The sequence below is a fragment of the Kitasatospora sp. NPDC088861 genome (assembly GCF_044750105.1).
In the GTDB taxonomy this organism is placed as follows: Bacteria; Actinomycetota; Actinomycetes; order Streptomycetales; family Streptomycetaceae; genus Kitasatospora.
Genome location: NZ_JBIVJF010000006.1, coordinates 115,343 through 226,111, shown reverse-complemented (window position 1 = coordinate 226,111; position 110,769 = coordinate 115,343). Strand labels below are relative to the sequence as shown.

Below are 110,769 nucleotides of genomic sequence, written 5' to 3'. Positions count from 1 at the left end.
GCCGCCGGCGAGATGGCCGAGAGCATCGCCACCCACGACTCCCGCGGCGTCTACACCAACACCGATCTGCGTCGGCACCGCCGCCGGGCCCTCTCCACCTCGGGCATGAACGCCATGCTCGCCCAGGCGAAGTCCGCTCCGGGCATGGTCCTCAACGCCGCTCTCCTGGACGCCGACGCCTACGCCCTGTGCACCCCCGGCGGCGTGGTCGACCTGCGCACCGGCGCCATCGTCCCGCCCGACCCGAAGGTCCACCACCACTCCCGCTCCACCACCCTGGCCCCCGCCCGGATGCGGACCCCGCGCTGGGACCGCTTCCTCACCGACACCTTCGGCGACGACAAGGAAGGCCGGCAGACCCGCGACTTCCTCCACCTGCTGCTCGGCTACTCGATCAGCGGCGATGTCGGCGCCCAGGTCATGCCGTTCCTCTACGGCCAGGGCAAGAACGGCAAGAGCGTCCTGCTGGACGTCATGATCCAGCTCCTCGGCGACTACGCGGACGCCGCCCCGCCCGGCTTCCTGATGGCCAAGACCTTCGATGGGCACCCCACCGACCTCGCCGAACTCCACGGCCGACGCATCATCGTCTGCTCCGAGCTCAAGCCCGGCGACCGCTTCGACGAGGCCCGGGTGAAGCTCCTCACCGGCGGCGACAAGATCAAGGCCCGCCGGATGCGCCAGGACTTCTTCTCCTTCGAACCGACCCACAAGCTCTGGCTGCTCGGCAACCACCGCCCCGAGGTCGGCACCGGCGGCTTCGCCTTCTGGCGCCGCATGCGCCTGATCCCGTTCGAACGGGTCGTCCCCGAGGAACGTAAGATCGACAACCTGGCCCACGTCCTCGTCGCCGAGGAGGGCCCCGGCATCCTCGCCTGGCTCATCGACGGCGCCCGCCGCTACTTCGCCGGCGAGAAGGACCTCGCCGGCCCCCAGCGCGTCCAGGTCGCCACCACCGCCTACGCCGAGACCGAGGATCACGTGGGCCGCTTCCTCAAGGAGGCCTGCATCACAGGCGAGGGCATGCGCGCCGAACAGTCCCAGCTCTTCGGCGCGTACACCCGCTGGTGCGGATTCGAAGGCGCCAATCCCGTATCCGGTCGTGCGTTCGCTGCACGAGTTCGCGAGACACTGGGTATGACCTCCCCCAAGGAGATGGTCCTGTCCAACAGTCGCAAGTACTACCCGGGCATCGGCCTGATCACCGACGACACAGAGGAGCAGAACGCGTGAGCGCGCTGATCGACCCGGCCGAGCTCGCCCACGAAACCGATCTCGTCTGGCTTGAGGACACCACCGACCTCGACTACGTGCGCCAGTCCCTGGACCGCCTCACCACCCGCCGCGGCCGCCCCGCCTACCACCGCGACGGCCGCATGGTCGGCTATGCCATCCTCGGTCCCGACGCCAGGTCCTCCCGGGCCTCCGGCACCTTCCGCCGCCGCGTCTTCTGGCTCCTGCCGCACGACCGCGACCAGGACCCCGAGGGCCTCTACTCCACCGGCGCCCCCTCCGAGGCCGTCGACCCGCGCACCGTCGCCCCCGGCGTCAAGGGGTACAAGACCGAGCGCTCCGAGGGCGGCCCGGCCTCGCCGGCGATGCTCGAACTGGGGATAACGCTTCCGAAGGCGTGACCGTATCGGCGTGGGTGCACTCGCACCCACGCCGTTCTGCTCAGACGGCTGCTTTTCGTCCGGCGGTTACGGCTCGGCGTCCGGGCGGCGCTTCTCCTCGAAGAGGGCCGACTGCCCCGCCAGGAGGCTGTCCAGGAACCGGCCGTGCTGCGGGGGCGTGCGGTCCGGGTGTTCCAGGGCTGGGGTGAGGGCCTGCGGAACCTCGGTCTGCGGGTCTTCGGCCCGGGGCTTTTCGGCTTGCAGCGTTTGGATCCGTAGGGTTTCGCTCTGGAGGACTCGGGCCCGGAGGACTTGGGTCTGCGGGACTTCGACCTGGCGGACCCGTCCGGCGCCCAGGACACCGAGTGCCTCGGCGAGGCAGGTCATCGCCTGACCGGGCTCGGCCTCCCTCTCCCCCGGCCTCTCCCCCGTGCCGGTCTCGTCCTCCCCCTGGGCGCGGCCGCGCGGCGACGTACGCGCCTTCGCGGCTCTCGCTGCCTTCGCACCGCCCCGGCCGGCCATCGCCGCCCCCGTGCGCGACGCGGCGGACTCCTTCCGAAGCCGGTCGACCTCCGTCTCCAGTGCCGCCAGGCGCATCCGCAGGTCGTCGAGCTCGCTCATGCTCCCCCTCGTTCAGGACCGTCCCCGGCCTCCCACGGCCGTTGACGTGCCGCTTCAGCCTAACCGGGCGCTCCCGGGCCGTCGCCTCCGGCTACGGACTTGGCCACGGGCACGCCAGTTCGTTCGACGACCACACGTTCGTCAAGGCGACGGCACGTAGTTCGGACGCTGCCGCGATGCTGTTGCTCCGTCTCCTGGGCATCGGGAGCGGCCGCTGAAACCTCGCGGCCGTCGGGGCCTCACCGGGTTGCGGCTCCGGGCAGTCCGCAGAGGTCGAGCAACTCGTGGAGGCGGTCAGCTGCCAGGTTCGGGTTGGCTGCGGCTCCTTCCGCGTGCTCCGGATCGTTCAGCAGAGCCGAGAGCAGGTCGAGAGGAAGGCGCGGATTGGCTGCCGCGGCTTGACGGACGCGGGGTTCGGGGTCGGCGAGCAGATGGACGGGCAGCTGGTCCAGGCCGGCGTCGGAGGCGGCCAGGGCGCGGACGTCCGGGTCGTCGTGGTCGAGCAGGTGGTCCAGGCCGGTGCGGGGCAGGCGGGGCAGCGTGAGCAGATAGGGCCGCTGGCGCGGTGCGGCGATGAAGGCGTCGAGAACGAGTGCGGGCGGTGCCAGCGGGTGGTTGAAGGACAGCAGGTGGCGCACGTCCGCGTCGGGGTCCTCGGCCAGACGGTGCACCAGCTCCGCCGACAGCAGGGGGCAGGTCGCGGCGACTCGGCGCAGCCGAGGATCCGCAGACGCGGCGCACGCCTCGTACCAGCTCGTCCCCGGCTCGACGAACATCTCGCCGACAGCGCCGATGTCCTCGACGGCGTGCCCGAAGACCCGGTCGATGGCGGCGCGCTGCGGCCAGGTCCGCGGCAACGGGTGCAGCAGGGCCCGGGCCCGTACGGCGCTGTCCGGGTCCTGGGCCAGTTCCGTCAGGAGCGGCGGGTCCAGGTCGGCTCTGGCGGCCACCTGCTTGCGCACGTCCGGATCGGGGTCGTGGGCGAGGCGGGCGACGATGTCGCCGGGCGTATGGGGGTTGCGGGCAAGCGACCACAGGTCGCGCCGTTCGGCGAGGCACTGCTCGGCCACGGCGTGGGAGACGGCGTAGCTGATGAGCAGAAGATTCCGGGAGTGACAGGCGCGTTCCGGCAGCTCCGCTTCCATCGCCGCCGGGTCCAGGATCCGGCGGCGGTCACGGGCGGTCTCCGAGACGGTGGGATCCGGGTCGGCCAGGAGCGCGTCGCGCTGGCCGGGAGTCAGCCACAGCCACAGGCTGGCGGCCTGGGCCCGAAGCACGGGGTTCGGGTGGTCGAGCATCCTACGGCGGAACGATGCACGGATCTGCCCGGAGAACGCCAGCTCCTGCCGGATCTCGTCCGCGCTGAGCAACTGCTCCCGGCGGTGTTCGTCGCGGGTGGTCAGCAGGATTTCCAGGACGTCGTCGGGCAGCGGCTCGGCCCTGTTCAGACGTGGGCGCGGACCTGCGGCAAGGCTTGCGCGGACGAAGGCATCGGGGTCGTCGACCAGTCGGCCGCGCTGTTCGGGAACGGCGTGCCGGTTGCGGGCGAAGGCGCGGCGGACCGTCTGCTCAGGGTGTGCGAGCACCGCCTCGACGACCTCGGGGGGAAGAGCGCGTTCCTGGCAGAGGGCCGTCCAGGCAACGCGCCCCTGCGGGGCCAGTAGACGCAGCAGAACCTCGGACGGCGCAGCCCGGTTGGCCGCGACGCCTCGCAGCCACGGTTCCGCGAGAAGAGAGGAGGACATCGGGACATCGTGGCAGTGGATACGACGCCGCGTCGACAGGGTTCGTCGAACCTGACGGCCCACCGAACCGAAGCTGCCGACTTTGATCGACCATTTGCTGCCTCCTGAATTTTCTGCGGAAAATTCAGGAGGCAGTGAGCGAGTGGGGCCGACGCGTCATCTGGATCGGGCTGCCGCTCCCCCGCTGGCTCAGCTATCCCTCTGAATTTTCCGCAGAAAATTCTGCGCCTTCGGACTGGGCGCTGCGGAAGCGGCGGCCCGCTGGCGGACCTTCGGTCGTGCTTGGGCCGCAGTGGATCAGGTCGACTGACACGGCCTGGGGCGGTCGTTCTCGACGTCGCGGGCGAGGCGGGGGCTCGCGGTGAGCCGGGTTCTCCGCGACTCCCCCGCGATCCTCCCCCGGTTCGGGCCGCGCTGTGCCGTCGCTTGCTACCGGCGCAGGCGGTATGTCAGCTGAGCAACCGGCGGGCCGTCCCGGTGTGCTTTCTGAGGGCCATCGAATTTTCTGCGGAAAATTTCGCGGCGTGGTTCAGCACTCCGGCTGTCTGGTCCATGGCGGTCTGAAGGGATCGTCACTCAGCCGACTGGCGAACGATCCTGCGGGCGAGCTCGGGCAGAACGCGTCGGTCCATTCCGGCTGAGGGCTCCAGCATCGGCTTGCGGTTGTGGTGGGGCTCAGCGGTGGGTGGGGGAGCTGTCGAAGCTGTCGGTTTGGCGGGGGGGAGGAAGCGGGATTCTGTCCCGACCTGGACGGGCGTGGTTGAGGATGGATGGTCGTCATCCTGGCAGCGCCCGCCGTCGTCGCCTACCAGAACCAGTGCGGTGGGCGCTCCTGTGTTCGGCACGGGCACAATGGTGTCCCGGCCAAGGGACCGCGGCTGAGCGATTTTCCGCAGAAAATTCTCCACGCGCAGGACAGCTATGGGGCAGCAGCTTCTGCCACTTCTTGCCGCGCCGGGGGATGGTCGGCAGTGCAGCTGTGTGCGCTGGCTGGCATCGGGCTCATGGATTCGCGCGATCTGCCGCTGGCACAGCATGGCGAACGCACGCCGTTGGAGTGGGTCCGGACGGCATGTGACGTCATCTAGGGGAGCCGATCAATCCCCCGAGCCGTCCCGGTGTTCCCTTGAGGCCCCCGAATTTTCTGCGGAAAATTTCGCGCCTCGGTTCAGCAGCCTGGCTTCCTGGTCCACCGAGATCCGAAGAGAGCGGCACTCGGCCGGCTGGCGAACGACCCTGTGGGCGAGCCCAGCAGTCCCCCGGGCCGCCCCAGTACCCCTCCCGAGGTCCGCCGAATTTTCTGCGGAAAATTTCTCAGCGTGGTCCACCGCAGTCCGAAGGGAGTGGCACTCGGCCGGCTGACGAACGACCCTGTGGGCTTGCCCGGCCGGACCTGGGGGGCGGGCCAGCGGAGCCGCATCATTGGCCTGCGGTTGTGACGGGAGCTCAGTTTTATGTGGGGGAGCCGTTGAGGTGGCTGATCCAGCATGGAGGAAACGGCGCGTCTACCTCGGACTGGATGGGTGTGGCCCACGATGAATGTTCGTCATCGTGGCAGTGTCCATCGGCGTCGCCTACCAGAACCGGTGCGGTGGGCGCTCCTGCGACCGGCATAAGCAGATGGGTAGTCGTCGCGCGGTGAGCTCCGGACAGCACGACTGCGTCCGGGGCCAGGGGGCGCGGCCCGGCGATTTTCCGCAGAAAATTCGTCGGCGGTCGGGCAGGGGCAAAGCCGCTGTTGGTCTTCGCCTCGGTGACGGATGACCGCGTACGCGTCCTGTCACGGCCCGCGTCGACAGGCTCTGTGGCTCCCGGGCGAACCGCGCCTACCTGTGTAGGCGCGGCATCCGTCGCACCATCCTGGAGGAGACCTACCGGATCTGTAGCCGAACGAAGCTCGGCGCCGGCGACGGACGTCGCCCAGGTCCGACGAGGATGATTACCGCGCTCAAGCAACACCGCGTGCGGTGGCGACGGGGTACCACGAGTCGGCTGTCCGCTACGAGGCAACCGTGGTGATCGCCGCCTCATACGAGTAGCTGCGAAACGCCACCCGCTGCGATCATGTGGCGGTGAACGATGGACTGCCGGACGGCTGGACGATCGAGCGAGTGTGTTCCGCATCAGGGGATCCTGAAGCCGCCCTGCTCACCCTCGAACGACTGGTCGTGGTGGAGGAGCACGGCCGCGCGGACTACGTCTCACTCCGGCCCGACGTCATCCTGGCCTTCCACGGCCTGTGTCTCGTACGAGCGGACGACGACTGGTACATGGGCGAGCTCGACTTCGACGGCTCGGTCATCTGTTGGGCCGCCTACGGTTCCGACTTGGGCGAAGCCATCCAGGGGTTGTGACGTATCAGGCGATCGGCTTGATCACTTTCACAGCGTGCCTCAGTGGGGGAGAGGACCCCCACTTGTCGTGATAGGCGCTCCCCCGTAGGAGGCCGCAGGGGAGTCGAAGCCGTCGGCAATTCCTGTGTCGCGAGGGTGGGCCGATTGCTGGGAACCGGGACACAGCGATCGCGGAGCCCGATCTGTCTACCGCTCAGTCGAGGAATTTTCCGCAGAAAATGCGAGGGCTTCGATGGGGGAGCAGCATCAGCATCCGGACCAGCCGACTGGCAAGCGCACGCTCACGCGCTGCACAGCCACGGCTCGGACTCGGGTTCCGGCTCATTCAAAGGGGCTTCCGTACCACTGACCCATGCCGTCCGGGTTGGCTCTCTCCGAGCTTCTTCGCGGAGGCCGGTCAGAGTTCTCGACGGACATCCATCGTGCCCACGGCAACGGCAACGGCAATGGACGATGCCAGCAACGGACGATGCAGGGGATGGCCGATCCGTGGGCTTCGTCGAGGGACTCTGAATTTTCCGCGGAAAATCCGATGCGCCATCGGCCAAAGCGATGCTCTGGACATCCACAGCGGCGTCGAGTTCGCCATCACTACGTCCGCCGCTTGACCTGCTTTACGGCGCCTCTGCCTTCACGATCGAACCAGCAGCTCGTATCCGACCGGACCGATGGCCCCCCGAAAGTGCTCACCGGGGCAGGACCGCCACCTCCCGATCTCGACCGTACGGCTCATACCTCGGAGAGGACCCGGCCAGTGGGGCGGCATGCCACAGCTGATGTCGGTCCTCCAACGCATCGGGGTCAAGGGCTCCGGCATGGTCATCCGCGCACACCCCCGACTGCCTTGGTGGCGCCAAGGGCGTACGGCTCCCGCCGCAACTGTCGCTACCTGCGAAGGCGCCAGATTCAAGCACACCATCCCGGAGAAGAAGGATCAGCGGGCCAACCGTCGGCGACGAGTCAGCCGAGGAGGCTGGCCTGCGGGCTTCGACATGAAGATGTACAGCGTCGGAACGAGGTCGAGCGCGCGGTCAAATCGGCTCGGCGTCCTCGATCCGACTGCGGCCCAGGTCGTGGGTCGGTTCGATTCCCGGGCGCCGCCTCGTCCGGTCAGGTTCGTCTCGACGTCGTCCCAATCCGGGCCGTGCAGCCACAGGTTCTGTACCGCCTTCCCGCATCAGTGCCGGCTCGCCCGGTCGTGGCAGAGGCACGAGCCGGTACTCCAGACTCCGTATCTGCATCGGCAGGCAGCCCCGTCAGCTGGCCGTGGGCACAGCGCCCTCGGCATGGCGAGGATCGCATCCGCATCGGCGAAGGTCAGCTCCTGGACGAAGTAGCGCCCGTCATCGTCATCGTCATCGTCATCGGCGTAGTCGCTGAAGCGATGTCTCGTGACGGGCTTTCCGACGGCGGCCGCAGCCGCGGTCAGTCTGGCGGTGGCGCCGACGGTCGGTACCTCGGTGCTGCCACGAACCCGGGCCGACGGTAAGTCAGGGGACCGGAGGGGAAGGGGGGCGGGTGAAGGTCCAACTTGCCAAGCGGCCGCAGCGAGCTGCGGTACGCCTGAGGTCGAGCTGGCCGGCCAGGAGATGGCGGAGCCGGGGACGAGCTTCCGGCGGAAGGAGAAGCGGGTGCGATGTTCGGCACCCGTCCGGCGCGGGTGTGAGCGCGAGTGGCTTCTTCGAGGCCTCGGGAGCCGACTCCTCAGCGGTCAGAGGCGATTTGCACGTCGCAGGCCACTTCACGTTCAAGGGCCTGAACACAAAAGACACCAGAAGACCGGTAATAAACAAATCTCGGTACGGCGCTGTTTTCGGATGACGTGGTGCTGGGCACGCCGACCGTAGCTTTCCCGCGGCGGCCGGGTCCTTCGGTATTTAGTTCGTATAAACAAGAGAGGAGGCGGTTCGGATTCGGTGGCCGAGGTGAGCCACGTCGACGGTCGAGCCTTCGCGACGTGTCGGGTGATCGACCCGAAGTTCCGGATGTGGGGGAGAGGGCGGGACGTGGCCTGAGGGCGTAGCGGAGCGTCGTCCACCAGAGCTGGGCGCCTCGCGGGGAGGGGAGCCCGGTGCGCGGGGATGACTCCCGCCCGCCGTGGTGGCATGAGACTCTGGGATTCGGTGACCGAGCCCTGGAACCTCATTGACGTCTGGCCGGCGAAGAACGCATCGGCCAGCCTGGCCGAGCGTCACCCGCCCGCATCGCCCGAAGCCGTCGGGCGCACCGAGGAGCGGCTCGGGTTCGAGATCCCCGCTGATCTGTGCGAGTCGCTGCTGTGCCATGGCGGAGACGACGCCTACCTCGCTGTCCTTCCGCGCGGCCCCCTGTACTCCATGGAAAGGATCGTCGAGATCCGCACCATGCGGATGAGGATCTGGGACGCCGATGATCCGGACCAGCGGGACGCCCCGTGGTGGGGAGCGCGGTGGGCCCCGTTCGCCGGCCGTTACGGCGACGAGCACTTCATCGACGCCGGGCCCGGCCTGTGGCACAACCACCTCGGGAGGGCTGCCCATGACGGCTCGGCCTACTCCGCCGGCTGGCCGAGCCTGGCCACCCTGGCTCCATGCCGTCGCCCAGGCGATGCTGCACCACGGTGGCCGCGACCACGTCGAGCCGGCTAAGTCGCCAATTCGCTTTTGTGCCAAGGTAGTTGAATGATAGATCTCACCGAAAGAGCGGAACTCGGTTGAGTGGCAAGCCCTTTGCGGGAGTCCTGTTCGGGCATCGGGGACGCAACACCTGAACTGGGCAGGCTGGTCTTCGGTGTTGCCCATGATCTGGTTGAAGAGCCCCGATGCGGTGTGTCATCACATCTCGCACGAGGCCCGCCGTGACGGCCAGTTGCGGGTGTCTGGGCATCGGGTGCGATATGACGGTGGCGTCAGGGGCGGAAGGGGAAGCCGTAGAGGTGCACGGACACGTGCTCGCGGCCCTCGGTGTCGCCGGCTCCCTTGGCGGCCTTGCCGCGCTTCCGCCAGCGTCGTCCCAGCGCCTCGAGTTCGCCGTTCAGCTCGGCGAGTTCGGCCGGGGTCGGGTCGATCATCCCACTCGGAGCTGAACGTGGAGTCCGTCCACACCTTGCCCCAGGCGGCGCCCTGGTCCAGGTACGCGCGGTACGGGGAGGTCCGGGTCTCGACGATGCCGCGGGTGACCGCGCCGACTGCGGCGGCCCCCTCGGGCGTGCCCGCGAAGTCCGAGTCCCCAAAGCCCCAGCCCTCCTCGGAAGCCATCTGCCACCACGGCTCGCGGCCGTCCGCACTGCGGCCGCTCGCCTCGGACACGAAGCCGTGCTCGGCCAGCTTGCGCAGGTGGTAGCTGACCAACGACGGGGCCGCGTCGACCTGTTCGGCGAGCTGGAGGCGGTCGCGGCGCCCGCGGCGTACAGCAGCCGGTAGAGCATGCGGCGATGTCATAGTGGAAGCGCCGCGCGGCCTGGATCCGGACGCTCTCGATCCGGCCGACGCGGACGGGGGCGGGGGGTGGTGCAGGGCACCGGCTTGGTTCAGATCGCGCCGCTGTCATCGACGGTGTCCGCTATCGGCTGCCAGCGGACGTCCGGGTGTTACGGGCCGTCGGCTGCGGCACGGGCCCGGGTACGGGCACGGGTACCGGTGCGGTTGGGGGAGGGGCCGGGGACGGATCGGTCAGGCCAGCCAGCGCAGCACGGTCCAGGGGCCGGCCGGCAACGGGGAGAAGACGAGCGTGGGCACCAGGAGCAGTCCGGCACTCACCCACCAGTAACGGCGGCCCCGTAGGCCGGTCAGCCTGCGGAGCCCGAGGTTGACCAGCCACCACAGCAGGCCGAAGACCGTCCAGACGACGACGCCGGCCACCACCCACACCATCGGGCCGTCGTTCTCGGTGGGTTCGCGCTGCCCGAGCCCGAGCCAGACCAGCGGGTAGTTGAGGAAGAACACCAGCGTGAACATCAGCGGGACCATGGCGGCGAACCCCAGCGCGACGTTGACCAGCACCGGGGCCGCCCACGCCGCCTGCCTCGTCCGGGCCTCAGGCGTTGCGCAGGGGTGCATGGTGCTTCTCCAATGCCCGGTAGAGCTCGGTCAGTTCGACGTCGTGCTTGCCTGCGGTCCGGTCCGTGCCCGGGCCGTCGTAGCGTCGGGAAGTCGATGGCGGGGTGGCTGTTGCATTCGTCCTGCGCGCTCGTCAGTCGCGGGTGAGGTCCTCGGGCACTGCCCGGGCGAGGGTGTCGGCCACCGTTGTGCAGGCGAGCCGGGCCACGGAGCGCAGCTCGGCGTCGGAGGTGCCGGCCCGGCTCAGTACGGCCAGCGACTGGTTGACGGCGACGACGAATACGGCGAGCTCGTCGAGCGTCCGGATGTCGGCCGAGGAGTCCGCCAGGGCCGTGCGTACCCGTTGACGCTGTACGTCGAGCAGGCCGCGCACCTGTGCGCCGTTCTCCTCCTTGAGCGTCGGCGACTGCGCGGCGGACTGGGCGATGAGGCACCCGGAGGGGACCGACGGGTCGGCGATGCGGCCCAGGACGACGCCGAAGAACGCCTCGACCGCGCGCACCGGATCACCGGGGTGCGCCGCGAGCGCCTGCTCGTACTGCGTGCCGTAGATCGACGCGTAGCGGTCGAGGCACTGGCCGAACAGGGCGTCCTTGTTGCCGAAGGCGCCGTAGAGGGAGCCGCGGCCCAGGCCGGTGGCCGAACCGAGGGCATCGAGTGAGGCGTCGGCGTACCCGCGCTGCCAGAACACCTGCATGGCCTGGTCCAGTGCCGCGTTGATGTCGAACTGCTTCCGGCCGGACACGGTGTGCACCTCTCCTGCTTCTCCGCTGTCCCACGTCGTCGCGACGAGCCTACCCGCATCTTGGACCGATCGGTCAGTCATCTTTGACTGATCAGTCCAAGATGGCTAGCGTGCAGGCAGGCGGTTCCCGGATCCGAAGACTTGCCGGGGCCAGCCGCCGGCCGGACCGGGCGGTTCCCGCCGTCTCGGCGAACCCGTCAACCCCGTGCCTCCGAAGGATGATCATGAGTCTGTCGCCGACCCGCCCGCCCACGCCCGAAGGCCGCGGTTTCGTCTCCCAGGTGCCGAACCTCCCGGCCGGCTTCGCCGACACCTTCACCAGCCGCTACGTCGACACCGGCGAACTGCGCCTGCACGCCGTCACCGGCGGCGAAGGGCCTGCGCTGCTGCTGGTCGCCGGCTGGCCCCAGACGTGGTACGCCTGGCGCCTCCTGATGCCGGCGCTGGCACAGGACTTCCGGGTCGTCGCGGTCGACCCGCGCGGCGTCGGACTGTCCGACAAACCCCCGGGCGGGTACGACACCGGCACGCTCGCCCGCGACCTGGTGGCGCTGATGGACGCGCTCGGGCACCGGCGGTTCGCCCTGGTCGGCCACGACGTCGGGATGTGGACCGGTTACGCCCTGGCTGCGGACCATCCTGACCGGCTCGACCGCCTGGCCGTCGCCGAGGCCGCGATCCCGGGGTTGTCGCCCTCGCTGCCTCTCCTCGGCAGCCGGGAGGCCAACGACCGCCTCTGGCACTTCGCCTTCAACCGCCTCACCGACGTCAACGAACAGTTGGTCAGCGGACGCGAACACCTCTACTTCGGCCACCAGTTCGCCACGAAGTCCGCGAAGGCACTGCCCGACTACGCCGTCCAGCACTACGTCGACACCCTCGCCGCCGAGCCGGAAGCCCTGCGAGCCGGCTTCGAGTTCTACCGCGCACTCGACACGACCATCGCCCAGAACCAGGAGCGCAGGACTCGACGGCTGACCCTGCCCGTCCTGGCGATCGGAGGAGCGGAGAACCTGGGCGCCTCCGTCAGCGAGACGATGGAGCTCGCCGCCGACGACGTGCAGGGCCTCGTCCTCCCCGACTGCGGCCACTACCCGGCCGAGGAGGCCCCGCAGGCGATGCTGACCGCCCTGACCGCGTTCCTGGCCCCGTACCGGGACGGGGCGGGCGCCCAGGGCGCCCCCACGGCACGCGTCGGCCCCACCACCCCCACCGGTGAGGTCGACGCCGCGTACACGGCCATGACGATCGATGCCCGGCCCGTCTCGAACGCCCGTCGGTAGGCGTCGGATGCTGACCGCTGTGACCACTGACCGCTCTCTTCCGACTGACCCCGTGCTTGCGGGGGAGGAGCTTCTCTCCGGCCCGCGGCGGAGCGGTGATGCCCTTTGCCGTTTCTTGACCAGGGCCCGCGGTGCCGGATAGTGAACTGCGGTGATCTGTTGAACTGTCAGGAAACGGCGGCGCGGTGTTCCAATGCGCCAGGGCTGCGCGTGGGCGCACGGCTGTTCGGGGCGGCCGGTGAAGGCGAATGCGTCCCCGGCAGCGGCGCAGTCCCGATGCCGCTGTCCGTGCGTCACGCTCTCTTGCGATGGCGGGATTCGGGGCCGGGTCGCCGGGGATATCCGGGAGGTTCTCGGAAATCAGGGGCTCAGCGAAACGGACATTGTGCTTCATGACACGCGGGTCGTGTCGGCATCAGGCCTGATCATCTGGAATGCTGTTCCAGTCCGCCGTCACCGGCTTTGATCGGCGGGCATCCGCAGTACCGGGCAAGCGGCCCGGGAAGCCCACGGAGAGAACGGAACATCATGAAGCCATCTGTACTTGTCGTGTCCACTGACCCTCAGGGATCGGCCGTCGTCTGGGCGGAGCGGGTGGGGGACAACCTGCCCTTCGATTTCATGGCGGCGCACGACCAGGCCGATCAGCTGCTCCACCTCAAGAAGACCGGTGCCAAGGTCCACGTCATCGCCAACCAGAAGGGCGGCGTCGGCAAGACCACGACCACGGTGAACCTCGCGGCGTGCACCTTCGACGTCCTCGGCGAGAAGGACGAGTACGAGCACATCTTCATCGACACGCCGGGCACCCTGGCCGACGAGGAGATCCTGCGCAGTGCTCTGGAGATAGCGGATGACGTCCTGGTCCCGATGATCACCGAGCCGTTGTGCTTCGACCCGACGGCGCGGACGATCCAGAAGGTCATCGAGCCGATGGACATCCCCTTCCGGGTCGTCATCAACAACTGGGACCCCCGGGACGGCCGCGCCGACCTGGAGGACACCGAGGCGTACATCGCCGCGAAGGGGTGGCCGCGGGCCAAGACGGTCCTGAGGCGTTACAAGATCCACTCCCGGGCGGTGGCCGAGGGAACGGTCGTCACCCAGTACAAGGAGAGCGGCACCGCCTACCGGGCCCGCGAGGACTTCTTCCGGCTGTCCCTCGAACTCGGGTACGGGGGTCGCTGATGGCCGGCCGTCGTGTTTCCTTCGCCTCGATGGCGGCCGACCCGGTCGTCGACGCCCCCGGGGTGGTCAGCAACCAGGAGACTCCGGCCCCGTGGGTCCCCACGGGGCCGGAGTCTCCGGCCCGGTGGGTCCCCACCGCCAACTGCCTCCCCAACCCGCGCAACCCGCGCGACGACCTGGGCGACCTGTCGGACCTGGCGAGCATCAAGGACCGCCAGCTGCAGAGCTGCCTCGCCGTCACCCCGGACGCGTACCTCCGGCTCTGGCCGGAGGACGAGGGCCTGCTCGGTGCGGGCCCTCAGGACGTGGTGATCGTCAACGGCAACCGGCGCCGGGCCGCTGCCGCGCTGTACGGGCGCGAGCAACTGCTCGTCGTCGTCGACGACTCGGTGGCGGACTCCAAGGCGACCCTGCTGCGCGCGGCGCTCGACGAGAACATGGCGCGCAAGGACTTCGACCCGATCGAGGAGGCCAACGCGGTCCTGCTCATCGTGGCGCAGTACGCCACCGCCAAGGAGGCCGCCGAGTCGGAGGGCTGGTCCCAGAGCTGGATCTCGCACCGCAAGAACCTGCTGAAGCTCCACCCCGAGCTACAGCGGCAGGTGCGGGCCAAGGCGCGGGGCGAGGAGGGCATCTCCATCAACGTCGCCCGCCGTCTGGGATCGGTCAAGGGCATCGAGGCGATGGCCCTGGCCGAGCAGACGGAGCAGCTGGAGCAGCTGCTCCAGGCCGACGCCGACGCCGTCGCGGCCAAGCGGGCGGCGAAGCTGGGGGCCCGAGCGGCGGCGGTTCAGGCCTCCGCTGACGGGGTGACTCCTCAGGCCGCGCCGCAGCGACCCGTCGCATCCGCGAGTGGGCCTGCGGAGAGCGCGACCACGGCTGCGTCCACGGCTGCGTCCACGGCCACCGTCACGCCGTCGCCGGTGGAACCGTCGCCGGTGGATCCGTCGCCGGTGGAACCGTCGGCTTCGGCTACCCGGTCGAAGCCCGCCAGTGCCGGCACGGGGGAGAGCACCGAGTCCGCTCCGAGCACCGAGCCCGCTCCGAGTGCGGAGTCCGCTCCGAGCGCCGAGCGATTTTCCGCGGAAAATTCCGAGCCTCTTCCGATGCCGGAACAGCGAGCCGAGGCCTCCCCGGCCGAGCAGCCGTCGGCCACGCCGTCCGCGGAGCTCGGCGATGTCGACTGGCATGACGTCGAGGAACTCGCCGACGCCATCTGCCGCACCCTTTCGGCCGACGAGGCCTACCGCCTCGCCGACGCCCTGGCCAACCGTCTGCTGACGACCAACAGCTGACGCGACCTCCGGTGCCCGCCCCGTCGTTCGCACGGGGCGGGCACCGGATCGGCATCCCTCGCCGGTGCGTGCGGGAGGGAGACGTGGACCTCCCCGGCCGTCCGAACGGCGTCGCTCATAGTCCGGCTTCGTACGTCCCGGGCGGCACGGGCGTCCCGTCGTACGGGAGGTAGCACCTCATGCGGTACGACAGCAGGTGCTGTACGAGGTCGCTCGCCAGGAACGGCTTCGCCCACTCCCACTGGGTGCCACCGCGGCAGGCGGTGCAGGCGGGGTCCCGGTGGCTGCGGCACATCGCGCCGCGGGCAACGTGCTGGGTGCGCATCTTGAGTCGACCGGACAGCCAGATCTCCGTATGGGCCCTCGCCTTCTGCGGCTTGCAGCGCATCAGAACGCAAACCTCTTCGACGCTGAGCACCCGCAGGGCGACGCCCAGGCGGGCGTGCCGGCTGACCTGTGAGGTCGCCAGGCCGGGCAGGAGTTGCTCGGTCAGGCTCGGCTCGAGCCGCTTGATGAGTTGGTAGCTCGCTCTCTTGCTGTCATCTCCCTGGGGGAGATCGTGGATCAGCCAGATGAGCGGGCTGTACACCACGCTGGTCGCTTTCCGGTTCGCCCGCAGGAGGCGCGCGGCGTCCTTGAAGTCCTGGCAGGACTTCTCGTCCTCAAGGTGCTCCAGGAGGTTGCGACGTGCCTCGGCGTACGTTCCGAACGGCTGGTATCCGTAGTCGACGACCTTGATCTTCGTCTCGGGAGTCGTCACCAGCTTCGCTGCTATCCAGGCCCACTCCGTCAGCATGGGACCGACCATAACCCACGACGGTGCTCCCGGAGGAGGCCTCGTCGCGGACTCGGGTGGTGACGAAGAATGGTTTCGGCCGCCCGAAAGTTCGCATGGGGAAGGCGATTTGACGATGTGTCGGCTGATGCGTTCCGCCGTGGCGTGCGGTCAGGTCTGTTCGTTCCCGGTCCACGCGCGGAGTCTCCGGGTTGCGGACGCCCAGATGCGGCTGACGCGGCCGCCGCCGGTCTCGAACGCGGCCACGGTCACGGTGACGCCCACCGAGCTTCGAGGGCCCTGCGCCGTACCGTCAGCGATCCGTCCGCGGGCTCGGGCCAGGGCACGCAGTGTCGGTGGTGTCTGATACGAAGGCCCTGTGACGGAGGACGAGATCATCAAGCGGCTCATCGAGCAGAATGCCGGAGGGCGTCCTTCGCCTGCGCTTCCGGAGGCTGTGTCCGGGCTCGAAGCAGTTGTGGGGCACCCCATGCCGCCTTTGCTCAGACGGATCTATCTCGAGGTCGCCGATGGCGGGTTCAGCCGCTGGGGCGGTGCCCTGTCCCTCACCGAGTACCGTGACGAACCGCCCGTACTGCAGGCGTACCTCGGGTGGCGCGAAGGCTATGGCGCGGACTGTCCGACACCGGTGGTACCGCTACTGCCCTGGGGCTGCGCTAACTGGTCGCTCCCGGCATGGCTGTATGGCTATTGCCTGAGGTGAATGATTGCTCGGGAGCAATGGTTCACCCTGAAATCGGCAGATCGGGTGGCGGCTCGTCACACACGGTTTCTTGGGGGATTCTTGACCAGGAAATCGAAGCAGGCGGCTGCCGATTTGGACAATCCGGAAAAATCATCAAATTTTCACATTTAGCGCACTCGATGCTTGTGCATTGCGGAGGTGAGGATGACGATGGAGCGAGGGGGACTTCGAAAGAAGGTTGCTCATGTCATTCCTCGGACAGTTCCAGTCCTTCGGTCGGTTCCGTGACGACTGGGGCGGCGGTGGTCGCGGTGGCGACTACGGCGACTTCGGTGACGACCGTGGCGGCTACGGCGGCTACGACGACTTCCGTGACGACTTCGGCGGCGACCGTGGCGGCTACGGCGGCTACGGAGGCGACCGCGGCGGCTACGGAGGCGGCTACGGAGGCCGGTGGTAAGGATCGCTTCCCTGTGAGAGCGGGCCGGGCACGTGTGCCCGGCTTTGCCGTGTCGGCCGGGAGCGACCCCACGCGGGCCCGCGCCGGCCGTGCGTGTGGAGACCTTCCATTCCCGGAGCAGGGCCTCTTTGATCGGGAGTTCCTCTCAATCCGGAAGTGATCTGGGCTCGGGGACGAGCGAGAAGACCGTGAGATGACGAGGAAACACAGCCTTCGGTCGGCTCTGCGACGCTTGCTCACGGTCGCCGAGACCTCCGATGTGGTCGCCGCGGCACCGCCGGTCCCGCTCATGGCGATCTTCCGGCGCTTCTGGCCCTACACCAAGGGTGGCCGCCGGTGGCTGGTGGTGCTGCTGGCCCTGGTCGCGGTGGGCCCGGCGATCGAGGCGATGGAGATCTGGCTGTTCAAGATCGTCATCGACGACATGCTCATTCCGCACCGGCTGAACCTGTTCCTGCCGATCGCCCTCGCCTATGCGGGGCTGACCCTGCTCTCCGGAGTACTGGGCTTCGCCCGCCGGGTGATCTCCACCTGGGTCAGCGAACGCTTCCTGCTCATCCTGCGGTCGGACGTGTTCCGGCACATCCAGGGCCTGTCGCTGGGCTTCTTCGAGCGCCGGCGGCTCGGCGACGTGCTGTCCCGGGTGACCGGCGACGTGGACGCGGTCGAGACCTTCCTGCTCTCCGGCATCGTCAACGCGCTCGGCCAGGTGGCGCGGCTCGGCATCTACGTCGGCCTGCTGCTGGTGCTGCGCTGGGACCTGACCCTGGTCGCGCTGGTCGCCGCGCCACTGTTCTTCCTCACCGCCCGCCGCTTCGCGAAGCTGATCCGGGCGGCCTCGCGCGAACGCCGCCGGCGCAGCGGCTCGATCAGCGCGGTCGCCGAGGAGTCGCTCGGCAACATCGCGCTCGTCCAGGCGTACAACCGCCAGGACTGGGAGCACGCCCGATTCCAGCGCGAGAGCATCGGCCGGTACCACGCGGCGATGGCCTCGACCAGGATCGGAGCGCTCTACGGGCCGACGGTCGACTTCGTCGAACTGCTCGGCGGCCTGGTGGTGATGGGCCTCGGGGCCTGGGAACTCGTGCACGGCCGGCTCACCTTCGGTGGCCTCATCGTCTTCCTCACCCTGCTGAGCAGGCTCTACGGCCCGATCCAGAGCATGTCCGGGCTCGGCAACACCTTCTACGCGGCCTCCGCCGCCGCCGAGCGGATCATCGAACTGCTCGACCAGCGTCCACAGGTGACCGATCCCGCCACCCCCCGGCCGCTCGGCCGCGCCCGGGGCGGGATCGAGTTCGACGACGTCACCTTCCGTTACCCGGACGTGGAGGCGCCCGCACTGTCGGAGGTGTCCTTCGAGGTGGCGCCGGGGGAGACGCTGGCCCTGGTCGGCGCCAGCGGCGCGGGCAAGTCCACCGTCGCCAAGCTGCTGTTGCGCTTCTACGACCCGGACGACGGCGCGGTGCGGCTCGACGGCCTCGACCTGCGCGACCTCGCCCTCACCGACCTGCGCGAGAACGTCGCGGTGGTGCTCCAGGAGACCCTGGTCTTCCACGGCACCGTCCGGGAGAACATCGCCTACGGGCGCCCCGAGGCGAGTGAGGCCGAGATCCTGGCGGCGGCCCGGGCGGCGGACGCCCACGAGTTCATCACCCGGCTCCCGGACGGCTACGACACCCTGGTCGGCCAGCGCGGCCGGCTGCTCTCCGGCGGCCAGCGTCAGCGCCTCGCGATCGCCCGCGCGATGGTCCGGGACGCCCCCGTCCTCATCCTCGACGAGCCCACCACGGCCCTGGACGCGGAGTCGAGCCAACGGATCATGGGCCCGTTGCGCCTGCTCATGGCCGATCGCACGACGATCATCATTTCGCACAATCTGCTGACCGTCCGCGACGCCGACCAGATCGTCCTGCTCGACCAGGGCCGGATCGTCGCCCACGGCACCCACACCGAGCTCCTCCTCCGCAGCTCCGCCTACGCCGGCCTGCACCGGTTGCACCACCCGCCGGGCGAGTCCGTGGAGGCCGTCCCCTGAGGCGTGCCCGGGCGTACCGATCTCGGCCACGGCCCTGCGGGCCTGTTGGTAGATTCCTCGCGTGAGCGAGCAACTGCCCGGCGGTGGGATCGAGCTGTCAGCCGACGAGGTCGCGGCCCTCGACGACAGGTGGTCGTCGTGCTGGAGGCCGGACGAGGTCGCGCGGCGGTTGGCGGGGGTCGGCACGCCGTGGTGTGTGGCCGCGGGATGGGCGCTGGACCTCTTCCGGGGCGGGCAGGCGCGTGCGCACGGGGACATCGAGATCGCGATTCCGGCCGCGAGCCTTCCCGAGGTCCGCAGTCGCTTCCCCGGGTACGTCTTCGACGCGGCGGGCAGCGGCCGGATCTGGGAGGACGCCGCACCGGGGGTGCTGGCCGCCACCCATCAGACCTGGCTGCGCGATCCGGCCACCGGTGACTACCTGCTCGATGTGTTCCGCGAACCGCACGACGGCGACGTCTGGATCTGCCGGCGCGATGAGAGGATCCGCTTTCCCTACGGCGACATCATCCGCCACACGGCAGGCGGCATCCCGTACCTGGCGCCCGAGCTGGTCCTGCTGTTCAAGGCCAAGCACCTCCGCCGGAAGGACCAGGCGGACTTCGACACGACCGTTCCGCTGATGACCCCGGCCCAGCGCGGGACCCTGGCCGAACTGCTCGCCTGCGTACACCCGGGGCATCCCTGGCTCGCGGACCTGTAGCCCCCGCGCAGTCGTTGGCGCGAGGGCTTTCCGGGTCTGCGGGGAACGTCAGCGGACGACGTCGAAGACCTGCTTCTGTAGACCGTTGGGGTAGACCTCGTGCTCGACGAGCGTCAGCTTCTGGGTGTCCTTGTCCGTGGTGCTGAACAGGCGCTTGCCCGCGCCGAGCAGGAGCGGGAAGACGAGCAGGTGGTAGCGGTCGACCAGACCGGCGTCGGAGAGGGCCTGGTTCAGGGTCGCACTGCCGTGCACGATGATCGGGCCGCCCTCGGTCTGCTTCAGCGCGGCAACCTCGTCGAGTGAGCGCAGGATCGTGGTCTCGCCCCAGTTCGACACCAGGTCGTCCTCGGTGAGGGTGGTGGAGACGACGTACTTCGGCATCACCTTGTAGTCGGCGAAGTCCGCCATGTCGGGCCACACCTGGCTGAACGCCTCGTAGCTGACCCGCCCCAGCAGCATCGCGGTGGCCTCCTGCTGCTCCCGCCCCTTGATCTCGAAGGCCTCGGGAAGGAACTCGATGTCCTTGAAGGTCCAGCCGGAGTTCCGGTAGCCGGGCTCCCCGCCCGGGCCTTCCACAACGCCGTCGAGCGAGATGAAGGCGGTGCTGATCAGGGTACGCATCTCTGGTTCCTCGGTGTCTCGGATCTGGATTCTTCCGGGCTCGCCGACCTGGTCGGCATCGGACGCCCTGCTGTCGGCCGCCGATGTGATCAAGGTAGCCGTGCCGGCCGAACGAGGCCGCCAGCCGGGGCCGCTGTGCGTTGCCGTCAGCCCCTGGGGAATTCGCCGCCGTCCACGACGAGGTTGCTCCCCGTCAGCCAGCTCGCCCGGCCGGACAGGAGGAACAGGACCGCGTGGGCGATGTCGTCGGGTCGGCCGTCGCGTCCCAGCGGGGGAGTCGTGGTGTCCTGGCCCGGCCCCGCGTCCAGGCGTGCCCACTGCTCGCGCGTCGCTTCGCCGCCGGGGGTGGCGGTTCGGCCGGGAGACACGGTGTTGACCCGGATCCCGTGCGGGGCCAGCTCGGCGGCCAGCCCCCGGCTGTAGGCCTCCAGCGCCGCCTTCGCGGCCACGTAGTGCAGGAACGGCGGTGCCACGGTGGGGACGGCGGCCGAGGAGACGTGCACGATCGCCCCCGAACGCCGTTCCCGCATCCCCGGTGCCAGCAGCGCGTCCAGCCGCACCGACGCCAGGAAGTTCAGGTCCAGCGCGTTCTGCCACTCCTCGTCGGGGATGGCCAGGGCGCCGTGGTGCGGCTGCGCCCCGCCCACGTTGTGGACCAGGATGTCCACCCCGCCGAGCACCTCCTGCGCGGCCGTGGCGAGCGCCTCCGCGCCGGCCCGCGTTCGCACGTCGGCCGCCACGAAGGCGGCCCCCTCCGGGACGGTGCCCGTCGCCGACCTGGCGGTCGTGAGCACCTTGGCGCCCGCGTCCAGGAGTTGGCGCACGATGGCTGCTCCGATTCCGCGAGAACCACCCGTGACCAGGGCCCGCTTGCCTGCGAGTTCCTGCGTGCCTGGTCCGTTTTGGGTCGTGGTCATTTCCTTGGTCCTCTCGATCGCGTGTTCGTCCGCGTGTTCGTCCGGGTGTTCGTCCGGGTGTTCGTCCGCTCGACGGAATGGGAATCGACCAGGCGCGCAGGGTGCGAATTCCTCAGGGAGCGCGAATACTTCAGGGAAATCGTGGTGGGTGCCTCGTCGAGCTGTTTCACGGTACGGCCGGAAAAGAGCGAGAGGCAAAGACGAAGTGTCAGCAGACGCTATAGGGAAGGCCTATGGCGTGCCGGTTCCGTCGTGCGCCGCCGCCGGCCGCTGACCTGCGGCCTCGACGTCCTCGGCGACCACTCGTACGCCTCTGGCTGATGTTTCGTCAGATTCGGTGCACAGGACGAGAGTTGGGGAAGCGTGGGGCAGAGGGCGCAACGGCGGTACGTTCGTCAACTTTTACTTTCCCCCGCCCGCCCCCGCATAGTGACGGCCCGAACCCGAGAGGAGGCCCGTCGTGCCGTACAGCGATGACCGTGCCGAGTGCCAGGTGCAGGCGGAAAACGTGCAGGTGGGGGCCGTGTGCGCCGAGTACGACCGGCGCCTGGAGCAGACGCGCGTCGAACTGGCCCGTACCCTCGCCGCGCCCGCCGACGGCGCCGGGGCCGTGTACGAGCGGGACGTGGCGGCCGCGCGGTGGGCCGGGGAAGTACGCCGCCTGGAAGGCGCCGGCCACGGGCTGGTGTTCGGCCGTCTCGACACCGCCGACGGCACCACGCTGCGGATCGGGCGCCTGGGCCTGCACACCGAGGCGGACGAACTGCCGCTGCTGGTGGACTGGCGGGCCGAGGCCGCCAGGCCCTTCTACGAGGCCACGCCCGTCCACCCGATGGGCCTGCGACGCCGGCGCCACCTGCGTCTGGACGGCCGCACCGTCGCCGCCGTCAGCGACGAACTGCTGGACGGCTCCGACCCCACCCGTGAGGACGTGATCGGCGACGGCCCGCTGCTGGAGGCCCTGTCGGCCCGGCGCACCGGACGCATGGGCGCCGCGGTCGCCACCCTCCAGGCCGAGCAGGACGCGATCGTCCGCTCCCGCCACCGGGGGGTGACGGTCGTACAGGGCGGCCCCGGCACCGGCAAGACGGTGGTGGCCCTGCACCGCGCCGCCTACGTGCTGTACGCCTTCCCGCGCGCCGCCGAACGCGGTGTCCTCGTCCTGGGCCCCAACACCCGCTTCCTGGACTACATCTGTCAGGTGCTGCCCTCGCTCGGCGAGAACGACGTCGCCCTGGCGACCTGCGCCGACCTCGCCCCCGCCACCCCCGGCCCGGCGGCGCCCGAGGAGCCGCAGACCGCCCGCCTCAAGGGCGACCCCGCCCTCGCCGACGCCCTGGCCGCCGTGGTCCGCGCCCACCAGGCCCCGGCGGAGGACGGCCTGGCCATACGGGTCGGCCAGGAGGAGGTGCACCTGCCGCAGTCCGACCTCGCCGCCGCCGCCCGCGCAGCCACCGCCGACGGCCTCGCCCACAACCGGGCCCGCGACCTGTTCAAGGACCTGCTGGCCGACGCCCTCACCCGCGCCCTCGAACGCGACACCGCCGACACCCTCGACCAGCTCGACGCCGAGGTCGCCCAGCTCACCGGCCTCAACCTCGACCGCGTCGCCGCCGCCGATCTGCGCCGGCTCGGTCTCGACGGCTCACGTGCCCACGACGCCGCGGGTACCGGCGACGCCCCGGGTATCGACGGCACCGTGGGTACCGGCGACACCGCGGGTACCGACGGCACCTTCGACGCCGAGGCCGTCCGAGCGGCCCTGCTGGACGACCCGCACCTCGACCGCGTCCTCGACACCCACTGGCCCGCCCTCACCCCGCACGACGCCGTCCGCGCCCTGCTCACCGACCCCGCAGCCCTCACCGCCCACCTGCCCCACCTCTCCGACGACCAGCGCGCCCGCCTGCTGCGCGCCCCCGACGCCCCGTGGACCGACGCCGACCTGCCGCTGCTGGACGAGGCCGCCGCCCTGCTCGACGGCCCCCCGCAGCGCAGTTGGGGCCACGTCGTCGTCGACGAGGCCCAGGAACTCACCGCGATGCAGTGGCGCGCCGTGCTGCGCCGCTGCCCCACCCGATCGATGACCGTCGTCGGCGACTTCGCCCAGGCCGGCCCCGCCGCCCAGGCCCGCGACTGGCACGAGGCCCTCCACCCGCACACCGGGAGCCGCTTCGACCTGCACACCCTGACCGTCAGCTACCGCACCACGCAGGAGATCCTCGCCGCCACCACCGACCTGCTCGCCCGCATCGCCCCCGGCCAGGCCCGCGCCCGCGCCATCCGCCACGGCGAACCCCCGCGCACCCTCACCGCCCCGGCCCACGGCCTCGCCGCCGCCGTCCTGGCCGAACTGCGCGCCCAGACGGCCGCCCACCACGGCGACCTCCTCGCCGTGGTCTGCGCGGACGCCCGCCTGCCGGAACTGGAAGCCGCCGGCCTGCCCGGACACGTCCGCCTCGTCCCCGCCTCCGAGGCGCGCGGCCTGGAGTTCGACGCCGTCCTCGTCGTCGACCCCGACCAGATCACCGCCGCCCGCCCGGCCGGCGAACGCGACCTGTACGTCGCCCTCACCCGTGCCACCCGCCGCCTGTGCGTGATCAGGACCGCGGGGTAGGCCGGGCGGCACCGGGCCCGGCTCGGTAGACGGCGAGGTGCCGGCCGGGGCGCGGTGTACCCGGGCAGCATCGCCTACCCCGCTCCGGCGCATGCCTCCGCCTCCGCCAGGTACCGCGCCACCGGGCCCAGCGTCAGCATTCCACTGGCGGCGCCGGCATGCTCCGCACGGGCACCGCGCAGGAAAGCCCCGGCGCGTGCGGCGATACCGGGCTCGCCGAGGCGAACGGCGGCGCGGGCGGTCAGGCACCACATGGCCTCCTGCATGTGGTCGCGCGCGGGATCGGGCACCGCGGCGAGCGCGGTACGGGCCTCCTCGACCCGGTCCTGGGCGAGCAGCACGAGGGGGCGCGCCCAAGCCCGGTACGGGCCCCAGTCGAGGTGCGGGTCGGTGGGTGCGGGCCGGTCGTGCAGCAGGCGCAGCCCGAGGAGGGCGAGCGCGAACAGGCCGCGGTGCAGCCCCGGCATTCCGGCCCGCTGGAGGGCGTTCTCGGCGGCCCGGTAGTGTGCTGCGGCCGTGGCGGCGGTCGGCCCGCCGGGTTCGGTGCTGCGGGCGGCCGTGGCCCGGGCCCGGAACCACCCGGTGAGGACGGGGACGAGGGGCGCCTCGGTGGTGGCGGCGAGTCGGTTGGCAGCTTCGGCGTGCGAGGCCGCGGCGTCGAGGTCTCCGAGGGCCGAGGCGGACTGGAGGCGGACGAGTCGGCCGAGTACGCCGAAGTTCGGCAGCTCGTGCCGGGCGGCCAGGTCGAGGATCTCGGCGCCGATCCCGTCCCGTACCGCCGCGAGCCCGGGGCGGGTGAAGGACTGCAGGAACACCCCGTTGAGGGCGAAGACCAGCAGGGCGGGATCGGCCAGGCCCCGCGCCAGCGCCTCCGCCTGTTGTGCCGCCTGCTGTCCGCGGCCCAGTTCGGCCGTGGACAGGTCGGCGCTGCGGCTCTCGACGGCGACCGTAGCCAGGAGGCGGGCCGACAAGTCGGCGGGGCCGTCGGGGCCGAGCGCGGTGAGCGTGCGTTCGGCAGCCGCGACGACCGCGCGGGACTGCTCGGGGTCGTCGGCCCGGCTCCAGACGGCGGGCACGTCGTAGGCGCCGATGATCCGGGCGGTCAGGAGGAGGTCTCCCGTGCGTTCCGCGGCCTGAACGGCGGCGAGGCGGTCGCGTCGCGAGTGGACGAGCGCGTCGCCACCCGCCAGTGCGAGGGTGCGGGCCAGATCCACGGTGGTGCGCGGGCCGAGTCGGACGCCGGGGCCGCTCCACCCGGTACGGGCGCCTTCGAGGGGCGCGGCCCCGTTGAGGATGTCCGTCTCCAGACGCCGGAGTTCGGCGCCAGGGTCGAGTCCGAGTTGATCGACGAGCATCGCGCGGGCTCGGCGGAGGGTGGCCAGCGCGTCGGCCTGGCGGCCCGCGCGGTACAGCGCGCGGGCCAGCAGCCCCCAGGCCGGCTCGCGCCACGGCTGTTCGGCGACGTGGGCGCCCAGTTCGGCGACGAGACCGGCCCCTTCACCGGAGTCGAGGAGGAGGCGGGCGCGCAGTTCCACCCCCTCCAGCCGCAATTCCTCCAGCCGGGTCCGCTCGCGCTGCGCCCATGCGGCGCCGGTCACATCGGCGTACGCGGGTCCGCGCCAGTCCTTGAGCGCCGCGCTGAGGTCGGCCAGCGTGTCGGGGGCGGTAGCTGTGTCGGGGTGGGCCACCGTGTCGGGGTGGGCCACCGTGTCGAGACCGGGCATCGCGTCGGGGCCGGTCACCGTGTCAGGGCGACGCCGGGCTCGGGCCAGGGTGTCCTGGAACCGGTGGACGTCCACGTCCTCGCGCGGCAGGCGCAACGCGTAGCCGGGCCCTTCGGTGATGATGACGCGCGGCGGATCGCGCGGCGGCCGGTCGGGTTCGAGGGCACGGCGCAGCGCGGCGACGAACGTACGCAGAGCGCCCACGGCGCGGGCCGGTGGATCGGTCCACAGGTCGTCGACGAGGGTGTCGGTGGTGACCATCCGCCCCTCGGCGGCGACGAGCCGGGCGAGCACCTCACGATGGCGGGGGCCGCCCAGGTCGATCGGGCTGCCGTCGTCGCGGAGGGCCCGCACGGCACCGAGCACGTCGATTCGTATGCCCCTATCCTCCGTGTCGGGGGTCGGCTGCGCTTGACCGAACTGATCGGCTGCTGATCGGTCTGTAGCGACCGGTCTGTAGCGACCGGTCCGTAGTGACCGGCACGTACTGGCGGCCGGTACTGGCGGCCGGTACTGGCGGCCGGTACTGATCCGTTGCTGATCGCCGTCGCCCAGGCTGGTCCGGTCAGCCCCCGACCGACAAGGACGGCCCTTCATGACGCTCACCATTCCCGGCTTCGATCACGTCCGCCTGCCCGGCGCGGACGGGGTGGAGCTGGCTGCCGCCGTCGGCGGCAGCGGCAGCCCGGTCGTGCTGTTGCACGGTTTCCCCCAGACCCACCTGATGTGGCGGCACGTTGCCGAGCGGCTCGCCGACGAACACACGGTGATCTGCCCTGACCTGCGGGGCTACGGCGCCAGCGACAAGCCGGCGGCCACCGACCCCGAGGTGTACGCCAAGCGCACCATGGCCGCCGACGTCGTGAACTTGGCGGCCGCCCTCGGCCACGAGCGCTTCGCCCTCGTCGGCCACGACCGGGGCGCCCTGGTCGCCTTCCGGGCGGGGCTGGACCACCCTGAGACCGTCACGCACCTGGGCATCCTCGACGTCGTGCCGACCCTCGACATGTGGAACGTCCTGCACGGCGTCCCGGCGGCGGTCGGCTACCACCTCTTCCTGATGGCGCAGCCGCCGGGCCTGCCGGAGGCGATGATCGCCAACAGCGCGGACGCGTTCTTCGGCTCGTTCCTCGACTCCTGGGCCAATGACGCGACCGCCGTTCCCGAGGATGTCCGTGCCGAGTACCTGCGGGCGAGCGCGGCGGCGGTGACGTCGATCGTCGCGGACTACCGGGCCTCGGCGGGCATCGACGTCACGCACGACCGAGCGGACCTGGACGCGGGGTCGCAGCTGGCCATGCCCGTGACGGTCGTCCAGCAGGACTGGGGCGCGCAGCTGGGCTACGACGCGGCCGCGGTGTGGAAGGCGTGGGCGCCGGACCTCGACCACCGGCTGACCCGAGCGGGGCACTTCATGGCCGAGGAGGCGCCCGACGAGATCGCGGAGGCGATCCGGGAGCTGCTGGCGCGTTGAACCTCCCGTTCCCCGGCTCGCCGATTGGCCGACTGACTGACTGACTGACTGACCGACCGACTGACTGACCGACTGACTGACCGACCGACCGGGCCACGGTCGGTCGGCGAGTTGGGTTTTCGGTGGTCGGGTTCCTCTTCCGGCGCCGGGTACTGCCCGGGTCGGTGTCAGTTGTGGGTGCCGTCCGCCGGTTGGTCGTCGGCGAGCTCGGCGGCGTAGCGGGCGGCGGCCTCCGCCAGCATGCGGGTCATCCGGTCCGGTTTGTCGCCGAGGCGGGCGGCGACGGCGCGGCGGGCGTCTTCGAGGTTGCCGCCGAGGTTGCCCCCGAGGCCGCCGCCGAGCAGTTCGCGGATGATCACCAGGGAGTCGTCCGGGGCCATGTACCGCCGGGACATCCGTTGCTGGACCTCGTCCATGCCCTCGCGCGCCAGCACCTCCCGCAGTTCCTCGATCAGCGGGGCCAGCCACTGGGCGCGCAGTGCGTACTCGCCGTGGTCGGTGAAGGTCGCGTGGAGCCCGGCGAGCAGCTGCGCAGGGTACTCCTCCAGGGGTCCGGCGAACTGCGGGTAGTCCTTGGCGAATTCGTCCCAGTCGACGTAGAGTCCGGCGATCTGCTCCGGGAGGAGCGGGCAGCGCGACCAGGTCTCGTCGGACTGGGTGAAGACCTGCCGCAGCAGGTCGTAGGGCACCTCGTCGGTGCGCGAGAGCAGGATCGCGTCGTAGAGGTCCTTGCCCTGGGGGTGGTTGTCCGAGGCCAGCCAGAGGATCTTCCACGCGAGGGAGAGCTGTGGCGTGGCGGCGAACAACCGGCCCGTGACGCCGGGGAGCTGGTAGGACTCCGGTGGGACGGGCAGGTGTTCGGTGAAGACGAAGTCCAACTGGACGGTCCCGCCCGGAACGCCGGGTGCCGACCACGGCAGGACGAGCCGACGCCCGGGAATCCTGCTGTACGTCCAGATCTCGTCGCTGACCGCTTGGTCCGCGTGCAGCCGCACCGCGCCCGAGAGCCGTTCTGCGTCGGCGGCGAGCTCCTCGAACATGCGGTCCGTGCGCTCGTCCTCCAGCTGCCAGTCCGTCGGACGGACCACGAAGTCCAGGTCCCCCGGCTCCCGCGCCTGCTCGCCGTACCAGGCCCGCAGCAGGACGCTCCCGCGCAGGACCAGGTGCTCGGCCCACTGCGAGCCGGCGACGGCGGACAGCACGGTGTTCAGCGCCTCGCGCCGCGCGGCAAGCCACAGTTGGGCGAGCTGAGGGTCGGTGAAGGCGGGTTCACTGGGCCGCAGGGCCCGGGTGTACCCGGCGAGGGCGGGGTCGAAGACCGGCTGCTGGCTCACCGCCTCGTCGTCGATCGGCCGGACGCTCCTGGGCAGGCCCCGGTCCTCGCGGACGTCCTCCGGCGGTGGCTGCCGGGGAAGCAGGACACCCTGCCACGGCCCGTATGTCAGTTCCTCCCAGGCCACTGGTGACTGGGGCTGGTCCTCGGTCATCGCGGGTCTCCCTCTCCGTACGGTCCGGCACGGTGCTCGTGCTCGTGCCTCTGTTCGTGTTCGCGTTCGTGCTTCTGCTCGTGCTCGCTGATCCATCCCTCGTCCAGGGCCTCGGCGCTGTCCACGGCGACGAACTCGCGCTCCACCGACACCACCTCGCGACCGCCGGCGGCAAGGCCCCGGAGCAGCGCCTCCAGCCGACGGCCCGCGGTGCTCAGGCCGACCAGGCGGCACCGCTGGGTCACGAACCACTCGCGCCGGCCGTCGTCGCGTATCCGGCGCGGGTTGTGCGACAGGTGCGCACCGTGGCGGACGGCCAACTCGGCGAGGTCCGCGAGGCGGGCGGGGTCGGTGAGGCCGGCCGTGGGAAGCGGGCCCGGAAGCAGCAGCTTGACGTGGTGCTCGAAGTACCGGCGCGCCCCGTGCGGTACGGCGTCCTCGTCCGAGACCGGAACGCCCTCGGCCCACGGCGTGGCCTCGATCTTCGTCCGCAGGACCGTGAACCCGGCCCGAACCAGCCGGCCCGTGGTGTGGGACGTCGCCGCAGTGACCTCGTCCAACGAGCCGTTGGCGCGCAGGGTGAGCATCGGCTGCGAGGGCGCCGCACCGCGCGCCAGCAGGATGTGGGTGAACTTCAGGCCGTGACCGTCGGCCCACCCGGCCAGCGCCTCGGCGGCGCCGGGCTCCACGGTCAGGTGCACCTCGAAGTCACCCCGGAGGTCGGGAGGACCGGACCGGTCGTCGCGGTGTTGGTCAGGACGGATGGCGAGCATGGGAGCATCCTGCCAAGCCCCTATGACAACGCCTCGTGCGCCCGGGTGCGCAGCGAGCTGATCCCTCCGTGCGAGCCCCGTGACCTTCTGCTCTTGGCGCTCGAAGCGGAACTGGCCAGCGGAACTGGCCTTCGGTGGTTGACGCTGGTCAGCGGCGTTCTCGGCCCTCATGCGCCGTGGATGTGCCCTCGTCGTCTCCGCATCGGTCTCCAGCGCCGTCCGCTGAGGCCGGGGCCGCCGCTGTGTCGGCGGGTCAGCCGGTGGGGGGTGAGTTGTCGGTGCTGCGGTCGTCGAGGACGATGTGCGGCTGGTGCAGGCGGTCGTTGCCGGCCTGTTCGTCGGCGGGGCGGGTGCTGTTGATGACGGCGGCGATGCGCTCGTAGCTGGTGACGGCGAGGGCCCACGTTCCGATGCTGGTGCCGTTGCCGTTGCCGACTCCGCTGTAGGCGGTTTCCCGGAGGGCGTTGAGGAGGGCGATGGTGCTGGGGCCGGACAGGATCGTGTCCTCGTTGCCGTCGTTGACCGGCTTCGAGAAGTGGTCGCCGCCCTCGGCCTGGGCGGCCAGGAAGTCCCAGGTCTCGGGGTGGCAGGAGATCGCGACGGTCTTCACGGCTGCGGCCTTGAGGAGGGTGTTGACGTGGTTCTCCCAGACGAAGGGCTCCGGGATGAGACCGGACACGTCGTCGGCGCGGCCGCTCGGGAGGTCGTCGATGACGGCTTGGTCCGGCGCGACTGCTTCCGTGCCCTCCAGATCGACCTTCGTGTCGTGCTCCGTGGGGCCGGAGGGGCGGAACAGGTCTGCGAGTCGGGCGGCGACCTCGGCCGCGATCTGGCTGAGCTGGTCCTCGGCGAGGACGTGCGGGGCGGTCGGCGCGTCGTCGGCAGGGGTGGTCTCGGACACGGTTGTCTCCTCGCTGTCGGATTCCGCGGCCTCGCCGGCCACGGAGGGGGAGGCCTGCTCTGTGGCCCGCTGCGCGGCCTGCCCGGATGCCGGGGGCTCGGCGTCGGGAAGTTCGTTGGTACCGGGGGAGTTGCTGCTGCCGGCATCACCGCCGGGCGGGTGAGCGGCTTCGTCCGGGCCCTCGATCTCCGGAGCGGCCTCCGCGGGCTGGCCCACGGCCTCGGGGGAGTCGACGGCGGGCCGAGGCGCCTCGGTGGGGCCGCCGTCCAGGGGGGCGCGGCCACTGTTCTGCCGAGCGCTGAGTTCGTTGCGCAGGTTGCCCAACTGGCGGTGGAGGCTGCGGTTGTCCTGGTGGGCGCGGTTGGTTTCCTGCTGCCCTCTGGCGATCGCCTCGAAGAACTCGTCGCGGTGTTCGCTCAGGCCGGCCGCCAGCGTCGCGGTGAGTTCGGCTCGCAGGTTGTCGGTGTGGTTGCGGATCTCCTCCAGGCCGGCCTGAAGGGCCGTCCCGACTTCTGCGCGTAGCAGTTCGACCTGGTGGGTGGTGCCCCTCGCCATGTCCCCTCCTGATCTCGCGCACCCGTAGGGGTGGCGGCGGGTACAGCGTGGCGGCAAGGGCCCGTCCGCGATGAGTGGATCGGTGGGACTGTCGAGAACGTGTCGATCACCGTCTGAAATCGGATCATCACGCAGATGTGTCACATTGTCGGTTGATAGACCGAATGGAGCGTCATGCTGGTGTTCGTCATGGTGTTCACTTGTTGTCGGAGTTCCGAAGGATGTCGGTGGTCCAGGCCGGCCTGATCGCGTGCCAGCTGTACCGGTAGCCGTTGGTGCCGTGGTGGGGCGTGGTGAGGATGTGGTGGAACTCGCACCATGCGGCGAACTCGCGCCAGGAGCATCCGGGAAGACCGCGCTGCTCGGGATGGCGGTTGTAGGCGGCTACGGCCCGCCGGATAGTGTCCTCGGGCAGGGGGCCGGCGGTCATGGCGATGGTGACGATGATCTTGGCGAGGTCGTAGCCGAAGGGGGCGAGGGTGAGGGAGTCGAAGTCGACGACGGCGACCGTGGTGTCGGTGATGAGGAAGTTGCGCGGGTTGGCGTCCTTGTAGAAGGCGGCGGGCATGGTGGCGGCCTGCTCCAGCCAGCCGTCGATCGCGCCGGGGGTCAGGAGCGGGGCCGGTACGGTGCCGGTGGCCAGCAGCCGGTGGAGGCGCTCGCGGCGGCTGTCGGCGAAGTCGTCGATCGTGACGTCGGCGGTCGTGACGGCGGCGGTCGTGACGGCGCCGCTGGTGTGGTCATGGCTGGTGCGGTCGGTGCTGGTGTCGTCGGTGCTGGTGTGGGGTGCGTTCAGGCGGGCGGCGTGCAGGTCGTGGGTGTGGGCGGTGGTGTGCTGGTGGCCGAGGAGGTCGGCCAGGGTCAGTAGGTCGTCGGGGGTGCCGTGGTGGCCGTCGAGGTGCTCGTAGTCGATCGCGGTGGGGTGGACGTGGACGACGTGGGGGATGCGTACGTCGGGGTTGGTGCGGGCGATCCAGCGGTGGTGGGCCAGGGAGCGCTGCTGGGTGTGGGGGTCCGCGAACGTCTTGGTGAAGGTCCTCAACATGTGTGTGGTGTTCCTCAAGCGCGGCTGCTCTCCCGAGATCGCGGCCACACCGGCCCCGCAGGACCGCGCTGTTACAAGGACGGTACCGGCGCGCGGCGAACGTTCACAGGTGGCGTACAGGACGCCCTCTGCCCCGCCAAGCGAGGGGCCCGTCTGGGGGCGGGGCGACGGTGTTTCGTCAACTGTCCGATTCGGTAGGGGCGTTGATGCCGGGCTTCCGCAGGAGGATGGTCAGTCCCGTAACCCGTTCCGCTCCGTTCAGCTTCGTCCCGGCTCGGTGAAAGAGGACCTCCGTTGAGAACGAACACTCGTGGTATCGCTCTGGCCAGTCTGCTGGTCTGCCTGGTGGTCGCCCTGCTGGCGGCGGTGACGCCCCCGGCCCGCGCCGACGCCACGTCCGGGCCGGCCGACGCCGCGTGTGCCGCGCAGGGCGCCCCGATATCGGAGGCCGCCGGCCGGGCCATCGCCGCCGCCTGCGGCCAGGTCGCCGCCGGTACCTGGTACACCTGGGGCGGCGGGCACGGCACCACCCCCGGCGCGACGTACGGCCAGGTCGACCCCAGCGACCCCGAGCGCTCCGGGAACGACCCCTTCCGGGTCGGTTTCGACTGCTCCGGCTTCGTCCGCTGGGCCTGGTCCCAGGCCGTCGGCAGCGACGTCGTCGGGCAGCAGGACGCTGCCGAGATCTCCCGCCTGCCCGGACAGCAACTCGGCCGCGACCAGGGTGTGCTGCGCCCCGGCGACCTGGTCTTCTGGGGCCTGTCCCACGTCCACCACGTGGCGATCTACCTCGGCGGCGGAAAGATCGTCGAGGCCCGCGAATCGGACACCCGCCTCATGGTCTCCGACTTCTCCAGCCACACGGCCGCCGACTACGCCGGCGCCCTGCGCTACACGCCGGACGTCCCCGCGGGCGCCGACCGCCGGACCTGGAACAGCGGGGTGAACATCCGCCCCACCCCGTCGACCGCCAACCCGCCCGTCGCCGTCCTGCCCGGCCCCACGACGGTCCGCATCCAGTGCCAGCAGCACGCCGAGAAGGTCGAGGCCGAGGGCTACGTCAACGACGCCTGGTCCTACCTGCCGGACTACCGCGGCTGGATCAGCAACATCTACGTCCAGGGCCCGGCCTGGCTCGACAACGTCCCCACCTGCACCACCTGACCCCGTCACACGCACCAGGACGGCGCAGGCGCGCGACGAGGCCGCCCGAGCCCCACGACGGTGCGGGCCCGGGCGGTCAGGCGTCAGGCCCAGGGGGGTTTGCCGGTTCCCTCGGCCCACAGGGCCAGTGCCCGCCGGTCGATGGCGTGGATGCCGACGTTCGCGCAGAACGCGGCGGCGGCCTTGGTGAACGAGCTGGTCGTCACCACGGCCGCCAGGTCGCAGCGGTGGACGTCGCGGTAGGTGCCGTTGACCTTCTGGACGTCCTGGGAGCCGACGGAGGTCCGTGGCCCGTACCGTTTGGCCTGGATGAGGAGCCGCTGCCCGGACGGAGTGGTGGCCAGGACGTCCGCCGCGAGGTCGCCGGCCCCGCCGACCACCGTCACCTTTGTGCAGCCGTCCCGCCTGCACAGGTCCGCCAGCGCGTGCTCGAACGCCTTCGGAGTCATGCTCAGGAACGGGCCGATGTGCCGCAGCTGCGCCGTGCGCGCAGCCAGCTCCCGCCGCCGGGCCAGCTGCCGCAGACGCAGCACGACGGCGCCCACCACCACGCCGGTGGCCAGCAGCGCGGCGACCAGGAGCAGGTGGCGGGCCAGCCACGTCAGCACGAACGACACCACGGCGACCGCGACCAGAGCCGCGATGCCCAGCGTCAGCGCGTTGTCCCGGGCCTGTTGCGCGCGGCGGGCGGCAGTGGACCGGCGTCGTCGTACGGGCCTTCGGGCCACGGCGTCCCCCCTCGGACCACGGTGTGGACGCGAGCGTAGAAGCAGCCGCCGCCCGGCCGCCGACGATCCCGGCGAATTCGGACGGCTGCGGGCCCGAGTTGTCCGGATCTCGGCGGCCGGCGGCCGAACACCCGGCGGCCGAATACCCGGCAGCCGAAGGCCCGGCAGCCGAAGGCCCGGTGTCGGGACGCCACCGCCGGGGTGTGCCCGGCCTGGAGGACTGCCCCGGGCTACCGGTGGGCTCTCACACGCTGGGCTGGATGCCGAGGTCGGTGAGCAGGCCGCGGATCCGGGTCTCGATCTGGTCGCGGATCGGGCGTACGGCGTCGAGGCCCTGCCCGGCCGGGTCGTCGAGCTTCCAGTCGAGGTAGCGGGTGCCGGGGAAGTACGGGCAGGTGTCGCCGCAGCCCATGGTGATCACCACGTCGGAGGCCTGTACGGCCTCGGTGGTGAGGATCTTCGGAACCTCGGCGGAGAGGTCGATGCCGACCTCGGCCATGGCCTCGACCACGGCGGGGTTGACGGTGTCGGCGGGGGCGGAGCCGGCGGAGCGGACCTCGACCCGGCGGCCTCCGAGGTGGCTGAGGAATGCGGCGGCCATCTGGGAGCGTCCGGCGTTGTGGACGCAGACGAAGAGTACGGACGGCTTGGGCTCAGGCACGGGCGGAACCTCCGGGACTGGCGGGCTGGGGGAAGAGGCGGCGGGCGGCGAGGGCGACGTGGACGAGGCCGATGAGGACGGGCACCTCGATGAGGAGAACGACACCTCCTGCTGCTACGCCCTCCAGAACAAGGTCTGGGTCACCGGCCCCGGCAAGGAGCCCTGGGAGGTCTACGTCGTCAAGGCCGACGCCGACACCCTGGGCAAGAGTGTCGACGCCGCACCGCAGGGCAAGGGGGCGATCGACGCCGCACCGCGGGGCTGCCGCACCGGTACCGAGGAGACGGTTGCCGCAGACTGTGCCTGCGGCAGCTGACGATGCGTCCGGAGGTCGAGTCCGGCGGACATGCGTGCGCAACCAGCAGCACTCCCGTCACCACGGCCTCGGGGATTGCCGCAGCAGAGTCGACCGGACGCCCGGACCGTTCAGCCGGTCGGGTGGCCGGTGGGGCGGGGGAAGCCGTGGCGGTGGGCGGCGACGGTGACGGTCAGGGCGGCGGCGAGCAGGGCCAGGGCGGACCAGGGCAACGTGCTCGGGCCGCCGTGGTCGAGGAGGAGACCGCCGACGAGCGCGGCGCCGGCGATGCCGAGGTTCCAGCACGTGACGAGCAGGGACTGGGCGATGTCCCCGGCCGGGCCGGCCGCGTCGGCCACCGCCGTCTGCAGGAGGGTGGCGGCGCCACCGAAGGCGAGGCCCCAGACCGCGGCGCTGCCGTAGACGGGCCAGGAGGTGCCGGTGAGCAGGGCGGCGGCGACGGACAGGGCCGCGGCGGAGAGGAGGGCGCAGGCGGCGACCGTCAGGGTGCGCAGGTGGCGGTCGATCAGCGCCCCGGTACCGAGGATGCTCACCAGGGAGGACAGTCCGAGGACGAGCAGGACGGTGTCGGTCCGGCCGCCGAGCCCCAGGGGCGCGAGCAGCGCCGCGACGTACGTGTAGAGCAGGTTGTGGGCGAGGACGAAGGCCACCGTGACGGTGAGGACGGCCGCCACCCCCGGGATGCGCAGCACCTGCCGGACGGGGGTGCGGGCGTGGCCGGGCCGCCCCGGGACGGCCGGGAGCGCGACGAGCATCCAGGCGGCGAGCGCCACGGCGACGGCGCTCATCAGTCCGAAGGTGGTGCGCCAGCCCACCAGCGCGGCGACCAGGGTGCCGGCGGGCACGCCCACCGACAGGGCGACCGTCGAGCCGCCCATGGCGACGGCCATCGCCCTGCCGCGCTGCTCCGGCGCGACGATGCCGCGGGCGTACCCGGCCAGCAGGGCCCAGAGCAGGCCTGCGACCAGGCCCGCGGCGAAGCGCGCCGCCATGGTGAGGGGGTAGTTCGTCGAGACCGCGGTGACGGCGTTGGCCGCGGCGAAGCCGCCGACGGACAGCAGCAGCAGGCGCTTGCGCGGCCAGCCGGCGGTAGCGGCGGTCAGCGGTATGGCGGCCGCGATGGAACCGGCCGCGTAGAGCGTGACGGACTGCCCGGCGCCGGACTGGCTGACGCCGAGGTCCGCACTCATCGCGGGCAGCACGCCGGCGGGCAGGGCCTCGGTCATGATGGTGACGAATCCGGCGGTGCTCAGGGCCAGCAGGCTGGGCCAGGGCAGCCGGGCGGCGGGCGGGTCCGAGGGTTGGGGAAGCCGGGTGGCGGGCGGGTTCGAGGGGCTGGGGGAGTGAAGTTCGGGCATGGGCCCGATCGTCTATCCTTGACATCCATGTCAAGGTCCAGCCCGGAACGGCACCGGTCGGGCGTGAGGGTGGTCACATGCGTATCGGCGAACTCGCCCGGTTGACGGACACTCCTCCGCGCCTGCTGCGGTACTACGAGCAGCAGGGCCTGATCACCGCGCACCGCGAGGCGAACGGCTACCGGGCCTACGACGACTACCTCGTCGACCGGGTCCTGCAAATCCGCGGACTCCTGGACGCCGGACTGCCCACGCGGATCATCAGGCAGATCCTGCCCTGCCTGGACAGCCCGCGGACGATCCACTTCGCCGACGCCACACCGGAGATGATCGGCACCCTGGAGTCCGAGACGGAGCGGATGACCCGTCGGATCCAGTGCCTGACCCGTAACCGTGATGCCATCCGGGAGTACCTCACCGAGGTCAAGAGCCGGGCCTGAGGCGTGAGCCCGAGGTGTGTGTCTGTTGGTGTGAGCCTGAGGGGTGCGTCCGAGGTGTGAGCCGACGTCGGGACGCGCCGCGGGCGGCCTGTCGGCCTGCCGGGCGGTCGGCTTGACCTTGCCACTGGTGTGATGGTTGGACCCTTCCGTCATGACCGACTCCGCCATCCGGCACCTCGAATTCGGCGACGGCACACCGCTCGTCATGATCCACGGCTACACCGTCGACCACCGGGTCCTGCTCCCCGTCGAACCCGCCTTCGCCGACCGCCCCGGGTGGCGGCGGCTCTACCTCGACCTCCCCGGCCACGGCACCAGCCCCCGGCTGCCGGGGACGACCTCGGCGGCCACCCTGGCCGACGCCGTCCTCGACTGGATCCACGCCGAACTGGGTGAGCAGCCCTTCGCCGTGCTCGGGCAGTCGTTCGGTGGACAGCTGGCCCGGGCGGTGACGGCGAGGTTCGGGGCGCAGGTCCTGGGCTCGGCGCTGCTCGTACCGGTCGTGCACTGGGGCCCCGACCGGACCCTGCCCGGCGTGACCGTGTCCGAGCGCGACGACGAGCTCCTCGACCGGCTCCCGCCCGCCGACCGCGAACTCTTCGGCCTCGTTATGGCCCGTCACACCGCGCGCAACTGGAAGCTCTTCGAACAGTACGTCCGGCCGGGATGGCGCGCGCACGACCCGGCGGCCGCCGCCGAACTCGAAGCCGACTTCCTGCTGCCGCACTGGCCCGAACACCGCGCGCCGGAGCACCAGGGCCGGCACCTGCTGGTCACCACCCGGCAGGACGCTTTGGTGGGCTGGCGCGACCAACTCGCCCTGCTCGACCACTACCCCCGGATGGCGGCGACGGTGCTCGACGGCGTCGGCCACAACCCGCAGGTCGAGTGCGCCGAGACCGTCCAGGGCCTCATCGGCGCCTGGCTCGACGAACTGCCCCGACCTGCCCGCCAGTGAGCGGGGCGGCGCTCTGGGCGTTCAGACTTCTGAACTCCTCGCACGCCTGGCACACCACGGGCAAGACGCCGTCCTCGGCGGACGGCAACACCCGGGTGTGGCCGCGCTGGTGGCCGGCTGGTTCCTGCGGTATCCGGTCGCCATGGTGACCGTCCGCCGGGACCCCGACCTCGTCGCCGGCTCGGCCACCACGGTCACCGCCTACGAGTGGGGGCCGGCCGCTCTACGAGAACCCCGGGGCGGTCGAGGACATCGACGAACCGTAGGGTCACAGTCATCGTGAATCCGGCGCTGGCAGCGATGAGTTGGACGGTAGGAGGAGAATGAGTCGCATGACGTGCTTCCCTGCGAGACCCGGTGCTGTTCTCGCGGGCGACGGCGTGCGCCACCCCGTCCACACGGTCGCCGTACCGCGGAGCCTCCAAGTACTCGCCCTGGAGAAGGCCGAAGCCATGCGGTGCTGAGCGGCCGGCCGTGACGCGCGGTGCCCCTTCCTTCCCGTCGGGGAGGGAGGCGCACCGCGGTGCACGTCACCGAGGCCTTCATCGTGCGCTGACCGAGGCTTGCCGGCCCGCGCCCGGCCACCTCCGCAGCGCCGGAATCGGCGCCCACTGCGCCAGGGCGTACATCGTGCCGGCGGACCGAGCGGGAGACCGGACGGACCGGCCTCCCGCGTTGATCAGTTGCAGGTCATGTTGACGGGTGCGTGGTCCGGGTCGTTCCGGTAGCACAGGTGCTGCGGGGCCTTCAGGTTCGTGATGGAACCCTGCCACACGGCGCCCTGCCACAGAGCCTGCGGGGAACCGGAGTTCTCCAGCAGGCGCGGGTAGCGCAGGACCTCCCAGGACGGGTACTTGTCCTTGTTCGTGTCGACGTCGAAGCCGGTGAAGTTCTTGTTCTTGTCGTCGTAGCCGTGCGGGTAGATGTGGAACGTCGCGTTGATCCGGCCGAGATCCGCGTACTGCGAGCCCGGGACGTCCACGAACGAGTTGACCGCTGACACGTCCACCCGGATGCCGCCGTCACCGTAGGGCTCCGCCCAGTACTCGTTCTGCGGGGTCCGGTCGTCCTGGACCACCTTGGCGTGCTCGGTACGCACCAGAGGCTTGGCATTGCGGCACGTCAGATCCCCGACACAGGACTGGTCGACGTAGATCCCGACCTGGCCCGTGGCGGTGTCCCAGGCGATGGCCACCTTGGAGCTGGCTTCGGGTTCGGTGCTCCACAGACGGTGGTTGCCCAGGGCGTGGTTGACCGGGTTGCCGTCGTCGCCGATGTAGCCGCGCACCACGACGATGCCCCGGTCGGGGCCCTTGGGCAGCAGCGTGGCGCTCTCCTTCAGATCGCCCGGGGCCGGGCTGCCCTGGAAGAACTGGGCGTTCGCGCGGGGGATCAGCGGGTTCGCGGTCTCGTTCGGCGACCACCGGATGGGGCCGTGCTCGAACATCTGGGTGACGCCCTCCTGCTGGAGTTCGTCGGTGACGGGGTAGCCGTACACCCCGCCTTCCCAGCCCGCCTGTCCCCAGCGCTGGCCGATGAGGCCCCAGACGGGGTGGACGCCGTTGGAGCGCGTGGGATGCCAGTAGAGCGAGCCGCCCTGGAACACCTGGCGCTTCCCGGCGCCGTCGGGGAGGGAGATTTCGTCGCTGGTGGGGTAGCCGAGGGAGCCCTTCTCCCAGCCTATGGCGGCCCACTTGTCGCGGATGAGGCCCCAGATGGCGTGGGCGTCGGTGGAGGGGCTCCAGTAGATCGAGCCGCCGTCGAAGACACTGAACCGGCCCACCCCGTCGGGAGCGGTCTGTTCGTCGGTCCGGGGGCAGCCGAGCGTGGTTCGGTACTCCCGGTACTTTTCCAGGATGCGGCCCTGGACCGTGTGGCCACAGATCTGTTCCGGGTCCTGCCCGGCGGCGGAGGCCGTCGCCGGGCAGAGGGCGGAGCCGGCGAGAAGGGCGGTGAGCAGGAGCGAGATCTTCGCTCCCTGTCGGCGGGCTCGTCCGCGGGGCGTTGAGTGTTCGCTGATGATGTTCACCCGAGTGATTCTCGCGTACATGCCAATGGGAGGGATAGTGTCCGAAGCGTCAAGAATGGGCAGGTGCGCGACAGAAGCACACAGGTGGGCCCAGTCGCGAGAACTACTGGGCCCCCGCGGTCCGTCATACATCGGTGAGACGCGCTCAAGGTTCGCTGCGACGGGGCGCCGGTCACTACTGTCCTCGGTGCTTGATGTCATGCGGAGTGATCGATCAGGTATTCGATGGAGGATCGTGTGGCGAGGGGACGGCGCGTCTTCTTCGGCGTGCTGGGTGGGGCTCTCGGTGTTCTCGGCGTGGGCGTGGTCGTGTGGCTGACGTTCCGGCCTTCCTGGCCTGAGGTGCCCGACCCGGTCGGACGGTGGAGCGGTGGAACGGCGGTGTTCGAGTTCCTCCCGGACGGACGGGTCGGGTCCGCGAAGGTGCCGGCCTACGTGTGCAACAGCGCGGCGGCCGATCCGGCGCAGCCGACGGAACTGGAGGGGAGTTGGAAGGAGTCCTACCTCGATGACGCCGGTCGTGGGGTGTATGTGACGGCGACCCGTAAGGACGGGGGAGGCAACTGCAGGATCTGGCTGACGGCCATGGACAACGGGAAGGACCTGTGGCTTCTGGCGACCAAGGGGTTCGTCATGGAGAAGGGCTGAGATGCCGCGGTGATTTCGAGTACGGCGGCATCGAGCGAGGGGGAGCTGTGGCTGGTCGATGGAAGTACCTGAAGTCCCGGGAGGGTGCCGTCCTGCTCGCGGGTGTCCTGCTGATCGCCGGTCTGGCGGGGTATCTGAAGGCCCGGTCGGGAGGGCCGGATCCGAAGGACTACGTGGGGCGTTGGGCGTCGCGGGACGAGGTGATCGAACTGCGGGAGGGGGGGCGGCTCGGCGAGGTGCGGCTCGACGGGTACTTCTGTGCGAAGGATCCCGTCGGGCAGGGCGTGGCATTGGGGGAGTACCAGGGGAGTTGGCGGACCGGGAGTGTGGACGACGCGGGGTCGGGAGTCTTCGTGGTGCTGCGGGACTACTACCCCGGTGGTGACTGCGAGATCTATCTGCAGGAGGAACGAAAGGGCGCGGTGGCCGGCCTGGGCGGTCAGCCGCGGGGGAGCGCGCAGCGGGTCTTCTCCAGGGTGTAGGGGCTCGGAGAACGATTGCACCCATGATCGGGTGGTCGTCCACGACGACCCGGCCGGTTGGGGGCGTCGACGAACCGGCGGCGATGTCACGGGAGAACCCCCATGCCCTGACAGTGCCCGGGTGGAGAGAAACAGCGGCACACCGCGTCGGTCTGGGCGGTGCGTGCGGGTGCGGGGGAGACCGCGGTGGCCAGCTGAGCGCGTTGCTCGCGAGGCGTAGCTGTGCGGGCCATCGGGGTGACCGATCGGAGCATCGCCACGGGCGGGGCGCGGGCCGCTTTGCCGAAATGGCAACAGGCCTCGCCCTCCTCGGTGCGCGCGCAGCATGATCGGCACTGCGTCGGCACCTGAATCGGCACCGCATCGGCATCGTGCCGCCGAACATCAGCTTGCCGAACCGAACTTGGTGTACGTCGGATCGAGATACCAGGAGGACACATGTCACCGTCGCGGACCACGGGCCCCACTCACCGGCTGGTCCCCTCGCCCGCCGGCCGGATCCACCTGGTGGAGCAGGGCACCGGGCCGCTGGTCCTGCTGCTGCACGGGTTCCCGGAGTCCTGGTACTCCTGGCGCCACCAGTTGCCGGTGCTGGCCGCTGCCGGATACCGCGCGGTCGCCATCGATGTCCGCGGGTACGGGCGCTCCTCCAGGCCCGAGGAGGTGACCGCGTACCGGATGTTCGACCTGGTCGAGGACAACGTCGCGGTGGTGCACGCCCTGGGTGAACGGTCCGCGGTGATCGTCGGCCACGACTGGGGATCGACCATCGCCGCCGACTCCGCCCTGATCCGACCGGACGTCTTCCGCGCTGTGGGGCTGCTGAGCGTTCCCTACCTCCCGCGGGGCGGACCGAGGCCCGGCGAGGTCTTCGCCCAACTGGGCGGCGACGAGGAGTTCTACGTCTCCTACTTCCAGGAGCCGGGTCGGGCCGAGGCCGAGATCGAACCGGACGTGCGCGGCTGGCTCGCGGGCTTCTACGCCGCGCTGTCCGCCGACACCATGCCGGCGCCCGGCGCGCCCGACCCGCACTTCGTCAGCCGTGGCGGGACACTTCGTGACCGGTTCCCCGTCGGACGGCGGCCCGGCTGGCTCAGCGCGGAGGAACTCGACGTCTACGCCGGAGAGTTCGAGCGAACCGGCATGAGCGGTGCGCTGGGCCGCTACCGGAACATGGACCGGGACTGGGAGGACCTCGCCGACTTCGACGGCGCCCCCGTCACCCAGCCGTCCCTGTTCATCGGCGGGAGCCGGGACGCCTCCACCACCTGGCTGGCCGATGCGATCGCGGCCTACCCCGCGACCCTGCCCGGCCTGCTCTCCTGCCACATCCTCGACGGCTGCGGGCACTGGGTCCAGCAGGAACGCCCCACCGAGGTCAACCGGATCCTGACCGACTGGCTCGCGTCCCTTCCCTCCTGAGCGAGGGGAGCAGGGTGCTGCGCGGGCTCGACGGTCGGGTCGAACTCGCGGCCCATCCGCGCCGTGGTGCTCCGGAGCGCCGCGCTCACCAGGCCACGGTTCGGCCGAGGTAGTCGACGTAGTGCAGGCCCGGGCTGCTCCGGAGGGCGTCGAGCGTCCTGACCACGTTCGGGATGCTCTCGTCGATGCCGAGCAGGGCGTCCGAGCCGCCCAGGTCGGTGCGCACCCAGCCGGGGGCCATGAGGACCAGGGGCCGGGGTTCGCCGCTGTGCCGCGCCGCGTAGCTGCGCATGAACGTGTTGAGCGCGGCCTTGCTGCCGCGGTACACCTCGTGGCCGCCGCGCTCGTTGTTGGCCACGCTGCCCTGGCCCGAGGACATCACCGCGATCGTGCCCGCGGGCTCGACGAGGTCCTGAAGGGCCTCGATGACGCGCAGCGGGCTCAGCGCGTTGGTGACCATGACCCGGACGAACTCCTCGGTGGAGGTCTGCGCCACCGTGCCCTCGGGCTGGTTCGTGACGCCGGCGTTCACGAAGAGCAGGTCGAACGTCCGGCCGGCCAGGCGAGCGCTCAGCGTCGCGACCTGCTCGGGCTCGGTGATGTCGACGGTCTCGACCTCGACCTCGACCTGCCCGGCGTGGGCGTCGGCGAGCTCGTGCAGCCCGGTCCGGCCCGAGCCGCGTACGGTGGCCACGACCTGCCAGCCGGCTCTCGCCCATTCCTGGGCGAGGGCGAGCCCGAGGCCCCGGGACGCGCCGATCAGGAGCACGCGCCTGCCAGGGGCCGGGGCTGGGGGCGGCGCGGAGTGACTTCCCGAGTTGGTTGTGGACATAACAGTGATTGTGCGAGGCGTCATCGCGTCCGGCAAGCCGCCTCCCCGGCGGGGGAGTTGGCAATCCGGGGCCGGGGGGCCTCCCGCTTCTCGCCGGGGCGCCGGCCGGCGGGCGGCTCAGAGGCCGAAGCGGGCACGGTGGGAGGCGGGGACCAGGTCGGTGTACTCGGGGTGCTTGGTGATCCAGCCGCGGATGAAGGGGCAGTAGGGGAGGACGGCGAGTGTCTGCTCGCGGGCCGTGTCCAGTGCCGCGCGTGCCAGTCGGCCGGCCAGGCCGCGGCCCTCGAAGCGGGGGTCGATCTCGGTGTGGATGAAGGCGATCTCGTCGTCGGAGCGGTGGTACTCGGCGAAGCCGGCGAGTTCTCCGCCGTCCTGGATCTCGAAGCGCGACTTCTCGGTGTTGTCGGTGACGAGCTCGTCCATGGTTTCCTCCGCAAGATGGGGGGCGGCCCGGGAGGGCCGGTGGCGGGGTGGCGCGGCATCGCTACTATAGTTTAAGAATCAACATTTGTCGTCTGGTCACCACGAGGGCCGACGGACACAGGCTGGGGCGCCAGGTGAACGTCCGGCGGCCGAACAGTCCGGCGGCAGGTTTGCCCGGCGCGGCGGCCGGGATACCCATGGCGCATGATTCCCGCTGAGGTCAGTGACGTCCTGCCGGAACTCGTCCCGTTCGTACGGGCGGTCCAGGAACGCAGGCCCGACGACGGGACGTGGTGCGAGGCGTGGACGGTGCGGGACGTCCTCGCCCACCAGACCGGCAACGCCGAGGAACTCGCCCGCGTCCTGCGCGCCTTCCACGCGGGCGAGCCCGTGGAGACCCGCGGCTTCGATCGGGAGGAGCCGTACCGGCGGATGTCCGACGCGCAGCTGTGGGAGGCCTTCGCCGCCCGCTGCGCCGAACTGGCCGAGGTCGCCGCGGCCGCGGAGAGCGACCTGCCCCCGGACACCGAGGTGCGGTGGACCGGCCGGACCGTGACGGTGCCGTTCTTCGCCGAGCACCTGCGCGAGGAACTGATCCTCCACCGGTGGGACCTCACCGGCGACGACCGTACGGCCCGGGAGGCGCTCGCCGAACCGTGGATGACGTCGCACAGCGTGCGGCTGGTCGGCCGGCCGCTGTTGGCCCGGGGCGTGGCCGGACTCGACCTCGGGCCCGGGGGGCGCGTCGAGGCCCGCCTGCGCGTCCCCGGGACCGACGACGTCCTGGTGACCGCGGACGCCGGCGGCGCGTCCATCGCCCTGGCCCCGCCCGAGGGCCCGGCCACCATCGAGAGCGACGCCGCGGTGCGCGTCCTGCTGTTGTGGGGGCGGCGTCCGGCGGACCCGGGCCGCTGGCACAGCACGGTCGGTCCGGAGGAGCTGCGACGGGTGCGTGCCCTGCTGAGCGGCTACTGAGTGACTACTGAGCGGGTGGGGGGAAGGGGGCGCGCGGGGTGTCAGGCTCGGTCCGGGGCGCCGGGGTGACGGACACCCGGGGGAGCGCTTCGGGGTGGTGTTCGCAGATGTGCGTCACCAGGTGTTCGCGGAGCTGGCAGCGGAGGGAGAACGCGTCGTCGGCGTTGGCGGCGGTCGCCAGGAGCCGGACCACGATGGTGGTGGGCGTGGTGTCGACGACCTGTAGGGCGCTGCCCTGGCCGTCCCAGAGGGGGCTGTCGGCGAGGAACGCGTCGAACTCCTTGCGCAGCAGGGGGACCGGGGCCCGGTGGTCGAGGTGGAGGAAGGCGGTGCCGGTGATCCGGCTGGAGCGGCGCGACCAGTTCTCGAACGGGCGGCCGGCAAAGTAGGACATCGGCATCACCAGGCGGCGCTGGTCCCAGGTCGCGATCACCACCGCGGTGAGGGTGATCTCCTCCACGGTGCCCCACTCGCCGGACACCACGACCACGTCGCCGATCCGGACCAGGTCGCCGAAGGCCAGCTGCACCCCGGCGAAGAGGTTGGCCAGCACGCTCTGAGCGGCGATGCCCGCGACCACGCCGACCAGGCCCGCGGACGCGAGCAGACTGGTCCCGATGCCGCGCACGGAGGGGAAGGTCATCAGCATCGCGCCCAGGGCGGCGATCGCGATGATCGCCTGGCAGATCCGGCCGAGCAGGCCCGCCTGGGTGCGGGCGCGGCCGGCCGAGGAGGGGTCGCGGCGGTGGACGGCGAGGCGGACGGCGCCTTCGACGACGAGCCCGACCACCCGGGCGCCGAGCCATCCGCCGGAGGCGATCGCCAGCAGGACCAGGAGGTGGTGCAGCTGCTCCCGGGTCTCCGGCGAACCGCCGACCCACGGCTGGACGGCGAGGGACAGCGAGGCGGCGAGCACGGTGACCAGGGGTCGCCGGCAACTGCGCAGCATCCCCGGCATGACGCTGCCCGGCCGGTGCGGGGCGAATCTGCGGACCAGCCGTTCGGCGGTCCGGTCCAGGACGTAGGTGGTCAGGGCCACCCCCGCACCTGCCAGGAGCAGACGGAACAGGCTCCACCACACGCTCGCTCTCCCTCCGCGACGGCCGCAGCGCGGCGCTGTGGGCCGGCCTTCCCCGGGCCGGCGCTGTGGGCGGGCTTCCCCGGGCCCGCTTCCCGGAGCCCGTTTTCCCGTTCGGCGGGATTCACACCTGCCGGAGGTGAGGTGGGGGCCCGACCACGGCGATGGGCCGTTCGGGTGAGGGGGACGAGGGGGACGAGGCGGGGGAGACGGGTGAGGGGGGCGAGCCGAGGGGCCGCGTCGAGGGTTCAGCCGGGGTGCATACCGGGCCGGGAACGGGGCAGCCGGAGCCTGAAGGCCCGCCGGCCCGGGCGGGCACCGACATGTCAGGAGGAGCGATGCACCGGATCGAGGAGTCCGTCGAGGTGGCGGCGCCGCTCGGCACGGTCTACGAGAGCTGGGTCAGGTGTGAGGAGTTCCCGCAGTTCATGCGGGGTGTGGTCAGGGTCGACCGGTCGGGCCAGGACACCAGCTGGGTGGTCCGGACCGCCGCCGGCCCGCGCGAGTTCACCGCCGTGACCACGGAGCTGGTGGAGAACGATCGCGTGGCGTGGGACAGCGGCCCTGGCCCGGTGCGGCACCAGGGCGTGGTCACCTTCCACGCCGTGGGCGACGCCGCCACCCGGGTGATGTTCCAGCTGGAGGTCGAACCGCACGGGCTCTGGGAGCACCTCGCCGAGGCGCTCGGGTTCGTCGACCGCCGGGTGATCGACGACCTGACCGACTTCAAGCGCCACGTCGAGGAGGGCGGCGGACCGGTCGGGGCCACGGTCGACGACACGGTGGCATGAACCTCCGGATCGGGGGCAGCCGAAGCGTACCGGCAGCCCGATCAGGCAGACCGATCAGGCAGTCAGACCTGACAGCCGGACCTGACAGCCAGACCCGACGACGGAAGGAGACGGTCGTGAGTGATCGCGTCAACATCTGGGAGTTCCGGGACACCGCCGGTCACACGGCGGGCACCGACCTCATCGGCTTCCACGTCGAGGCCACCGACGGAGCGATCGGCAAGATCGACAAGCTGTCCGAGGCGGTCGGCGCCCAGCACCTGGTCGTCGACACCGGTCCGTGGATCCTCGGCAGGCGGGTGCTCCTGCCCGCCGGCACCGTGATCCGGATCGAGATCGGCGAGCAGAAGGTGTACGTCGACCGGTCCAAGGACGACATCAGGAACGGTCCCGGCCTCGACGACGGCGCGGCCAACGTGTCGGCCGACGTCCGCGACCGCTACGGGCTCTACTACGACCCGTTCTACGGCGGTCGGATCTTCTGACGAAAGGGAGCAGCAGTCATGCCGTACGGTTCCACGCAGCTCCAGCCCCAGCCGCAGTCCCAGTCCGTCGGACCTGTCAGTCCGCCGGTGGTGCCGGATCCTCCGCTGCCGCCCGGCGTGCCCGAGCCGCCGCCGGATCCGGTGCTCCCGGGCCCCGCTACGCCGTCACCCGCGCCGCCCGGGCCTGAGCCCGAGCCCGAGCCGGGCCTGCCCCGCCCGCCCGAGCCGCCGGACTGACGGGCCGGACAGAGGAGCCGGACAGAGGAGTCCCGGGGTGGGCCAGAGCGTTACCCCCAGTACCCCGTGTGCACCGCGGAGGCCTCCTCGAAGAGGTGCGGGCCGGACGCCTCCACGGTGCTGCCGCCGGCGGCGAAGACCTGGCGGCACGGCAGGTCGAGCACCGGCTCCTCCGGGTCCACTCCCGCGATGGCGTTCAGCTCCGCCCCCGCGAGCGCGTAGACGACCTTGCGGATGCCGCTCCAGTAGATCGCCCCGGCGCACATCGCGCACGGTTCGGTACTCGTGTACAGGACGGCGTCGACGAGCTGCGTCGGGGCCAGGGTGCGCGAGGCCTGCCGCACCAGATTGGTCTCCGCGTGGGCGGTGACGTCGCGGTCGGTCAGCACCGAGTTCTCGGCCGTGAGCAGGACGTTCCCGGCGGAGTCGGTCAGCAGCGCTCCGAAGGGGTGGTTGCCGTGCGCCCGGGCGTCGGCCGCGATCTCGATGGCCGCGAGCAGGTGCTCGCGGGTGCGGTCGTTCATGACGTGCTCCTCAGGGGATCGGCGGTGGGGCGGGCCCCATGGTGTCGCGGTCGGGCGGGGCGGTGGTACCAGGTTGCCGCACCCGCCCTCCGCCCGCGACCACCCCCGGCGGCGGCCCGGGCCCGCGAGCCGGTGCGGAGCGTGCCGCGGGGACCGGCTCCCGCCCGGGCGGCCGTGCTGTCGTCAGCGGGCGAACCTCTCGACGGCCGCCGGCGTGACGGGTGTGAAGAAGTTGACCAGGTTGCCGTCGGGGTCACGGAGCAGGAGCGACCGGTTGCCCCAGGGCATCGTGGTGGGCTCGGTCACGAAGTCGGTGACGAAGCCGGTCAGGTTCCGGTACACGCCGTCCACGTCGGCGACGAGGAATTCGAAGATCACGCTGTTGTTGTCGGCCGGACGGGCAGAGCCGGGCGCGAACAGCGCCACGGTCCGGGTGCTGCCGATCGCGAGGGTCCCGCCGGCGGTCCGCAGTTCGGCGAAGTCCTCGGTGGACCAGTGCGCCTGTACCCCCGTGGCCCGCTCGTAGAAGCCGACGAGGCGTGCGATGTCGTCCGTGATGATCCGGATCGAAACGAAGTCCATGGTGCTCTCTCCTCGGGTCGGTGAAGTCGTTGCACCCCGGACGGTAGAGGAAATAGTGGACAGAATCGGTCCGGTATCAGCGCTAGGCTCGTGGACATGGGCCGACCTACCAGCCGTGTGCTCACCCTCCTGGAACTCCTGCAGTCGGGCGGCATCAGGACGGTGGCCGAACTCGCCGACCGGCTCGGCGTCGACGGGCGCACCGTGCGGCGGTACGTGGACCACCTGGTCGACCTCGACATCCCCGTCGAGGCGGTCCGCGGCCGCTACGGCGGGTACCGGCTCGCCCCCGGGTACCGCCTGCCTCCGCTCATGCTCAACGACGACGAGGCGCTCGCCGTGCTGCTCGGCCTCGTCGCGGGCCGCAGGGCGGGGCTGCTGACGGCGACCGGGACGGCGACCGAGACCGCGGGCGAGACGGCGGCGGCCAAGATCCGCCGGGCACTGCCCGAGCGCCTCGCCCGTCGGCTCGACACCGTCCTGGAATCCCTCGCCTTCACGGCTGAGCCCGGCGAGGCGGCCACCCCGGAGACGGGCGTCCTGCTCGCCGTCGCCGACGCGGTGCGCCATCGCCGCCCGATCTCGATCAGGTACACCGCCCGGGACGGCCGGCGGAGCGAACGCACGCTGCACCCGTACGGGATCGTCACCCACGCGGGCCGGTGGTACGTCACGGGCGCCGATCCCGAGATCGATCCCGGGACCGGCCAGGACCGGACCTTCCGGCTCGATCGCATCGCGGACGCGAGGCCCCTGCCGGGCTCGTTCGAGCCGCCCGCCGGGCTCGATCCGGCCCAGCGCGTCCTGTCCGGGTTCGCCAAGGCCGCGTACCGGTACGAAGTGACCCTGCGGATCCACGGGACGGTCGAGCAGATCCGCGCCCGGCTCCCCGCCAGTGTCGCGAGCATCGAGGAACCCGTACCCGAGGAAGGAACGGATCCGCACACCGAGCGGTGGCTGCACGTCGAACTGCGGGCGGAGCGGCTCGACTGGCTGCCCCCCGTCCTCGCCTCGCTCGACCGGCCGTTCGTCATCGAGCGGCCGGACGAACTCCGCGGCCTCGTCATCGCGCTCGCCGACCGGCTCGCCGCCTCCGCTCGCCAGGCCCGCGATCCGGACCGGATCGGAGGCTGATGCGCCCGCCCTGCCCTCACGGACGCCGACGCGCCCGCCCTGGCGTCAAGGACCCGCGGAACCTTCCCGGCGCGGGAGCGTTGGCAGTGCACCGGATGTCCCGGTCAGGTAGGTGGGAGGCAATCGTCGTGCTCGTAGAACCTGTCCTTGTCACCGGCGCCGGCGGTGGGGTCGGCGGAGTCGGGCGAAGGATCCTGGAGGGGTTGCGGGCGCACAACGTGCCCGTCAGGGCTCTCGTGCACCACGACGACGAACGGGCCTCGGACCTGAGGACGATGGGCGGCGTGGAGGTGATGGTCGGTGACCTCACCCGTGGTGCGGACGTGGTCGAGGCGCTGGCCGGCTGCCACCGGGCCTACTTCGGGATGAGCGTGTCGTCCGCCTACCTGGAGGCCGCGGCGACGGTGGCGGTCGCCGCCCGGGAGAGCGTCAGCCTGGAACTGCTGGTCAGCATCTCGCAGATGACCGTCTCGCAGATGGACCTCACCAGCGACGCCGAGTCCCGGCAGCAGCGACTGCACTACCTCGCCGAACACGTCCTCGACTGGTCCGGGGCGCCGGTCGTCCACGTCCGGCCCACCGTGTTCATGGAGAATCCGCTCTTCACCAAGGTGGCGGCGGCTTCGATCCGGCGGGACGGCACGATCCGCCTCCCCTTCGGCTCGGCCCGGACCTCACCGGTCGCGGCCGCCGACGTGGCCGAGGTCGTCACCGCACTCCTGCTCGATCCTGCCCCCCGGACCGGCCGCGTCCACGAACTGACCGGGGCTCGATCCCGCGACATGACGGCCATCGCGGCCGAGTTCTCCGCCGCCCTGGGCCGCGAGGTGACCTACGTCGACGTGCCCTACCAGGAGTGGCTGGAGCACGACCTCAAGAGCCAAGGCCTGCCGGACCACGTGTTCGACCACATCGCCACGATGGCCAGGCTGCACGGCGAGAACCGGTACGACCGGGCGACGAACGACGTCGCTGAGCTTCTCGGTCGCCCCCCACGGGGGTTCGACACCGTGATCAAGGACCTGCTCGCCCGGCGACCGTAGCCGGCCTGCAACCGTAGCCGCCCGGCGACCGTAGCCGGCCGGGTGCCGGGGGAGCGGCCGCTCAGAGCCAGCCGCGCTGCGCCGCCTTGAGGCCGGCCTCGAAGCGGCTCGACGCGTCGAGGCGCTCCATCAGCCCGGCCATCTGGCGGCGGACGCTGCGTGCCGACAGGCCCAGGTTCCGGCCGGCGGCCTCGTCGGTGAGGCCGGACGCGAGCAGCCGCAGGAGTTCCTGCTCGGTGGCGCTGAGGCCGGTCTCGGTGTCCTTGCGCCGGTCGGCGCCGAGCGGGACGGCGGCCTGCCAGGTCCGCTCGAAGAGGGCGACCAGGGAGGCGACGATCCCGGGCTCGCGCGTGCACAGGGCGCCGAGCCGGGTGTGGGCCGGGTCGATCGGGACCACGGCGACCTGGCGGTCGAAGATGAGCATCCGGGGCGGCAGCGTCGGGCAGGTGCGGACCAGTCCGCTCTCCTCGGTCATCCAGCGGGCGTAGGCGAGCGTCGCCGGATCGTGCCGCACGCTGTCCTGGTAGAGCGTCAGCAGTGCCACCCCGCGCCGCATGGCCGCCTCGTCCAGCGGCCGGGAGGCGTCCAGGCTGGCCCGGGACTGTGCTCCGCCGGGCATCACGGACAGGCACTCCCCGGTGACCGCCTGGGCGAGGATCTCCAGCTTGGCCTGGATCGCGTCCAGGCCCACCAGGCGCTCGGCGGTCTCGACCGGGGTGTTCGGCCGCAGGTCGGCGTACTCGGCGATCGCCCGGGCGGCAGCGGCCTTGCCGATCTCCAGATCCTGCTGGCGGCGCAGCAGTTCCTGCTCCTGGCGGCGCAGGATCAGCTCCAGGCCGAGCGCGGGGCTCACCGGCAGCAGAACCCCGGGTGCCTCCCGGGAGGCACGGAGCAGTTGCAGGTCGGCCAGCCGGTCGAGGGCCTCCCGTACGGCGGGCTCGGGCAGGCCCAGCTGGTCGCACAACTCCCTGACGCCGCCCTGCGGATCGGCGAGCATGGCCCGGTAGACGGCCTCCGAGACACGGTCCAACCCCAGCATGTCCAGCATGCGCGCAGCCCCCCGGTGCGATGTCGAACGTGCCGTGCCGCCGTGCGACACATCGGGATCATCCCAGCCCGGCTTCGACTCCACAAGCAGTCCTGCCCCGGGCGGGGTCCGGCCGATTCGATGCGCTCGCCTCCCGCGCTCGCCTCCCGGTCTCGGGTTCAGGCTCTCGGGGGCAGCAGCCGTGACAGTCCGTAGTGGAAGCGGTTGTCGAAGGAGTCCGTGACCATGACCGCTGTGAGCCGGTGGTGGGCACGGGGATCTCACGAACAACGCGGCGGGCGCCGGGGCGCCGGGTCCTGAAGCGGCCAGGCCGGTTGCTGACGGGGTTCTCACCTTCCGGGGCGCGGGCGGTGCCAGCAGGATGGTGGTCACCGGGAGAGCGGCGGGGCAACCGCCGAACAGCCTCCCCGAAGTTCTGGTCCTCGATCAGATCTCCCACCACACAAGCCGCCTGGGGTGCCGCCATGTCCAAGACCGCCCGCCTGCTCGCCACCGCCGCCGTCACCGTCGCCCTGTCGGGGATCCTGGCGCCCGCGGCCTCGGCCACCGCCGCGACCACGGCGCCGGCGGGCATCGGCTGGGACGGTCCCACCACCGTGCCGCCGGTCGTGGCGGGCGGGGCCGGGGACGGGGACGGTATCGGCTGGGACGGCTCCACCACCACCGTGCCGCCGGTCGTGGCCGGCCCGTCCGCCAGCGGCATCGGCTGGGACTGATCGCCGTGCTCCCCGTCCGGGCCACCGTCGTGGACACCAGCGGTGCGCCCACCACGACCGCCGCGGCGCGGATCGTCGAGGACGTCCTGTGGGCGCACGCCACCCCGGAGCACGGGCTCGAACACGTCCGCGCCGTACCGGACCGGGGCCGCATCGCCCTGGTGCTCTTCGTCCGCGCGGACGGCCCGACCACCGCGCACGCCCTGGCCGAGAACCTGCTGGCCCGGGCCCTCACCGCAGCAACGGCCGGCCGGTACGCCGCCGCCGTCCACCCGCACTGACCCTCGCTGACCCTCGCTGACCCGCACCGACCCTCGCTCGCCCGCCCACATCCAAGGGGACCCCCATGCCCAGCACGCCCCGTCCTGCCCGTGCCCTGCGCCGCGTCTGCGTGCTCGCCGCGACCGCCGTGGCCGCCGGTCTTCTCACCGCCTCCCCCGCCTCGGCGGACGGCACCTACTACCCGGACGGCAACAGGACGCCGACCTCCACCGGCACCCTCGGCACCGGTGTCGGGAACAAGCTCACCGGCGCCCAGATGGTCCGGCGCGCCCGGGACTGGGTCGCCCACGGGGTCACCTACAACCAGGGGCAGTCGTTCTCGGACAGCGCGGTCGGCGGCCCGTACCGCACCGACTGCGGCGGTCTCGTCGACATGGCCTGGCAACTCCCCGGCAGCCCGCCGGTCACGTACCCCGCACCCGGTATCGACGACCCGAAGTACAGCACCAAGCTCAGCAGTTGGTCCCAGCTCCAGCCCGGCGACGCCCTCGCCGTCGCCGGCAAGCACATCAACCTCTTCGCAGGCTGGACCAACCAGGCCGCCGGCGACTTCACGTACATCGCCGAGGACAACAGCAGCGTCCCGACCAAGGAGTACTCGGCCAACACCCACTGGTCATCCATCGACGGCTACCCCACCTCCTCCTTCGAGCTGCTGCGCTCCAAGAACCTCGCTCCCGCCATCCCCGCCGACTTCAACGTCCTGCTGTGGGGCTTCAACTCGGGCCAGACCGTGTCCGGCACGCTGAACCTCACGGCACACCCGACGCAGAGCGGCGTCATCAACTGGCTCGACTACGTGGTCACCGGCCCGAACGGCTACTACAACCGCTTCCGCGCCACCAGCGGCGGCGCCACCAACTACCAAGTCCCCTTCGACACCGCCCCCTTGGCGGCGGGCACGTTCAACATCTCGATGATCGCCAACGAGATCGACGGCCAGGAGCACACCTACCAGGGCGGCGTCTTCACCATCGCGCCGCAGGCCTCCACCGCCCGGGGCTCCGCCGACTCGACGGTGCTCACCAGCAACGGCACCATCGCCCTGTACCGGGTCGGTGCGGACGGCAACGTGTACGGCACCAACCAGAACACCCCCGGCGGTCCCTTCGTTCCGTGGGCGCAGCTTTCGACGGGTGGTGGGTTCGTCGGCAAGCCGGCCGCGCTCCAGACACCGAGCGGCCTCATGGTGGTCTACGCCCGCACCACCGCGGGCACCATTCAGGGCACCAACCAGAACACTCCGGGCGGTCCGTTCGGGTCGTGGGGCACGGTTGCTGATGCGGGTGACCCGACGGGTGTGGCCAGTGATCCGAGTGTGGTGTTCACTCAGTCCGGCACCATCGCGGTCTATGTGACGTCTGCCAGCGGCAACGTCGCCGGTGCCAGTCAGGGCACGCCTGGTGGTCCTTTCTCTCCCTGGCAGCAGCTTTCGACGGGTGGTGGGTTCGTCGGCACGCCCGCTGCGCTCCAGACACCGAGCGGCCTCATGGTGGTCTACGCCCGCACCACCGCCGGGACCATCCAGGGCACCAACCAGAACACTCCGGGCGGTCCGTTCGCGTCGTGGGGCACGGTCGCGGACGCGGGTGATCCGACGGGTGTGGCCAGTGATCCGAGTGTGGTGTTCACTCAGTCCGGCACCATCGCGGTCTATGTGACGTCTGCCAGCGGCAACGTCGCCGGTGCCGGTCAGGGCACGCCTGGTGGTCCTTTCTCTCCCTGGCAGCAGCTTTCGACGGGTGGTGGGTTCGTCGGCAAGCCGGCCTCGCTCCAGACACCGAGCGGCCTCATGGTGGTCTACGCCCGCACCACCGCCGGGACCATCCAGGGCACCAACCAGAACACTCCGGGCGGTCCGTTCGGGTCGTGGGGCACGGTCGCGGACGCGGGTGACCCGACGGGTGTGGCCAGCGATCCGAGCGCGGTGTTCAGCCGGCTCAACACCATCGCCATCTATGTGACCTCCGCCAACGGCAACGTCGCCGGCAGCAGCCAGGCCACCCCCGGCGGTCCTTTCTCTCCCTGGGGCCAGATCGGCTGATCACACCCCAGCCGCAGACCGACCGCGTGCGCAGGCCGCCACGCGCCGAGGCCCGAACCCTCGCGGGGTTCGGGCCTCGGCGCGTGGCGGCCTGGCGTTCTCGCCGGTCACGCGGGACGGCGGCGTCTCCACTGGTTTCTGAGCCCCTCGGGCCGGGGCAAAGACGGTTGAGCCGGCCGGGGCGTGGCGGGGCGGCCGCGCGGGCGCGGCCGCCGTGCTCCGGGTCAGTCCTTTCCGACGTCCTTGATCTTCTCGCCGGCCTGCTTCAGGTCGCTCTTGATCTGTTTGCCCCGGCCCTCGGCCTCGACGACCCGGTCGCCGGTGGCCCGTCCGGCGGCTTCCTTGGCCTTGCCGTGGACCTTCTCGGCCGCGTTGTGCAGCTTGTCCTTGGCACTCATCGGATCACTCCTCTCGGTAGTGGGGGCTCGGTCCGCCCCGGACGGCGTCTGCCCGGGATCGGCGGTTCCACACCCGGAACATCCGGAGTCGGCCGCCAGCCGTGAGCCGGTGCGGTGCCGACGGGGCCAGTCGGGCAGGCTCAGCGGAAGGCGGCGACGTTGCGGGCGGCCCAGTCGGCGAAGGGGCGCGGGGCGGTGCCGAGGACCCGCTGCACGTCCGGGCTGACGCGCAGCTCGGCCGGGTTCGGGGAGCCGAGGATGTCCAGGGTGTCCTCGGCGAGCTCCACCGGCATGCCCTGGGCCATGGCGGCGGCGGCCTCGTCGCGGGTGAGGTCGTGGAACCGCACCGGCGAGCCCAGGGCGGCCGCGATGGCCTGCGCCTGCCGGCGCGGGGTGATCACCTCCGGGCCGGTCAGCTCGTACACGCCGCCGCTGTGCCGGTCCTCCAGCAGGCAGGCCGCCGCGACGTCGGCGATGTCCGCCGGGTCGATGATCGGCACCCCGACGTCGCCGAAGGGCGCGGCGACGACCCGCTGCGCGCGGACGGACTCGGCCCACCACAGGGCGTTGGAGGCGAAGCCGCCCGGCCGCAGGATGCTCCAGTCCACACCGGACCCCCGCAGGACGTCCTCCAGTTCGCTCATCGCGATCCGCGTCGGGCCGAAGGGCCTGGTCGCCACGCCCTGCGAGGAGAGCAGGACGATCCGGCGGACCCCGCCGGCCACGGCCTGGCCGATGAGGTCGGCCGGGTTGGCCCCGGCGGCGTGCAGGTCGCCGGACAGCAGCAGGAAGAGCGCCTCCGCCCCGTCCAGCGCGGGTTCGAGGCCGGCCGGCCCGGCCAGGTCGGCCGCCACGTGGCGGACACCGTCCGGCACCGCCACCGCGTGCCGCGACACCGCCGTCACCTGTCGGCCCGCCTCGGCCAGTGCCCGCGTCAGCGGTCGGCCCACATTGCCGGTGGCCCCGGTCACCACGATCATGGTCAGCTCCTCGTTCGACGTCCGCCGTGGCCGTTGCGGCCTCGGTGGTCCTCACGCTAGGAGCCAGGGCTAACCCTTGGTAAGGACATACCTTGACGTAAGCTCAGGACATGGTGGTAGGTGTGCAGGACAGGCAGGGCGAGGCCGGGAAGCGGTATGAGGTGTTTCACACCGACTGCCCCGCGCGCGAGGTGGTCGACCACGTGACCAGCAGGTGGGGCATCTGGGTGCTGATCTCCTTGCGGAGCAACGACCTGCGGTTCTACGAGCTGCGCGAGAGCATCCACGGCATCAGCGAGAAGATGCTCGCCCAGACCCTGCGCGCGCTGGTCCAGGACGGCCTGGTCTGGCGGAGGGTCGAGCCGACGACGCCGCCCCAGGTCACCTACGGGCTGACCGAGTTCGGTCAGGACCTCGGCGAGCCGCTGGCCGAGCTGTTCGACCGGATCACCCGGGGGCTGCCGCCGCGCGACGCGGGATAGCAGGGAAGGGACAGCGGTCGCACCGAGCTCCCCTGCTGGGGGAGTTCCGGGTCCTGCACGCGGCCCGTCACGGCCGCCCGGCCGCCGCGACACACCCCTCGGCCTCTTCCCCGGCGTTGTCGCCCGCCCGCCGTAGGTTTGTCGGATGAAGCGACTGAAGACCACCCGACTGGACGCCATAGACCGAGCCCTCTTCGACCGCATCGCCGCCGCGCCGCTGCACGGCACCCGCCCCTGGCTGCGGGCGCTGAGCCGGGCTGCCGACCACGGGGTGCTGTGGATGGGCACCGCCGCCGTCCTCGGCGCGGTCGGCGGACGCCGCGGGCGACGCGCGGCCCTGCGCGGCCTCGGCTCGCTCGCCATCGCCTCGGCCACCGCCAACACCGTCGCCAAGCACGCCACCCGCCGGCCCCGCCCGGTGCTGGACGCCGTCCCGGCCGTGCGCCGGCTGCTGCGCCAGCCCGTCACCACCTCCTTCCCCTCCGGTCACTCCGCGTCCGCGGCGGCCTTCGCCGCCGGTGTGGCGATCGAGTCCCCGCTGCTGGGCGCGGCCGTCGCGCCGGTCGCGGCGGCGGTGGCCCTCTCGCGCGTCTACACCGGCGTGCACTACCCGGGCGACGTCCTGGCCGGTGCGGCACTGGGTACGGCGGCCGCCGCCGCGACCCTGCACTGGTGGCCGCGCTCGTCCGACGTGCCGCCGCCCGCCGCCCCGGCCCCCTGTCCGGCCCCGGCCCTGCCGCAGGGGAGGGGGCTGTCGGTGGTGGTCAACTCGGGCTCCGGCAGCGGCTCTCCGCTCGCCCCCACCGCCGAGGACGTGGCCGGGACGCTGCGCGCCCTGCTGCCCGAGGCGGACGTCCGGGTGTGCGGGCCGCAGGACGACCTGGCGAAGATACTGACGGAAGCCGCCGACCGGGCCGCCAGGGCCGGTGGCGCGCTCGGGGTGTGCGGCGGTGACGGCAGCGTCAACCTGGCCGCGGCGCTGGCCGTCGAGCGCGCGCTGCCGTTGGCGGTCTTCCCCGGCGGCACCCTCAACCACTTCGCCCTCGACCTCGGCGCCACCACCCACGAGGCCACCGCCGAGGCCGTCCAGGCGGGCACCGCCGTCGGCGTGGACCTGGGCCTGGCCGCCGACGACGCCGGCGCCCGGACCTTCGTGAACACCTTCAGCCTCGGCATCTACCCCGAACTCGTCCACCAGCGGGAGAAGTTGGGGAAGCGCATCGGCAAGTGGCCGGCCCTCGCGGTGGCCGTCGCCAAGCTGCTGCCGACCGCCGAACCCGTCACCGTCCACGCCGACGGCCGCCCGCACCGGCTGTGGCTGCTGTTCGCCGGCAACGGGGCGTACGAACCGGCGGGCTTCGCCCCCACCCACCGCGCCGCCCTGGCCGACGGACAGCTCGACGTCCGGGTCGTCGACGGCGGCCGGCCCTTCGCCCGCACCCGCCTGGCCGCCGCCTTCCTGTCCGGCACCCTGGACCGGTCCCGGGTCTACCGGGCCGCCCGGCTGCGCGCCCTGGACCTGGACTCCCTCGGCGACGCCGCCCGCATCGCCGTCGACGGCGAGAGCGTCCCCGCGCGCGGCGCCCTGCGACTGTCCAAGGTCCCGGCCGGGCTCACCGTGTACCGGCCCGCGACCGCCGCCCCGGCGAGCGAGCCGCGCCGCCCGGGCCGGGACGGGCGAAGCGGGGGCGGGCGGTAGCCGCAGGGGGTGTCACCGGGCGTCGGGGGACGACGGGCCGCGCGGCCCGTCGTCCCCGGCCCCGTCGGGCCGCTCCCCGTCGTGGAAGGAGACCTCGACGTGCTGTTCGGGGCGGCGCTCCTCCTGACGGGCGACGGAGGACAGCACCTTCTCGTCGGCGGCGGTGAGCGGCGGTTGCAGGAGGCTGCGGGGCCACAGCCGACGGGCGAGCACCGCATTGGCCTCGGCGGCGTACACGGTGATCTGCGCGGCCAGGTAGAGCCAGGAGAGCAGGCCGATCACGGTCGCGAAGAAGCCGTAGACCTGGCCCGCGTGGCGCAGCTCGTGGGTCACCAGGAGCGAACCGAACGCCTGGAGGACGGTGAACAGGGGCCCGGCGACGGCGCAGCCGGGCAGCAGGGCCCGGGTCGGGATCTCGCGCGGGGTGAGCACGCGGAAGCAGGCCAGGCACAGGGCGGTGTTCAGCAGCGCCGAGACCAGCAGGCCCCCCACCCGGGCGGGCACCCCGCCCAGGGCGCTGCCGACCAGCGAGGCGGCCGCCGTACCCAGCACCAGGCCGGCGCCCAGGACCGTGAACAGCAGCAGGCCGCGCCCCAACCGGGGCCAGTAACCGGGCCGCTGCACCCCGGGCACGTTCCAGACCTCGGCCATGGCGTGCTGGAGGACCTGCGTGATGCCGAGCGCCCCGTACAGCAGGCCGAGCGCGCCGATGGCCAGTGCCAGACCGCTGCCCTGGAGGGAGTGGACGTTCTGGCGCAGTTGGTCGCCGATGATCGGGAAGTCGGCGAGCGCCGAGTTCAGCACCGACTGCTGGGCCCCGGGGCGGCCGTGCAGGACGAAGCCGAGAACGGTGCTGAGCAGGAGCAGCAGCGGGATCAGGGCGACGAAGCCGTAGTACGTGATCAGGGCGGACAGCAGCCCGCCCCGGTCGTCCCCGTACTTGCGCACGACGCCGATGACCACGGCGGGCACCCGGCGGTGCTGCTGGAAGCGGTCCACGGCCCGCAGGCCTTGTTCGATCGGGTTCATGCCCCGGCGTCTGCCCCGGCCCGCGCCCGCGACACCCGCCGGTTCCGCCCCCCGGGGGGCGGTGCGGGAGGCGCGCACGCGCGAGCCGCCGCGCAGGGGCTGCGCGGCGGCTCGGGCGCCCCGGCGGCCGGCGACGGGGCCGTGCGTACGGCGGGCTACCAGCGGTACCAGCGGCCCCGTCCGCCGGAGGAGGTGGTGCCGCGGGCGAGGAAGCCCAGGAGCCAGACGACGAGGACCGCGAGGGCGACCCACCACAGCACCTTCAGGGCGAAGCCGAAGCCGAACAGGAGCAGGGCGAGCAGCAGGACCAGGACCAGGGCGAGCACGGGAACCTCCTCGATCAGGGGACGCGTCGATTCGTCCCTCGGCTGCCCCGGTTCGCCGCGGACATGCACCTGCCCGTCCGACCGCTACCGCACCATCACTCCGACCAGGCAGGTGTCGTCGTCGGTGTCGGCGTTGCTGTAGCGCAGCAGGTGGTCCAGGAGCTCTTCGAGGTTGGCCGAGCCGGTGTCCGAGCCGGTGGCCGACCCGGCGGCGGACCTGGTGGCGGACCCGGTGGCCGACCCGGTACGGGAGTCCTCGGCGAGGGCCGTCAGGCTGGTCAGCGACGCCTGGAGGGATTCGTCGCGGCGCTCGATGAGCCCGTCGGTGTACATCACCAGCGTGTCGCCGGCCTCCAGGACGAGCTCGCCCTGCTCGTAGTCGGCGTGGCCGATCGCGCCGAGGAGGATGCCGCCCAGCTGGGGCAGGATGTCCGCCCGCCCGCCACGCAGCAGGACCGGCGGCGGGTGCCCGGCGCGGGCCCACCGCAACCGGCGGGTCGCGGGTTCGTAGAGGCCGCACACCGCGGTGGCCGTGACGTTGTCGGTCAGGTGGTGGGTGACGCTGTTGAGCCAGCTCAGCAACTGGGCCGGCCCGGCGCCGGTGGCGGCCAGGCCGCGCAGGGCGTTGCGCAGTGCGACCATGCCGGTGGCGGCCTCGATGCCGTGCCCGGAGACGTCGCCCACGCACAGCAGGACGTCTCCCGAGGGCAGGGCGAGGGTGTCGTACCAGTCCCCGCCGACCAGGTGGTCCTTCTCCGCCGGGCGGTAGCGCACGGCGACGCTCAGGTCGTGCAGGTCCAGCGGGCCCCGGGTGGGCGGCATGATGGCGTGCTGGAGCTGGAGGGCGAGGCGGCTGCGTTCGGCCGCCTGCTGTTCGCTCTGCGCGAGCTGGTCGCGGGTGGCGGCGAGTGCGACCTCCGTCCAGTGCTGGGCGGAGATGTCCTGGTAGGCGCCGCGGACGGTGCCGAGACCGCTGTCCGGAGCGCTGCCGGGATCGCCGTCGAGACCGCTGCCGGGATCGCGGACGGGCTCCGCGACGACGCGGATGTGGCGGGTGACGCCGTCCGGCCGCTGGAGGCGGAAGGCGGTGGAGGCCGGGCGCTGGTGGTGCAGGAGGGTGCGCAGGAACCGGTCGATGGCGTGGCGGTCGTCCGGGTGGGCGTGGTCGGGGAGCTGGTCGAGGGCCAGGGGCGCGGCGGTGGGCGGCAGCCCGTGCAGTTCGAACACCGTCTCGTTCCAGGCGATCTGCCGGGTCCGCAGGTTCTCCTCGAACCCGCCGATCCGGCCGAGCCGCTGGGCGTGCTGCAGCAGGCGGGCGACGCGCGGGGTGCCGTCGTCGAGGCGCCAGACGACCGCGAGGTGGCTGCCGTGCCGGCTGATGCTCACCTGCGCCCGGGTGGTCAGCGGTACTCCGTCGACCAGGGCGGCGAGGCGCATGTCCTGGGCGCGGAAGGGTTCTCCGGTGGCGAAGACGTGTTCGACCTTGTCGGCCAGGCCGCCCGGTTCGGCCGCCAGCGGGTACGCCTCCAGCAGGCGGGTGCCGGTGATCACGCCGGTGGGCCGGCCGGCGAAGTCGACGAAGGCCGGGTTGAGGTGCCGGATCACGAACCGGGGCGGGAACTCGTCGCTGTCCGGCGCCGCCCGCAGGATCATGCACGGGTCGAGCAGGCCGTCGGTGAGCTGCCGCAGTTCGCCGAACTGCGCGTCGGCCGGGTCGCAGGCGGAGGGCTCCTGCCCGCTCCAGGACTCCAGCGTGGTGGCGGCCAGCTCGGCGAGCGCCTCGAACTGGCGTTGGAGCGGCTGGGAGCGCTCGGGCAGCGTGCCGGGCCAGCAGATCTCCAGGACGCCGATGAGCCGCCCGCCGACGCCGGCCGGGACGGCGAGCCGACCGCCGTGGATCTCGTGCTGGCCGATCGAGGGCAGCGAGGCGCCGGCGAGCGTCGGGTAGCCGACCGCCGCCCGCTCGTCCAGGGCACGGCGGGCGGGGGTCGGAACGCCGGGCGGGACGTGGCGCCAGCGGCGTGCCTCCTCCTCGGGGAAACCGGCGCTGCCCGCCAGCGACAGGGAGAGGTCCGGGTGGGCCGCCCAGATGGCGACGGCGGCCACGCCGAGCGGTCGCAGCGCGTGCTCCAGCATGGAACGCGCCGCCGCCGCCGCGTCACCGCTCGCGAGCACGTCCGCCTCGGCACTGCGCAGCCGCACGGCCACCGCTTCGGCCGGGGGAGCCGAGGCGTCCGCGACGAACTCGCGGGCGAGGGCGGAGATCTCGTCCGCCGCGGCCTGGTTGACCAGGTCGGCGGCGAGCGCCAGGACCGTCACCCCGGCCTGCTCCGCGAGGCTCTCCAGCTGCCTGGCGGCCTCGGTGGGCCCGCACCGCAGGCGCTCCACCAGCACTCCGACGCCCATCTCGACGACGGCGCGGCCCGCCGCCTGGGCCTGGGCCTGTTCCAGTTCCAGCCTGAGCCGCTCCACCGTGGTGGCGAGCCGGTCGACCGCCGCGGACTCGCCTCCGGAGCGGGCCCGGGCCGCTGCCTGCGCCTCGGCAGCGCTCCGCTGCGCTCCGACCCTCGGCGTGTCGGCCGGTCCGACCGCTGCGGGACGGTCCGTGGCGCGCGGCTCCTGCGGATGGTGCACGGCTGTCGGCTCCTGAAGTCTGGACTGTCGGGGTGGGCGCGAGGGGACACGGGGGCATGGGACAGGGCGACTACCGGGTGAGGTGGTCCCTGATCCTGCCGATCACCGCGTCGGCGTCGACCGGCTTGGTGATGTAGTCGCTGGCTCCCGAGGCCAGGCTCTTCTCCCGGTCGCCGATCATGGCCTTGGCGGTGACCGCGATGATCGGCAGCCCCTCGTGCTCGGGCATGGCGCGGATCGCCGCGGTGGCGGTGTAGCCGTCCATCTCGGGCATCATCACGTCCATCAGGATCACGTCGATCCCGGGGTGCGCGCGGAGGGCTTGGAGCGCGGCGAGCCCGTTCTCGGCCTGGAGGACCCGCATGCCGCGCAGCTCCAGGATGCTGGTGATCGCGAAGAGGTTGCGGTCGTCGTCGTCGACCACCAGCGCGGTGCGGCCGGAGAGCACCGGGTCGGCCCCGCGGCCCCGGGCGGGGTTCCCGTCCGTCCGGCGCACCGGGGGCAGGACGCGCCCGGGCCCGTCGGCGCTCATGTGGAGGGCGATGCGTTCGCGCAGCTCGTCGAGGCTGGAGATGAGCTCCAGCGGCCGCTCCCCCTCCGGGCGGACGGCGTGCTCGTCGTCGGTGGTGACGCCCCGGCTGTTGTGGGCCAGCACCGGGACGGTGTGCAGGGCCGGGTCGCGTTCCATCTCCGCCAGGAGCGTGGCCGCCGCGCTGTCCGGCAGGTCGAGTTCCAGGACGACGCAGTGGTACGGGGCGGTGGCGAGCGCAGTGGCGGCCTCCGGGGCACCGACCGTGGTGACTATCTCGACCCGGCGCTGCGCGCCGGCGGAGCGGGCGACGTCGGCGACGGCGTTCTCCGCCACCAGGGACAGCAGGCCGTTGGGGCGGCCTTCGACCACGAGCAGGCGCCGTGGCTGACCGGCGGGAGGCGAGGGGGCGCGCTCCGGGGCCTCGGACGGGCCGGTGCCACCGGTGCCCAGCGTCCTGCGGGCCCCGTCGGCGCCGGTCTCGGCCAGGTCGGGGCGGGTCGCGGGGACGTAGAGGGTGAAGGTGCTGCCCCGGCCCAGGGTGCTCTCCACCGTGATCGCGCCGCCGAGCAGGTAGGCGATCTCGCGGCTGATGGACAGCCCGAGGCCGGTGCCGCCGTACTTGCGGCTGGTGGTGCCGTCGGCCTGCTGGAAGGCGCCGAAGACGCTCTCCACGTGCTGGGGGGCGATGCCGACTCCGGTGTCGCTCACGTGGAAGGCGAGTACCGGGCCGCCGCGCCGGACGGCGTCGGGCAGGTCGGTCTCGTCGGCGGGCTCGATGCGCAGTTCGACCCGGCCCTGCTCGGTGAACTTGACGGCGTTGGACAGCAGGTTGCGCAGCACCTGGCGCAACCGGTAGTCGTCGGTGAGGAGTTCGGCGGGGATCTGCTGGACCGTCCGCACCGTGAAGGCGAGGTTCTTCTGGCTGGTCAGCGGGCGGAAGGTGGCTTCGACGTAGTCGAGCAGCGCGCGCAGCGGCACCGCCTCGACGTTGAGGTCCATCTTTCCGGCCTCGACCTTGGACAGGTCGAGGATGTCGTTGATCAACTGGAGCAGGTCGGAGCCGGCGGAGTGGATGATCCCGGCGTACTCGACCTGCTTGGCGGTCAGGTTGCGGGTGGGGTTCTGGGCGAGTAGCTGGGCGAGGATGAGCAGGCTGTTGAGCGGCGTGCGCAGTTCGTGGCTCATGTTGGCCAGGAACTCCGACTTGTACTTCGAGGCGAGGGACAGCTGGTGGGCGCGCTCCTCCAGTTCCTGGCGGGCCTGTTCGATCTCCAGGTTCTTGGTCTCGATGTCGCGGTTCTGCGCCGCCAGCAGGTCGGCCTTCTCCTCCAGCTCGGCGTTGGAGGCCTGCAACTCGTCCCGGCGTGACTGCAACTCCTGTGAGCGGACCTGGAGTTCGGCGGTGAGCCGCTGGGACTCGTCGAGCAGCTCGTCGGTGCGGGCGTTGGCGATGATGGTGTTGACGTTGACGCCGATGGTCTCCATGAGCTGGTCGAGGAAGTCCAGGTGGACCTGGGTGAACGGCCGGACGGAGGCCAGTTCGATGACGCCGAGGACCTGGTCCTCGACCACGATGGGCAGCACCACCAGGGACAGCGCCCCGGTGCGGCCGAGGCCGGAGGCGGCGGCCAGGTAGTCCGGCGGCAGGGCGTCGACGGTGATGGCGCGCCGGCTGCGGGCGGCCTGGCCGACGAACGACTCGCCGAGGCGGAAGCGGGTGGGGCGCTCGCCGTCGGGGAAGGCGTAGGAGCCGACCAGCTGGAGCACCGTCCCGACGGGGCTGTCCTCGGCGAGGTAGAAGACGCCGCACTGCGCGCCGACGAGGGGGGCGAGTTCGTCCATGACGGACTCGGCGACGACCCCGAGGTCGCGCCGGCCCTGCATCAGGGCCGAGAAGCTGGCGAGGTTGGTCTTGAGCCAGTCCTGCTCCTCGTTGGCGCGGGTGGTCTCGCGCAGGGACCCGACCATGGCGTTGATGTTGTCCTTGAGGTCGGCGACCTCGCCGGAGGCGTCCACGCTGATCGAGCGGGTGAGGTCGCCGGCGGCGACGGCGCTGGTGACCTCGGCGATCGCGCGGACCTGCCGGGTGAGGTTGCCGGCCAGCTCGTTGACGTTCTCGGTGAGGCGCTTCCAGGTGCCGGAGACGCCCTCCACCTCGGCCTGGCCGCCGAGCCGGCCCTCGGTGCCGACCTCCCGGGCGACCCTGGTCACCTCGTCGGCGAAGGAGGACAGCTGGTCGACCATCGTGTTGATGGTCTCCTTCAGTTCCAGGATCTCGCCGCGCGCGGTGACGGTGATCTTCTGCGACAGGTCCCCGCGCGCGACCGCCGTGGCCACCTGGGCGATCGCGCGGACCTGGCCGGTGAGGTTGCCGGCCATGAAGTTCACCGAGTCCGTGAGGTCGCGCCACGTCCCCGAGACGCCCTTGACGTCGGCCTGGCCGCCCAGGATGCCCTCGGTACCGACCTCCCGCGCCACCCGGGTCACCTCACCGGCGAACGAGGACAGCTGGTCGACCATCGTGTTGACGGTGTTCTTCAGTTCCAGGATCTCGCCCCGGGCGTCGACGGTGATCTTCTGCGACAGGTCCCCCTTGGCCACCGCGGTGGCGACCTGGGCGATGTCCCGCACCTGGGTGGTGAGATTGCCCGCCATCGCGTTGACCGAGTCGGTCAGGTCCTCCCAGGTGCCCGACACCCCGGGCACCTGGGCCTGGCCGCCGAGCCGGCCCTCGGTGCCGACCTCCCGGGCGACCCTGGTCACCTCCGAGGTGAACCGCGACAGTTGGTCGACCATGCCGTTGAACACCGTGGCGATCTCGCCCAGCAGCCCGTCCGCGTCGCCCGGCAGCTTGGTGCTGAAATCGCCGTCGCGCACCGCCGTCAACCCGGCCAGCAGCAGCCGCAGTTCCGGCTCACCCACCTGCGCGGCGCCCGCCCCCTCGTCCGGGCGGTGCTGTGAGTCGCGGGACGTGGTCGGGCCAGCCATCGAACGTCGCCTCCGTGGAACGCCGGGCCGACTGGCCCGAATCCGGTCGTGGGCACCCCGAAGGACGGGCCGGGGGACCTGGCCGTCGTTCCAGGTGTTGTACCGCCCTCGGAGGCTACCCCAGCCCGCACACCGCCGGACAACGGTCGCCACCCGGTCGTACGCCCCGCCCGTCGCCCGGACGCGCGTCCGCGCCCCGGCGCCGGTGCGGGCTTCACGAAACCTCCACGGGGGGCGGCTGCATCGATCCGCCGACACGGGGTACCGGGGGGCAGACCGCGCCGACACGAGAGAGCACGAGAGAGGGAGTCCGATGGCCACGACCACTGGGGAACTGCCCGCCTCCGCCCACCCGTCGACGGGAGGTCCGTCCCGCACGGCCGCTCCTGCCGGAGAGCCCCGGGACCTGCCGTTGCCGGAACTCGCCGACGCCGGAGGGCTTCGGGACCTGCTCCCGCCGGAGTTCGCCGACGCCGGTGACCTGCGGGAGATCGCGCCGGCCGACGCGCGCGAGCTCAACAAGGTGCTGCTGCGCCGGCTCCGCACGCTGGAGGAGGGGACGAAGGAGTACTCCTACGTCCGCGCCACCCTGGTCGAGACGAACCTGTCCCTGGTGAGGTTCGCGGTCCGCCGCTTCAACTCGCACCGCGAGCCGCAGGAGGACCTGCTCCAGGTCGGCGCGGTCGGCCTGATCAAGGCCATCGACCGCTTCGACCCCGACCTCGGCGTCGAGTTCACCACCTTCGCCATACCGACCGTCCTCGGCGAGATCCGGCGCCACTTCCGCGACACCACGTGGGCCGTCCACGTGCCGCGGCGCCTCCAGGAACTGCGCATCCTCCTGGCCAAGGCGCAGGAACGCCTGTCGCAGGACCTGGACCGGGCCCCCACGGTCGCCGAACTCGCCGAGCACCTCGCGCTCTCCCCCGAGGAGGTCGTCGAAGGGCTGACCGCCGCGAACGCGCACACCGCCGGCTCCCTGGACCTCGGCGGCAGCAACGACGACGACGCCCCCGGCCCCCTGGGCGACCGGCTTGGCGAGGACGACCGGGACCTCGCCCTCGTCGAGGACCTGGTGACGCTCAAGCCGCTCATCGCCGACCTGCCGGAGCGGCAACGGCTCATCCTGTCCATGCGCTTCTGCGAGGACATGACGCAGTCGCAGATCGGCGCCCGCCTCGGGCTGTCCCAGATGCACGTCTCCCGACTGCTCAGCCGCACCCTGCGGCACCTGCGCGACGGGCTGGAGGACGACTGAGCATGTGTGGCCACACGAGCCCCGGGGAGGACCAAACCGGGCGCACACCCCCGTGTTTGGCAGTCCGGCACAACCTCCGTATGGTCGGAAGGCATGGACATGGAGGAGACGACGATGATGCCATTCGACGACGTTCGGGCGGCCGCCGCGCCGGCAGCGTGCCCGCGGCCCGCGGAACTGGTGGTCGAGACCCGTGCCACGGCCTCCGGCGCGGTGGTGTGCGCCCTCGTGGGCGACCTCGACATCGAGACGCTCGCCTCGGCCGCCAACCTGCTCACCAGCGTGATCGCGCAGCGCCGCGGCGCGGTGGTGATCGACCTCGCCGGGGTGGGCTTCTGCGACTCCTCCGGCCTGAACCTCCTGCTCAAGACCCGCCTCGCGGCGGCGGAGGAGGGGCTGGACCTGCACTTGGCCGCCGTGGCGCCCACCGTCATGCGGGTCCTCGAACTGACGGGCGCGCAGGCGGTGTTCTCCATCCACGACTCGGTCGACGAGGCCCTGGCGGCCTGACCGCCCCGGCTCGGGCCGCCAGGGCCTCGGCCCGGGGCCGGCCGCCCCGGCCCCGGTTCGACGCCGGCACGGGGCATAATCCGAGAACTGCCGGGAAACCGACCGTGCGAGACCGCCGTCGATCCGAAAGGGTGTCCTCACATGACGATGAGCCGGGGAACCCTGGACGGCGACCCGCACCAGCCGGGCCCGGTGCTGCCCGTCGGCGGCCAGCGCAGGCGGCTGACCCTGTCCGGCATCCCCAAACCGGTCGCCCACGCCAGGACCTTCACCGCCCGCGCCCTCGACGACTGGTACGCGTCCGCCGCCGGGCCCGGCGCCGGCGAAGGCGCCCTCGCGGACGTCGTCCTGCTGGTGGCGGAACTCGTCGCCAACGCCATGCTCCACGGCGACGGCCCGCTGGAACTGGTCCTGGACGCCACCGGGACCCGCCTGCGGGCCGAGGTCAGCGACCGCAGCCCGACCCTGCCCACCCCGCGCCGCCCGCACAACCCGGCCCTCCCCGGCGGCCACGGCCTGTTCATCGTGGAGCGGACCGCCGACCGGTGGGGCGCCGAACCGCACAGCCACGGGAAGACGATCTGGGCCGAGTTCGACGCCTCGCGGCTGACCCGCGGCTGATCCGCCGCAGACCTGCGGCTGACTCGTGGCTGACCTGGGACGGCGCCCCACCGGATCGCACCAGTGCGCCGACTTCGTCATCCGCGCCCGGTCGGGGCCGCCACGCCGACTCCGGTTCAGGGGCCCGCGCGACGGCGGGTGATTGCATGGCGACACAGCGTGTGTCCCGGCGAGCGTCTCCGCGTCTTTCCCCTGCGGGTACGGGCGGGCCCCGGCAGGAGGAGGAAGCGGATGGCGCAGACCCGGCGGCGGGCCGCCGCCCGCCCGGCGCCCGGCGTGGCCCGCCGGCGTCAAGGCTCGGCGGTGCTGCGGTGGTTGAGCACGACCGACCACAAGGCCATCGGCAACCTGTACCTGACGACGGCGTTCGGGTTCTTCCTGTTCGCCGGGCTGCTGGCGATGCTCATGCGCGCGGAGCTCATGCGGCCGGGACTGCAGGTGGTGAGCAACGAGCAGTACAACCAGTTGTTCACCATCCACGGGACGATCATGATGCTGCTGTTCGCCACACCGACGTTCGCCGGTTTCGCGAACGCCGTGATGCCGCTGCAGATCGGTTCCCCGGACGTGGCGTTCCCCCGGCTGAACGCGTTCACGTACTGGGTGTACCTGTTCGGCGGCCTGATGGTGGTCGGGGGCTTCCTGACCACCGACGGCGCCGCGTCGTTCGGCTGGTTCGCCTACGCCCCGCTGAACGGGCCGCTCCACAGCCCGGGAACGGGCGCCGACCTGTGGGCCGTGGGGCTGATCGTGGCGGGTCTGAGCACGATCCTGGGAGCCGTCAACTTCATCACCACCATCGTCTGCCTGCGGGCACCGGGCATGACGCTGTTCCGGATGCCGGTCTTCACCTGGAACGTGCTGTTCACCTCGATCCTCGCGCTGCTCGCCTTCACCCCGCTGACCGCGGCGCTGTTCGCGCTGGAGGCGGACCGCAAGCTGGGCGCCCACGTCTTCGACCCGGCCAACGGCGGGGCGATGCTGTGGCAGCACCTGTTCTGGTTCTTCGGCCACCCCGAGGTGTACATCGTGGCGCTGCCGTTCTTCGGCATCATCTCCGAGGTCATCCCGGTGTTCAGCCGCAAGCCGGTCTTCGGCTACTACGGACTGATCGGTGCCACGATCGCGATCACCGCGCTGTCCGCGGTCGTCTGGGCCCACCACATGTTCGCCACCGGCCAGGTGCTGCTGCCGTTCTTCTCCCTGGCCTCGCTGCTCATCGCGGTGCCGACCGGGGTGAAGTTCTTCAACTGGATCGGCACCCTGTGGAACGGCTCGCTCTCCTTCGAGACACCCATGCTGTTCTCCCTCGGCTTCCTGGTGACCTTCCTCCTCGGCGGGCTGACCGGCGTCCTGCTGGCCGCGCCCCCGATCGACTTCCACGTCACCGACAGCTACTTCGTGGTCGCCCACCTGCACTACGTCCTCTTCGGGACGGTCGTGTTCGCGATGTTCGCCGGCTTCTACTTCTGGTGGCCCAAGATCACCGGCCGGCTGCTGGACGAACGCCTCGGAAGGATCCACTTCTGGATGCTGCTGCCCGCGTTCCAGATCACCTTCCTCGTGCAGCACTGGCTCGGGGCCCAGGGCATGCCGCGCCGCTACGCCGACTACCTGCCCTCGGACGGCTTCACCACCCTGAACACCGTCTCCTCGGTCGGTGCGTTCCTGCTGGGCGCGTCGACCCTGCCCTTCCTGTACAACGTGTGGCGCACCGCCAGGTACGGGGTCCGGGTCACCGAGGACGACCCGTGGGGTTACGGGCGCTCCCTGGAATGGGCGACCTCCTGCCCGCCGCCGCGCCACAACTTCCACGCCCTGCCCCGCATCCGCTCCGAAGGCCCGGCCTTCGACCTGCACCACCCGGAGTATTCGCGCACGGCGCTCGAAGGCGAGGAGAACGCGCGGTGAAGACCGAGTCCTACCTGTTCGCGGGCGTCGCGCTGTTCTTCGCCGTCGCCGCTTCGATCTACGGCTGGTTCGCCCGGGAGCCGGCCGGCAAGGCGGCGCTGGTCGTGGCCTTCATGATGTCCACGCTGATCGCGTTCTTCTTCCGGACCCAGTACTCCCGCCGCGGCCGTCGGCCGCAGGACCGCACCGACGCCGAGATCGTCACCGGCGCCGGGCCGCTGGAGTTCTTCGCACCGCGCAGCTACTACCCGCTGCTCACCGCGGCCGGCGTCGCGGTCACCGGGCTGGGGCTGGTGTACGCCTTGTGGCTCTTCCTCATCGGAGCGGGTGTGACGGGCGCCGGCGTCCTGGGCTTCGTCTTCCAGCACGCCCAGCGCGCGCAGTGAGTCCGGCCGGTCGGCGGTGAGCGCTGAGTGGTGAGCGGTCGGTCGTCACCGCTCGGAGCGTCCCGCGTCGGCGGGCGCGAGCGGCCCCGGCCGCGGCTCGTCCACCGCCGTCTCCACGTTGTCCCGGTAGTACCAGGAGCTCAGGGCGGCCCGCAGCCGTGCGCGCCGCGAGGCGCCCTCGCCCGGCGCCGGCAGGGGAAGCGGGGCGTCGCGCAGGGCCAGCGTGTAGCGCAGGCCGGCGGGGAGCGGCCGGTGCTCGCCGTGGAAGGCGCCCTCGACGGCCTCGTGCACGAACCCGGTCTCGTCGCCCTCCGTCACCCGTTCGAGGTCCCGCTCCTGCAAGGCCAGGCACAGGCGCCGGGTGATCCAGAAGGCCGCCACCGGCCCGACGAACAGGCCCACCCGCAGGAACCGGTTCAGGCCCTCCACCGGCACGTCCAGTGCCCGGGCGACGACGTCCTGGCCGCCGGCGACCAGCAGGACGACGTAGAAGCACGTCCCGGCGACACCCAGCGCCGTCCGGGTCTGCCGGTTGCGGGGGCGGTCGCACAGGTGCTGCTCGCCGCTGCCCGGGGTGATCCAGCGCTCGAAGAACGGATAGCCGTACAGGGCGGCGAAGAACAGCAGCGGGAACAGCACGGCCGGGATCAGCGGGTTCCAGGCGACGGTGTGGCCCCACAGCCGCGTCTCGGCCCCGGGCATCAGCCGCAGCGCGCCCTCGATGAACCCCATGTACCAGTCCGGCTGCGCGTCGGTGGAGTCCTGGTCGGGGCGGTAGGGCCCGTACAGCCAGATCGGGTTCACCTGGGCGAGGGCGGCGGCCAGCGCCAGCACCCCGAAGACCATCGCCATCAGGCCCGCCGTCTGGACGCTGAAGTGCGGGAAGAGGGGCTTCCCGACGACGTTGCGGTCGGTGCGTCCGGGCCCGGCCCACTGGGTGTGCTTGAGGTGGAAGACCAGGATCAGGTGCGCGGTGATCAGGCCGAGCAGGAGACCGGGCAGCAGCAGGATGTGCGCGCTGTACAGGCGGGGGATGATGTCGTGCCCGGGAAGCTCCCCGCCGAAGAGGAAGAAGCTCAGGTAGGTGCCGACCAGCGGGACCGACAGGATGAAGCCCTGGGCCGTGCGCAGGCCGGTGCCGGAGAGCAGGTCGTCGGGCAGCGAGTAGCCCGCGAAACCCTCCAGCAGGGCGAGCTGGAACAGCGTCAGTCCCACCAGCCAGTTGACCTCCCTGGGGCGGCGGAACGCGCCGGTGAGGAAGATGCGCAGCAGGTGCGCACAGATCGCGGCGGTGAACACCAGCGCCGCCCAGTGGTGGATCTGGCGGATCAGCAGGCCGCCGCGCACGTCGAAACTGATCGACAGCGTCGAGGCGTACGCCTGGGACATCCGCACCCCGCGAAGCGGCGGGTACGTTCCGGCGTACACGATCTCGGCCATGGACGGTGTGAAGAACAACGTCAGGAAGACGCCGGTCAACAGCAGCAGCACGAAGGTGTAGAGCGCCAACTCGCCGAGCAGGAAGGACCAGTGGTCGGGAAAGACCTTCCGGAGCAGGCCCTTGGCCCCGTCGAACAGCGGCAGCCGCCGGTCCAGCGCGACCGCCGTGTTCCGGGCGGCCCGCTCCGCCCGCCGCCCGGCCCGCGCCCTCCACCTCGACAGCCGCACGCCGCTCCTCCCGTCCGCTCCGATCGTGTGTCCCGATAGCCATATCCCGTGGCGGCGGGACGGCCGGACGGGGCTCGCCCTCCGTCCCGGGCTTCACCCGGACGGCCCCGGTTCGATGGCCGTTCGCCCTCTCAGGCCCCGGTGTCAGGCCGCTGAACTGCGGAATCTCCCCGGACCCCGGCCTGGACGCGGCGGGTCGGCCCACGAACGGCGGGCGTGAACGGACCCCCGCGCTCCGGTCGAGACGTTCACGAAATGATGGCTGCGGGTAGTCGAATGGGTGCGAAAGGTCATCAGGTGGGGGGTGTTGCAGGGAGCGACGATGCCGGAACACGAGCAGTTCGGCGTGCGGGCCGAGGCGGACGGGCCGGCGAGCCGGACCGGAAGAGTCCCGCCCCAGTCGAGTCCGGAGGGGGCCCCCGGGGCCGCCCCCGCCCCCGGGGAAGGTCGAGTTCCGGGGGAGGGCCGAGCTCCCGGCCGGCCGGCGCCGCCCGGGGCGGCGAGCGGATCCGCCGATGCCGACGGCACGGCGGCCTGGCCGGACCTGATGCTGCCGCTGCTGCGCACCCCGACCACCGACCGTCCGCTGGTGACCGGCGAACCCGGCGCGGACGACCCGGGGCCGGCCGCGGTGGCCGCCGTCCTGGACCTCGCGCTGCTGGTGGGCGAGCTGATGCTGGCCTGCGGCGAGGCCGCTGAGGACGTCGAGGCCGCCATGCTCGCCGTCGCGCAGGCCTACCGGGCCCAGCCCTGCGACCCCCAGGTCACCTTCACCCGGGTGGCGATCTCGTACCAGCCGGGCCCCTCGGAGCCACCCGTGACGGTCGAGCGGTCCGTGCGCCACCCGGCCGGGGACTACGCGCGGCTGGCCGTGCTCTTCCGGCTGGTCACCGAGATCACGACCGGCGGACTCGTCGTCGACGACGCCCACCACCGGCTGAGGGCCGTGCGCCGGCACTGCCGCCGCTACCCCGCCTGGCTCCTGGTCCTGTCCTCCGGCCTGCTGGCCGGCGCCGCGACGCTGCTGGTCGGCGGCCGGGCCGACGCCCGGGCCTGGCTGGTGTTCGTCAGCGCCGTCGCCGCGGCACTGGCCGGCGACCGGCTCGCGGCGCTGGTCGGACGCCACGACCTCCCGGAGTTCTACCGGATCGCGACGGCCGCGACCCCGGCGGCGGCGATCGGCATCCTGCTGTCCTTCAACGGGCTGAACCTGGGCGGATCGGTGGTGATCACCGGAGGGCTGTACACGCTCCTGCCCGGATGGCCCATGGTGGCGGCGGCGCAGGACGGCCTCGCGGGTTTCTACCTCACCGCGGCCGCACGCCTGATGGAAACGCTGTACATGATGGCCGGCGTGGTGGTCGGGGTGATGACCGTGCTCTACATCGGCGTCAACAACGGCGCCGACCTGGCGGCCCGGCCCGTCCCGGTCGCGGCGTCGAACCCGCCGCTCCAGCTGGTGGCGGCGCTCCTGCTCACCCTGACCTTCGCGGTGCTGCTCAACACCGAGCCGGGCACGCTGCCGGCCGTCCTGCTCAACAGCGGGGTCGGCTGGACGACGTACGGCGTCCTGGTCAACGCCGGCGGCGAGCCCATCATGGCCACCGGCCTCGCCGCCGGGCTGGTGGGCCTGTCCGGCCAGCTCATGGCCCGCTACCGGGGAAGCTCCTCGCTGCCGTACGTCACCGCGGCACTGGGGCCGCTGCTGCCCGGCTCGTTGCTGTACTTCGGGCTGCTCGCCTTCGTCCGGGGCGAGCCCGAGATCGGGCTCGTCGGTGTCGGGCGCGCCACGGCCACGGCGATGGCGGTGGCGATCGGCGTGAACCTGGGCCGCGAGGTCGCCCGGCTGTTCCTCCCCGCCCCGGGCGTGGTCCCGGCGCCCGGCCGCAGCGCCGGCCGCCACCGCCGCTGAGGGCTGGCCGTCACCGCCGCTGAGGGCCGGCCGCCTCTGCCGTTGAGGACGGTGGGCGGCACCGTGCGGCTGACGGCGCCGTGCGGCTGTCGGCGGCGGCACCCACGTGGTGCCGGGGCCGACAGCCGCACGAGCCGGTGAACGGGCGGATCAGGGGATGGGGCGGGTGGTGCAGAAAATAGGACGAGTGGATCAGTAGTAGTGACGACGCCCGCCGACGGCGTGTCCGACGGAGCCCGCGATCCACAGGACGAGGCCGATGACGGCCAGGATGATGCCGATGGTCCACAGGATCGAGATCCCGGTGACGAAACCGACGATGAGCAGGATGACGCCGAGGACGATCACGAGGTCCTCCCATGTGGTGACTGGGACGGTTGTCAGGAGGGGCGGTCCGGCCGTTCGATGGTGATGCCGGAACCGTCCGGGGGTGGTGGAGCCGTCGTTTCTCCGGCCGCGCCCATGATCCGCGTGTACCGCTCTGCGGGCCGGGCAAACCATCCCGCCCGCGGCGGAATGGGTTCGGTTCCCTCCCCGGGCACGCCCGGCCCTTCACCGAGCGGTCGCCGCCGTCGGCCGTGGCGGGTCAGGACCGGATCCGGTCGAGGACAGCGTCGATGTCGAGGTGGTCGGATTCGGTGCCGGCCGGTACCAGGGTGAAGGAGTCGAGGAGGAAGGCCGTCACGGCGTCCGCGGGGATGCTGATCACGGCCCGGCCGTTGTCGGCGCACAGGGTGACCAGGACCCGGCCCGCCCGCCCGGGCGCGACCGTCACGTCCCCGTGGCCGGCGGGGGCGTGGCGGCCCTCGTTCAGCAGGTCACGCGCGAAGACCCACCGCGCCTCCCCGCCGCCCCCGAGGGGCGGGAAGACCAGGCACACCGCGTACGGCAGCGAGGTGTCGAAGCGCAGTTGCGCCTCGACGGTCACATCGGGGAACGGGCCTTCGGGCAGCGTGACGGCGGTGGACCAGGAGGTGACGACGGTCATGCGACGGACTCCGTTTCTGGCAGTGGCGCCGGGTTGCCCGCAGCGGCACCGAGTGCCGGCGGCGGCAGCGCTCGGCTACCCGCCCCGGGCCGATTCATGGCCCTGATCCCGGAAACCCCGCGTGCGCGGCGTGTTCGATCGCGTACGGACCGCTCCGGCGCGGTTCCCGGTGCGAGGCGGGTGGTTTCCGTCCGGCGAGAAGGGGCAGCCGCCGCGTGGTCCCGCTGCCCGGACGGTCGTTCGTCCTCGTCCCGGACGCCCCGGCGCCTCGGAGCACCGTCCTCCGGAATCCGAGAACGGTCCGTCGAGGCCGAACCGCCGGGTGGAGGGCCCGCCAGCACCGCGGGGGCCGGCCGACGGCTCCCCCGACCCGGAAGGAACTCAGCGATGGGTATCGTCATCAGCAGCCCGCTGCCGGACAGCGAACGCAAGACGACCGGGGAGGCCCTCCAAGGCACCCTGGTCGACCTGCTGGACCTGTCCCTGGTGGCGAAGCAGACGCACTGGAACCTCTACGGGCCCCGGTTCCGCTCCGTCCACCTCCAGCTCGACGACGTGGTCGCCACCGCGCGCGACTACGCCGACCAGGTGGCCGAGCGTGCCGCCGCGATCGGGGTCAGCCCGGACGGACGGGCCGCCACGATCGCCGCCACCAGCAACCTGCCCGACTTCCCCGAGGGCTGGACGGCCGACGTGACGGCCGTCCAGAACCTGGTGAAGGCCTTCGCCGCCGTGATCGAACGGATGCGGGTGCGCATCGACGAGACCGGCCCGGCGGATCCCGTCAGTCAGGACCTCCTGATCGGACTCACGGCCGAGTTGGAGAAGCACAGCTGGATGTTCCAGGCCGAGAACCAGCACTGACGGGGCCCTGCCGACCGCGACGGGCCGGGGCCGGGATCGGGGCGGGGGCGGGTCCCGGCCCCCTGCGCGCGCGGTGAGGTCAGTTGGGCGGTCCGGCCGTCAGCGCTTCTCGTCCCGGGCCTCGCGGGACTGCGTACGGCGGGACCGCGTACGGGCTGAGGACCTGTGGCGGCGCACGCGCCAGACGACGAGGGCGATGACGACCACCGCGGCGAGCAGGGCGGCGACGACGCCGCCGACGGTGCCCTCGACCTTGGTGTAGGCGGCCCCGGCGAAGTAGCCGAGGAGGGTGAACCCGACGCCCCAGGCGAGGCCGCCGAGGGCGTTGAAGAGGAGGAAACGGCGGTACGGCATGCGGGAGACGCCGGCCAGCGTGGGCACCACGGGGCGGAAGAAGGCGACGAAGCGGCCGAAGAAGACGGCCGCCGGCCCCCGTCGGCGGATCAGGTCACGGGCCTTGTCGACCTGCTCCTCATGACGCCGCAGCATGCGCGTGTCGAGGACCGCCGGGCCGATGTGGCGGCCGATCTCGTAGGCGACGGAGTCCCCCAGGATGGCCGCGCAGACCACGGCGAGGACCAGCCAGCCGATGGACACCCTGCCCTGGTGGGCGAGGAAACCGCCGAGGACGGCGGCGCTCTCGCCGGGGATGAGGAAGCTGAAGAAGAGGGCGTCCTCGGCGAAGACGAGGGCGGCGACGACCGCGTACACGATCGGGCCGGACAGGCCGTCCAGCCAGTCGGTGATCGAGTGCATCAGCCACCCCGTTCGGGATCTCCCACCCCTTCTGCCGCCCCCTGCGCCTCAATGTAACGGCGGGCGGTCCCGCACGCAGTGCTCCTCGGCGGGCGGGCGGCCCTCCTCCGGCAGGCCGCGCTGCCGGCGGCGGCGTTAGCCTTCGCGCTTCCCGGGTAGCCGCTCCGCCGGACCACGACGGATGACCCCGCGAGGAGGACGCACCATGGACGGACGCGAGCAGGAGGCGCTGCTCGGGATCGAACGGGAGCTGCGCCGCGACCGCGTCCTGGAAGCACGGCTGCACAGGTTCGGCCTCGGACTGCGCAGCAGGGCCTGGGACATGATGCGCGGGGTACGGCCGGGCCCTGTTCTCGGGCTCGCTCTGCTGTCGCTCGGCCTGCTCGCGGCCGGACTCCGGACGGCGGAGCCACCTGTCCTGTGGGCCTTCACGGGCTGCTGGGCGCTGACCCTCGCGGTCGCCTTCGCCGTGCTCTGCGCCTGCGCCGATGGCCGGGGGAGCGGCGGATGAGCGGCCTGCCAGGCCCGCCCGGCCTGCCCGGACCGCGCGGACCGCTGTCGGCGGCGGTGCTCGGGCTGGTGACCGCCGGCCCGCCCGGCGCCGGACGGCTGCTCGCGCCACCGGGCCCGCTCCACGACCCCTGGGGAGAGGACCACCAGCTCGCGCTGCACCTGTGCTACGAGCTCCACGACCGGGGCCTGCCGGGCGTCCACCCCGGCTGGGAGTGGGAGCCGGAACTGCTCGCCCTGCGACGGGAGCTGGAGCGATCGTTCCTGGCGAGGGTGCGCGCCGAGACGGAACCCGTACCGGCGTTGCCCGAGGTGCTGGAGCAACTGCTCACGCAGCCGCCCGAGGGTACCGGGCCCTCGCACTTCCTGCTGGCCGAGGGCGAGCGCCACCACGCCCGGGAGTACCTGGTGCACCGGTCCGTCTACCACCTCAAGGAGGCCGATCCGCAACTGTGGGTCCTGCCGAGGATCCACGGGCCGGCCCAGGCGGTGCTGATGGCGATCGCCTACGACGAGTACGGCGCCGGACGCCCGGAGCGGGCGCACTGCCTGCTGTTCGCCCGGATGATGACCGCCTTCGGCCTCGACCCCGAGTACGGCCACTACCTGGACGTCGTCCCCGCGCCCATGCTGGCGACGGTCAACCTGATGACGCTGTTCGGCCTGCACCGCGTGCTGCGCGGCGCCGCCATCGGGCAGTTCGCCGCCATCGAGATCACCTCCTCCCCCGGCTCGGCCCGCCTGGCCGCCGCGCTGGAACGCCTGGGTGGCGGCCAGGACGGCACGCTGTTCTACCGCGAACACATCGAGGCCGACGCCGTCCACGAGCAACTGGTGCGCCGCGGGGTCATCGAGGAACTGCTCGCCGCCGAACCGGAGTCGGCGCCGGACATCGCCTTCGGCATCGCCGCCGCCGGGACGGCCGACCGCCGCTTCGCCGACCACCTGCTCGGCTGCTGGCGCGCCGGACGGACCTCCCTGCGCTCACCCCTCGCCGACTCCTCCTCCTGAGCCGTGCCGTGCTCCTGAGCCTTCTTGTGCTCCCGAGCCTTGCGGCGGGCGGCCGTGCCGCCGGTGGCTGGTGTCGCAGAACGGATACGTCCGGCTGCGCCGGCAGGCGCACAGGGCCACCACCGGGCGCTCGGAGACCCGCCGGGTGCCGTCCGGCAGGACCACCTCCACCGGGCCCTCGACCAGCAGGGGACCGCCCGGCACGACGACCACCCGGGTGACGTCCCGGTCAGCGTTCGCGGACACCGCGCACCACCGCCAGCTCCTCCTCGCGCTCGCCCGGCCCGATCAGCCCGAGTCGCTCGAACAGGGCGGCGCGGGCCGTCAGCACCGGCCCGAAGGGCTGCCGCTGCCGCGCCGCCACGCTCGTGCGCAGCCCGGCCGCGCGCAGGAGCGCCAGGGTTTCCGGGACGTCCGCGAGCGCGGACTGCACGATCAGCAGCACGCCGCCGGCGGCCAGCACGCGGGGAGTCGTCCGGCAGATCCGGTCCAGGACCAGCCGCCCGTCCGGGCCGGCGTCCCAGGCCAGGGCCGCGCCGCGGCCAGGAGACCCCTTGCCGGGGTCGGTGGGGAGGTACGGGGGATTGGCGGTCACCAGGTCGAAGCGGCCACCGGAGAGCGGGGCCAGCAGGTCGCCCCGGTGCAGCCGGATCCGGCGGTGGTGCAGGCGGGAGTTGCACCAGGCGGCCGCGACGGCACGGGCGGACAGGTCGACCGCCGTGACCCGTGCCCCGCTGCGCGCGGCCGCGAGCGCGACGGCGCCCGTCCCCGTGCACAGGTCGAGCACCCGGCTGGAGCCGTCCAGCGGCTCCCGGCGCACACAGGCGGCCAGCAGTTCGGTGTCCCCCTGCGGCGGATAGACCCCCGGTGGTCGCAGCAGCAGCATGCCGGGCGGCTTCCCGCACCGGCGCCGTTCACACCTGCCGGACCCGCACACCTGCCGGACCCGCACACCTCCGTGCACACCCTCGACGAGGTGGCGCCCCGCCGGCTACGACCTGCTGCTCGTCCCGGGCGGCACCATCACCGCGGACACCCTCCGGCTCCGCGAGGCGGCCGTCCACACCGTGCTCGCCTTCACCGTCGCTGGACGTCCCGTCGCCTTCACCGTCGACGGGCGTCCCGTCGCCGCCATCTGCCACGGGCCGTGGCTGCCGGCCGAGGCGGGCGTCGCGTACGGCAAGCGGCTCACCTCCTACCCCTCCGTGCGCACCGACCTCGCCAACGCTGGTGCCACCTGGACGGACGAACCTCTGGTCACGGACGATGCCGACGGCTGGCGGCTGGTGACCTCGCGCAACCCCGATGACCTCGAACACTTCCTGCGGGGCGTCGACGCCGCGCTGCGCACACGGTCCGAAGCGGTCGGCTCGCGCTGAGGAGGCGACCGGCCGTCGGCCGCCGCCCGCGCGCTCGACGCGGTGGGTGCGGTGCTCAGCGCGCGGCGGTTTCCGCCGGGTGGGCGTCGTCCTCGTGGTGGTCCTGGGCGGCTGCTCCGGTGGCGTCGGGTGCGGGGCCCTGTCTGGCGGCCTGGCACGTGCTGCAGGTGAGCCAGTGCGCTGGAGGTTGGTGGGCGTAGCGGTGCGGGGCGAGGGTCATTCCGTCGGTGTCCAGGCCGCACAGGGTGCGGCGGCCGCAGGTGCCCGAGGCTTCCGCGGGGGCGGCGTGCACGCGGCGCACCGGGCTCTCCGGGTCCGCCGGGGTGTGGTCGGGGCCGAGGAGCCGCACGTTGGTCGGCATGTCTAGCTCAAGTACGACGACGATGTCCATCTTCTCAACGTCGCTGCTGGGCCGGTCCGCCGCACCCGCTCGGTGGCATCCGGACCAGCCCGGGCCACCTCCGGCGGACGGGTCCCGACCCTGCTTCCAACGGCCTTGGCGACGCGTGGTGAGGCCTGGCACCCCGGTGCCCCCGTGGGCGCCCCGACCGGCGTGGCGGCGGTCGGCGCCGTCGCGTTCGTCCGCGGGGCCACATCCTTCGGGACCTCCGCGGCGGCCGGACCGATGGCAGGTACGGGATGACGGCAGGTACGGGATGACGGCGCGGGCCGGGGGAGTGACGCTGGTGGGGTGGACGGCAGCGACGCGGTACGCGCGGAAGGCTCCCGGCGGCCCGTGCCGGACGGTGCGGGGCGCGGCCGGCAGCCGGCGCCGACGGTGGGGGTGGAGGAGGAGTACTTCCTCGTGGACGCCGCCACCCGCGCCGCGGTGCCCGCCGGGCCGGGGCTGGCCGCCCGCGCCGCCGGCGTGCTGGGGGAGCTGGTGTCCGGGGAGTTCACGGACCTCCAGATCGAGGTGCGGACACCGCCGTGCAGCACGATGGAGGACCTGTCCGCCGAGCTGACGCGACTGCGCCGCGAACTGGCCGCGTGCGCGACGGCCGAGAACCTGAAGGTCTGTCCCAGCGCGACGCCCGTGATCGGCGGCGACGTGGCGCCGGTGGGCGATCACCCCCGGTACCGCGACGGGGTGAAACTGTTCCGGACGATGATGGATGACTTCGCCGTCTGCGCCCTGCACGTCCACGTGTTCCTGCCCGACCGGGAGGTGGCGGCCCTGGTCGGCAACCATCTGCGGCCATGGCTGCCGCTGCTGGTCGAGATGAGCGCCAACTCGCCCTTCCACGCCGGACGGGACACCGCGTACGCGAGCTGGCGGTCGGTGCTGCGCCTGCGGTTCCCCGGTCTCGGGCCGCCGCCGAGGGTCGAATCCTTCGACGACTACCGGCGCTTCGCCACCGCCATGGCGGACGTCGGTGGAATGTCCTTCGCCGAGCTGCCGTTCTGGGACACCCGCCCGCACCCGAACCTGCCGACCCTGGAAGTACGGTGCATGGACGTTCCGGCCGAGGCGGTCGACTCCGTGGCCCTGGCGGCCGTCGTCCGGGGACTGGTGGTGACCTCCGCCCGTTTGGCGGAGCACGGCGACCAGGGCCCCCGGCTGAGCGGTGAGCTGCTGCGCGGCGCCTACTGGTACGCCACCCGCGACGGCTGGCCGGGGCGGGGGACGGACGCCCTGACCGGACGGATGCTGCCCGCCCCGGAACGCGCACGGCGGCTGCTGGAGCACATCGGCGCCGCATTGGAGGACATGGGGGACCTGGAACGGGTCACCGCCTTCGTCGACCGGCTCGCCACCCGGGGCAGCGGCGCCCACCGCCAACGCGCCGCACACCGCGCCGGAGGCCTGCCGGCGGTGGTGGACGACCTGGCGAGCTGCATGATCCCCCCGGACGCCGCCCCGCCGCAGTCACCCGCCTGGCGGACCCCACTGCGGCGCGGCCGCGACGGGCGTGCCAGCTTGGAGGGAGCCGGCAGGGAGCGGCCGGGGGACGGACCCGCGCCGACGGCCGCCCGCGAACCCCTTGGGAAGCCGATGCACGCCACCCCGAACCCGAACGGCCGCACCCCCGAACGGGGCGGCCTGGTGCGCCGCGACGGCTTCGCCCGCCTGAGCGCCGCCGACCTCGGCGTCGACCCCGAGGCACTGGCGGAGGACTTCGCCCGGCTCGCCGACGCCTACCGGGACCTGCCCCCGGACCCGTACGCGCGGGAGACCAACCGGTTCCGCCGTTACTCGCACGCCGTCTACCTGCCCTGGACCGGTGCGCTGTCCTACATCCCCGGTGCCCCCGACGGCGAGTTCGGCACCGTCACCGAGTACTGGCAGGACGAGCACAACCCCGAGTACCCCCGGCTGCGCCGCCGGCTGCCCGACATCCCGCCCGCCCTGCACGGCAACCGGCTGCTCGACGCCCTCGTCCGCGCCGACCTCGACCACGCCCTGTGGCTGGAGGACCTGCACCGCGTGCCCGTCTACGTCGGCATCCACCTGATCGCGCTCGGCGTGCAGGACCGGGGCCAGGTCGCGGTGTCCTCGCCGAACTGCCTTCACCAGGACGGCGGTTCACCGGCCACGTTCACCTTCGCCCACCTCGTCGGCCGCCGGAACATCGAGGGGGGCGAGAACGTCATCGCCACCCCGGAGAGCGTCGGCCGGCAACCCGACGCGCTGCCCGCCGACGCCATCCACACCCGCTTCGTCCTGACCGAACCGCTGGACGGGTACGGCGTCCACGACCGGCGCGTCAGCCACTACGTCGGCCCGGTCCGCCTCGGCGACGACGGGGGCGACGGCCGCCGCGACATCCTCATCGTCGGCATCGCGCCGTACGCGCCCGGACTGTGAGCGCCGTACGCGGGCACTGCGGGCACTGCGGGCACTGCGGTCACTGCGTGCGCAGGGCGCGCTCGCACTCCTGGCACCGCTGGTCGGCGAGCGTGGGCGGGTACCAGGGCTCGCCGGGCCGGACCGGCCGGTAGTGGGTGTGTTCCATCGGGCCGGTCTCCAGCCCGCACAGCGTGTACGGCTGCGGGTCCTCGGGCACGTCGGGATCGGCCCCGGCGGCGTGCACCGCGATCACGGCGGGCTCGGCACCTTCCGCATCTTCCGCACTTTCCACACCAGTGGCCGCGATGGCATCGATGGCCCCGTCGGGCTCCAGCTCGAAGAGCACGATGATCGATGCCATGCACCGAGCCTGGGCCATCTCCGGCGGACCCACATCCGGGGGTGGGCCTTTCGAGGCGAGCACCCTTGCCCCGTTTCGGCCAGGCTCCGCCTGGAAGAGCGGCGGGACCGACGACCGCATGGATCGCGCCCGTCGGGGCCTGCTGCCATGCTCGGGTGATCACACCTCGTGCACGGAAGGAGTCCGTCGATGATCGTGCCGCCCGCGCTGGAACGGTGTCCGGGCGGGCTGCGGTGAGGGGCTGGGTGGTCGGGGCCGTCGGCGAACCGGGCAAACCGTGCAAACCAGGCGAGCCGGGGCGGTTGCTGGTGGTGCTCGTCGACGGTCGGCGGCTGGTGACGCGCGAGCTGTCCGGGCAGGAGCGGGCGGAGCTCGGATCGCCCGTCGCCGGGCGGCTGCGAAAGCCGCATCCGGGCGCGCGGTCGATGGTGCGCTGGCTGCGCCCGGTGCTGGCCGTCGTCGTCGAGCTGGAAGCCGGACAGGTGCGCCGCATCGCCTTGCCCGCAACGGGCGACTGAGTGGTCCGCCGCCACCCGGTCCCGGCGCTGCGCACCGCGCTCCGAGCCGGATCCGGACCCGCCGGCGCCACCTCGGCGGCCGTCGTGGGGTTCACCCGATTGCCCAGCGTCCGTCCGGCCGGCCCCGGGACGGACCGGGCGCCCGGGGGCGGGCCGCGTCCGGGCGACGTAGGTTGCGGGCATGACCAGTGACGAGACGACGATCCCGGCGGTAGGGGTGCGCCTACTGGACGAGGTGTTCGACGCGATCGAGGCGGCCAACGGCCGCCCGCAGCCGTGGACCGGTTTCGACCACGGGATCCTGGGGGCCTACCGATGGGCCGCCGGCGCCCAAGTCGCGGCGCCCCTCACCGCTGCCGCCGCGCTCGGCGCCACCGGGCCGTGCCGGGCGCAGCTCCTGGCCGAGTGCCAGGCCGCCGCCGTCCGTCTGCGCGACGTCTCGGCCTTGGCCTTGGCCTCGGCCTCGGGTGAGGGCGACGGCGCGGACGAGGGCGCGAACGCCGCGAACGCCGCGTACGCCCTGGGCGCCTACCAAGCGCTGGCCTGGCTCTGCGGCCACCACGAAGACCGCCCCTGACCCGGCGGCCCGAAGGGCCGGCACCGACCTGCGGGCCTGCCGACCTGCCCGCATCGCGCACCCGCGCATCCGCGCACAGGGAGACGAAACCGTGCTGAAGGACGACAAGTCGCCCGGCGGGGGCAGGGACGAGACGCCCCAGGAACGGGCCGACCGGCTCTGGAGCGAGATGCTCCAGGAGGTGCGGGTGTGCCAGACCGGCGCGCAGATCCTCTTCGGCTTCCTCATCAGCGTGGCCTTCACCCCGCGCTTCTCCGGCCTGCCCGACTTCGACAAGGACCTCTACGTCGCCACCGTCATCCTCGGCGCCCTCTCCACCGGCACGCTCGTCGCCCCCGTGGCCTTCCACCGCCTCCTCGCCGGCCGCGGCATGAAACCCGAACTCATCCACGTCGCCGGCCACCTCATCGCCACCGGCCTCGTCACCCTGGCCCTGACCATCGCCGCCGCCCTGCTGCTCCTGCTGCGCACCGCCACCGGCAACCCGGTCGCCGCCTGGGTCCTCAGCGCAGCCGTCCTGCTCTGGTTCACCACCACCTGGCTCGTCCTGCCCCAGATCGTGCTGCGGCGCACGGCCGCCCGCCGGACGGCTCCTTAGCGCCGGTCCTGCACGGGTCCGGATCCCGTCGTGGCGTCGTGGCCGGAGCGGCGCCAGGAACGGCAGGGCCCGCCGACCGGATCTCCGAGGCCGTGCGAACGCGTCGCGACCGGCGTTCGGGGTAGACGCCGGGGCAACCCCGAGGAGGAGAGGCCAGGCCCGCCGGTTCGAGCAGGAAGCAACCACCGGGCCCGTGAGGCCGCCCCCAGAGCGCACCGAATCTGCCGACTGACCTGATGAGAAGGGCTACGCCATGAGCACGCACGACACGGGCACCACCCCCGCGGAGCACGACGCCTCGCGGGACGGCGACGACACCGTACGGGAGCGGTCCGCGGAGGAACGGAACATCGTGGCGCCCACCCCGAAGGACGTCCGCGCCAAGGCCGACGAGCCCGACGACGCCGACGACGCGCCCACCCCACCCGCAGCCGACACCCAGGCCCCCTGACCGGTGCCGACCCCCGCCCGGCCGTGACCGGGCGGGGTTTCTGAACGCCCGTTGGCATCACCGGATGCTCATGATGCACTGATCTATCCGACAAGCCTCGGCGCAGCAGAGCCCCGCCCGGTGCTGGACGGGGCCTGCACGGCACAGGTCAGCCGCAGAACGTCGACTTCACCGCGGCGACGATCTGTGCGGCCTGGTCGTCCGTCAGAGACGGCACCGTGCCGCCCTCGAACCGTGACTTGGTGTTCTTCTGAACCGTCGCCGCGTCCTTGTTCTCGCGCGCGTCCAGGCACGTGTTACGGGCTCGGGAGACGGCGCGGTCCTGCTTGGCAACCAGACCCGGGTCCACGGCCTTGAGGGCGGCCATCAGGGCGACGGTCTGCGCCGAGTCCGGCGAGGGGATCGCGGACGTCGGCTTCGGGGCCTCGTCGGCCGGTTGCTGACCCGGGGCCGCCGGGGAGCTCGCGGACGGCTTCGCTTCGGCAGTCGCCTTATCGGGCTTGTCCTCGAACAGCGAGAGGACGGCACCGAGGGCGAGTACCGCCCCGCATCCGATCAGAATCTTTTTCTTGTCCATTCCCACCCCTTGACCGACATTTGGTGATCATCAGAGGTACCACAGGGCCTGTGACATGCGAAAGTCCCATCCGGAGACGGTCTCGTGGGTCGGCGGGGTCGGTTTCGATGACGGTCATGTTGCGGCCTCCCGGGCGGTCGCCTTCCAAAGTGGTTTCACTTTCAACTATGATGGTGCGGTGACATGCCGGCCACGAGTGATCCGTTGATCTGCTGATCCGCCAGAGGAGTTCCCGTGAGTGATGTGACCACCGATGTGACCGCGGCCCCGGTGCGCCGGCGGGTGTTCATCGACAAGCAGAGCCCTCAGGCCTACCGGGCGTTGCGGGCGACCGCCGAGGCGGCCGGGGTGGGGGCGGCGGAGGCCGGGCTGGACCGCAGGCTGGTGGAGCTGGTCAATCTTCGGGTGTCCCAGATCAACGGGTGTGCCTACTGCCTCAACGTGCACACCCGGGCCGCTCTTCAGGCCGGTGACACCGCGCAGCGCCTGGGCACGTTGCCCGCGTGGCGCGACACCGAACTGTTCACGCCGCAGGAGCGTGCCGCGCTCGCCCTGGCCGAGGTGACCACCGACCCGTCGGACGCCGTCGCGCAGGAGGCCGCCTACGGCGCCGCCCGCGAGGTCCTGACCGATGACCAGATCTCGGCGGTCATCTGGGTGGCGATCGCCATCAACGCCTTCAACCGCGTGTCGATCCTGAGCAAGCACCCGGTGCGCGCGATTCCGGCACAGTGACGGCGCCGCGCGGGCTCGACTCGGTGATCAGGGCGCGGATCGCCGTGGCCACGGGGGCCGGCCGTTCCTGCATGGCGACGTGGCCGACGCCGGGGAGGGTGAGGAGGCGGGCGTCGCGGAAGGCCGCGTAGGCCCGGGGCGCCGTACGGAAGGGGACGAGGGCGTCGTCCCGGCCGTAGACGAGCAGGGTGGGGGCGGTGACGCGGCGCGCCAGGTGCCAGGCGGAGGCCTCGCCCCGTCGCAGGAACGCGTGGACCACCGAGCGCACACCTTCGGCCAGCATGTTTTGTGCGTACGGCAGTTCGGCGCGGCGTCGGCGCTCGCGCGCCTCCACGGACCGCTGTTCGGTGCCGACGAGGGCGGGGTTCGCGTAGATGAGGCGGTAGAGGTCGTCCAGTTGGCGGTCGGGGCTCTGGGCGGCCAGGAGGCGGGAGTGCAGCCGTGGCGCGCCCGGCAGGCCGAGCAGGGCCACCCGCAGGGCCGGGGCGGGCGGGAACGTCGGCAGCACGGGCGAGATGAGGGTCAAGGTGGCGACCAGGTCGGGCCGTTGGGCGGCGAGGCGCAGTGCGATCAGGCCGCCGAGGGAGTTGCCGACCAGGTGCACGCGGTGGTGTCCGGTCCGGTCGAGGTGGCGGGCGACGGCCGCGGCCTGGCGTTCGACGGTGACGTCGCCGTCGGGCGGGGGTGCCGATTTTCCGAACCCCGGGAGGTCGAGGGCCAGGCAGTGCGCCGAGGTCCGCAGCAGGTCGATCAGGTGGGCCCAGTTGTGGGTCCAGCCGCCCAGTCCGTGCAGGAAGACGGCGGTGCCGGCGGCCGGAGCGGGGCTGCGGACGTACTCGGCGGCGAGGGGGTGGTGCATGGTGGTCCGTTTCTTCGGGGCGGGTCCGCCGGCCTGCTCAGCGGCGCAGGGGTGGCCCGGCCGTCTCGGTGAGGGCGAGCCGGTAGTGCTCGACGAGGCGGTCGCCGACCGTCTCCCAGCTGCGCTGCGTCGCTGAGGCACGGCCCGCCCGCCCGAACGCCGCCCGCAGTTCGTCGTCGCGGGCGAGACGTTCGACGGCCTCCCGGAACCCGTCCGCCGCGCCGGGTGGGACGAGGAACCCGGTGTGCCCCGGGCGGACGAGGTCGAGCGGTCCGCCGGCCGCCGGGGCGACGACGGGCAGCCCGCTCGCCATGGCCTCCTGGAGGGTCTGGCCGAAGGTCTCGAACGGCCCCGCGTGGACGAAGGCGTCGAACGAGGCGTAGAGCCGGGCGAGTTCGTGCCCGGACCGGAGGCCCAGGAAGACCGCGTCCGGGAGTACGGCCTCCAGCCGGGCCCGGCACGGGCCGTCGCCGACGACCACCAGCCGAACCCCCGGGATCCGGGACACCTCCGCCAGCCGGTCGACGTGCTTCTCCGGCGCCAGACGTCCGACGTACCCGACCAGGACGTCTCCGGGGCGGCCGAGGCGCCGGCGCAGGGTCTCGTCGCGGTGGCGGGGGTGGAACCGTGCGCAGTCGACGCCGCGCGGCCACAGGTGGACCCGGGGGATGCCGTGCGCCAGCAGGGCGCGCAGCGAAGCCCGCGACGGTGCCAGCGTCCGCGCGGCGAGGGAGTGCACCCGTTGCAGCCGCCACCAGGCCAGCCGGGGTCCGGCCGCGCCCAGCGCCGGCAGGTAGGTCCTGGCGTAGGCGGCCAGATCGGTCTGGTAGACCGCCACGGACGGGACCCCCGCCCGGTCGGCCGCCGCGGCGCCGACCGCCCCGAGCGCGAACGGGCTGGCCAGGTGGACCACGTGCGGGCGGTGCCGCTCGATGGCGTCGGCCACCCCGCGCCCCGGGAGCGCGACCCGCACCTCCGGGTAGCCGGGCAGTGGCACCGACGGGACGCGGACCACCTCGTAGCCGTACGCCCGATCGCGGCGCAGGTCGCCCGCGTGCCGTCGCGCGGCTCGCGCGGCTGGTGCCCGCACGGCGGGTGCCACCACCACCGGGGTGTGGCCCCGGGCGACGAGGTGTTCGGCGGTCCGGAGGACGCTGTGGGCGACACCGTTGAGCTGCGGGGCGAAGGACTCGGTGACGATCAGGACGCGGAGCCGTTCGCCGCCGGGGGCCGGGCCGTCCGCGGTGCGCGCCGCCGGCCCGGACAGGACTCCGCTCACCGTACCGCCGCCCCCGCTTCGGGCGCGGCCTGCGGCTCCGGGGCGGTCGGCCGGGTCGGCTCTGGAGCGGAAGGCCGGGTCGGCGGGCCCGACTGCGCCGGGTCGCCGGGGAGCGAGCGGCCGACGGCCTGCAGGTCCCGCAGGATCTCCCGCAAGCAGGCGACCGGGCTCGCCTCGCTGTACGGTACGCCGATCTGGGCGCAGTAGTCGCGCACGATGCGCGAGGCGGGGCGCAGCGCCGCCACCGGCATGGCCGGGAAGAGGTGGTGCTCGATCTGGTAGCCGAGGCCGCCGAAGAGGAAGTGGACGAACCGGCCGGCCCGCAGGTTGCGCGACGGCAGCACCTGCCGGCGGAGGAAGTCGGCGCGCTCCGCGTCCGGGCCGGTCATCGGCATGCCCTTGTGGTTGGGCGCGAAGATGCACCCCAGGTACACGCCGAGGACCGCCCCGAACAGTACGGCGAAGGCCAGCGCCTGGAGCGGTGCGAGGACGACGGCCAGGAGGGCCACCGCCAGGGCGTAGTGCAGCGCGGCGAGCGTGCGCTCCAGGGCCGGGTACCGGACGGTGCCGCGGGTCAGGGTCAGGCAGGTGGCGACGAGCAGCCCGAGCGCCTGGAGGGACAGCAGCGGGAAGAACAGTTCCGCCTGGTACCTGGCCGCGAGCCGCCTCAACCCTCTTGTCCGGCAGGCCTGTTCGGTGGTCCGGGCGAAGAGGAGGGAGTCCGCGGCCGGGTCGTGGCCCTCGCGGTTCGGGTGTGCGTGGTGCCGGTTGTGGTCGCTCACCCACCACCCGTAGCTCATGCCGACCACGAGGTTGCCCAGCACGATGCCCGCCAGGTCGGTCGCCCGCCGGCCGGCGAACACCGCGTGGTGGGCGACGTCGTGCCCCAGCAGCGCCAACTGGCCGAGGACGAAGGCGAACAGGGGCGCGATGCACAGCTGCCACCAGCTCGCGCCGAGCGCGACGAACCCGGCCAGGAGCAGCGCCAGGGCGGTGAACAGCGCGGCGCTCCGGCCTGCGTAGTACAGGGGACGCCTGCGCAGCAGACCGGCGTCGGAGACGCGTCGGTGCAGCTCGGCGAAGTCGCCGCGCCGGGTGGTCCCGGTGGGCGGGGTGTCCTGAACGGTCATGCCACCATTCCGGTCTCGGGTCGCTCCGGTCGCTCCGGTCGCTCGTTCCCGCCGCGCCGCGAGGCCCCGGGCAGGGTGGCGTCAGCCTTCCGCATCCGAACCGCCGTTGTCTCGGCGCTTCGCCGTGTCGCGGCCGGAGGTGGCCCGATCGGGTGGCGGCGGGCCCGGCTGGTCCGTCATGCGTCCGATCACCGCTCGCCCGTTCGGCGCCGACGGCACCCAGGGCTCGCACTGCTGGAACAGCACCGGCGAGGGCCAGCACCTCCAGTGCGCCAACAGCACCGTCAACCAGGGCCGCCCGGTCACCGGCCACATGTACGCCTTCCAGGTCCGGATCGACCCGGCCACCCACTGGGTGACGGCCACCGTCACCGACGAGACCGCCGGCGCCTCCTTCGTCCTCGGCTCGGTCCTGCTCCCCGAGTCGCGGCAGATCAAGCACGACTGGAACAGCTGGGTGGAGTACTTCGACTGGAACAGGCCCGCCTACGTCTGCGACGACAACGCGTACTCCGAGAACCGCTGGGACCCGATGACCGGCAACGGCGGCACCCTCACCGCCACCAACACCGGCACCTCGACCAGCGGCGCCTGCGACGACATGATCCGCCAGCGGAAGCAGCCCGACGGCACCCTGCTCACCGAACTCGGCCTCGGCCAGTCCGCCCGCTGGCCGCTCCGGTTCGCCAACGGCGCCTGCCTCGACCGCGGCGGCACCAACGGCGCCATCAGCTACCGCTGCGCCACCACGCCCAACGCCAACCAGCTCTTCGTCTTCGCCCGCGACGGCAGCCTGCACACCGCCCAGGGCAACGAGTGCCTGGCCGCACCCGCGGCCGTCGGCGGCCAGGTGGTGCGCGCCGCCTGCGACGGTTCCGCGGCCCAGCGGTGGAGCTACGACGGTGCCCGCCGGGCCGTGGTCAACCCCGCCGGCTGGGCGCTCACCTCCAGCACCGCGGGGCGCAACGGGGACCCGGTGACCGCACGGCCCGCCGACGGCAGCCCTGAGCAGACCCTCACCGCGGTCGTGCGGACGGATGCCTAGCCTTCCTGTCCCGTGAGGTTGGGGGCTACCGGGGTGCGGCGGCCTGGCGCAGGTGGCGGCTCACGTCGCCGACCAGCGTGAGGCGCACCCGGCGCTCCGCGAACTGCCATTGGCCGCTTTGGAGTTCGAAGCGGTCGTGGTAGCGGGCGGCGGCGATGGGCTGCAAGGGGAAGCCGGGCAGGGCCCGGAGGACGGTGACGTATGAACGCGCGACGGCCGTGCCCGCCGGTTCGTCGACCTCGACGGAGAGGTTGGTGGTGACGTGCTGGGTGCGCGGGTGCCGTCGGCGTAGACGACCTGCGGGCGGGCGTTGGTCTGGCCCGCGAGCGTGATCGGCCGCCCGTGGTCGAGCGACAGGTACGTGTCGGCGTCGTCGGCCCCGCGCCACACCTGGATGAGGTCACTGTCGTCGGCGCGCGCCTCGCCCATGATGCCGCTCGCCGCGACGGGGACGTCGTCCTCGATCTCGTCGGCCCACCTGCTGCTCTCACCGGGCGCCTCGGCGTACGCCGAGGAGTTCGAGAACACCAGGACGGCGAGCGCGGTCGTCACGGTGACGGCGGCCAGGCGCCACTTGGACGGGGGAGTGGGGGCGGGAGGCCGGGGCGATGGGCGTCCGACGTCCCGCGGCACTGTCGGTCACAGCAGCGGGCGGATCCGGATAATCGCTGGTCACGCCGTCCGTGGCGGGCTAGCCTCGCTGCTCGTGACTGACTGGTACAAGATCTACTCCGACGCATGTGCGGTGCCCCCGGGCGGCGATCTGGACGAGCTCACCGCAGAACTGGCGGAGTGTCTGTGGGATCCGGACCCGGAGGTGCGCGACGGCTACCCGTACGTCGTGCTGCGGACCTGGATCGAGCGCGACGTCATCGACGGCGACCGGCGGGTCCGCCTGGGCGATGACATGGCGGCCCGCTTCGCGGCCGGTTCGCCGATTCAGGCCCGCACGTTCGCGCCGCTGGTCCTGGACATGATCGTCAGCCGCGGGGACCTCCGGCAGGAATGGCTCGACGCGTTCGTCCGCTGGTACCCCGCGGAGAGCGATCTGCGCGGCCACGACGCGCAGTTGGGCTGGCTGCACGCGGTGGCGCACGGCGCCGACCTGCTCGGTGCCCTCGGCTGCCACCGCGAGGTCGAACCGGTCGAGATGCTGGACCTCGCGACCGCCCGGCTCCTCGCGCCCACCGACTACCTGTACGCCGAACGGGAGGACGACCGGCTCGCCCGTGCGATCGCGCTGACCCTCACCAACCCGAAGCTCACCGCGGACCGGTCCGTCGCCTGGCTCGACGACATCGGCGCCGACTTCCGGGCCGTGGCCCGGGGCACCACCCCGACATACGTGTCCAACGCGCTGCGCACCCTGCGGATGCTCTACCTCCTCACCGACCTCGGCGTCCCGCCGCAGCCGGGGCAGCCGCCTCGTCAGGTCCCGCATCGCGACGCGGTCAAGCGGCGGCTCGTCGAAGTACTGGCGGACGACGCGAAGTCCGTCGGCTGACAGCCCCGCGCCGCGAGCCGTCCGGGCCTCCACGCCGTCGCCCGCCGGTGCCCTCGTCCCGCTACCGGATCCTCTTCTCGACGATCGCGTGGTCGGGGAAGAGACCGCTGCGGGCTCCGTTCCAGTTGATGTCGATGCTGAACTCGTTGACGGTGGCGTTGATCGCGGGGGTGTCCGTCGACGGCGCCAGGGCGCCGGCGGGCTGGCGCCACCCGTCCCAGGTGTCACCGCCGGTGGAGGAGGTGTTGATCCAGACGTAGCCGTCGGCCCCGATGCAGGCGAGCATCTGCCGGCGCTGGTTGGCGTACTGGGGGTCGCCCGGGGCGACGGTGTAGTCCTGGTACCCCATCCGCGCGGCCGACACCCCGGAGATGCACACGGCCCCGCCCGGTACCTGGCTCGCGGTTCCGGTCGCCCCGGTGGCGGGGTTGCGCCAGATCTGCCAGACGTGGTTGTCGGTTCCGACCAGGTAGATGTGCTCCATCTCGCCGCCCGCCGCCTCGTTCCAGGTCATGATCGGGCTCGGTCGCCGGGTGCCCGTCGTGCCGCTTCCCTGCGGCCCCACGTGCCACTGGCTGTTGGGGAAGCTGATCGCGGTCTGCGAGCGGGTGCCGTCCGGGCGGGTGTGCACGCTGGTGATCCGGTAGAGGCCGTTGACGTCCGCCCAGTCGAAGAGCACCGTGCTGCCCAGGCTCTCCAGGGAGATGCCGCCCCAGGCGGCGGCGTCACCCTCGATGCGGTGCCACGGCTCCCACTGGTTCGCGGACGGGTTCTGCACGGCGGTCCAGTAGATCTGGTTGTCCACCCCTTGGTGGGCGACCATGACACGGTCCTGCCACTGCACGATGGCGGGGGAGTAGTAGCTCTGGGCCTGGAAGCCGCCCAGCGGCTGCCAGGCGCCGTTGTTGAACCGGAACCAGATGCCGTTGTCGAGGCCCCTGGTGACGTCGTAGGTGTTGCCGTTGACCGTCACCGTCTTCATGTAGGACAGGCTGCTGACGCCGACGCCCCGCCAGTCCAGTTCCACCGCCCCGGCAGGGGCCGGGGCGGCCAGGAGCAGGACGCCTCCGGCCATCGCGGCCGCGATCGTGTTCCCCACCCGGCGCAACGCCGTCGTCCGTCGCAGCGGGTGAGCAGTTGTCCGGTGCACTTCGGGCTTCCTTTCGCTGAGGATCCCTCGGCTCCCCCCGAGCGAACGTGCAGGGGCGGCAACCGGGATTCCGCGGACTCGGCCTTCTCGCCGTGCAAGAACCGTAGTTGCCGTGCGGCTCCGCAGTGTGCTCTGCGCGCACTCGTCGTTGACGGTCAACGCAGCAGTGGCCGAACCAGCCGCCGACGCGCCGCCGCACCCTGAGTTTCGGCGAAGCGGTTGAGGGCGATCGGGGCGGGCCGATCGGTGGGCGGCGGGCCGTCGGCGGACTGCTGGCAATGGAGTTGGGACTGCCGGACAATTCTTCTCCTGGGACCGGTGAGTTCGGGCGGCGGCGCGTGCAGGGGGTTCTGAGAGTCGCCGCGACCACCGACGCCATCCTGGAACTGGGCGACGCCAACCACGGCCACTCTCACTACGGAGCCTCGGCCGTCACCTGCACAGGGTGGCGTCGAGGAGGGCCAGGACATCGGAGGGGCCCTGCTTGGTGGGCGCCGTGTCGGCGGTGACGGCAACCGTGACGGCGCGGCCGTCATCGGTGACGCCGGTGCGCGTCTGGTAACCGGGGATGTCACCGCCGTGCCCCCACATCAGGCCGCCGCAACTCAGCGGCGTACTGGTCACTCCCAGCCCGTACCGGGCACCGGGCCACATTCCGCCGGGGACCTCGACGGTGGTCCGCATCTGGGCGAGCTGTGTGGGCTTCAGGAGCTTGCCGCCGAAGAGGGCGGAGAAGAATCGGTTCAGATCGCTCGGGGTGGAGATCACCTGCCCGGCGGCCCAGGACCAGGAGGGGTCCAACTCGGTGACGTCCTCCAACGGCCCCCCGGGCTGCGCGTAGTAGCCCTGGGGGTGTGCTTCCCGGATGCCCTCGTCGCCCGCGCCGGGGAAGTAGGTGTGGCGCAGTCCGATGCGTTCGATGATCCGGTGGGTGATCTGCTCGGCCAGCGGACGGCCGGTGACCTTCTCGATGATCAGGCCGGCCAGGAGGTAGTTGGTGTTGCTGTACGCCCAGCTGGTCCCGGGGGCGAACAGCGCCTTGTGCGCCAGCGCCAGGTCGAGCAGGGTTCGGGGCTGGAGGTAGGTGTGGCGCTCCGTGCCGACGAGGTCGCCCACGAAGTCGACGTAGTCAGGCAGTCCGCTGGTGTGCTGCAGCAGCTGACGTACCGTGATGTGGCGGCCGTCGATGCCCTCGCCGCGCACCAGGTTCGGCAGGTACTGCTCGACCGGGGCGTCGAGGGCGACCTTGCCTTCGTCGACCAGTTGCAGGACGACCGTGGCGGTGAACGCCTTGGTGTTGCTCCCCGCCCGTACCTGCCCGTCGACCGGCACCTTCTTCCCGGTGCTCAAGTCTGCGACGCCGGCAGCGTAGTTGCGGGTGCGCCCGTCGCGGCCGAGGTCGGAGGCCAGGGCGGCGGGGTACTTGTCCTCGTGCACCAGGCGGTCCAGGCCTTGCCGCACGACCTCACCCGGAGCCGCGGGGCTGTGCCGCGGACGCGGGCAGAGCGCCTCCCACGGCCAGACCGGTGGCGACCGTCACCACCACCATCGCGATGCCTCGCCCCGGCCCGGACGACGAGGCGCGGGCACGTCGAAGCGGGCGAGAACGATCGGTCATGGGGGAACCCTCCTTGTGCACCCTGCCGGATGCATCGGCAATTCGTATGCCTTCAGCCTGGGTGTTCAAGATCCACCGATCCATCCGGGCAGCGGGCCCATGCGAGAGGGGGATAACCCCCGGTCGGGGCCGTCATGGAACCCTTTTCCGGGTCCAGCCGTGGAAGGCCTCGGTGGTCCTGGCCGCACTTCGTGCCGGCCGTCGGCGGGAGGATTTGAATATGATCCGGCCGCTGGCGTCAACACGCTTGGTGTGTCAGATAGTTGTGGTACGTTCCGTGACCTAACCACAAATAGGTGACCCCGGCAGCGCGCCAACGCTCCGGGGCCCGGCAACAGGAGAAGCACCTCCCGATGCGCGTCCATCGTAGCGCCCACGTGCGCGATTTCACCGTGCTGCCCAACACCGTGCTCCAGTACCGGCGGCTGTCCTACACCGCTCGCGGTCTGCTCGCGGACCTCCTCTCCCGCCCGGACGGCTGGCGCGAGGACGGCCGGCACATGGCCGACACCAGCCCCCAGGGGCGCTGCGCCATTCGCAAGGCGCTGAAGGAGCTGGCCGAGGCGGGCTTCTACCGGGTCGAGAAGATCCGGATGCCCGACGGCACGATCATCACCGAGACCCACGTCCACGACACCCCGCAGCTGATGCCGCCGGGTGCCAACCGTCCGGCCCCCGGCGAAGGGACCACCGGCGGCGCTGACGCCCTGGTAAAGAACCCGGTGAAAGAACCCTCCCTCCCCTCCCGGCAGTCCGGAGAGCCTGGCGCCGCCCTGGGGGCGGAAAGGCGGGAGGGGGACTCCGAGAAGGACGCGCCGGACGAACGGCTCCGCGAGGCGGTCGCCACCCTGTTCCGGGTCATCCGCCCCGAACCGCGCCTGAGCCTGGGCGAGGCCGAGGCACGCGAACTCGCGCCCCTGGTCGCCCAGTGGCTGGAGCGCGGCAGCACACCCGCCGACCTCGCCCGGGCCCTGCTGCCGGGCCTGCCCGCCCCGGTGTACTCGGCGGTCGCGGTGCTCCGCTACCGCCTGGAGCGCAAGATGCCGCCCGTCCGGGCCGCCGCACGGCCCGCAGCGGCCGGCTACGCCGAGTGCGCCCAGTGCCACGACCCCGTCCCCCAACCCGGCATCTGTCGCGCGTGTGCGGGCCTCGTCAGCCGCCCTGCGGACGACAGCCGCACGACGGGAATCGCCTCCGCAGGCGCGGCGCGGGTCCGGGCCGCGCTCGATGCCGCCAGAGCCGCCGCACGGGCACCGGCCGCCGTCGCGGCCAGGTGAAACGTCGGCCGGTTCCGGACGGGGCGGAACCGGTATTCGGGCCGTGCGGGCCGGGCACTCGTCGGGCGACTTCTGGGCTGGCATCCGGGTGAAATGGGGCGGAGTCGCCTGGCGCGAATGGAAGCCGGGTACGACGCTGCCAGAATGCAATTTCCCTGAAGGCCACCTGCACAGGCGGTGCCGCCGGACAGCTGGAGCAGAACATGCGAATCATTCGACCACGCAACAGTCCGGAAGAAGCGGCCGGTGGAGGTGCGGGGCGTTTTCCGTGGACGCTGATGTACCACTCGGTGGCGTCAACGAGTGAGGATCCCTATCTGATTACCGTCGACCCTGCGCGCTTTCGCCGCCAGCTGCGCTGGCTGTCCGCCCGCGGGCTGCGCGGGGTGTCGGTCGGCGCCCTGATGCGCTCGCACCGGGGTGGTGGCGCGGCGGGCATGGTGGGGCTGAGTTTCGACGACGGATACCGCGACTTCGTGGAGGAGGCCATGCCCGCACTGGCGGAGTACGGCTTCACGGCGACGGTCTACGTGGTGGCCGACCGGCTGGGCGGATACAACGACTGGGACCGGCAGGGTCCGCGCAAGCCGCTGATGACGGCGTGCCAGGTCCACGAGGCCGCCGCCGCCGGGCTGGAGATCGGCTCGCACGGGCTGACGCACCGGCGGCTGGCGGGCCTGGGCGCGCGGGAGCTGGCAGCCCAGGTCGCCGACAGCCGCCGCGTGCTGGAGGACCTGACGGGGCAGGCGGTCGAAGGGTTCTGCTACCCGTACGGTTCGCTCGACGCCGCCGCGGTGGAAGCGGTGGCGCGAGCCGGCTACGGGTACGGGTGCGCGGTCAGCCCCGGGGTCCACAGCGGGGTGTACGCGCTTCCCCGCTGCTACGTCGGTGACCGGGACGGGCCGCTGCACCTGGCCGCGAAGCTGGTGCGCGACCGCTGGCGGCGCTGACGGCGCTGGCGGCGCTGGCGGCCGGCGAGGACCTGCCGGCGACGAAAACCTGCCGGGCACCGCGGAGGGCGGTGCCCGGCAGGGCGGTGGTCGGCGGGCGGTGGCGGAAGGTCAGTGGGCGGTGGCGGCGGGTTCCAGATGCAGCCAGGACTCGTGCCACAGCAGGGCGCAGCGGCGGTCGCAGCCGGTGGCGAGCGGCTCGCCGCCGCAGCGCAGGCCGTTGAGGATGAACCAGCGGCCCTTGGTGGGGTGCTGCCACCAGGCGAGGGAGCGGTGGCGCAGTTCGGTGGCGCTGTGGCGGGTGTCGGCGTGGAGCTCCATGCCCGGCTGGAAGGGGACGCCGTCCAGCCGCCCGTCGGGGTCGAGGGTGGCGTGGATCTCCGGGAGGCTGCGCACGGTCGCCCAGAGGGCGGCGGGCCGAGCGGCGGGGACCGGCGCGGGGGCGGGCTCCAGCCATTCGTCGCGGAACAGCAGGGCGCAGTCCAGTCCGCAGCCCTGGGCCCCGTCCGCGCCGTGGCAGGTGGCGCCGGCCAGGGCGACGGTGCCGGACAGGCGCCGCACGCGGTAGTGGTCGTCGATCATGCGGCGCACGATGCGTTCGACCTGGTAGACGCCGCCGCAGAACGACCACTGACTGCGGGTGAACCACAGGCCGCGGTGGCGGTCCTTGGCGTCGAGGGTGGCGCGCACCGTGGCCTCGTCCTTCACCCGGACCCAGTCTCCCTCGGTGAAGCGGGAGGGCCGGCCGGGCGTCGGGACGGCGGCGCGGCGCTCACGCAGGCCTTCGCGGACGATCCGGGCGCGGCGCACGACACCGAGCGGGGGAAGGTCGCGCAGGGGGAGGCTCTTGTACTGGCACCGGTTCGCAGCGGTTCCGCAGCGCAGCTCCGTGGTACGGGTGGACCATGATTCCTCGACGGCCATCAGTGAAATCCCATCGGGTCGGAGATATCGGCACAGGCTAGCGCACCGCGACTTTTCCGCGCTGGCCCGCCGGACCCTGTCGACACCATGTCGAGAGAAATAGCACTAAACGCATTAAGGGTCTTCTGGAGTGAAAGCTCGGCGTCGCCGGGTAATCCCCGTTCATGTGCGTGTAATGTTTCCCTCGTTGCCGCGGTGGAGTGGCTGAGTGGCGAGGCGACGGCTTGCAGGGCCGTTTAGATGGGTTCGATTCCTATCTCCACCTTTTCTTTCCGGCGATTTCGCCCGTATTCCTGGTCCATGGATTGTCCGGGTTCGCGCTCTGATTTATCGGAGAGCCGCGGCCGACGGCCCGAGTCGGTGGCCCGCGCAGCGCGGCCCACACTCTCCCGTTGTGGACGCCATGGAGTCAGTGATCCGCCCGGCGGTTCCGGCCGACCTGAACGCCGTGGCCGAGATCTTCGCGCACTACGTCCGCCACACCGTGGTCACCTTCGAGGAGGCCCCGCCACCGGCGGCCGCCCACGGGTTTGACCGGGAGGCGACGCAGATGTGCTCGTCGCGCCGTTGTCGCGGCGGGGCCGGCCACCGCGCCGAGGATCTGTACACGGCGGGTGGCCGGTGGTGCCGGGGCGGTGGTGTGGCTGTGTGTCAGCTGGTCAGGATCGCGGTGACCTTGTCGAGGACGTCGGGGTTCGTCAGGAAGTCGTTGTGCTTGAGGCCGTCCGTCTCGATGTTGGTGGCGCCGTTCAGCTTGGTGCTGGTGGTCGGGGAGATCTGCTCGTCCTTGGGGGACCAGAAGGTCGTGTACCGGGTGGGACCCGGGGTCTCGGTGTCCTGGTTGAGGTGGCTGATGACCCACGAGTTGGGCGTCATGTCCTTGCACCCCTGGTCCCAGAGGGCGCAGAGGTAGCCGAGGGAGGTGCCGTGGTTGGGGCCGGCCAGGGAGATCCAGTTCGCGACCTTCTGGTTGCCGCCTCCGAACTTGATGTACCAGCGGCTCGGCAGGCTGCCCAGGCTGTGGGCGACGATGTTCACCTTGGCAGCGCCCGTCTGGCTCAGAACGTTGTCGACGTACTGGGTCAGTTCGCCGGCCAGGACCTCGTTGGTCGACCGGGAGGTGTCGTAGCCCCAGGCGAAGGCCGGGACGTCCTTCGAACGGAGGCCGGTCATCAGGGTGCCCCATACTCCGGGGTCCGCGTTGCGGCCGTGGATGAGGATGACGGGGATGTGTGCGGTGTCCGCGTGGGCCGGGACGGCGGCCCCCGGTCCGGTCAGCAGGGCCGCGGTTATGGCGGCGGTCAGGGCGGTTGCGGCGGCGGTGGTGGGGCGACGCATGTGTGCTCCGAGGTTCGTCGGCGGATGGACGGCACGGATCGTGGGGGCGCCCGCAGGATGGCGGGTGCCCCCGTGTCGCGCCAAGCGCATCATCGGCGACGGGGTGCCGAATGGGCGGAGAGCGTTCGACCTTCACTCGATCGGGTGATTTGTGGGCGCGGGTCGCACTCGTTCGAGGACCGTCCTCGGTCAGCAGCCACCCACCGACGAAGACCACCCCACCGGACGGCCGACCTGCTGGAGCTCGTTCGGGTCGCCGCCCAACCAGCCGAACCCGCCGGCGCCGACGGCTTCCTGGTTTGGCGGCGGCGGGTTCGGCCTGGGCGGTGCGCGGGTGGTCAGGTCCTGGGGGCCGGGTGGAGCCAGTGCGGTCCTGTGGTCCAGCCCAGGAGACGGCGCCCGGCGTCCGCGTCCGCGGCGCCGCCGCGGGCGGCCTGGCGCAGGCCGGCCAGGGCGGGGGCGAGACGGGCCGCGACGTGGGCGGGGTGGCGGGCGGCCTCCCCCCGCAGTCCGGCGATGACCCGGGCCTGCGCGGCGGGCTCGCACAGGGAGAGGTGGAACACCAGCTGGCGCCACGCGTACGCCGCGTCCTTGATGGTGGACAGCGGCCGCGGGTTGTCGTGGATCCGGGCCGTCGCGCGGCACACGGTGGTGAAGCTGCGCCAGGCCAGGTCGTCCCAGCCCGGCTCGGGGCTGATGCCGACCCGGGTGACCAGGGTGGCCAGGTTGTGGGTGGTGAGGATCTGGGCCTGCTCGATGATCTTCCCGTTGGACGCGATCGACCATCCTCCGGACACCTCGGCGCGCTGCGCGCACAGCTCGGTGAACCCGGGGGAGGAGCGGGGGCGTCGGCCTCGCGCCGGGGCCTTGTTCGCCCTGCCTGCCTTGCCCGCCTTGTCTGCCTTGCCCGCCTCGGCGGTCGCGAGGTCGTGGACGGCCGCGTAGTCGATGGCGTAGTAGCGCTCGTACAGCGTGCCACCGAGCAGGTCCGCGGCGGCCCGGGCCGCCGCAAGGTACTTCGGGGTGAAGGTGCCCGTGAAGATGTCCGCCGCCAGTTCCTCCACGAACGGCGCGTCGAGCTCGGCCTGCCGGGCGAGCACGCCGAGTTCGCGCACCAGCGCGTTCGGCAGGAGCGTGCCGGGGAACGCCTGTACGGCCAGTTCGCCGAGCCGGCGCAGCGCGGTACGCGCGGGTGCGCGGCCGTCCTCGCCGACGCGGTGTGCGGCCACGGCCCGTACCCAGGGCAGTTCGTCGACCCGCACCTGCCCGGTGAGGTCGCTCAGGAGCAGCGAGCGGCGGTTGCGGAACGCCCGGTAGTTCGCCGCCATCAGGGTGCGCAGTGCCTCGTCCGGGTAGGACTGGGCGCCGGCCACGGCGACGAGCTGCGGGACCAGTTCGGCCAGGACCTCGGCCGAGGGCACCATGCCGCGCTCCACGAGCGTGTCGATCGGGGCGCTGAGCGCGGCTTCCACCACCTGTCGGATCGCTGCGGGCACCGGGGTGCCTGCGGGGAGACGGGTGGTGTGGCCGGCGGGGGTCGCGTGTGCCTCGTGCGCCTCGCGCGCCGAGACGTCGGCGACCAGCGGGGACACGTCGGCCACGCCCGTCTCCTGGGGCAGCCCGGAGAGGCGGCGCAGTACCAGCTGGGCGAGGTCGTGGTGCGAGGGCTGGGCCGCCTGCACGGCCTGGCGGGTGCGCAGTTCGGTGTGCCGGTCGGAGCCCGGCCGGCCGCGTCGGCGCACCATGGATGCCACCGCGTGCCGCAGCGGTCCGAGGCGGCGCGCGTCCAGCGGCCGGCCGGCGGCGGTCTCCGCCAGGGCGCCGCGCAGGATGCCGAGGTTCTCCTTCGGGTCGCGGTGCTTGGTGCAGCGGGTGTGGGCCGCGGCGAGTTCCTCGTAGCGGCGGAGCAGCACCGCGCCGCGCTCCGTCCAGGCGCTGTCGGGCGTACGCTCCAGGACCCGGCCGGCCTCGGCGGTCTCCAGCCAGTGGGCCAGCAGTTGGTCGCCGAAGGGCTGCCAGACGGTGAGCGCCTCGCGCTGCGCTTCCACGGCGGCGTTCGGCCGCCGGCCCGTGAGGGTCGTGACGGCGTCGCCGACCGTGCGCCGGTGCACCGCCTCGGCGTCCGGCGCGGGCAGCGCGGACGGCCGGGGGGTGAAGCGCAGCCGGTCGGCGAACGGCTCCAGGACGTCGACGAGTTCCAGCGCGCCGGCCGCGTCCCCGGCCCGCGCGAGCCACGCCACCGTCAGCAGCGCCGCCTCCTCCGGCACGGCGGCCTCGTAGCCGCCGCTGTCGAGCAGGTCGTACAGCCGGGACAGGCCGGGCTCGGTGAGGCAGTACGCGAAGAGCGCCCCGCGCTCGGCCGCCACCCCGGCCAGGGCCGCAGCCTCGTGCTCGTACGGCTGGAGCGGGCCCTCGGCGCTCGCGGCGGACGTGGCGAAGCCGCCCCGTACGACCTCGGGCGTCACCCAGGCGGGCAGCCCGGCCACCGGGGTGCGCGAGCCGATGGCCAGCCGGCCGTCGGCGATCCCGGCGAGCACGGCGCGCCAGCGGGCGACCCGGGCCTCGGCGTTGCGCCAGTTCTCGGCGTGGGAGTCGGTGCCGGAGTTGTCGTCGGGGTGGGCCGTCGAGGTCAGGAATGCGCGGGCCAGGGCCAGTTGGCGCTGCGGGTAGTGCGCGGATATCCCGGCCCCGGTAGGGTGCTGCTGGTCAGCGTCGTCGTCCATAGGCCGACGTGGCAGGTGCCGCCCCTGCGCCCTCCGGGTCCAGAGCCCGGTGCTCTGCTGCTGAGCTACACGTCGATGGCGTGAGCCTATGCGTCAGGTCGGCGGCCGTGCAACGCACTTTCGCTGTCTCCGCCGGGCTCGCGGCGTAGCCTGGCCCTTCGGGTGTCCGATGGGGGGAGCCGTCGTGTCGATCGAGTTCGTTCGCCGCCTGGACGGTCTGGTGTACCACTTCCGCGCGGACGGCGTGTTCAACGGCAGGCCGTCGTACAGGCGGGTGGACCTGGACGTGTGGTGCCGGTGGCTGCCGGAGCGGGGCTGGTGCACCGTCGGCGCCGACGGGGTCGCCAACTCCGGGCCGCTGGCGGGGCGGACGGGCGACCAGGAGCTTATCCCTCCGCTCGGCCCTTGGCGCAGCTGGAAGGCTGGCAGGTCGTACCTCTACGATCTGCGCCGCGTCGACGATCCGGGCGGTAGCGGTACTGCTGGTGCTGATGGCACTGATGGGACTACTGGCGGTACCGGCGGTACCGGCGTTACTGCTTGACAGGGTGCGTAATACTGTAACGCGCATCCCAGCAGCTCGGAGCACCACATGCACCCCTTCCTCGACCACCCCGGGCCGCTCGCCTTCGCACACCGGGGCGGTGACCTCGGCCACCCCGAGAACTCGCTCGCCGCCTTCGCGGCCGCCGTCGCCCTGGGGTACCGCTACCTCGAAACGGACGTGCACGCCACCCGCGACGGCGCGCTGGTGGCCTTTCACGACACCCGCCTCGACCGGGTCACCGACCGCACCGGTGCGGTGGCCGACCTGCCCTGGGACACCGTCAGGCAGGCCCGGATCGGCGGCACCGAACCCGTGCCGCTGCTGGAGGACCTGCTCGACGCGTTCCCCGGGGCCCGCTTCAACGTCGACGTCAAGGCGGCGGCCGCCGTCGGGCCGCTGGTCGAGACGATCCGTCGGACCGGCGCCTGGGACCGGGTCTGCGTCGGCGGCTTCTCCGACAGCCGCCTCGCCGCCGTCCGCGCCGCCGCGGGCCCCCGGCTGGCCACCTCGCTCGGCCCGCGCGAGGTGGCCCGGCTGCGGCTGCGTTCGCTGGCCGGGCCGCTGCTGCGGGGGCGTGGGGCGCGCTCCTGGGCGCAGTTCGGGTCGCGGTTCGGGTCGCGGTTCGCCGGGGCGCCGTTCGCCGGGGTGTGCGCGCAGGTGCCCGAGCGGCACCGGGGCGTCCGGGTCGTCGACCGGGCCTTCGTGCGCGCCGCCCACCGCCTCGGCCTCCAGGTTCACGTCTGGACTGTGGACGATCCCACACGGATCAGGGCTCTCCTCGGCCTCGGTGTGGATGGCATCATGGCCGATCGCATAGACGTCCTGCGGGACGTCCTCGGCGAGCGCGGCTGCTGGAGCGACGGCAGCACCGGCTCCAGCACGGTGATGGGATCCCCATGACGAGCACCACGGACAACCTGCCGGACCGTCTCCCGGACGATCTGCCGGACGGCCCGCCGGAGCGCGAGGCGGCCGCCGCCGATGACAGCGCCCTGCGCCGGATACGGTTCGGCTGGTACATCAACGACTGGGCCAACGCAGCCTTCTCGGCCACCGTCCTGACGGTGTTCCTCGGGCCGTACCTGACGACCGTCGCCAAGAACGCCGCCGACGCGGCCGGCGACGTGCACCCGCTCGGACTGTCGGTGCGCGCCGGGTCGTTCTTCCCGTACACGGTCTCCTTCTCCGTGCTGCTCTCGGTCGCGGCGATGCTGCTGACCGGCACGGTCGCGGACCGCACCGGGCGGCACAAGGAGCTGATGTGCGGCTTCGCCTACGTCGGCGCGGTCGCCACGATGGGGATGTTCCTCCTCGACGGCGACCGCTACCTCCTCGGCGGCGCACTGCTGGTGGTCGCCAACATCGCGTACGCGGTGTCGGTCGCCCTCTCCTACGCCTACCTTCCCGGCCTGGCCACCCCCGACGAGCGCGACGCGGTCTCCTCCAAGGGCTGGGCCTACGGCTACGCGGGCGGCGGACTGCTGCTGATCGCCAACCTGGCGCTGTTCCAGGGCCACGACGCGCTCGGCCTGTCCTCCGGCACCGCCGTGCGGATCTGCCTGGCCTCGGCCGGCCTGTGGTGGGCGCTGTTCACGCTCGTCCCGATGCTGCGGCTGCCCTCCCGGGCGGGCGCGGCCCCCGACCGCACCCCGGTCGTGTCCGGCCGTACCCCGGCTGCGCCGGACCGGCCCGCCGCCGGCAGCCTGCGCGAACTCGCCCGCACCCTGCGCGGGATGCGTCAGTACCCGCTCACGCTGCTCTACCTGGGCGCCTTCCTCTGCTACAACGACGGCATCCAGACCGTCGTCTCCCAGGCCTCGCTCTACGGCAGCGAGGAACTCGGCATGGACCAGACCTCGTTGGTCGCGGCCGTGCTCCTGGTCCAGATCGTGGCGATCGGCGGCGCGCTGCTCCTCGGCCGGATCGCCCGCCGCTACGGCGCCAAGCGGACCGTCCTCGGATCCCTGGTCGGCTGGGTGGCCACCCTCGCCCTCGGGTACTTCATTCCCGCTCACCAGCCCGTCTGGTTCTTCGTCCTGGCCTGCATGATCGGCCTGGTGCTCGGCGGCAGCCAGGCGCTCTCCCGCTCGCTGTTCTCCCACCTCATCCCAGCCGGCCGGGAGGCCGAGTACTTCAGCGTCTACAAGGTCAGTGACCGCGGCACCAGTTGGATGGGCCCGCTGCTCTTCGGCCTCGCCTACCAGATCACCGGCAGCTACCGCTCGGCGATCATCTCCCTGCTGGTGTTCTTCCTCATCGGCTTCGTCCTCCTGCTGAAGGTCCCCGTCCGCCGCGCCATCGAGGCCGTCGGCAATCCCGTTCCCGAACGGCTCTGACGCCCCCGGCCCGGCCGCGCCTACGGCTGGCGGCTGCTTCCGCCGCCGTCGAGGGCTTACGAACCGGGGAAGAGCCGGCCGAGGTGGTAGCGCAGGACCGCCACCGCGTCGTCCGCCGTCCGCTGGCCGAGGAGGACGCTCAGGCCCAGGCCGGCGGAGACCGCCAGGAGGACGACGGCCTCCTGGCGGGCGTCCGTGCGCGGATCGGTGTCCCCGGCCTGCCGGGCGGCGGTCAGCTGGCCGACCAGGAAGTCCTCCATCTCGTTGGGCGCCGCGAGGAACGACTGCCCGGCGAGCGCGGGGTCGGTGATGGAGAGCACCGCGTACTCGGTGTAGACGAGATGGAAGGTCCGGCTCTCCTCGTCGGTCGGCACGGACTCCAGCAGCACCGCCTCGACGATGTCGCGCGGTGACGCCGAGGGCCCGGCCGCCCCGGCGCGGTCGCGGACCCGTTCCTGGGTCCGTACCTGGACCCGTTCTTGGATCCGTTCCTGGACCCGCTCTTGGATCCGCTCGCCCATCCGTGCGGCCAGGCGGGTGAGCGCCGCGAGCAGCAGCTGCTCCTTGGTGTCGAAGTAGTACTGCACGAGCCGCACCGAGACACCCGCCTCGATCGCGACGGACCGCATGGTGACGGTGTGCAGCCCGGTGTCCGCCGCCGTGCGCAGCAGGGCGTCGATGATGTGGGCCCGTCGCTCCTCGTGATCCACCAGCTTCGGCATCGGGTTCCCTCCAGACGTTTTTATGGTACAAACATACCATCAAGTGCTGCTGTTTCGTGCATTCCGAGCACCGGGAGGGACCATGACCAGGACCAGCGTCGGACACTTCGTCAGCGAGAAAGCCCGAACGAAGTTCCTTGAGGCCTACGACCGCGCGATGGAGCTGTGGCCGGCCCCCCGCCGGGAACTCGATGTCGAAACCAGCTACGGCACCGTCCACGTCCACCACTACGGACCCGAAACCGGCGAACCGATCGTGCTGCTGCACGGCCACGCCGGACACCCGTCCAACTGGTACCCGCAGATCGCCGCCCTGGGCGAACACCACCCGGTCTACGCGATCGACACGCTCGACGACCCCGGCCGCAGCGTCCAACGCGCCGTCGCGGCCGGCTCCGAGGAGAACGCGGCCTGGCTCGGCGAGGTCTTCGCCGGCCTCGGACTCGACCGCATCCACCTGGTCGGCCTCTCCTACGGCGGCTGGCTGACCCTCAACCAGGCCATCCACGCACCCGAACGCCTCGCCTCGATCGCGCCGATGGACCCCGGCGGCATCGAGAAGGTCCCCGCCCGGTTCTACGCCCACATGATCGGCGGCCTGTTCGGCATGCTCGCCCCGCGGCCGCTGCGCCCCGCGCTCGGGCGCCTGCTCGCCAACCCCGCACTCAGCTCGCCGCCCGAGATGATCGCCCCCCTGATGCTCGGCATGCGCAGCTACAAGCCGAACACCCGCCCCGCCGCCAGGCCGTTCACCGACGAGGAACTGAGTTCCATCCGCCTGCCCACCCTCGTCCTGCTGGGCAGGCGCAGCGCTCTGCTCCGCCCGCGTCACGTCCTCCAGCGGGTCACCGCGCTGATCCCGGGAGTCCGGGCCGAGATCGTGCAACGAGCCGGTCACGGCCTCAACCTGGAACGCCCCGAGCTGGTCAACGAACACCTGCTGCAGTTCATCACCTCCTCCCGGCAGCAGACCCGGAGCTGACGGGCGGCCTCCATCGCCGGGTTGGCGGCTGACGCCGAATCCGCAGAAGCCGCAGAATCCGCAGAAGGGCTGCCCTCGGAGGGGCGGCCCTTCTGCTTGCCGCACGGGCCTGAACAGGGTGCTCGCCGACCTGCCACCGTGGCCAGGGGGAGACGGGTCGCCCGGGCGGTCTGCCACCCGGCCGTGCGGGCCGGGGGGACCGCTCCGCTACCGGCGTGGGCCGTAGCTCCAGTAGTGGTCCGGGTAGTTTCCGCAGGGGTACTGCATCAGTGGGGCGCGCGGGGCGGTGCTGCCGTAGGAGACGGCGAGACACTGGTGGCTGTTGCCGTTGACGAAGCGGATGCCTTTCGGCCACTTCTCGATTCTCCAGGACTGCCCGGGGTCGTTCTTGCACGCGGACTGGATCACCCGGGCGTCGGCCTCGGTGCTGGAGTCCTGGACCGTGAGGCACAGGGCACTGTTGTAGCTGACGAGCCGGTAGTAGGTGTTGCCTTCGGCGTCCGTGAAGGTCTTCTGGCTCTCCCAGAAGTGGTCGGGGTAGTCCCCGCAGGGGAACTGCTGGGCTTCCTGGCCTTCCTCCCGGGTGCCGCCGGATGTGGCCACGCACTGCAGGCTGTTGCCGTTCTTGATGGAGACGGACCCCGTCGGCGGGACCATCGGGGTTCCGCCGAGCCGGTCGGGCGTCCAGGGTTCCGCCGTCGGCGGCGATATGGAGCTGGGCGACGGCGAGGACTTCATGGGCGCGCGGTTCCCGTCCGAAGGGGAGGGGACGACGGATTCCGGTGGGGTGCTGGACCCTGCGGTGGGGGTCGGCGTACCGGCCGGTGCCGGTACCAGCGGCGCGCTCCCCGGTCCGGCGGTCCGAGGATCGGCCGGTGAGGCGGGCGGCGGGACGGTCGGTGGGACGGCCGGTGAGGCGGTCGGTGAGATGGACGGCGAGGCGGTCGGCGGCGTGCTGGGTGCCGACGGCGAGGGGCTGTCCCCCGCCGGCGCCGAGGGGCCTGCGCCCGCGCCGGCCGCCCGGGTGAGCGCGTCGACGGGGGCGGGCGCCGTGCCGAGCCGTATGCCCACCAGCACCCCGGCCAACACCAGCGCCCCGGCCAGGAGCACCGCGGTCGCCCCCATGGCCGCACCGGTCCGGGCCGTGCGATGCCGCCGCGCATCGGCGGGCCCTCCTCGCAGCGGCCCTCCTCGCAGCGGCCCCACGAGCGGCGGCCCGATGACCGTGGGGCTGATGACCGTGGGGCTGATGACCGCGGGGCCGTTGGGCGGGGGGCCGAGCGCGAGCGGGCTGGTCGGCGGGTTGTCCGGGGCCCGGACCAGTTCGCCGCGGACAATCCCGGACCCGGCCGCGGTGGGCCGGACCATCCGGCTCACCTCCCGGCACTGGTCGGCCAGTGCTTCCCGCACCTCCACGAGGTCGGCCTCCAAGCGCCGCAGCACCGGCAGGTGCGCCTGGACCCCGCCGTCCACCACCAGCTCCGCACCCGGCTGCTGACCACCGTCTTCCTGGGCCCGCGCCCGCTCCTGGTCGACCAGGAGCCCGACGGTGTCCTCCTCCCAGCCCGCCGTCCGCTGCACCTGGCACGCGTCCTCCCTGATGCGCCGCACCTCGGCCAGGCAACGCGTCGCCTCCCGCAGCCGGGACCGCCGCGACTGCGCCGCGTACCCGCCGTCCGAGACCCGTCCACCGGGACCCGCCCCGTCCTCGGTGCCGGCGCTCAGCTCGCCCCGCAGTTCGGCCACGATCGCCACCAGCACGCGGATCAGGTCCTCGGCCTGGGCCACGCCCGCCTCGGCCTGGCGCTGCGCCTGCCGGGCCCGTTCCAGGGCCTGCCGCGCGGCCGACCGCCCTTCCGCGTGCGAGGGGGCTGTCCCGGCCGCCGCCCGGCCGGCCTGCTCGTGCAGGGCGCGGGCGCGGACGAGCAACACCGTTCGGGCCTGCGGGTCCACCGCGCAGTCGTGGACCAGCCGTTCGAGCAGGTGCCACGGAATGTCTTTCTCCGCGGAGCGGTACTCGCTCCAACTGGTCTTGCTGGCCGGGTACCGCTGAGCGAGCTCGCGGACCGTGGCCCCGCCCGTCACCTCCCGTACGAACCGGGCCAGGGCGTTCGCCTGTTCCGTCTCTCCCTTGAGCTGTCCTTGCGGTCGTCCAGCACTACCCACCGTGCCTCCTGTCCTGTCCGACCCTTTGTCCGGTCCTGTCCGGCGGCCGAAGCGGGATTGTCCGCCGCTCACCTGGGCCGTGTCGGTTTTTTGTTGATGGACAATCAAATTAGCCCGCACGGTGGAGTCTCCATCGGATCTTCGGACACTTCAAGGTCCCGTGACGCGGCCCCCACGGCGGCGTTCCGGACCGGGAACCCGAAGACGGAGCCGGGGGCCGACGGCACCACCGCCACGAACGGGGGACGTGGCGGCACCGATGGACCGGCCCCCCGTACCCGTCGCACCGAAACGCACCCGAACCGGGATCCGCCCCGCCTCGGGGCGTTCGGACTCCAGGAGGAAGACCATGAAGACTCGACGCATCCTCACCACCCTGCTGCTCGCGGGGACGGTGGCCACCGCGACGCTGGCCGTGTCGCCCGCCGCGCAGGCCGCGCCGAACAACCCGAACTGCCTCGGCGCCAGGGCCTTCTGTCTCTGGTACAACGCCAACCAGAGCGGCTCGGTGGCCGGTTGGGACCTGAGTACCGGGTTCAAGGGCTTCGACAACCTCGCGAACGCCGGCGCGTTCCTGACGCCCGGCCCCGGACAGGGCACCGCGGTGAAGAACAACGCGGCCTCCGCGACCTACCAGTACCCGGGCCACTGCGTCGGCAACGTCCAGGTGTTCTACAACGAGAACTGGTCCGGGCCCTCGGACCTCATCGTGGCCTGCGGCAACGGCAACCTGGTGAGGACGAAGAACGAGGACGCCTCGTTCCTCGTCAACGGCTGACCGCAGCAGCACCCCGCCGGGCCGTCCGACTGGTCGGACGGCCCGGCGGCGCAGAGATTCGAGGCCACGTCACCATGAACGCACCACGGCTCGCCGCCCCGCTCGCGGCCCCGCTCGTAGCTGTCGTCACCTGCTGCCTGTTGCTCGCCTCCTGCTCCACTTCCACGAGCGGAGGGGGCGCCACCGGCACGCCGTCCTCCGCCGCCGCCGTCACGTCGGAGGCCGTACCCGGGGTCACACCTGAGGTCACACCTGATTTCACACCCGGGGCCGCCACCGACGGCCCCGCCGTCATCTCCCTGCCGCTGGACCCGTACTTCCTCCCGCCCGCCGACGAGGCCCGGTTGCACACCGCCCTGGATCGATTGGTCGCCGACTGCCTGCGAAGCGCCGGCCTCCAACCGCCCGCCCCGGCCGGCGTCCAGGCACCCCTGCTGGGCCGGTACGAACGGCGCTACGGTCTGACCAGCGCCACCGGCGCCCGCACCGTCGGCTACCACCTGCCCGACCACCCGGCCCCGACGCAGGCACCGCTCTCCCCGGCACAGATGAAGGCGCTCACCGGCCCGCAGGGCTGCCAGGAGTCCGCCGCGCAGCGGATCACCGGCACTACCGGCTACCCGGGAGACGCCTACGTGGTCCGGTCGGCCAACCAGGAGTCCTTCGAGCAGTCGGCGAAGACGCCGGAGGTCGTGGCCGTCGTCACCGCGTGGTCCCGGTGCATGAAACGGGCGGGGTACGACTACGCGACGCCGCTCCAGACCGGCACCTGGCCGTCCGAACGAGCCACCGGCGAGGAACGGACGACCGCCCTCGCGGACGTCGTCTGCAAACAGGAGACCGGGCTCGTCCGGATCTGGAACGAGGCCGAGACCGCCGTCCAGCGCACCCTGATCCAGCAGAACGCCACCGCGTTCGACGGCGTTCTGGCCGAACGGCGGCGCATGCTCAGCGAAGCGGACGCCGTCCTCGGCCGCCCCGAACCCGGACCGTAGCGTCGCCGTTGCCGTTGTCGCTGCCGTCTTCGACCGCACTCGGCCGAAACGCGGTGTCACATTTCCTCCAGCGCAGGTGTCTCGCCCACGAGAGAGTCGGCGACGGTTCGTGTTCCTGATCGCGGACCTGTTCGTCCGGCACTTCGCGAAAGGCACAGCGCATGCACGTCGTCCCCGGGCTCAAGGTCCTGTACTTCGGAACTCCGGTGGTGCTGATCAGCTCACTCAACGAGGACGGCACGGCGAACCTCGCGCCGATGTCCTCGGTGTGGTGGCTGGGCCAATCCTGCATGCTCGGTCTCGGCAACAACGGCCAGACCACCGCGAACCTGCTGCGGGAAGGCGAGTGCGTGCTCAACCTGCCCTCGTCGGCGATGGTCGATGCCGTCGACCGGATCGCGCTCACCACCGGGAAGCCGGTCGTGGCGGACTACAAGGTGAAGCAGGGCTACCGGTACGAGCCGGACAAGTTCTCGGTCGCGCAGTTGACCGAGCAGGCGTCGGACCTGGTCCGGCCCCCCAGGGTCGCGGAATGCCCGGTCCAGCTGGAGTGCAAGGTCGTCTCGGCCCACCCCTTCGGCGGTCCCGAGCCGCACGCCACCGCCTTCGAGGTCGAGGTCCTTCGCGCCCATGTCGAGGAGAGCCTCGTCATCCCCGGGACGCACTACGTGGATCCGCTCGGCTGGGATCCGCTGATCATGAAGTTCTGCGAGTTCTTCGGCGGGGGAGCCAACGTTCACCCGTCGAGGCTCGCCGAGGGCTGGAACATGCCGCACCAGCTCCAGTCGACGACCGTCTGAGCGGGCATCTGGAGATTGCGTCGGCGTCCGGATCGTGCTGCGTTTCGTTCGTCCTCCTACCAGAGGGTGGCCGGTCCCGCGAGGACCCAACCGGCGTTGGTGGGCTTCACCCAGAAGCT

At 72.1% G+C, this 110,769-nt stretch carries 105 protein-coding genes, 2 tRNA genes and 3 pseudogenes (1 of these 110 running past the window's edge); 59 read left to right on the top strand and 51 right to left on the bottom strand.

Annotation, left to right across the window (positions count from 1 at the left end):
• Positions 1-1,233: the 3' portion of a phage/plasmid primase, P4 family gene (locus ACIP37_RS14235; protein ID WP_363584263.1), read on the top strand. The gene continues 372 nt to the left of window position 1, outside the view; only the last 1,233 of its 1,605 coding nucleotides appear in the window; its start codon lies off the left edge, out of view; the stop codon is at positions 1,231-1,233.
• Complete coding sequence (locus tag ACIP37_RS14230; RefSeq protein ID WP_063352543.1) at positions 1,230-1,634, top strand: DUF6009 family protein; 405 nt, start codon at positions 1,230-1,232, stop codon at positions 1,632-1,634. Before ACIP37_RS14235 ends, ACIP37_RS14230 begins: the two co-directional genes overlap by 4 nt.
• Positions 1,635-1,700: 66 nt before the next feature.
• Here ACIP37_RS14230 and ACIP37_RS14225 read toward each other — a convergent pair whose 3' ends face one another.
• On the bottom strand, positions 1,701-2,234 hold the full coding sequence (locus tag ACIP37_RS14225) for a hypothetical protein (protein WP_363584265.1): 534 nt from the start codon (positions 2,232-2,234) through the stop codon (positions 1,701-1,703).
• 239 nt (positions 2,235-2,473) lie between these two features.
• Positions 2,474-3,979, bottom strand: a complete 1,506-nt coding sequence (locus ACIP37_RS14220; RefSeq protein WP_363584267.1) for a hypothetical protein — start codon at positions 3,977-3,979, stop codon at positions 2,474-2,476.
• A gap of 770 nt (positions 3,980-4,749) precedes the next feature.
• On the opposite strand from ACIP37_RS14220, the gene ACIP37_RS14215 reads away from it, so the two are divergent.
• The 3 genes from ACIP37_RS14215 (at position 4,750) to ACIP37_RS14205 (ending at position 8,960) form a co-directional block, all read left to right on the top strand.
• A complete protein-coding gene (locus tag ACIP37_RS14215) occupies positions 4,750-5,067 on the top strand; it encodes a hypothetical protein (protein WP_400806719.1) in 318 nt (105 codons plus the stop codon).
• 1,023 nt (positions 5,068-6,090) lie between these two features.
• Positions 6,091-6,333, top strand: a complete 243-nt coding sequence (locus tag ACIP37_RS14210) for a hypothetical protein (protein ID WP_400843858.1) — start codon at positions 6,091-6,093, stop codon at positions 6,331-6,333.
• A gap of 2,123 nt (positions 6,334-8,456) precedes the next feature.
• Positions 8,457-8,960: an SMI1/KNR4 family protein gene (locus ACIP37_RS14205; RefSeq protein ID WP_400806722.1), complete on the top strand. Its 504-nt coding sequence runs from the start codon at positions 8,457-8,459 to the stop codon at positions 8,958-8,960.
• A 260-nt stretch (positions 8,961-9,220) separates the two neighbouring features.
• Here the strand turns inward: ACIP37_RS14205 and ACIP37_RS14200 are convergent.
• The 3 genes and pseudogenes from ACIP37_RS14200 to ACIP37_RS14190 all read right to left on the bottom strand — a co-directional run bounded on the left by ACIP37_RS14200 (position 9,221) and on the right by ACIP37_RS14190 (position 11,115).
• Positions 9,221-9,739, bottom strand: a pseudogene (locus ACIP37_RS14200) (winged helix-turn-helix domain-containing protein).
• Positions 9,740-9,983: 244 nt separating this feature from the next.
• Positions 9,984-10,370: a hypothetical protein gene (locus tag ACIP37_RS14195; protein ID WP_400806725.1), complete on the bottom strand. Its 387-nt coding sequence runs from the start codon at positions 10,368-10,370 to the stop codon at positions 9,984-9,986.
• A 133-nt stretch (positions 10,371-10,503) separates the two neighbouring features.
• Positions 10,504-11,115 (bottom strand): TetR/AcrR family transcriptional regulator, encoded by a 612-nt coding sequence (locus ACIP37_RS14190; protein ID WP_363584277.1) that lies wholly within the window; start codon positions 11,113-11,115, stop codon positions 10,504-10,506.
• A gap of 224 nt (positions 11,116-11,339) precedes the next feature.
• Here ACIP37_RS14190 and ACIP37_RS14185 point away from each other — a divergent pair, with 224 nt between their 5' ends.
• The 3 genes from ACIP37_RS14185 (at position 11,340) to ACIP37_RS14175 (ending at position 14,881) form a co-directional block, all read left to right on the top strand.
• Positions 11,340-12,398 (top strand): alpha/beta fold hydrolase, encoded by a 1,059-nt coding sequence (locus tag ACIP37_RS14185; RefSeq protein ID WP_400806728.1) that lies wholly within the window; start codon positions 11,340-11,342, stop codon positions 12,396-12,398.
• A 549-nt stretch (positions 12,399-12,947) separates the two neighbouring features.
• Positions 12,948-13,586, top strand: a complete 639-nt coding sequence (locus ACIP37_RS14180; protein ID WP_331744983.1) for a ParA family protein — start codon at positions 12,948-12,950, stop codon at positions 13,584-13,586.
• The gene (locus ACIP37_RS14175; protein ID WP_400806732.1) at positions 13,586-14,881 is read left to right on the top strand and encodes a ParB/RepB/Spo0J family partition protein; all 1,296 of its coding nucleotides are present in this window, start codon (positions 13,586-13,588) and stop codon (positions 14,879-14,881) included. Before ACIP37_RS14180 ends, ACIP37_RS14175 begins: the two co-directional genes overlap by 1 nt.
• 115 nt (positions 14,882-14,996) lie before the next feature.
• On the opposite strand, the gene ACIP37_RS14170 is transcribed toward ACIP37_RS14175, so the two are convergent.
• Positions 14,997-15,677 carry a hypothetical protein gene (locus tag ACIP37_RS14170; protein WP_400806735.1) on the bottom strand — a complete coding sequence of 227 codons (681 nt, stop codon included), beginning with the start codon at positions 15,675-15,677 and terminating at the stop codon, positions 14,997-14,999.
• Between the two features lie 358 nt (positions 15,678-16,035).
• On the opposite strand from ACIP37_RS14170, the gene ACIP37_RS14165 reads away from it, so the two are divergent.
• The 4 genes from ACIP37_RS14165 to ACIP37_RS14150 all read left to right on the top strand — a co-directional run bounded on the left by ACIP37_RS14165 (position 16,036) and on the right by ACIP37_RS14150 (position 19,563).
• Positions 16,036-16,380 carry a hypothetical protein gene (locus ACIP37_RS14165; protein WP_363584283.1) on the top strand — a complete coding sequence of 115 codons (345 nt, stop codon included), beginning with the start codon at positions 16,036-16,038 and terminating at the stop codon, positions 16,378-16,380.
• Positions 16,381-16,606: 226 nt separating this feature from the next.
• Complete coding sequence (locus tag ACIP37_RS14160) at positions 16,607-16,822, top strand: hypothetical protein (protein ID WP_363627695.1); 216 nt, start codon at positions 16,607-16,609, stop codon at positions 16,820-16,822.
• Positions 16,823-17,015: 193 nt separating this feature from the next.
• Positions 17,016-18,860, top strand: a complete 1,845-nt coding sequence (locus ACIP37_RS14155) for an ABC transporter ATP-binding protein (protein ID WP_400806738.1) — start codon at positions 17,016-17,018, stop codon at positions 18,858-18,860.
• Between the two features lie 61 nt (positions 18,861-18,921).
• Positions 18,922-19,563, top strand: coding sequence for a nucleotidyltransferase domain-containing protein (locus tag ACIP37_RS14150; RefSeq protein WP_363584288.1), 642 nt, complete (start codon positions 18,922-18,924; stop codon positions 19,561-19,563).
• Positions 19,564-19,611: 48 nt separating this feature from the next.
• Here ACIP37_RS14150 and ACIP37_RS14145 read toward each other — a convergent pair whose 3' ends face one another.
• Together ACIP37_RS14145 and ACIP37_RS14140 are read right to left on the bottom strand one after the other, a co-directional pair.
• The gene (locus ACIP37_RS14145; RefSeq protein WP_363627697.1) at positions 19,612-20,184 is read right to left on the bottom strand and encodes a dihydrofolate reductase family protein; all 573 of its coding nucleotides are present in this window, start codon (positions 20,182-20,184) and stop codon (positions 19,612-19,614) included.
• 146 nt (positions 20,185-20,330) lie between these two features.
• A complete protein-coding gene (locus ACIP37_RS14140) occupies positions 20,331-21,101 on the bottom strand; it encodes an oxidoreductase (RefSeq protein ID WP_363627698.1) in 771 nt (256 codons plus the stop codon).
• A gap of 460 nt (positions 21,102-21,561) precedes the next feature.
• On the opposite strand from ACIP37_RS14140, the gene ACIP37_RS14135 reads away from it, so the two are divergent.
• Complete coding sequence (locus ACIP37_RS14135; RefSeq protein WP_400806741.1) at positions 21,562-23,718, top strand: HelD family protein; 2,157 nt, start codon at positions 21,562-21,564, stop codon at positions 23,716-23,718.
• Positions 23,719-23,792: 74 nt separating this feature from the next.
• Here ACIP37_RS14135 and ACIP37_RS14130 read toward each other — a convergent pair whose 3' ends face one another.
• On the bottom strand, positions 23,793-25,820 hold the full coding sequence (locus tag ACIP37_RS14130) for an AfsR/SARP family transcriptional regulator (RefSeq protein ID WP_363627790.1): 2,028 nt from the start codon (positions 25,818-25,820) through the stop codon (positions 23,793-23,795).
• 217 nt (positions 25,821-26,037) lie between these two features.
• On the opposite strand from ACIP37_RS14130, the gene ACIP37_RS14125 reads away from it, so the two are divergent.
• Positions 26,038-26,916, top strand: a complete 879-nt coding sequence (locus ACIP37_RS14125; RefSeq protein ID WP_363584298.1) for an alpha/beta hydrolase — start codon at positions 26,038-26,040, stop codon at positions 26,914-26,916.
• A gap of 167 nt (positions 26,917-27,083) precedes the next feature.
• Here the strand turns inward: ACIP37_RS14125 and ACIP37_RS14120 are convergent, their stop codons facing one another.
• The 4 genes from ACIP37_RS14120 to ACIP37_RS14105 all read right to left on the bottom strand — a co-directional run bounded on the left by ACIP37_RS14120 (position 27,084) and on the right by ACIP37_RS14105 (position 31,677).
• The gene (locus ACIP37_RS14120; RefSeq protein WP_363627700.1) at positions 27,084-28,403 is read right to left on the bottom strand and encodes a nucleotidyl transferase AbiEii/AbiGii toxin family protein; all 1,320 of its coding nucleotides are present in this window, start codon (positions 28,401-28,403) and stop codon (positions 27,084-27,086) included.
• Positions 28,400-29,176 (bottom strand): hypothetical protein, encoded by a 777-nt coding sequence (locus tag ACIP37_RS14115; RefSeq protein WP_363627701.1) that lies wholly within the window; start codon positions 29,174-29,176, stop codon positions 28,400-28,402. The genes ACIP37_RS14120 and ACIP37_RS14115 overlap by 4 nt, the downstream gene beginning before the upstream one ends.
• A 253-nt stretch (positions 29,177-29,429) precedes the next feature.
• Entirely contained in the window at positions 29,430-30,632 is a 1,203-nt protein-coding gene (locus ACIP37_RS14110; RefSeq protein WP_400806743.1) for a hypothetical protein, read from the bottom strand.
• Positions 30,633-30,828: 196 nt separating this feature from the next.
• Positions 30,829-31,677 (bottom strand): phosphotransferase, encoded by an 849-nt coding sequence (locus ACIP37_RS14105; protein ID WP_400806746.1) that lies wholly within the window; start codon positions 31,675-31,677, stop codon positions 30,829-30,831.
• 294 nt (positions 31,678-31,971) lie between these two features.
• On the opposite strand from ACIP37_RS14105, the gene ACIP37_RS14100 reads away from it, so the two are divergent.
• A complete protein-coding gene (locus ACIP37_RS14100) occupies positions 31,972-32,841 on the top strand; it encodes a C40 family peptidase (RefSeq protein ID WP_400806748.1) in 870 nt (289 codons plus the stop codon).
• 83 nt (positions 32,842-32,924) lie between these two features.
• Here ACIP37_RS14100 and ACIP37_RS14095 read toward each other — a convergent pair whose 3' ends face one another.
• The 3 genes and pseudogenes from ACIP37_RS14095 to ACIP37_RS14085 form a co-directional block, all read right to left on the bottom strand.
• Complete coding sequence (locus ACIP37_RS14095; protein ID WP_400806751.1) at positions 32,925-33,569, bottom strand: restriction endonuclease; 645 nt, start codon at positions 33,567-33,569, stop codon at positions 32,925-32,927.
• A gap of 244 nt (positions 33,570-33,813) precedes the next feature.
• On the bottom strand, positions 33,814-34,170 hold the full coding sequence (locus ACIP37_RS14090; RefSeq protein WP_363584451.1) for an arsenate reductase ArsC: 357 nt from the start codon (positions 34,168-34,170) through the stop codon (positions 33,814-33,816).
• A gap of 52 nt (positions 34,171-34,222) precedes the next feature.
• A pseudogene (locus tag ACIP37_RS14085) lies at positions 34,223-34,351 on the bottom strand (arsenical-resistance protein); the annotation flags it as partial.
• Between ACIP37_RS14085 and ACIP37_RS14080 the strand changes: the two are divergent.
• Positions 34,322-34,546: pseudogene (locus ACIP37_RS14080) on the top strand (glyoxalase/bleomycin resistance/dioxygenase family protein); the annotation flags it as partial. The pseudogenes ACIP37_RS14085 and ACIP37_RS14080 sit on opposite strands and share 30 nt — an antisense overlap.
• Before the next feature lie 110 nt (positions 34,547-34,656).
• On the opposite strand, the gene ACIP37_RS14075 reads toward ACIP37_RS14080, so the two are convergent.
• The gene (locus ACIP37_RS14075; protein WP_400806753.1) at positions 34,657-35,904 is read right to left on the bottom strand and encodes an MFS transporter; all 1,248 of its coding nucleotides are present in this window, start codon (positions 35,902-35,904) and stop codon (positions 34,657-34,659) included.
• Between the two features lie 77 nt (positions 35,905-35,981).
• Between ACIP37_RS14075 and ACIP37_RS14070 the strand changes: the two genes are divergently transcribed.
• Positions 35,982-36,344, top strand: a complete 363-nt coding sequence (locus ACIP37_RS14070; protein WP_363584314.1) for a MerR family transcriptional regulator — start codon at positions 35,982-35,984, stop codon at positions 36,342-36,344.
• Between the two features lie 151 nt (positions 36,345-36,495).
• A complete protein-coding gene (locus ACIP37_RS14065) occupies positions 36,496-37,302 on the top strand; it encodes an alpha/beta hydrolase (RefSeq protein ID WP_363627708.1) in 807 nt (268 codons plus the stop codon).
• Between the two features lie 679 nt (positions 37,303-37,981).
• Here the strand turns inward: ACIP37_RS14065 and ACIP37_RS14060 are convergent.
• Complete coding sequence (locus tag ACIP37_RS14060; RefSeq protein WP_400806757.1) at positions 37,982-39,331, bottom strand: LGFP repeat-containing protein; 1,350 nt, start codon at positions 39,329-39,331, stop codon at positions 37,982-37,984.
• A gap of 225 nt (positions 39,332-39,556) precedes the next feature.
• Here ACIP37_RS14060 and ACIP37_RS14055 point away from each other — a divergent pair, with 225 nt between their 5' ends.
• The 3 genes from ACIP37_RS14055 to ACIP37_RS14045 all read left to right on the top strand — a co-directional run bounded on the left by ACIP37_RS14055 (position 39,557) and on the right by ACIP37_RS14045 (position 41,883).
• Positions 39,557-39,979 carry a hypothetical protein gene (locus tag ACIP37_RS14055; protein WP_363622628.1) on the top strand — a complete coding sequence of 141 codons (423 nt, stop codon included), beginning with the start codon at positions 39,557-39,559 and terminating at the stop codon, positions 39,977-39,979.
• A gap of 47 nt (positions 39,980-40,026) precedes the next feature.
• Entirely contained in the window at positions 40,027-40,461 is a 435-nt protein-coding gene (locus tag ACIP37_RS14050; protein WP_363627711.1) for a hypothetical protein, read from the top strand.
• A gap of 438 nt (positions 40,462-40,899) precedes the next feature.
• The gene (locus tag ACIP37_RS14045; protein WP_400806761.1) at positions 40,900-41,883 is read left to right on the top strand and encodes an alpha/beta fold hydrolase; all 984 of its coding nucleotides are present in this window, start codon (positions 40,900-40,902) and stop codon (positions 41,881-41,883) included.
• 85 nt (positions 41,884-41,968) lie between these two features.
• On the opposite strand, the gene ACIP37_RS14040 is transcribed toward ACIP37_RS14045, so the two are convergent.
• Complete coding sequence (locus tag ACIP37_RS14040) at positions 41,969-42,715, bottom strand: SDR family oxidoreductase (RefSeq protein ID WP_400843854.1); 747 nt, start codon at positions 42,713-42,715, stop codon at positions 41,969-41,971.
• A 117-nt stretch (positions 42,716-42,832) separates the two neighbouring features.
• Entirely contained in the window at positions 42,833-43,138 is a 306-nt protein-coding gene (locus tag ACIP37_RS14035; RefSeq protein WP_400843852.1) for a GNAT family N-acetyltransferase, read from the bottom strand.
• Between the two features lie 204 nt (positions 43,139-43,342).
• Between ACIP37_RS14035 and ACIP37_RS14030 the strand changes: the two genes are divergently transcribed.
• Entirely contained in the window at positions 43,343-44,113 is a 771-nt protein-coding gene (locus ACIP37_RS14030) for a maleylpyruvate isomerase N-terminal domain-containing protein (RefSeq protein WP_363584326.1), read from the top strand.
• A 4-nt stretch (positions 44,114-44,117) separates the two neighbouring features.
• Here the strand turns inward: ACIP37_RS14030 and ACIP37_RS14025 are convergent, their stop codons facing one another.
• Positions 44,118-45,152, bottom strand: coding sequence for a mechanosensitive ion channel family protein (locus ACIP37_RS14025; protein WP_400843848.1), 1,035 nt, complete (start codon positions 45,150-45,152; stop codon positions 44,118-44,120).
• Between the two features lie 377 nt (positions 45,153-45,529).
• Here ACIP37_RS14025 and ACIP37_RS14020 point away from each other — a divergent pair, with 377 nt between their 5' ends.
• A complete protein-coding gene (locus ACIP37_RS14020) occupies positions 45,530-45,982 on the top strand; it encodes an SRPBCC family protein (RefSeq protein WP_363584330.1) in 453 nt (150 codons plus the stop codon).
• Positions 45,983-46,098: 116 nt separating this feature from the next.
• Entirely contained in the window at positions 46,099-46,467 is a 369-nt protein-coding gene (locus ACIP37_RS14015; protein WP_400843845.1) for a PRC-barrel domain containing protein, read from the top strand.
• A 287-nt stretch (positions 46,468-46,754) separates the two neighbouring features.
• Here the strand turns inward: ACIP37_RS14015 and ACIP37_RS14010 are convergent, their stop codons facing one another.
• On the bottom strand, positions 46,755-47,228 hold the full coding sequence (locus tag ACIP37_RS14010; protein ID WP_363584332.1) for a nucleoside deaminase: 474 nt from the start codon (positions 47,226-47,228) through the stop codon (positions 46,755-46,757).
• Positions 47,229-47,411: 183 nt separating this feature from the next.
• Entirely contained in the window at positions 47,412-47,810 is a 399-nt protein-coding gene (locus ACIP37_RS14005; protein WP_363584334.1) for a VOC family protein, read from the bottom strand.
• A 96-nt stretch (positions 47,811-47,906) separates the two neighbouring features.
• Here ACIP37_RS14005 and ACIP37_RS14000 point away from each other — a divergent pair, with 96 nt between their 5' ends.
• Positions 47,907-48,944, top strand: coding sequence for a helix-turn-helix transcriptional regulator (locus ACIP37_RS14000; RefSeq protein ID WP_400843840.1), 1,038 nt, complete (start codon positions 47,907-47,909; stop codon positions 48,942-48,944).
• 95 nt (positions 48,945-49,039) lie between these two features.
• The gene (locus tag ACIP37_RS13995) at positions 49,040-49,987 is read left to right on the top strand and encodes an NAD(P)H-binding protein (RefSeq protein WP_400843837.1); all 948 of its coding nucleotides are present in this window, start codon (positions 49,040-49,042) and stop codon (positions 49,985-49,987) included.
• A gap of 61 nt (positions 49,988-50,048) precedes the next feature.
• On the opposite strand, the gene ACIP37_RS13990 is transcribed toward ACIP37_RS13995, so the two are convergent.
• The gene (locus ACIP37_RS13990) at positions 50,049-51,035 is read right to left on the bottom strand and encodes a LuxR C-terminal-related transcriptional regulator (protein ID WP_363584338.1); all 987 of its coding nucleotides are present in this window, start codon (positions 51,033-51,035) and stop codon (positions 50,049-50,051) included.
• 464 nt (positions 51,036-51,499) lie between these two features.
• Here ACIP37_RS13990 and ACIP37_RS13985 point away from each other — a divergent pair, with 464 nt between their 5' ends.
• From ACIP37_RS13985 to ACIP37_RS13975, 3 genes are all read left to right on the top strand, one after another.
• Positions 51,500-51,751 carry a hypothetical protein gene (locus tag ACIP37_RS13985; protein ID WP_363584340.1) on the top strand — a complete coding sequence of 84 codons (252 nt, stop codon included), beginning with the start codon at positions 51,500-51,502 and terminating at the stop codon, positions 51,749-51,751.
• A gap of 5 nt (positions 51,752-51,756) precedes the next feature.
• On the top strand, positions 51,757-52,032 hold the full coding sequence (locus ACIP37_RS13980; RefSeq protein ID WP_363627717.1) for a hypothetical protein: 276 nt from the start codon (positions 51,757-51,759) through the stop codon (positions 52,030-52,032).
• 65 nt (positions 52,033-52,097) lie between these two features.
• The gene (locus ACIP37_RS13975) at positions 52,098-54,077 is read left to right on the top strand and encodes a hypothetical protein (RefSeq protein WP_400843834.1); all 1,980 of its coding nucleotides are present in this window, start codon (positions 52,098-52,100) and stop codon (positions 54,075-54,077) included.
• A 224-nt stretch (positions 54,078-54,301) separates the two neighbouring features.
• On the opposite strand, the gene ACIP37_RS13970 is transcribed toward ACIP37_RS13975, so the two are convergent.
• On the bottom strand, positions 54,302-54,475 hold the full coding sequence (locus ACIP37_RS13970; protein ID WP_063352486.1) for a CsbD family protein: 174 nt from the start codon (positions 54,473-54,475) through the stop codon (positions 54,302-54,304).
• Positions 54,476-54,615: 140 nt separating this feature from the next.
• Positions 54,616-55,455: an SDR family oxidoreductase gene (locus ACIP37_RS13965; RefSeq protein WP_400843831.1), complete on the bottom strand. Its 840-nt coding sequence runs from the start codon at positions 55,453-55,455 to the stop codon at positions 54,616-54,618.
• Positions 55,456-55,565: 110 nt separating this feature from the next.
• On the opposite strand from ACIP37_RS13965, the gene ACIP37_RS13960 reads away from it, so the two are divergent.
• Both ACIP37_RS13960 and ACIP37_RS13955 read left to right on the top strand, forming a co-directional pair.
• On the top strand, positions 55,566-55,937 hold the full coding sequence (locus tag ACIP37_RS13960) for a helix-turn-helix domain-containing protein (RefSeq protein WP_363584348.1): 372 nt from the start codon (positions 55,566-55,568) through the stop codon (positions 55,935-55,937).
• Between the two features lie 145 nt (positions 55,938-56,082).
• The gene (locus ACIP37_RS13955) at positions 56,083-57,636 is read left to right on the top strand and encodes a bifunctional phosphatase PAP2/diacylglycerol kinase family protein (protein ID WP_400843828.1); all 1,554 of its coding nucleotides are present in this window, start codon (positions 56,083-56,085) and stop codon (positions 57,634-57,636) included.
• A gap of 12 nt (positions 57,637-57,648) precedes the next feature.
• Here the strand turns inward: ACIP37_RS13955 and ACIP37_RS13950 are convergent, their stop codons facing one another.
• From ACIP37_RS13950 to ACIP37_RS13935, 4 genes are all read right to left on the bottom strand, one after another.
• A complete protein-coding gene (locus ACIP37_RS13950; protein WP_400843825.1) occupies positions 57,649-58,665 on the bottom strand; it encodes a YihY/virulence factor BrkB family protein in 1,017 nt (338 codons plus the stop codon).
• A 155-nt stretch (positions 58,666-58,820) separates the two neighbouring features.
• Positions 58,821-58,991, bottom strand: a complete 171-nt coding sequence (locus ACIP37_RS13945; RefSeq protein ID WP_331744879.1) for a hydrophobic protein — start codon at positions 58,989-58,991, stop codon at positions 58,821-58,823.
• A gap of 84 nt (positions 58,992-59,075) precedes the next feature.
• Positions 59,076-61,625, bottom strand: a complete 2,550-nt coding sequence (locus tag ACIP37_RS13940; protein ID WP_363584353.1) for a SpoIIE family protein phosphatase — start codon at positions 61,623-61,625, stop codon at positions 59,076-59,078.
• A gap of 70 nt (positions 61,626-61,695) precedes the next feature.
• Positions 61,696-65,145: a HAMP domain-containing protein gene (locus ACIP37_RS13935; RefSeq protein ID WP_400806789.1), complete on the bottom strand. Its 3,450-nt coding sequence runs from the start codon at positions 65,143-65,145 to the stop codon at positions 61,696-61,698.
• A gap of 313 nt (positions 65,146-65,458) precedes the next feature.
• Between ACIP37_RS13935 and ACIP37_RS13930 the strand changes: the two genes are divergently transcribed.
• The 5 genes from ACIP37_RS13930 to ACIP37_RS13910 all read left to right on the top strand — a co-directional run bounded on the left by ACIP37_RS13930 (position 65,459) and on the right by ACIP37_RS13910 (position 69,831).
• On the top strand, positions 65,459-66,403 hold the full coding sequence (locus ACIP37_RS13930) for an RNA polymerase sigma factor SigF (RefSeq protein ID WP_400843821.1): 945 nt from the start codon (positions 65,459-65,461) through the stop codon (positions 66,401-66,403).
• 114 nt (positions 66,404-66,517) lie between these two features.
• Positions 66,518-66,913 (top strand): STAS domain-containing protein, encoded by a 396-nt coding sequence (locus ACIP37_RS13925; protein WP_400843818.1) that lies wholly within the window; start codon positions 66,518-66,520, stop codon positions 66,911-66,913.
• A gap of 141 nt (positions 66,914-67,054) precedes the next feature.
• Positions 67,055-67,534, top strand: a complete 480-nt coding sequence (locus ACIP37_RS13920) for an ATP-binding protein (RefSeq protein ID WP_363584361.1) — start codon at positions 67,055-67,057, stop codon at positions 67,532-67,534.
• 231 nt (positions 67,535-67,765) lie between these two features.
• Positions 67,766-69,445 (top strand): cytochrome c oxidase subunit I, encoded by a 1,680-nt coding sequence (ctaD, locus tag ACIP37_RS13915; RefSeq protein ID WP_363584363.1) that lies wholly within the window; start codon positions 67,766-67,768, stop codon positions 69,443-69,445.
• Positions 69,442-69,831 carry a cytochrome c oxidase subunit 4 gene (locus ACIP37_RS13910; protein ID WP_363584365.1) on the top strand — a complete coding sequence of 130 codons (390 nt, stop codon included), beginning with the start codon at positions 69,442-69,444 and terminating at the stop codon, positions 69,829-69,831. The genes ctaD and ACIP37_RS13910 overlap by 4 nt, the downstream gene beginning before the upstream one ends.
• A 45-nt stretch (positions 69,832-69,876) precedes the next feature.
• On the opposite strand, the gene ACIP37_RS13905 is transcribed toward ACIP37_RS13910, so the two are convergent.
• Positions 69,877-71,499 (bottom strand): cytochrome bc complex cytochrome b subunit, encoded by a 1,623-nt coding sequence (locus ACIP37_RS13905; protein WP_400331929.1) that lies wholly within the window; start codon positions 71,497-71,499, stop codon positions 69,877-69,879.
• A 547-nt stretch (positions 71,500-72,046) separates the two neighbouring features.
• Between ACIP37_RS13905 and ACIP37_RS13900 the strand changes: the two genes are divergently transcribed.
• Complete coding sequence (locus ACIP37_RS13900) at positions 72,047-73,411, top strand: threonine/serine exporter family protein (protein ID WP_363622673.1); 1,365 nt, start codon at positions 72,047-72,049, stop codon at positions 73,409-73,411.
• A gap of 192 nt (positions 73,412-73,603) precedes the next feature.
• Here the strand turns inward: ACIP37_RS13900 and ACIP37_RS13895 are convergent, their stop codons facing one another.
• Positions 73,604-73,759, bottom strand: a complete 156-nt coding sequence (locus tag ACIP37_RS13895; RefSeq protein WP_363584371.1) for a DUF6131 family protein — start codon at positions 73,757-73,759, stop codon at positions 73,604-73,606.
• A gap of 238 nt (positions 73,760-73,997) precedes the next feature.
• Positions 73,998-74,399, bottom strand: coding sequence for an SsgA family sporulation/cell division regulator (locus ACIP37_RS13890; RefSeq protein ID WP_400843813.1), 402 nt, complete (start codon positions 74,397-74,399; stop codon positions 73,998-74,000).
• Between the two features lie 387 nt (positions 74,400-74,786).
• Here ACIP37_RS13890 and ACIP37_RS13885 point away from each other — a divergent pair, with 387 nt between their 5' ends.
• Entirely contained in the window at positions 74,787-75,263 is a 477-nt protein-coding gene (locus tag ACIP37_RS13885; RefSeq protein WP_363584375.1) for a DNA starvation/stationary phase protection protein, read from the top strand.
• Between the two features lie 99 nt (positions 75,264-75,362).
• Here ACIP37_RS13885 and ACIP37_RS13880 read toward each other — a convergent pair whose 3' ends face one another.
• Positions 75,363-76,019, bottom strand: a complete 657-nt coding sequence (locus ACIP37_RS13880) for a DedA family protein (RefSeq protein WP_400806807.1) — start codon at positions 76,017-76,019, stop codon at positions 75,363-75,365.
• A 205-nt stretch (positions 76,020-76,224) separates the two neighbouring features.
• Here ACIP37_RS13880 and ACIP37_RS13875 point away from each other — a divergent pair, with 205 nt between their 5' ends.
• On the top strand, positions 76,225-76,530 hold the full coding sequence (locus tag ACIP37_RS13875; RefSeq protein WP_363584379.1) for a hypothetical protein: 306 nt from the start codon (positions 76,225-76,227) through the stop codon (positions 76,528-76,530).
• Entirely contained in the window at positions 76,527-77,540 is a 1,014-nt protein-coding gene (locus ACIP37_RS13870; RefSeq protein ID WP_363584381.1) for an iron-containing redox enzyme family protein, read from the top strand. Before ACIP37_RS13875 ends, ACIP37_RS13870 begins: the two co-directional genes overlap by 4 nt.
• On the opposite strand, the gene ACIP37_RS13865 is transcribed toward ACIP37_RS13870, so the two are convergent.
• Both ACIP37_RS13865 and ACIP37_RS13860 read right to left on the bottom strand, forming a co-directional pair.
• Positions 77,514-77,786, bottom strand: coding sequence for a CDGSH iron-sulfur domain-containing protein (locus tag ACIP37_RS13865; RefSeq protein ID WP_363584383.1), 273 nt, complete (start codon positions 77,784-77,786; stop codon positions 77,514-77,516). The genes ACIP37_RS13870 and ACIP37_RS13865 overlap by 27 nt on opposite strands.
• Positions 77,770-78,426, bottom strand: a complete 657-nt coding sequence (locus ACIP37_RS13860; RefSeq protein WP_363584385.1) for a HemK2/MTQ2 family protein methyltransferase — start codon at positions 78,424-78,426, stop codon at positions 77,770-77,772. The genes ACIP37_RS13865 and ACIP37_RS13860 overlap by 17 nt, the downstream gene beginning before the upstream one ends.
• Here ACIP37_RS13860 and ACIP37_RS13855 point away from each other — a divergent pair.
• Positions 78,425-78,919 (top strand): DJ-1/PfpI family protein, encoded by a 495-nt coding sequence (locus ACIP37_RS13855; RefSeq protein WP_400843808.1) that lies wholly within the window; start codon positions 78,425-78,427, stop codon positions 78,917-78,919. The genes ACIP37_RS13860 and ACIP37_RS13855 overlap by 2 nt on opposite strands.
• A gap of 55 nt (positions 78,920-78,974) precedes the next feature.
• On the opposite strand, the gene ACIP37_RS13850 is transcribed toward ACIP37_RS13855, so the two are convergent.
• Positions 78,975-79,280 (bottom strand): hypothetical protein, encoded by a 306-nt coding sequence (locus tag ACIP37_RS13850; RefSeq protein ID WP_363584389.1) that lies wholly within the window; start codon positions 79,278-79,280, stop codon positions 78,975-78,977.
• 330 nt (positions 79,281-79,610) lie between these two features.
• Between ACIP37_RS13850 and ACIP37_RS13845 the strand changes: the two genes are divergently transcribed.
• Positions 79,611-81,728 (top strand): YbdK family carboxylate-amine ligase, encoded by a 2,118-nt coding sequence (locus ACIP37_RS13845; protein WP_400806820.1) that lies wholly within the window; start codon positions 79,611-79,613, stop codon positions 81,726-81,728.
• Between the two features lie 40 nt (positions 81,729-81,768).
• Here ACIP37_RS13845 and ACIP37_RS13840 read toward each other — a convergent pair whose 3' ends face one another.
• Complete coding sequence (locus ACIP37_RS13840) at positions 81,769-82,071, bottom strand: hypothetical protein (protein WP_400331957.1); 303 nt, start codon at positions 82,069-82,071, stop codon at positions 81,769-81,771.
• 308 nt (positions 82,072-82,379) lie between these two features.
• On the opposite strand from ACIP37_RS13840, the gene ACIP37_RS13835 reads away from it, so the two are divergent.
• The 4 genes from ACIP37_RS13835 (at position 82,380) to ACIP37_RS13820 (ending at position 84,215) form a co-directional block, all read left to right on the top strand.
• Positions 82,380-82,589 (top strand): hypothetical protein, encoded by a 210-nt coding sequence (locus tag ACIP37_RS13835; RefSeq protein WP_363584395.1) that lies wholly within the window; start codon positions 82,380-82,382, stop codon positions 82,587-82,589.
• Positions 82,590-82,770: 181 nt separating this feature from the next.
• A complete protein-coding gene (locus tag ACIP37_RS13830) occupies positions 82,771-83,166 on the top strand; it encodes a hypothetical protein (protein WP_400806824.1) in 396 nt (131 codons plus the stop codon).
• Between the two features lie 91 nt (positions 83,167-83,257).
• On the top strand, positions 83,258-83,764 hold the full coding sequence (locus ACIP37_RS13825) for a DUF6328 family protein (protein WP_363584399.1): 507 nt from the start codon (positions 83,258-83,260) through the stop codon (positions 83,762-83,764).
• Between the two features lie 253 nt (positions 83,765-84,017).
• Positions 84,018-84,215, top strand: a complete 198-nt coding sequence (locus ACIP37_RS13820; protein WP_363584400.1) for a hypothetical protein — start codon at positions 84,018-84,020, stop codon at positions 84,213-84,215.
• Between the two features lie 148 nt (positions 84,216-84,363).
• On the opposite strand, the gene ACIP37_RS13815 is transcribed toward ACIP37_RS13820, so the two are convergent.
• Positions 84,364-84,792, bottom strand: coding sequence for a DUF732 domain-containing protein (locus ACIP37_RS13815; RefSeq protein ID WP_363584455.1), 429 nt, complete (start codon positions 84,790-84,792; stop codon positions 84,364-84,366).
• Positions 84,793-85,026: 234 nt separating this feature from the next.
• Between ACIP37_RS13815 and ACIP37_RS13810 the strand changes: the two genes are divergently transcribed.
• Positions 85,027-85,527 (top strand): carboxymuconolactone decarboxylase family protein, encoded by a 501-nt coding sequence (locus ACIP37_RS13810; protein WP_363584402.1) that lies wholly within the window; start codon positions 85,027-85,029, stop codon positions 85,525-85,527.
• Here the strand turns inward: ACIP37_RS13810 and ACIP37_RS13805 are convergent.
• The 3 genes from ACIP37_RS13805 to ACIP37_RS13795 all read right to left on the bottom strand — a co-directional run bounded on the left by ACIP37_RS13805 (position 85,472) and on the right by ACIP37_RS13795 (position 88,795).
• Entirely contained in the window at positions 85,472-86,386 is a 915-nt protein-coding gene (locus tag ACIP37_RS13805; protein WP_363584404.1) for an alpha/beta hydrolase, read from the bottom strand. The genes ACIP37_RS13810 and ACIP37_RS13805 overlap by 56 nt on opposite strands.
• Positions 86,387-86,423: 37 nt before the next feature.
• On the bottom strand, positions 86,424-87,590 hold the full coding sequence (locus ACIP37_RS13800; RefSeq protein ID WP_363584457.1) for a glycosyltransferase family 1 protein: 1,167 nt from the start codon (positions 87,588-87,590) through the stop codon (positions 86,424-86,426).
• A gap of 71 nt (positions 87,591-87,661) precedes the next feature.
• Positions 87,662-88,795: a fatty acid desaturase gene (locus ACIP37_RS13795; protein ID WP_400806828.1), complete on the bottom strand. Its 1,134-nt coding sequence runs from the start codon at positions 88,793-88,795 to the stop codon at positions 87,662-87,664.
• A 178-nt stretch (positions 88,796-88,973) separates the two neighbouring features.
• On the opposite strand from ACIP37_RS13795, the gene ACIP37_RS13790 reads away from it, so the two are divergent.
• Positions 88,974-89,840: a ricin-type beta-trefoil lectin domain protein gene (locus ACIP37_RS13790; protein WP_400806831.1), complete on the top strand. Its 867-nt coding sequence runs from the start codon at positions 88,974-88,976 to the stop codon at positions 89,838-89,840.
• Positions 89,841-89,865: 25 nt separating this feature from the next.
• Here the strand turns inward: ACIP37_RS13790 and ACIP37_RS13785 are convergent, their stop codons facing one another.
• Positions 89,866-90,228 carry a nuclear transport factor 2 family protein gene (locus ACIP37_RS13785; protein ID WP_400806834.1) on the bottom strand — a complete coding sequence of 121 codons (363 nt, stop codon included), beginning with the start codon at positions 90,226-90,228 and terminating at the stop codon, positions 89,866-89,868.
• 318 nt (positions 90,229-90,546) lie between these two features.
• On the opposite strand from ACIP37_RS13785, the gene ACIP37_RS13780 reads away from it, so the two are divergent.
• Positions 90,547-91,344: a DUF2785 domain-containing protein gene (locus tag ACIP37_RS13780; RefSeq protein WP_400806837.1), complete on the top strand. Its 798-nt coding sequence runs from the start codon at positions 90,547-90,549 to the stop codon at positions 91,342-91,344.
• Between the two features lie 61 nt (positions 91,345-91,405).
• Here the strand turns inward: ACIP37_RS13780 and ACIP37_RS13775 are convergent, their stop codons facing one another.
• Positions 91,406-92,494, bottom strand: coding sequence for a hypothetical protein (locus ACIP37_RS13775; protein ID WP_331744823.1), 1,089 nt, complete (start codon positions 92,492-92,494; stop codon positions 91,406-91,408).
• A gap of 432 nt (positions 92,495-92,926) precedes the next feature.
• On the bottom strand, positions 92,927-93,955 hold the full coding sequence (locus ACIP37_RS13770; RefSeq protein WP_363584414.1) for a serine hydrolase domain-containing protein: 1,029 nt from the start codon (positions 93,953-93,955) through the stop codon (positions 92,927-92,929).
• Positions 93,956-94,465: 510 nt separating this feature from the next.
• Here ACIP37_RS13770 and ACIP37_RS13765 point away from each other — a divergent pair.
• Both ACIP37_RS13765 and ACIP37_RS13760 read left to right on the top strand, forming a co-directional pair.
• Positions 94,466-95,389 carry a hypothetical protein gene (locus ACIP37_RS13765; RefSeq protein WP_363627738.1) on the top strand — a complete coding sequence of 308 codons (924 nt, stop codon included), beginning with the start codon at positions 94,466-94,468 and terminating at the stop codon, positions 95,387-95,389.
• 290 nt (positions 95,390-95,679) lie between these two features.
• Positions 95,680-96,339 (top strand): polysaccharide deacetylase family protein, encoded by a 660-nt coding sequence (locus ACIP37_RS13760; RefSeq protein WP_363584418.1) that lies wholly within the window; start codon positions 95,680-95,682, stop codon positions 96,337-96,339.
• 111 nt (positions 96,340-96,450) lie between these two features.
• Here ACIP37_RS13760 and ACIP37_RS13755 read toward each other — a convergent pair whose 3' ends face one another.
• Complete coding sequence (locus tag ACIP37_RS13755) at positions 96,451-97,263, bottom strand: hypothetical protein (protein ID WP_331744814.1); 813 nt, start codon at positions 97,261-97,263, stop codon at positions 96,451-96,453.
• Positions 97,264-97,457: 194 nt separating this feature from the next.
• Here ACIP37_RS13755 and ACIP37_RS13750 point away from each other — a divergent pair.
• A tRNA-Cys gene (locus tag ACIP37_RS13750) sits at positions 97,458-97,528 on the top strand.
• 386 nt (positions 97,529-97,914) lie between these two features.
• On the opposite strand, the gene ACIP37_RS13745 is transcribed toward ACIP37_RS13750, so the two are convergent.
• The 3 genes from ACIP37_RS13745 to ACIP37_RS13735 all read right to left on the bottom strand — a co-directional run bounded on the left by ACIP37_RS13745 (position 97,915) and on the right by ACIP37_RS13735 (position 101,399).
• Complete coding sequence (locus ACIP37_RS13745) at positions 97,915-98,601, bottom strand: triacylglycerol lipase (protein ID WP_363584422.1); 687 nt, start codon at positions 98,599-98,601, stop codon at positions 97,915-97,917.
• Positions 98,602-98,939: 338 nt separating this feature from the next.
• Positions 98,940-101,324 carry a hypothetical protein gene (locus ACIP37_RS13740; protein ID WP_400843804.1) on the bottom strand — a complete coding sequence of 795 codons (2,385 nt, stop codon included), beginning with the start codon at positions 101,322-101,324 and terminating at the stop codon, positions 98,940-98,942.
• A gap of 3 nt (positions 101,325-101,327) precedes the next feature.
• Positions 101,328-101,399, bottom strand: a tRNA-Gln gene (locus ACIP37_RS13735).
• A gap of 109 nt (positions 101,400-101,508) precedes the next feature.
• Here ACIP37_RS13735 and ACIP37_RS13730 point away from each other — a divergent pair.
• From ACIP37_RS13730 to ACIP37_RS13720, 3 genes are read left to right on the top strand one after another with little or no spacing between them, the layout of a single operon-like run.
• Positions 101,509-101,868 carry a hypothetical protein gene (locus ACIP37_RS13730; protein WP_400843801.1) on the top strand — a complete coding sequence of 120 codons (360 nt, stop codon included), beginning with the start codon at positions 101,509-101,511 and terminating at the stop codon, positions 101,866-101,868.
• 48 nt (positions 101,869-101,916) lie between these two features.
• On the top strand, positions 101,917-102,771 hold the full coding sequence (locus tag ACIP37_RS13725; protein WP_331744803.1) for a glycerophosphodiester phosphodiesterase: 855 nt from the start codon (positions 101,917-101,919) through the stop codon (positions 102,769-102,771).
• Entirely contained in the window at positions 102,768-104,207 is a 1,440-nt protein-coding gene (locus ACIP37_RS13720) for an MFS transporter (protein ID WP_363627741.1), read from the top strand. The genes ACIP37_RS13725 and ACIP37_RS13720 overlap by 4 nt, the downstream gene beginning before the upstream one ends.
• A 56-nt stretch (positions 104,208-104,263) precedes the next feature.
• Here the strand turns inward: ACIP37_RS13720 and ACIP37_RS13715 are convergent, their stop codons facing one another.
• On the bottom strand, positions 104,264-104,929 hold the full coding sequence (locus tag ACIP37_RS13715; protein ID WP_400843796.1) for a TetR/AcrR family transcriptional regulator: 666 nt from the start codon (positions 104,927-104,929) through the stop codon (positions 104,264-104,266).
• 82 nt (positions 104,930-105,011) lie between these two features.
• Here ACIP37_RS13715 and ACIP37_RS13710 point away from each other — a divergent pair, with 82 nt between their 5' ends.
• A complete protein-coding gene (locus ACIP37_RS13710; RefSeq protein ID WP_331744796.1) occupies positions 105,012-105,911 on the top strand; it encodes an alpha/beta fold hydrolase in 900 nt (299 codons plus the stop codon).
• A 207-nt stretch (positions 105,912-106,118) separates the two neighbouring features.
• Here ACIP37_RS13710 and ACIP37_RS13705 read toward each other — a convergent pair whose 3' ends face one another.
• Positions 106,119-108,077 (bottom strand): RICIN domain-containing protein, encoded by a 1,959-nt coding sequence (locus ACIP37_RS13705; RefSeq protein ID WP_400843793.1) that lies wholly within the window; start codon positions 108,075-108,077, stop codon positions 106,119-106,121.
• 349 nt (positions 108,078-108,426) lie between these two features.
• Between ACIP37_RS13705 and ACIP37_RS13700 the strand changes: the two genes are divergently transcribed.
• The 3 genes from ACIP37_RS13700 (at position 108,427) to ACIP37_RS13690 (ending at position 110,650) form a co-directional block, all read left to right on the top strand.
• Positions 108,427-108,855 carry a hypothetical protein gene (locus ACIP37_RS13700; protein WP_331744791.1) on the top strand — a complete coding sequence of 143 codons (429 nt, stop codon included), beginning with the start codon at positions 108,427-108,429 and terminating at the stop codon, positions 108,853-108,855.
• Between the two features lie 74 nt (positions 108,856-108,929).
• Complete coding sequence (locus ACIP37_RS13695) at positions 108,930-109,850, top strand: hypothetical protein (RefSeq protein ID WP_400843790.1); 921 nt, start codon at positions 108,930-108,932, stop codon at positions 109,848-109,850.
• A gap of 161 nt (positions 109,851-110,011) precedes the next feature.
• Positions 110,012-110,650, top strand: coding sequence for a flavin reductase family protein (locus tag ACIP37_RS13690; protein ID WP_400843787.1), 639 nt, complete (start codon positions 110,012-110,014; stop codon positions 110,648-110,650).
• Positions 110,651-110,769: the final 119 nt, after the last annotated feature.

Bases quoted from the DNA above. Each gene is read 5' to 3' on its own strand.
- ACIP37_RS14225 (WP_363584265.1), bottom strand. From the start codon at position 2,234: ATGAGCGAGCTCGACGACCTGCGGATGCGCCTGGCGGCACTGGAGACG.
- ACIP37_RS14220 (WP_363584267.1), bottom strand. From the start codon at position 3,979: ATGTCCTCCTCTCTTCTCGCGGAACCGTGGCTGCGAGGCGTCGCGGCC.
- ACIP37_RS14215 (WP_400806719.1), top strand. From the start codon at position 4,750: ATGGTCGTCATCCTGGCAGCGCCCGCCGTCGTCGCCTACCAGAACCAG.
- ACIP37_RS14195 (WP_400806725.1), bottom strand. From the start codon at position 10,370: ATGCACCCCTGCGCAACGCCTGAGGCCCGGACGAGGCAGGCGGCGTGG.
- ACIP37_RS14185 (WP_400806728.1), top strand. From the start codon at position 11,340: ATGAGTCTGTCGCCGACCCGCCCGCCCACGCCCGAAGGCCGCGGTTTC.
- ACIP37_RS14175 (WP_400806732.1), top strand. From the start codon at position 13,586: ATGGCCGGCCGTCGTGTTTCCTTCGCCTCGATGGCGGCCGACCCGGTC.
- ACIP37_RS14170 (WP_400806735.1), bottom strand. From the start codon at position 15,677: ATGCTGACGGAGTGGGCCTGGATAGCAGCGAAGCTGGTGACGACTCCC.
- ACIP37_RS14160 (WP_363627695.1), top strand. From the start codon at position 16,607: ATGTCATTCCTCGGACAGTTCCAGTCCTTCGGTCGGTTCCGTGACGAC.
- ACIP37_RS14155 (WP_400806738.1), top strand. From the start codon at position 17,016: ATGACGAGGAAACACAGCCTTCGGTCGGCTCTGCGACGCTTGCTCACG.
- ACIP37_RS14145 (WP_363627697.1), bottom strand. From the start codon at position 20,184: ATGCGTACCCTGATCAGCACCGCCTTCATCTCGCTCGACGGCGTTGTG.
- ACIP37_RS14140 (WP_363627698.1), bottom strand. From the start codon at position 21,101: ATGACCACGACCCAAAACGGACCAGGCACGCAGGAACTCGCAGGCAAG.
- ACIP37_RS14125 (WP_363584298.1), top strand. From the start codon at position 26,038: ATGACGCTCACCATTCCCGGCTTCGATCACGTCCGCCTGCCCGGCGCG.
- ACIP37_RS14120 (WP_363627700.1), bottom strand. From the start codon at position 28,403: ATGACCGAGGACCAGCCCCAGTCACCAGTGGCCTGGGAGGAACTGACA.
- ACIP37_RS14115 (WP_363627701.1), bottom strand. From the start codon at position 29,176: ATGCTCGCCATCCGTCCTGACCAACACCGCGACGACCGGTCCGGTCCT.
- ACIP37_RS14110 (WP_400806743.1), bottom strand. From the start codon at position 30,632: ATGGCGAGGGGCACCACCCACCAGGTCGAACTGCTACGCGCAGAAGTC.
- ACIP37_RS14105 (WP_400806746.1), bottom strand. From the start codon at position 31,677: ATGTTGAGGACCTTCACCAAGACGTTCGCGGACCCCCACACCCAGCAG.
- ACIP37_RS14090 (WP_363584451.1), bottom strand. From the start codon at position 34,170: ATGGCCGCCGCATTCCTCAGCCACCTCGGAGGCCGCCGGGTCGAGGTC.
- ACIP37_RS14075 (WP_400806753.1), bottom strand. From the start codon at position 35,904: ATGCCCGAACTTCACTCCCCCAGCCCCTCGAACCCGCCCGCCACCCGG.
- ACIP37_RS14070 (WP_363584314.1), top strand. From the start codon at position 35,982: ATGCGTATCGGCGAACTCGCCCGGTTGACGGACACTCCTCCGCGCCTG.
- ACIP37_RS14065 (WP_363627708.1), top strand. From the start codon at position 36,496: ATGACCGACTCCGCCATCCGGCACCTCGAATTCGGCGACGGCACACCG.
- ACIP37_RS14055 (WP_363622628.1), top strand. From the start codon at position 39,557: ATGGAGGATCGTGTGGCGAGGGGACGGCGCGTCTTCTTCGGCGTGCTG.
- ACIP37_RS14045 (WP_400806761.1), top strand. From the start codon at position 40,900: ATGTCACCGTCGCGGACCACGGGCCCCACTCACCGGCTGGTCCCCTCG.
- ACIP37_RS14040 (WP_400843854.1), bottom strand. From the start codon at position 42,715: ATGTCCACAACCAACTCGGGAAGTCACTCCGCGCCGCCCCCAGCCCCG.
- ACIP37_RS14035 (WP_400843852.1), bottom strand. From the start codon at position 43,138: ATGGACGAGCTCGTCACCGACAACACCGAGAAGTCGCGCTTCGAGATC.
- ACIP37_RS14030 (WP_363584326.1), top strand. From the start codon at position 43,343: ATGATTCCCGCTGAGGTCAGTGACGTCCTGCCGGAACTCGTCCCGTTC.
- ACIP37_RS14020 (WP_363584330.1), top strand. From the start codon at position 45,530: ATGCACCGGATCGAGGAGTCCGTCGAGGTGGCGGCGCCGCTCGGCACG.
- ACIP37_RS14010 (WP_363584332.1), bottom strand. From the start codon at position 47,228: ATGAACGACCGCACCCGCGAGCACCTGCTCGCGGCCATCGAGATCGCG.
- ACIP37_RS14005 (WP_363584334.1), bottom strand. From the start codon at position 47,810: ATGGACTTCGTTTCGATCCGGATCATCACGGACGACATCGCACGCCTC.
- ACIP37_RS14000 (WP_400843840.1), top strand. From the start codon at position 47,907: ATGGGCCGACCTACCAGCCGTGTGCTCACCCTCCTGGAACTCCTGCAG.
- ACIP37_RS13995 (WP_400843837.1), top strand. From the start codon at position 49,040: ATGTCCCGGTCAGGTAGGTGGGAGGCAATCGTCGTGCTCGTAGAACCT.
- ACIP37_RS13990 (WP_363584338.1), bottom strand. From the start codon at position 51,035: ATGCTGGACATGCTGGGGTTGGACCGTGTCTCGGAGGCCGTCTACCGG.
- ACIP37_RS13985 (WP_363584340.1), top strand. From the start codon at position 51,500: ATGTCCAAGACCGCCCGCCTGCTCGCCACCGCCGCCGTCACCGTCGCC.
- ACIP37_RS13975 (WP_400843834.1), top strand. From the start codon at position 52,098: ATGCCCAGCACGCCCCGTCCTGCCCGTGCCCTGCGCCGCGTCTGCGTG.
- ACIP37_RS13970 (WP_063352486.1), bottom strand. From the start codon at position 54,475: ATGAGTGCCAAGGACAAGCTGCACAACGCGGCCGAGAAGGTCCACGGC.
- ACIP37_RS13965 (WP_400843831.1), bottom strand. From the start codon at position 55,455: ATGATCGTGGTGACCGGGGCCACCGGCAATGTGGGCCGACCGCTGACG.
- ACIP37_RS13960 (WP_363584348.1), top strand. From the start codon at position 55,566: ATGGTGGTAGGTGTGCAGGACAGGCAGGGCGAGGCCGGGAAGCGGTAT.
- ACIP37_RS13955 (WP_400843828.1), top strand. From the start codon at position 56,083: ATGAAGCGACTGAAGACCACCCGACTGGACGCCATAGACCGAGCCCTC.
- ACIP37_RS13950 (WP_400843825.1), bottom strand. From the start codon at position 58,665: ATGAACCCGATCGAACAAGGCCTGCGGGCCGTGGACCGCTTCCAGCAG.
- ACIP37_RS13935 (WP_400806789.1), bottom strand. From the start codon at position 65,145: ATGGCTGGCCCGACCACGTCCCGCGACTCACAGCACCGCCCGGACGAG.
- ACIP37_RS13930 (WP_400843821.1), top strand. From the start codon at position 65,459: ATGGCCACGACCACTGGGGAACTGCCCGCCTCCGCCCACCCGTCGACG.
- ACIP37_RS13925 (WP_400843818.1), top strand. From the start codon at position 66,518: ATGATGCCATTCGACGACGTTCGGGCGGCCGCCGCGCCGGCAGCGTGC.
- ACIP37_RS13920 (WP_363584361.1), top strand. From the start codon at position 67,055: ATGACGATGAGCCGGGGAACCCTGGACGGCGACCCGCACCAGCCGGGC.
- ctaD (WP_363584363.1), top strand. From the start codon at position 67,766: ATGGCGCAGACCCGGCGGCGGGCCGCCGCCCGCCCGGCGCCCGGCGTG.
- ACIP37_RS13900 (WP_363622673.1), top strand. From the start codon at position 72,047: ATGCTGCCGCTGCTGCGCACCCCGACCACCGACCGTCCGCTGGTGACC.
- ACIP37_RS13890 (WP_400843813.1), bottom strand. From the start codon at position 74,399: ATGACCGTCGTCACCTCCTGGTCCACCGCCGTCACGCTGCCCGAAGGC.
- ACIP37_RS13885 (WP_363584375.1), top strand. From the start codon at position 74,787: ATGGGTATCGTCATCAGCAGCCCGCTGCCGGACAGCGAACGCAAGACG.
- ACIP37_RS13880 (WP_400806807.1), bottom strand. From the start codon at position 76,019: ATGCACTCGATCACCGACTGGCTGGACGGCCTGTCCGGCCCGATCGTG.
- ACIP37_RS13875 (WP_363584379.1), top strand. From the start codon at position 76,225: ATGGACGGACGCGAGCAGGAGGCGCTGCTCGGGATCGAACGGGAGCTG.
- ACIP37_RS13870 (WP_363584381.1), top strand. From the start codon at position 76,527: ATGAGCGGCCTGCCAGGCCCGCCCGGCCTGCCCGGACCGCGCGGACCG.
- ACIP37_RS13855 (WP_400843808.1), top strand. From the start codon at position 78,425: ATGCCGGGCGGCTTCCCGCACCGGCGCCGTTCACACCTGCCGGACCCG.
- ACIP37_RS13860 (WP_363584385.1), bottom strand. From the start codon at position 78,426: ATGCTGCTGCTGCGACCACCGGGGGTCTATCCGCCGCAGGGGGACACC.
- ACIP37_RS13850 (WP_363584389.1), bottom strand. From the start codon at position 79,280: ATGCCGACCAACGTGCGGCTCCTCGGCCCCGACCACACCCCGGCGGAC.
- ACIP37_RS13840 (WP_400331957.1), bottom strand. From the start codon at position 82,071: ATGGCATCGATCATCGTGCTCTTCGAGCTGGAGCCCGACGGGGCCATC.
- ACIP37_RS13830 (WP_400806824.1), top strand. From the start codon at position 82,771: ATGACCAGTGACGAGACGACGATCCCGGCGGTAGGGGTGCGCCTACTG.
- ACIP37_RS13820 (WP_363584400.1), top strand. From the start codon at position 84,018: ATGAGCACGCACGACACGGGCACCACCCCCGCGGAGCACGACGCCTCG.
- ACIP37_RS13815 (WP_363584455.1), bottom strand. From the start codon at position 84,792: ATGGACAAGAAAAAGATTCTGATCGGATGCGGGGCGGTACTCGCCCTC.
- ACIP37_RS13805 (WP_363584404.1), bottom strand. From the start codon at position 86,386: ATGCACCACCCCCTCGCCGCCGAGTACGTCCGCAGCCCCGCTCCGGCC.
- ACIP37_RS13795 (WP_400806828.1), bottom strand. From the start codon at position 88,795: ATGACCGTTCAGGACACCCCGCCCACCGGGACCACCCGGCGCGGCGAC.
- ACIP37_RS13790 (WP_400806831.1), top strand. From the start codon at position 88,974: ATGCGTCCGATCACCGCTCGCCCGTTCGGCGCCGACGGCACCCAGGGC.
- ACIP37_RS13765 (WP_363627738.1), top strand. From the start codon at position 94,466: ATGCGCGTCCATCGTAGCGCCCACGTGCGCGATTTCACCGTGCTGCCC.
- ACIP37_RS13755 (WP_331744814.1), bottom strand. From the start codon at position 97,263: ATGGCCGTCGAGGAATCATGGTCCACCCGTACCACGGAGCTGCGCTGC.
- ACIP37_RS13745 (WP_363584422.1), bottom strand. From the start codon at position 98,601: ATGCGTCGCCCCACCACCGCCGCCGCAACCGCCCTGACCGCCGCCATA.
- ACIP37_RS13740 (WP_400843804.1), bottom strand. From the start codon at position 101,324: ATGGACGACGACGCTGACCAGCAGCACCCTACCGGGGCCGGGATATCC.
- ACIP37_RS13725 (WP_331744803.1), top strand. From the start codon at position 101,917: ATGCACCCCTTCCTCGACCACCCCGGGCCGCTCGCCTTCGCACACCGG.
- ACIP37_RS13720 (WP_363627741.1), top strand. From the start codon at position 102,768: ATGACGAGCACCACGGACAACCTGCCGGACCGTCTCCCGGACGATCTG.
- ACIP37_RS13715 (WP_400843796.1), bottom strand. From the start codon at position 104,929: ATGCCGAAGCTGGTGGATCACGAGGAGCGACGGGCCCACATCATCGAC.
- ACIP37_RS13710 (WP_331744796.1), top strand. From the start codon at position 105,012: ATGACCAGGACCAGCGTCGGACACTTCGTCAGCGAGAAAGCCCGAACG.
- ACIP37_RS13700 (WP_331744791.1), top strand. From the start codon at position 108,427: ATGAAGACTCGACGCATCCTCACCACCCTGCTGCTCGCGGGGACGGTG.
- ACIP37_RS13695 (WP_400843790.1), top strand. From the start codon at position 108,930: ATGAACGCACCACGGCTCGCCGCCCCGCTCGCGGCCCCGCTCGTAGCT.
- ACIP37_RS13690 (WP_400843787.1), top strand. From the start codon at position 110,012: ATGCACGTCGTCCCCGGGCTCAAGGTCCTGTACTTCGGAACTCCGGTG.